The organism is Corynebacterium tuberculostearicum (assembly GCF_030229345.1).
In the GTDB taxonomy this organism is placed as follows: domain Bacteria; phylum Actinomycetota; class Actinomycetes; order Mycobacteriales; family Mycobacteriaceae; genus Corynebacterium; species Corynebacterium tuberculostearicum_G.
This window is the reverse complement of record NZ_JASPGP010000006.1, coordinates 1-113,155: the sequence shown is the minus strand read 5'-3', so window position 1 is coordinate 113,155 and position 113,155 is coordinate 1. Positions and strand designations below refer to the sequence as shown.

At 58.4% G+C, this 113,155-nt stretch carries 111 protein-coding genes and 2 tRNA genes (1 of these 113 cut by a window edge); 66 read left to right on the top strand and 47 right to left on the bottom strand.

Annotated elements, in window-relative coordinates; all coding sequences use genetic code 11:
- The 6 genes from sufC to QP884_RS05990 form a co-directional block, all read left to right on the top strand.
- Window positions 1-117, top strand: partial view of a Fe-S cluster assembly ATPase SufC gene (gene sufC / locus QP884_RS06015; protein ID WP_005324834.1) — the 3' end only. The gene continues 642 nt to the left of window position 1, outside the view; the window shows 117 of its 759 coding nt (coding positions 643-759); the start codon falls outside the window, past its left edge; its stop codon occupies window positions 115-117.
- A 45-nt stretch (window positions 118-162) separates the two neighbouring features.
- Window positions 163-1,410, top strand: a complete 1,248-nt coding sequence (locus QP884_RS06010) for a cysteine desulfurase (protein WP_284821279.1) — start codon at window positions 163-165, stop codon at window positions 1,408-1,410.
- Entirely contained in the window at window positions 1,407-1,859 is a 453-nt protein-coding gene (gene sufU / locus QP884_RS06005) for a Fe-S cluster assembly sulfur transfer protein SufU (RefSeq protein ID WP_005324831.1), read from the top strand. The genes QP884_RS06010 and sufU overlap by 4 nt, the downstream gene beginning before the upstream one ends.
- Complete coding sequence (locus QP884_RS06000) at window positions 1,860-2,267, top strand: metal-sulfur cluster assembly factor (RefSeq protein WP_005324830.1); 408 nt, start codon at window positions 1,860-1,862, stop codon at window positions 2,265-2,267. It abuts the gene before it with no gap.
- Between the two features lie 114 nt (window positions 2,268-2,381).
- Window positions 2,382-4,013, top strand: a complete 1,632-nt coding sequence (locus QP884_RS05995) for an ABC-F family ATP-binding cassette domain-containing protein (protein WP_005328391.1) — start codon at window positions 2,382-2,384, stop codon at window positions 4,011-4,013.
- 6 nt (window positions 4,014-4,019) lie between these two features.
- Window positions 4,020-5,342: a DUF2254 domain-containing protein gene (locus tag QP884_RS05990; protein ID WP_284821278.1), complete on the top strand. Its 1,323-nt coding sequence runs from the start codon at window positions 4,020-4,022 to the stop codon at window positions 5,340-5,342.
- 24 nt (window positions 5,343-5,366) lie between these two features.
- On the opposite strand, the gene QP884_RS05985 is transcribed toward QP884_RS05990, so the two are convergent.
- Together QP884_RS05985 and QP884_RS05980 are read right to left on the bottom strand one after the other, a co-directional pair.
- Window positions 5,367-6,731 (bottom strand): PFL family protein, encoded by a 1,365-nt coding sequence (locus QP884_RS05985; protein ID WP_284821277.1) that lies wholly within the window; start codon window positions 6,729-6,731, stop codon window positions 5,367-5,369.
- A gap of 1 nt (window position 6,732) precedes the next feature.
- Window positions 6,733-7,002 (bottom strand): ACT domain-containing protein, encoded by a 270-nt coding sequence (locus QP884_RS05980; protein ID WP_284821275.1) that lies wholly within the window; start codon window positions 7,000-7,002, stop codon window positions 6,733-6,735.
- A 104-nt stretch (window positions 7,003-7,106) separates the two neighbouring features.
- Between QP884_RS05980 and QP884_RS05975 the strand changes: the two genes are divergently transcribed.
- The 5 genes from QP884_RS05975 to QP884_RS05955 all read left to right on the top strand — a co-directional run bounded on the left by QP884_RS05975 (window position 7,107) and on the right by QP884_RS05955 (window position 11,486).
- Window positions 7,107-7,781, top strand: a complete 675-nt coding sequence (locus tag QP884_RS05975; protein WP_284821273.1) for an NAD(P)H-binding protein — start codon at window positions 7,107-7,109, stop codon at window positions 7,779-7,781.
- A gap of 21 nt (window positions 7,782-7,802) precedes the next feature.
- Window positions 7,803-8,774, top strand: coding sequence for a nucleoside hydrolase (locus QP884_RS05970; protein ID WP_284821272.1), 972 nt, complete (start codon window positions 7,803-7,805; stop codon window positions 8,772-8,774).
- 182 nt (window positions 8,775-8,956) lie between these two features.
- Window positions 8,957-9,667, top strand: a complete 711-nt coding sequence (locus QP884_RS05965; RefSeq protein WP_284821298.1) for an ECF transporter S component — start codon at window positions 8,957-8,959, stop codon at window positions 9,665-9,667.
- On the top strand, window positions 9,667-10,359 hold the full coding sequence (locus QP884_RS05960; protein WP_284821270.1) for an energy-coupling factor transporter transmembrane component T family protein: 693 nt from the start codon (window positions 9,667-9,669) through the stop codon (window positions 10,357-10,359). The genes QP884_RS05965 and QP884_RS05960 overlap by 1 nt, the downstream gene beginning before the upstream one ends.
- Window positions 10,350-11,486 (top strand): ATP-binding cassette domain-containing protein, encoded by a 1,137-nt coding sequence (locus QP884_RS05955; RefSeq protein ID WP_284821269.1) that lies wholly within the window; start codon window positions 10,350-10,352, stop codon window positions 11,484-11,486. The genes QP884_RS05960 and QP884_RS05955 overlap by 10 nt, the downstream gene beginning before the upstream one ends.
- A gap of 75 nt (window positions 11,487-11,561) precedes the next feature.
- Here QP884_RS05955 and QP884_RS05950 read toward each other — a convergent pair whose 3' ends face one another.
- Both QP884_RS05950 and can read right to left on the bottom strand, forming a co-directional pair.
- Window positions 11,562-12,137 (bottom strand): TetR/AcrR family transcriptional regulator, encoded by a 576-nt coding sequence (locus tag QP884_RS05950; RefSeq protein WP_204609017.1) that lies wholly within the window; start codon window positions 12,135-12,137, stop codon window positions 11,562-11,564.
- A 191-nt stretch (window positions 12,138-12,328) separates the two neighbouring features.
- On the bottom strand, window positions 12,329-15,142 hold the full coding sequence (can, locus tag QP884_RS05945; protein WP_284821267.1) for an aconitate hydratase: 2,814 nt from the start codon (window positions 15,140-15,142) through the stop codon (window positions 12,329-12,331).
- 328 nt (window positions 15,143-15,470) lie between these two features.
- On the opposite strand from can, the gene QP884_RS05940 reads away from it, so the two are divergent.
- The 3 genes from QP884_RS05940 (at window position 15,471) to QP884_RS05930 (ending at window position 20,208) form a co-directional block, all read left to right on the top strand.
- The gene (locus QP884_RS05940) at window positions 15,471-15,935 is read left to right on the top strand and encodes an Rv1476 family membrane protein (protein WP_239228800.1); all 465 of its coding nucleotides are present in this window, start codon (window positions 15,471-15,473) and stop codon (window positions 15,933-15,935) included.
- A gap of 1,713 nt (window positions 15,936-17,648) precedes the next feature.
- Window positions 17,649-19,103 (top strand): NlpC/P60 family protein, encoded by a 1,455-nt coding sequence (locus tag QP884_RS05935; RefSeq protein WP_284821265.1) that lies wholly within the window; start codon window positions 17,649-17,651, stop codon window positions 19,101-19,103.
- Between the two features lie 31 nt (window positions 19,104-19,134).
- Window positions 19,135-20,208 (top strand): ferrochelatase, encoded by a 1,074-nt coding sequence (locus QP884_RS05930; protein ID WP_284821263.1) that lies wholly within the window; start codon window positions 19,135-19,137, stop codon window positions 20,206-20,208.
- Here QP884_RS05930 and QP884_RS05925 read toward each other — a convergent pair.
- A complete protein-coding gene (locus QP884_RS05925; RefSeq protein WP_284821262.1) occupies window positions 20,205-20,978 on the bottom strand; it encodes a hypothetical protein in 774 nt (257 codons plus the stop codon). The two genes, QP884_RS05930 and QP884_RS05925, sit on opposite strands and share 4 nt — an antisense overlap.
- A gap of 33 nt (window positions 20,979-21,011) precedes the next feature.
- Between QP884_RS05925 and QP884_RS05920 the strand changes: the two genes are divergently transcribed.
- Window positions 21,012-21,851 carry a DUF3097 domain-containing protein gene (locus QP884_RS05920; RefSeq protein ID WP_200435636.1) on the top strand — a complete coding sequence of 280 codons (840 nt, stop codon included), beginning with the start codon at window positions 21,012-21,014 and terminating at the stop codon, window positions 21,849-21,851.
- On the opposite strand, the gene QP884_RS05915 is transcribed toward QP884_RS05920, so the two are convergent.
- The 3 genes from QP884_RS05915 to QP884_RS05905 all read right to left on the bottom strand — a co-directional run bounded on the left by QP884_RS05915 (window position 21,848) and on the right by QP884_RS05905 (window position 23,361).
- Window positions 21,848-22,426 (bottom strand): MarR family transcriptional regulator, encoded by a 579-nt coding sequence (locus QP884_RS05915; protein ID WP_198493063.1) that lies wholly within the window; start codon window positions 22,424-22,426, stop codon window positions 21,848-21,850. The genes QP884_RS05920 and QP884_RS05915 overlap by 4 nt on opposite strands.
- A gap of 54 nt (window positions 22,427-22,480) precedes the next feature.
- Window positions 22,481-23,197 (bottom strand): TVP38/TMEM64 family protein, encoded by a 717-nt coding sequence (locus tag QP884_RS05910; RefSeq protein WP_284821260.1) that lies wholly within the window; start codon window positions 23,195-23,197, stop codon window positions 22,481-22,483.
- A gap of 78 nt (window positions 23,198-23,275) precedes the next feature.
- Window positions 23,276-23,361: transfer RNA gene (locus tag QP884_RS05905), tRNA-Leu, on the bottom strand.
- Window positions 23,362-23,587: 226 nt separating this feature from the next.
- On the opposite strand from QP884_RS05905, the gene QP884_RS05900 reads away from it, so the two are divergent.
- Both QP884_RS05900 and QP884_RS05895 read left to right on the top strand, forming a co-directional pair.
- Entirely contained in the window at window positions 23,588-24,127 is a 540-nt protein-coding gene (locus tag QP884_RS05900) for a YbhB/YbcL family Raf kinase inhibitor-like protein (protein ID WP_005324806.1), read from the top strand.
- A complete protein-coding gene (locus QP884_RS05895; RefSeq protein WP_284821258.1) occupies window positions 24,127-24,519 on the top strand; it encodes a hypothetical protein in 393 nt (130 codons plus the stop codon). The genes QP884_RS05900 and QP884_RS05895 overlap by 1 nt, the downstream gene beginning before the upstream one ends.
- A gap of 90 nt (window positions 24,520-24,609) precedes the next feature.
- Here QP884_RS05895 and QP884_RS05890 read toward each other — a convergent pair whose 3' ends face one another.
- Both QP884_RS05890 and QP884_RS05885 read right to left on the bottom strand, forming a co-directional pair.
- Window positions 24,610-25,725, bottom strand: a complete 1,116-nt coding sequence (locus QP884_RS05890; protein ID WP_284821256.1) for a quinone-dependent dihydroorotate dehydrogenase — start codon at window positions 25,723-25,725, stop codon at window positions 24,610-24,612.
- Between the two features lie 4 nt (window positions 25,726-25,729).
- On the bottom strand, window positions 25,730-26,776 hold the full coding sequence (locus QP884_RS05885; RefSeq protein WP_284821255.1) for a hypothetical protein: 1,047 nt from the start codon (window positions 26,774-26,776) through the stop codon (window positions 25,730-25,732).
- Between the two features lie 66 nt (window positions 26,777-26,842).
- On the opposite strand from QP884_RS05885, the gene QP884_RS05880 reads away from it, so the two are divergent.
- From QP884_RS05880 to QP884_RS05840, 9 genes are all read left to right on the top strand, one after another.
- Window positions 26,843-27,697 (top strand): undecaprenyl-diphosphate phosphatase, encoded by an 855-nt coding sequence (locus QP884_RS05880; RefSeq protein ID WP_284821253.1) that lies wholly within the window; start codon window positions 26,843-26,845, stop codon window positions 27,695-27,697.
- Window positions 27,698-27,722: 25 nt separating this feature from the next.
- Window positions 27,723-28,961, top strand: coding sequence for a cysteine--1-D-myo-inosityl 2-amino-2-deoxy-alpha-D-glucopyranoside ligase (mshC, locus tag QP884_RS05875; RefSeq protein WP_284821251.1), 1,239 nt, complete (start codon window positions 27,723-27,725; stop codon window positions 28,959-28,961).
- A gap of 24 nt (window positions 28,962-28,985) precedes the next feature.
- Complete coding sequence (locus QP884_RS05870; protein WP_284821249.1) at window positions 28,986-29,369, top strand: hypothetical protein; 384 nt, start codon at window positions 28,986-28,988, stop codon at window positions 29,367-29,369.
- Between the two features lie 124 nt (window positions 29,370-29,493).
- A complete protein-coding gene (locus tag QP884_RS05865; protein WP_284821247.1) occupies window positions 29,494-30,216 on the top strand; it encodes an HAD family hydrolase in 723 nt (240 codons plus the stop codon).
- A 52-nt stretch (window positions 30,217-30,268) separates the two neighbouring features.
- On the top strand, window positions 30,269-30,532 hold the full coding sequence (locus QP884_RS05860; RefSeq protein WP_284821246.1) for a phosphoribosyl-ATP diphosphatase: 264 nt from the start codon (window positions 30,269-30,271) through the stop codon (window positions 30,530-30,532).
- Window positions 30,533-30,561: 29 nt separating this feature from the next.
- Window positions 30,562-31,407, top strand: coding sequence for an ATP phosphoribosyltransferase (gene hisG / locus QP884_RS05855; RefSeq protein WP_284821245.1), 846 nt, complete (start codon window positions 30,562-30,564; stop codon window positions 31,405-31,407).
- A 110-nt stretch (window positions 31,408-31,517) separates the two neighbouring features.
- Entirely contained in the window at window positions 31,518-33,077 is a 1,560-nt protein-coding gene (gene aspA / locus QP884_RS05850; RefSeq protein WP_284821244.1) for an aspartate ammonia-lyase, read from the top strand.
- Window positions 33,078-33,430: 353 nt separating this feature from the next.
- A complete protein-coding gene (locus tag QP884_RS05845) occupies window positions 33,431-34,738 on the top strand; it encodes an anaerobic C4-dicarboxylate transporter (protein ID WP_239235332.1) in 1,308 nt (435 codons plus the stop codon).
- A 138-nt stretch (window positions 34,739-34,876) separates the two neighbouring features.
- Entirely contained in the window at window positions 34,877-36,544 is a 1,668-nt protein-coding gene (locus QP884_RS05840; protein ID WP_284821242.1) for a formate--tetrahydrofolate ligase, read from the top strand.
- Between the two features lie 12 nt (window positions 36,545-36,556).
- Here QP884_RS05840 and QP884_RS05835 read toward each other — a convergent pair whose 3' ends face one another.
- Window positions 36,557-37,387 (bottom strand): RecB family exonuclease, encoded by an 831-nt coding sequence (locus QP884_RS05835; RefSeq protein ID WP_284821239.1) that lies wholly within the window; start codon window positions 37,385-37,387, stop codon window positions 36,557-36,559.
- Window positions 37,388-37,433: 46 nt separating this feature from the next.
- Here QP884_RS05835 and QP884_RS05830 point away from each other — a divergent pair, with 46 nt between their 5' ends.
- The 13 genes from QP884_RS05830 (at window position 37,434) to QP884_RS05770 (ending at window position 52,676) form a co-directional block, all read left to right on the top strand.
- Entirely contained in the window at window positions 37,434-38,687 is a 1,254-nt protein-coding gene (locus QP884_RS05830; RefSeq protein ID WP_284821237.1) for a M18 family aminopeptidase, read from the top strand.
- A gap of 28 nt (window positions 38,688-38,715) precedes the next feature.
- Window positions 38,716-39,552 (top strand): tRNA (adenine-N1)-methyltransferase, encoded by an 837-nt coding sequence (locus QP884_RS05825; protein ID WP_284821236.1) that lies wholly within the window; start codon window positions 38,716-38,718, stop codon window positions 39,550-39,552.
- An 85-nt stretch (window positions 39,553-39,637) separates the two neighbouring features.
- Window positions 39,638-41,203, top strand: a complete 1,566-nt coding sequence (arc, locus tag QP884_RS05820; RefSeq protein ID WP_284821235.1) for a proteasome ATPase — start codon at window positions 39,638-39,640, stop codon at window positions 41,201-41,203.
- Window positions 41,200-42,732, top strand: coding sequence for a depupylase/deamidase Dop (dop, locus tag QP884_RS05815; protein WP_284821234.1), 1,533 nt, complete (start codon window positions 41,200-41,202; stop codon window positions 42,730-42,732). The genes arc and dop overlap by 4 nt, the downstream gene beginning before the upstream one ends.
- Before the next feature lie 44 nt (window positions 42,733-42,776).
- Window positions 42,777-42,968, top strand: coding sequence for a ubiquitin-like protein Pup (locus tag QP884_RS05810; RefSeq protein WP_005329640.1), 192 nt, complete (start codon window positions 42,777-42,779; stop codon window positions 42,966-42,968).
- Between the two features lie 38 nt (window positions 42,969-43,006).
- Entirely contained in the window at window positions 43,007-44,386 is a 1,380-nt protein-coding gene (gene pafA, locus QP884_RS05805) for a Pup--protein ligase (protein WP_434736451.1), read from the top strand.
- A 36-nt stretch (window positions 44,387-44,422) separates the two neighbouring features.
- A complete protein-coding gene (locus QP884_RS05800; RefSeq protein WP_284821231.1) occupies window positions 44,423-45,409 on the top strand; it encodes a helix-turn-helix transcriptional regulator in 987 nt (328 codons plus the stop codon).
- Between the two features lie 2 nt (window positions 45,410-45,411).
- Window positions 45,412-46,368: a helix-turn-helix transcriptional regulator gene (locus QP884_RS05795; RefSeq protein ID WP_284821230.1), complete on the top strand. Its 957-nt coding sequence runs from the start codon at window positions 45,412-45,414 to the stop codon at window positions 46,366-46,368.
- A 97-nt stretch (window positions 46,369-46,465) separates the two neighbouring features.
- On the top strand, window positions 46,466-46,729 hold the full coding sequence (gene tatA, locus QP884_RS05790; RefSeq protein ID WP_284821229.1) for a Sec-independent protein translocase subunit TatA: 264 nt from the start codon (window positions 46,466-46,468) through the stop codon (window positions 46,727-46,729).
- Window positions 46,730-46,936: 207 nt separating this feature from the next.
- Entirely contained in the window at window positions 46,937-47,932 is a 996-nt protein-coding gene (gene tatC, locus QP884_RS05785; RefSeq protein WP_350309245.1) for a twin-arginine translocase subunit TatC, read from the top strand.
- A gap of 21 nt (window positions 47,933-47,953) precedes the next feature.
- A complete protein-coding gene (locus QP884_RS05780) occupies window positions 47,954-50,770 on the top strand; it encodes a DEAD/DEAH box helicase (RefSeq protein ID WP_284821226.1) in 2,817 nt (938 codons plus the stop codon).
- 32 nt (window positions 50,771-50,802) lie between these two features.
- Complete coding sequence (locus QP884_RS05775; protein ID WP_284821224.1) at window positions 50,803-51,930, top strand: M24 family metallopeptidase; 1,128 nt, start codon at window positions 50,803-50,805, stop codon at window positions 51,928-51,930.
- Window positions 51,930-52,676, top strand: a complete 747-nt coding sequence (locus tag QP884_RS05770; RefSeq protein ID WP_284821222.1) for an SDR family oxidoreductase — start codon at window positions 51,930-51,932, stop codon at window positions 52,674-52,676. Before QP884_RS05775 ends, QP884_RS05770 begins: the two co-directional genes overlap by 1 nt.
- Before the next feature lie 13 nt (window positions 52,677-52,689).
- Here the strand turns inward: QP884_RS05770 and QP884_RS05765 are convergent, their stop codons facing one another.
- The gene (locus QP884_RS05765) at window positions 52,690-53,475 is read right to left on the bottom strand and encodes a precorrin-3B synthase (protein ID WP_284821220.1); all 786 of its coding nucleotides are present in this window, start codon (window positions 53,473-53,475) and stop codon (window positions 52,690-52,692) included.
- An 85-nt stretch (window positions 53,476-53,560) separates the two neighbouring features.
- On the opposite strand from QP884_RS05765, the gene QP884_RS05760 reads away from it, so the two are divergent.
- The 3 genes from QP884_RS05760 to QP884_RS05750 are packed head-to-tail and all read left to right on the top strand — an operon-like array spanning window position 53,561 to window position 56,591.
- On the top strand, window positions 53,561-54,163 hold the full coding sequence (locus tag QP884_RS05760) for an FxsA family protein (RefSeq protein WP_284821218.1): 603 nt from the start codon (window positions 53,561-53,563) through the stop codon (window positions 54,161-54,163).
- 2 nt (window positions 54,164-54,165) lie between these two features.
- Complete coding sequence (gene lnt / locus QP884_RS05755; protein ID WP_434736450.1) at window positions 54,166-55,692, top strand: apolipoprotein N-acyltransferase; 1,527 nt, start codon at window positions 54,166-54,168, stop codon at window positions 55,690-55,692.
- A 5-nt stretch (window positions 55,693-55,697) separates the two neighbouring features.
- The gene (locus QP884_RS05750; RefSeq protein ID WP_284821216.1) at window positions 55,698-56,591 is read left to right on the top strand and encodes a polyprenol monophosphomannose synthase; all 894 of its coding nucleotides are present in this window, start codon (window positions 55,698-55,700) and stop codon (window positions 56,589-56,591) included.
- Window positions 56,592-56,670: 79 nt separating this feature from the next.
- On the opposite strand, the gene QP884_RS05745 is transcribed toward QP884_RS05750, so the two are convergent.
- Window positions 56,671-57,054 (bottom strand): RNA polymerase-binding protein RbpA, encoded by a 384-nt coding sequence (locus tag QP884_RS05745; RefSeq protein WP_023021567.1) that lies wholly within the window; start codon window positions 57,052-57,054, stop codon window positions 56,671-56,673.
- Between the two features lie 130 nt (window positions 57,055-57,184).
- Here QP884_RS05745 and QP884_RS05740 point away from each other — a divergent pair, with 130 nt between their 5' ends.
- The 4 genes from QP884_RS05740 to QP884_RS05725 all read left to right on the top strand — a co-directional run bounded on the left by QP884_RS05740 (window position 57,185) and on the right by QP884_RS05725 (window position 60,406).
- Entirely contained in the window at window positions 57,185-57,526 is a 342-nt protein-coding gene (locus QP884_RS05740; protein WP_034655353.1) for a hypothetical protein, read from the top strand.
- 3 nt (window positions 57,527-57,529) lie between these two features.
- A complete protein-coding gene (locus tag QP884_RS05735; protein WP_284821215.1) occupies window positions 57,530-58,231 on the top strand; it encodes a YceI family protein in 702 nt (233 codons plus the stop codon).
- 14 nt (window positions 58,232-58,245) lie between these two features.
- The gene (locus tag QP884_RS05730) at window positions 58,246-58,410 is read left to right on the top strand and encodes a hypothetical protein (protein WP_239229809.1); all 165 of its coding nucleotides are present in this window, start codon (window positions 58,246-58,248) and stop codon (window positions 58,408-58,410) included.
- Between the two features lie 1,087 nt (window positions 58,411-59,497).
- Window positions 59,498-60,406, top strand: a complete 909-nt coding sequence (locus QP884_RS05725; RefSeq protein ID WP_284821214.1) for a Dyp-type peroxidase — start codon at window positions 59,498-59,500, stop codon at window positions 60,404-60,406.
- A 26-nt stretch (window positions 60,407-60,432) separates the two neighbouring features.
- On the opposite strand, the gene QP884_RS05720 is transcribed toward QP884_RS05725, so the two are convergent.
- A complete protein-coding gene (locus tag QP884_RS05720; protein ID WP_284821213.1) occupies window positions 60,433-61,746 on the bottom strand; it encodes a class I SAM-dependent methyltransferase in 1,314 nt (437 codons plus the stop codon).
- Between the two features lie 233 nt (window positions 61,747-61,979).
- Here QP884_RS05720 and QP884_RS05715 point away from each other — a divergent pair, with 233 nt between their 5' ends.
- The 4 genes from QP884_RS05715 (at window position 61,980) to QP884_RS05700 (ending at window position 66,540) form a co-directional block, all read left to right on the top strand.
- Window positions 61,980-63,323 (top strand): NAD(P)/FAD-dependent oxidoreductase, encoded by a 1,344-nt coding sequence (locus QP884_RS05715; protein ID WP_284821212.1) that lies wholly within the window; start codon window positions 61,980-61,982, stop codon window positions 63,321-63,323.
- Between the two features lie 246 nt (window positions 63,324-63,569).
- Complete coding sequence (gene thiM, locus QP884_RS05710; RefSeq protein WP_284821210.1) at window positions 63,570-64,382, top strand: hydroxyethylthiazole kinase; 813 nt, start codon at window positions 63,570-63,572, stop codon at window positions 64,380-64,382.
- On the top strand, window positions 64,383-65,012 hold the full coding sequence (gene thiE, locus QP884_RS05705) for a thiamine phosphate synthase (protein WP_284821209.1): 630 nt from the start codon (window positions 64,383-64,385) through the stop codon (window positions 65,010-65,012).
- Window positions 65,005-66,540 (top strand): bifunctional hydroxymethylpyrimidine kinase/phosphomethylpyrimidine kinase, encoded by a 1,536-nt coding sequence (locus QP884_RS05700; protein ID WP_284821208.1) that lies wholly within the window; start codon window positions 65,005-65,007, stop codon window positions 66,538-66,540. The genes thiE and QP884_RS05700 overlap by 8 nt, the downstream gene beginning before the upstream one ends.
- Here QP884_RS05700 and QP884_RS05695 read toward each other — a convergent pair.
- Entirely contained in the window at window positions 66,537-67,139 is a 603-nt protein-coding gene (locus QP884_RS05695) for a class I SAM-dependent methyltransferase (RefSeq protein ID WP_200436133.1), read from the bottom strand. The two genes, QP884_RS05700 and QP884_RS05695, sit on opposite strands and share 4 nt — an antisense overlap.
- Before the next feature lie 108 nt (window positions 67,140-67,247).
- Between QP884_RS05695 and QP884_RS05690 the strand changes: the two genes are divergently transcribed.
- Both QP884_RS05690 and QP884_RS05685 read left to right on the top strand, forming a co-directional pair.
- A complete protein-coding gene (locus tag QP884_RS05690; protein WP_284821207.1) occupies window positions 67,248-68,321 on the top strand; it encodes a magnesium and cobalt transport protein CorA in 1,074 nt (357 codons plus the stop codon).
- A 23-nt stretch (window positions 68,322-68,344) separates the two neighbouring features.
- Window positions 68,345-69,511, top strand: coding sequence for a saccharopine dehydrogenase family protein (locus QP884_RS05685; protein WP_284821206.1), 1,167 nt, complete (start codon window positions 68,345-68,347; stop codon window positions 69,509-69,511).
- On the opposite strand, the gene QP884_RS05680 is transcribed toward QP884_RS05685, so the two are convergent.
- Complete coding sequence (locus QP884_RS05680) at window positions 69,508-69,954, bottom strand: PaaI family thioesterase (RefSeq protein ID WP_005324747.1); 447 nt, start codon at window positions 69,952-69,954, stop codon at window positions 69,508-69,510. The genes QP884_RS05685 and QP884_RS05680 overlap by 4 nt on opposite strands.
- 59 nt (window positions 69,955-70,013) lie before the next feature.
- Here QP884_RS05680 and gndA point away from each other — a divergent pair, with 59 nt between their 5' ends.
- The 4 genes from gndA to QP884_RS05660 all read left to right on the top strand — a co-directional run bounded on the left by gndA (window position 70,014) and on the right by QP884_RS05660 (window position 74,634).
- Entirely contained in the window at window positions 70,014-71,465 is a 1,452-nt protein-coding gene (gene gndA, locus QP884_RS05675; protein ID WP_284821205.1) for an NADP-dependent phosphogluconate dehydrogenase, read from the top strand.
- A gap of 107 nt (window positions 71,466-71,572) precedes the next feature.
- The gene (locus QP884_RS05670; protein WP_284821204.1) at window positions 71,573-72,871 is read left to right on the top strand and encodes a DEAD/DEAH box helicase; all 1,299 of its coding nucleotides are present in this window, start codon (window positions 71,573-71,575) and stop codon (window positions 72,869-72,871) included.
- A 19-nt stretch (window positions 72,872-72,890) separates the two neighbouring features.
- Window positions 72,891-73,739: a 3-methyladenine DNA glycosylase gene (locus QP884_RS05665; RefSeq protein WP_284821203.1), complete on the top strand. Its 849-nt coding sequence runs from the start codon at window positions 72,891-72,893 to the stop codon at window positions 73,737-73,739.
- Window positions 73,740-73,779: 40 nt separating this feature from the next.
- Window positions 73,780-74,634 (top strand): hypothetical protein, encoded by an 855-nt coding sequence (locus tag QP884_RS05660; protein WP_284821202.1) that lies wholly within the window; start codon window positions 73,780-73,782, stop codon window positions 74,632-74,634.
- Between the two features lie 281 nt (window positions 74,635-74,915).
- Here the strand turns inward: QP884_RS05660 and QP884_RS05655 are convergent, their stop codons facing one another.
- The 5 genes from QP884_RS05655 to secA2 all read right to left on the bottom strand — a co-directional run bounded on the left by QP884_RS05655 (window position 74,916) and on the right by secA2 (window position 79,914).
- Window positions 74,916-75,479 (bottom strand): MerR family transcriptional regulator, encoded by a 564-nt coding sequence (locus QP884_RS05655; RefSeq protein ID WP_284821200.1) that lies wholly within the window; start codon window positions 75,477-75,479, stop codon window positions 74,916-74,918.
- Window positions 75,480-75,625: 146 nt separating this feature from the next.
- Window positions 75,626-76,219, bottom strand: coding sequence for a bifunctional nuclease family protein (locus tag QP884_RS05650; protein ID WP_239235380.1), 594 nt, complete (start codon window positions 76,217-76,219; stop codon window positions 75,626-75,628).
- Between the two features lie 38 nt (window positions 76,220-76,257).
- Window positions 76,258-77,004, bottom strand: coding sequence for a transcriptional regulator FtsR (gene ftsR, locus QP884_RS05645; protein WP_284821198.1), 747 nt, complete (start codon window positions 77,002-77,004; stop codon window positions 76,258-76,260).
- 98 nt (window positions 77,005-77,102) lie between these two features.
- The gene (odhI, locus tag QP884_RS05640; RefSeq protein ID WP_005324732.1) at window positions 77,103-77,537 is read right to left on the bottom strand and encodes an oxoglutarate dehydrogenase inhibitor Odhl; all 435 of its coding nucleotides are present in this window, start codon (window positions 77,535-77,537) and stop codon (window positions 77,103-77,105) included.
- Window positions 77,538-77,622: 85 nt separating this feature from the next.
- Window positions 77,623-79,914, bottom strand: coding sequence for an accessory Sec system translocase SecA2 (secA2, locus tag QP884_RS05635; protein ID WP_284821197.1), 2,292 nt, complete (start codon window positions 79,912-79,914; stop codon window positions 77,623-77,625).
- An 87-nt stretch (window positions 79,915-80,001) separates the two neighbouring features.
- On the opposite strand from secA2, the gene QP884_RS05630 reads away from it, so the two are divergent.
- From QP884_RS05630 to QP884_RS05620, 3 genes are all read left to right on the top strand, one after another.
- Window positions 80,002-81,159: an alpha/beta hydrolase family protein gene (locus QP884_RS05630; protein WP_284821196.1), complete on the top strand. Its 1,158-nt coding sequence runs from the start codon at window positions 80,002-80,004 to the stop codon at window positions 81,157-81,159.
- Window positions 81,159-81,548, top strand: a complete 390-nt coding sequence (locus QP884_RS05625; protein WP_284821194.1) for a YchJ family protein — start codon at window positions 81,159-81,161, stop codon at window positions 81,546-81,548. Before QP884_RS05630 ends, QP884_RS05625 begins: the two co-directional genes overlap by 1 nt.
- Window positions 81,549-81,619: 71 nt before the next feature.
- A tRNA-Pro gene (locus tag QP884_RS05620) sits at window positions 81,620-81,693 on the top strand.
- Between the two features lie 50 nt (window positions 81,694-81,743).
- On the opposite strand, the gene QP884_RS05615 is transcribed toward QP884_RS05620, so the two are convergent.
- The gene (locus QP884_RS05615) at window positions 81,744-82,316 is read right to left on the bottom strand and encodes a cadmium resistance transporter (protein WP_204609135.1); all 573 of its coding nucleotides are present in this window, start codon (window positions 82,314-82,316) and stop codon (window positions 81,744-81,746) included.
- A 91-nt stretch (window positions 82,317-82,407) separates the two neighbouring features.
- Here QP884_RS05615 and QP884_RS05610 point away from each other — a divergent pair, with 91 nt between their 5' ends.
- Genes QP884_RS05610 through QP884_RS05595 form a run of 4 tightly spaced genes read left to right on the top strand, consistent with a single transcriptional unit; the run spans window position 82,408 to window position 85,908 of the window.
- Window positions 82,408-83,331 (top strand): ABC transporter ATP-binding protein, encoded by a 924-nt coding sequence (locus tag QP884_RS05610; RefSeq protein WP_284821192.1) that lies wholly within the window; start codon window positions 82,408-82,410, stop codon window positions 83,329-83,331.
- A 39-nt stretch (window positions 83,332-83,370) separates the two neighbouring features.
- Window positions 83,371-84,162: an ABC transporter permease gene (locus QP884_RS05605; protein ID WP_284821191.1), complete on the top strand. Its 792-nt coding sequence runs from the start codon at window positions 83,371-83,373 to the stop codon at window positions 84,160-84,162.
- Window positions 84,162-85,307 (top strand): histidine kinase, encoded by a 1,146-nt coding sequence (locus tag QP884_RS05600; protein ID WP_284821297.1) that lies wholly within the window; start codon window positions 84,162-84,164, stop codon window positions 85,305-85,307. Before QP884_RS05605 ends, QP884_RS05600 begins: the two co-directional genes overlap by 1 nt.
- On the top strand, window positions 85,300-85,908 hold the full coding sequence (locus tag QP884_RS05595; protein WP_284821190.1) for a response regulator transcription factor: 609 nt from the start codon (window positions 85,300-85,302) through the stop codon (window positions 85,906-85,908). The genes QP884_RS05600 and QP884_RS05595 overlap by 8 nt, the downstream gene beginning before the upstream one ends.
- A gap of 43 nt (window positions 85,909-85,951) precedes the next feature.
- On the opposite strand, the gene QP884_RS05590 is transcribed toward QP884_RS05595, so the two are convergent.
- On the bottom strand, window positions 85,952-87,334 hold the full coding sequence (locus QP884_RS05590; protein ID WP_284821188.1) for a TetR/AcrR family transcriptional regulator: 1,383 nt from the start codon (window positions 87,332-87,334) through the stop codon (window positions 85,952-85,954).
- A gap of 203 nt (window positions 87,335-87,537) precedes the next feature.
- Window positions 87,538-87,711: an antitoxin gene (locus tag QP884_RS05585; RefSeq protein ID WP_284821186.1), complete on the bottom strand. Its 174-nt coding sequence runs from the start codon at window positions 87,709-87,711 to the stop codon at window positions 87,538-87,540.
- A gap of 335 nt (window positions 87,712-88,046) precedes the next feature.
- Between QP884_RS05585 and QP884_RS05580 the strand changes: the two genes are divergently transcribed.
- The gene (locus tag QP884_RS05580; RefSeq protein ID WP_284821173.1) at window positions 88,047-89,306 is read left to right on the top strand and encodes a site-specific DNA-methyltransferase; all 1,260 of its coding nucleotides are present in this window, start codon (window positions 88,047-88,049) and stop codon (window positions 89,304-89,306) included.
- Here the strand turns inward: QP884_RS05580 and QP884_RS05575 are convergent.
- Genes QP884_RS05575 through QP884_RS05565 form a run of 3 tightly spaced genes read right to left on the bottom strand, consistent with a single transcriptional unit; the run spans window position 89,303 to window position 93,341 of the window.
- Window positions 89,303-90,220, bottom strand: coding sequence for an alpha/beta hydrolase family esterase (locus tag QP884_RS05575; protein WP_284821171.1), 918 nt, complete (start codon window positions 90,218-90,220; stop codon window positions 89,303-89,305). The genes QP884_RS05580 and QP884_RS05575 overlap by 4 nt on opposite strands.
- 38 nt (window positions 90,221-90,258) lie before the next feature.
- Complete coding sequence (locus QP884_RS05570; protein ID WP_284821296.1) at window positions 90,259-92,001, bottom strand: ABC transporter ATP-binding protein; 1,743 nt, start codon at window positions 91,999-92,001, stop codon at window positions 90,259-90,261.
- Window positions 92,001-93,341, bottom strand: coding sequence for an ABC transporter ATP-binding protein (locus QP884_RS05565; RefSeq protein ID WP_350309243.1), 1,341 nt, complete (start codon window positions 93,339-93,341; stop codon window positions 92,001-92,003). Before QP884_RS05565 ends, QP884_RS05570 begins: the two co-directional genes overlap by 1 nt.
- A gap of 127 nt (window positions 93,342-93,468) precedes the next feature.
- Here QP884_RS05565 and QP884_RS05560 point away from each other — a divergent pair, with 127 nt between their 5' ends.
- The gene (locus tag QP884_RS05560) at window positions 93,469-94,275 is read left to right on the top strand and encodes a class I SAM-dependent methyltransferase (RefSeq protein ID WP_284788692.1); all 807 of its coding nucleotides are present in this window, start codon (window positions 93,469-93,471) and stop codon (window positions 94,273-94,275) included.
- Here the strand turns inward: QP884_RS05560 and QP884_RS05555 are convergent.
- From QP884_RS05555 to scpB, 5 genes are all read right to left on the bottom strand, one after another.
- Window positions 94,272-95,657 (bottom strand): anaerobic C4-dicarboxylate transporter, encoded by a 1,386-nt coding sequence (locus tag QP884_RS05555; RefSeq protein ID WP_284788694.1) that lies wholly within the window; start codon window positions 95,655-95,657, stop codon window positions 94,272-94,274. The two genes, QP884_RS05560 and QP884_RS05555, sit on opposite strands and share 4 nt — an antisense overlap.
- A gap of 157 nt (window positions 95,658-95,814) precedes the next feature.
- Complete coding sequence (gene der / locus QP884_RS05550) at window positions 95,815-97,395, bottom strand: ribosome biogenesis GTPase Der (protein WP_284788696.1); 1,581 nt, start codon at window positions 97,393-97,395, stop codon at window positions 95,815-95,817.
- The gene (gene cmk, locus QP884_RS05545) at window positions 97,388-98,083 is read right to left on the bottom strand and encodes a (d)CMP kinase (RefSeq protein ID WP_284821167.1); all 696 of its coding nucleotides are present in this window, start codon (window positions 98,081-98,083) and stop codon (window positions 97,388-97,390) included. Before cmk ends, der begins: the two co-directional genes overlap by 8 nt.
- Window positions 98,083-98,994 (bottom strand): pseudouridine synthase, encoded by a 912-nt coding sequence (locus QP884_RS05540; RefSeq protein WP_284821166.1) that lies wholly within the window; start codon window positions 98,992-98,994, stop codon window positions 98,083-98,085. Before QP884_RS05540 ends, cmk begins: the two co-directional genes overlap by 1 nt.
- Window positions 98,995-99,049: 55 nt before the next feature.
- Window positions 99,050-99,604 (bottom strand): SMC-Scp complex subunit ScpB, encoded by a 555-nt coding sequence (gene scpB / locus QP884_RS05535; protein WP_200436151.1) that lies wholly within the window; start codon window positions 99,602-99,604, stop codon window positions 99,050-99,052.
- A gap of 88 nt (window positions 99,605-99,692) precedes the next feature.
- Here scpB and QP884_RS05530 point away from each other — a divergent pair, with 88 nt between their 5' ends.
- Window positions 99,693-100,259, top strand: coding sequence for a GNAT family N-acetyltransferase (locus tag QP884_RS05530; RefSeq protein WP_284821165.1), 567 nt, complete (start codon window positions 99,693-99,695; stop codon window positions 100,257-100,259).
- Here QP884_RS05530 and QP884_RS05525 read toward each other — a convergent pair.
- From QP884_RS05525 to QP884_RS05455, 15 genes are all read right to left on the bottom strand, one after another.
- A complete protein-coding gene (locus QP884_RS05525) occupies window positions 100,256-101,053 on the bottom strand; it encodes a segregation and condensation protein A (protein WP_284821164.1) in 798 nt (265 codons plus the stop codon). The two genes, QP884_RS05530 and QP884_RS05525, sit on opposite strands and share 4 nt — an antisense overlap.
- Window positions 101,054-101,059: 6 nt before the next feature.
- Window positions 101,060-101,932: a ParA family protein gene (locus QP884_RS05520; protein WP_040425292.1), complete on the bottom strand. Its 873-nt coding sequence runs from the start codon at window positions 101,930-101,932 to the stop codon at window positions 101,060-101,062.
- Between the two features lie 127 nt (window positions 101,933-102,059).
- Window positions 102,060-103,067, bottom strand: coding sequence for a hypothetical protein (locus QP884_RS05515; RefSeq protein WP_284821163.1), 1,008 nt, complete (start codon window positions 103,065-103,067; stop codon window positions 102,060-102,062).
- A gap of 12 nt (window positions 103,068-103,079) precedes the next feature.
- Window positions 103,080-103,970 carry a site-specific tyrosine recombinase XerD gene (gene xerD / locus QP884_RS05510; protein ID WP_284821161.1) on the bottom strand — a complete coding sequence of 297 codons (891 nt, stop codon included), beginning with the start codon at window positions 103,968-103,970 and terminating at the stop codon, window positions 103,080-103,082.
- A complete protein-coding gene (locus QP884_RS05505) occupies window positions 103,967-104,605 on the bottom strand; it encodes an NUDIX domain-containing protein (RefSeq protein ID WP_005324666.1) in 639 nt (212 codons plus the stop codon). The genes xerD and QP884_RS05505 overlap by 4 nt, the downstream gene beginning before the upstream one ends.
- A 3-nt stretch (window positions 104,606-104,608) precedes the next feature.
- On the bottom strand, window positions 104,609-105,511 hold the full coding sequence (locus QP884_RS05500) for a copper transporter (RefSeq protein WP_284821159.1): 903 nt from the start codon (window positions 105,509-105,511) through the stop codon (window positions 104,609-104,611).
- A gap of 3 nt (window positions 105,512-105,514) precedes the next feature.
- Window positions 105,515-106,666: a putative cytokinetic ring protein SteA gene (steA, locus tag QP884_RS05495; RefSeq protein WP_284821157.1), complete on the bottom strand. Its 1,152-nt coding sequence runs from the start codon at window positions 106,664-106,666 to the stop codon at window positions 105,515-105,517.
- 19 nt (window positions 106,667-106,685) lie between these two features.
- Entirely contained in the window at window positions 106,686-108,356 is a 1,671-nt protein-coding gene (gene recN, locus QP884_RS05490) for a DNA repair protein RecN (RefSeq protein ID WP_284821155.1), read from the bottom strand.
- Entirely contained in the window at window positions 108,356-109,240 is an 885-nt protein-coding gene (locus QP884_RS05485; RefSeq protein ID WP_284821153.1) for an NAD kinase, read from the bottom strand. The genes recN and QP884_RS05485 overlap by 1 nt, the downstream gene beginning before the upstream one ends.
- The gene (locus tag QP884_RS05480; protein ID WP_284597968.1) at window positions 109,237-110,043 is read right to left on the bottom strand and encodes a TlyA family RNA methyltransferase; all 807 of its coding nucleotides are present in this window, start codon (window positions 110,041-110,043) and stop codon (window positions 109,237-109,239) included. The genes QP884_RS05485 and QP884_RS05480 overlap by 4 nt, the downstream gene beginning before the upstream one ends.
- Window positions 110,043-110,204 (bottom strand): hypothetical protein, encoded by a 162-nt coding sequence (locus tag QP884_RS05475; protein ID WP_005324658.1) that lies wholly within the window; start codon window positions 110,202-110,204, stop codon window positions 110,043-110,045. The genes QP884_RS05480 and QP884_RS05475 overlap by 1 nt, the downstream gene beginning before the upstream one ends.
- The gene (locus tag QP884_RS05470) at window positions 110,195-111,178 is read right to left on the bottom strand and encodes an HAD-IIA family hydrolase (RefSeq protein ID WP_284821151.1); all 984 of its coding nucleotides are present in this window, start codon (window positions 111,176-111,178) and stop codon (window positions 110,195-110,197) included. The genes QP884_RS05475 and QP884_RS05470 overlap by 10 nt, the downstream gene beginning before the upstream one ends.
- Window positions 111,178-111,987 carry a tetratricopeptide repeat protein gene (locus tag QP884_RS05465; protein ID WP_284821149.1) on the bottom strand — a complete coding sequence of 270 codons (810 nt, stop codon included), beginning with the start codon at window positions 111,985-111,987 and terminating at the stop codon, window positions 111,178-111,180. The genes QP884_RS05470 and QP884_RS05465 overlap by 1 nt, the downstream gene beginning before the upstream one ends.
- Before the next feature lie 78 nt (window positions 111,988-112,065).
- The gene (locus tag QP884_RS05460; protein ID WP_284821148.1) at window positions 112,066-112,425 is read right to left on the bottom strand and encodes a hypothetical protein; all 360 of its coding nucleotides are present in this window, start codon (window positions 112,423-112,425) and stop codon (window positions 112,066-112,068) included.
- Between the two features lie 2 nt (window positions 112,426-112,427).
- On the bottom strand, window positions 112,428-112,877 hold the full coding sequence (locus QP884_RS05455) for a hypothetical protein (protein WP_284821146.1): 450 nt from the start codon (window positions 112,875-112,877) through the stop codon (window positions 112,428-112,430).
- Window positions 112,878-113,155: the final 278 nt, after the last annotated feature.

Below are 113,155 nucleotides of genomic sequence, written 5' to 3'. Positions count from 1 at the left end.
AACTACGTGAAGCCGGACTTCGTCCACGTCTTCGCTGACGGCCACGTCATCAAGACCGGTGGCGCTGAATTGGCGGACCAGCTCGAGTCCGACGGCTACGACCAGTTCCTCAAGTAAGGACCGACCCTCGGCCGGTCAACCGCGACTATCCAAAGAAGATTCATGTCTGGATTTGATGTAAACGCAATTAGGGAACAGTTCCCGATTCTCCAGCGCACGGTGCGTGGCGATAAGCCACTGGTGTACCTGGATTCGGGTGCTACCTCCCAGCGCCCGCTGCCGGTATGGAAGGCGGAAGAGGAGTTTGTGCTGCACACGAACGCCCCTGTTCACCGCGGTTCCTATCAATTGGCAGAAGAGGCCGATGATGCCTACGAGTCCGCGCGCCAAGCTATCGCCGCATTCGTGGGCGCGTACCGCGACGAGATCGCCTTTACCAAAAACGCCACTGAGGCCCTGAACGAAGTTGCCTATGTGCTTGGCGACGAGCGCACGGGGGACCTCTACGTGGGCGAGGGCGATACCGTTGTCATCACCGAATTGGAGCACCACGCCAACTTGGTGCCGTGGCAGGAGCTGTGTGCTCGCACTGGCGCTACGTTGAAGTGGTATTCCATGACCGAAGACGGACGCATCGATCTCGATTCGCTCGAGCTCGATGATTCCGTCAAGGTAGTTGCGTTTACTCACCAATCCAATGTCACGGGTGCCGTGGCGGACGTGGATGAACTGGTGCGCCGTGCTCGCGCGGTGGACGCCATGGTTGTCCTCGACGCCTGCCAGTCGGTGCCACACATGGCGGTTGATTTCCATGCTTTGGACGTGGATTTCGCGGCCTTTTCCGGCCACAAGATGTGTGGCCCCAGCGGCGTGGGTGTGCTGTACGGCAAGGATGAGCTGCTCAAGAAGCTGCCACCTTTCCTGACCGGTGGCTCCATGATTGAGATCGTCAAGATGGAAGAGACCACCTTTGCCGAGCCGCCGACGCGCTTTGAGGCGGGCACGCAGATGACCAGCCAGGTGGTTGGCCTTGGAGCCGCGGTGAAGTTCTTGGAAGAAGTGGGCATGGACAATATCCACGCGCACGAAAAGAAGCTCACCGAGCGCGCATTGCGCCAGCTCAAGGAAATCCCGGGTCTGCGCATCATCGGTCCAGAGACCACCGAAAATCGCGGTGGCGCCATTTCCTTCACTGTGGAAGGCGTTCACCCGCACGACTTGGGCCAGGTCCTCGATGACCACGGTGTGTCCATTCGCGTTGGCCACCACTGTGCGTGGCCACTGCACCGTGCCTGCGGCGCACAGTCCACCGCCCGCGCTAGCTTCTACCTATATAACACCGAGGAAGAAGTAGATAAGCTGGTGGACGCAATCAAGGCTGCCCGCGAATTCTTTGGAGTTGCCTCATGAACCTAGATTCCATGTACCAGGACGTCATCCTGGATCACTATAAGAACCCCCAACACGCCGGCCTGAGGGAGCCATATCAGGCCGAGGTTCACCACGTGAACCCGTCCTGCGGCGATGAGCTCACCCTGCGCGTGCGCCTTTCGGACGACGGCAAGACCGTAGAGGACGTCTCCTATGACGCGGAAGGCTGCTCCATTTCGCAGGCTTCTACCTCGGTTATGGCTGAAGAGATCGTTGGACTGCCGCTCGCGGAAGCCAATGAGAAGCTGGCCGAGTTTGAAAAGATGATTACCTCTCGCGGCCAAGAAGAGGGCGATGAAGACCTCATCGGTGACGGCGTTGCCTTCGCCGGCGTGTCCCAGTACCCAGCGCGCGTCAAGTGTGCGCTCCTCGGATGGAAGGCCTTCCAGGCTGCTTCCGCCGATGCACTAACTGAAGTGGAGAACTAGATGACCGAACCCGTAGATCCTTATCAGAACGAGAACTCTTCATTCTCCGGCAGCGGCGAGCGCCCGGAGCAGACCGAAGAGCAGATCTCTAAGGCCTTTGACGTCACCGAATTCATGCGCGATGTCATCGACCCCGAGCTCGGCATTAACGTCGTCGACCTGGGCCTGGTCTATGACCTCTGGTTTGAAGAGGACAATGGCAAGGAAATCGTCATGATCAATATGACGCTGACCTCGCCGGCCTGCCCGCTGACCGATGTCATTGCGGAGCAGGTCGAAGACATCGTCAAGGCCAATAAGCTGGCCGATGCCGTCCGCATCAACTGGGTATGGATGCCGCCATGGGGACCGCAAATGATTACTGAGGAGGGCCGCGAGCAGCTTCAGGCCCTCGGCTTCGCGGTTTAAAATCGCGTATTAATCACACGCCCCTAACAGCGCATTTCTCGGATTAGGGAAGTGACTGTTGGGGGCGTTAGTGCGTCTTAGCGTTGGCCGCGTCAATTGCTAGACTATTTCTTCGTGATTGTAACCAATGATTTCGAAGTCAGGGTAGGAGCGCGCACGCTTCTCGACGCCCCCGGGCAGCACCTCCGCGTGCAGCCCGGCGACCGCATTGGCCTCATCGGCCGCAACGGCGCGGGCAAGACGACGACCATGCGCATTTTGGCAGGGGAGACGGAGCCTTATGGTGGTTCTGTGACTCGCTCGGGCCCCATTGGTTATCTGCCCCAGGATTCCCGCGAGGGAAATATCGAGCAAACGGCGCGCGAGCGCGTTCTCTCCGCACGCGGCCTGGATGATCTTAAGCGCCGCATGGCGAAGCAACAAGAGCTCATGGAATCGGCCACGGACGATAAGTTCCGGGATAAGGCTATCCGTAAGTATTCCCGCTTGGAGGAGCAGTTCGAGTCGCTCGGCGGCTATGAAGCCGATTCCGAGTGTGCGCAGATTTGCGATAATTTGGGCCTGCCACAGCGTGTCCTAGACCAGAAGCTCAAGACCCTCTCAGGCGGCCAGCGTCGCCGCGTGGAGCTGGCACAGATCCTCTTTGCAGCTACTGAAGGCTCCGGCAAATCCCAGACCACGCTGCTCTTGGATGAGCCGACTAACCACTTGGATGCCGACTCTATTACGTGGCTGCGCCAATTCCTGTCCAAGCATGAGGGCGGGCTCATTATGATTTCCCACGACGTCGAACTGCTGGAGGCCGTGTGCAACAAGGTGTGGTTCCTTGACGCGGTCCGCGGCGAGGCCGACGTCTACAACATGGGTTATAAGAAGTACCTCGATGCCCGTGCTACCGATGAAGCGCGGCGTCGCCGAGAGCGTGCCAATGCGGAAAAGAAGGCGTCTGCACTGCAAAAGCAGGCTGCCAAGCTCGGTGCCAAGGCAACCAAGGCCGCCGCGGCAAAGCAGATGCTCCACCGTGCTGAACGCATGATGAGCGAGCTCGACGAGGTCCGCGTGGCCGATAAGGTGGCCAATATTAAGTTCCCCGAGCCGGCGCCGTGCGGCAAGACGCCCATGAATGCCAAGGGTCTGACCAAGATGTACGGCTCGCTGGAGGTTTTCGTGGGCGTAGACCTCGCTATCGACAAAGGCTCTAGGGTGGTTGTTCTCGGCTACAACGGTGCAGGTAAGACCACCCTGTTGAAATTGCTTGCCGGCGTGGAACGCACCGATGGTGAAGGTGGCATCGTCAGCGGCCACGGCCTGCGCATCGGCTACTTCGCGCAGGAGCATGACACCATCGACCCGGATAAGTCCGTGTGGCAAAACACTATCGATGCCTGCCCAGACGCGGATCAGCAGGAGTTGCGCAGCCTGCTTGGCGCCTTCATGTTCTCCGGTGAGAAGCTGGAGCAGCCTGCGGGTACCCTCTCCGGCGGTGAGAAGACGCGCCTTGCGCTAGCCGCCTTGGTCTCCAGCCGCGCGAACGTCCTGTTGCTAGACGAGCCGACCAATAACCTGGATCCGATTTCGCGCGAGCAGGTGCTTGATGCACTGAAAACGTATACGGGCGCTGTGGTGCTGGTGACGCACGATCCGGGTGCGGTTAAGGCACTGGATCCGGAACGCGTGATCATCATGCCCGATGGTGATGAGGACCTGTGGTCCGATGACTATATGGAGATCGTGGAGCTAGCTTAGGGATTTATGAAGACACTGCTGGAGAGGATGCCCGCTTGGCGGGAGAAGTTTTGGCTCATCCCCGCCGTGGCGGTGGCCATCGCCGCGATCGGCGCGGAATTGCTCATTGCGGTTGGTAGCAATTTTGACGTGTCGGACACGCCCTTTTATGACGGCAGCGCCGATAGCGCGCAAGGGATTTTAAGCGCGGTAGCAACCTCGTCACTCTCCTTGGCCGGCACCGTCTTTTTCATCACGCTGACCGCGCTATCCGGTGTCGTCACGGTGATGGGCCCGCGCCTCCTGCACGAGTTTTTAAAGGATCGCTCCATTCAATCCACGTTGGCGATCTACCTGGCAACCTTTATTTTTGCGCTCCTATCCCTGCGCGCGGTTCGTACCGGCGGCGGTGGGGTAGAAGAATACGTTCCTTCCCTCAATGTAGCCGTCACGGTTCTGCTGGCCATCGCCTGCGTTGTCTTCCTCATCTACTTCATCGTGCACATTGCGCAATCCATCAGCATGTCCCACGTGGTGCACGTGGTTGCCCAAGACGTAGAAAGCCACATGCGCCGGCTCATCCGCCGCGGTGAGGAGGAGGAGAAAGTAAAAGCGCCGGGGCCAGAGTTCTACACGAACGCGCAAAAGCGCCGCAGTAGTGAGACTGGCTATCTCAAATTCGTGGACTATGACGCCATCGCGCAGGCTGCGGCGCAAGAGGATTGCGCGGTGCACCTCGGCGTGGCACCGGGAGACCTAGTGCTGGAAGGCGAGGTCATTGCCCACGGCGTGCCACGTTTGCCGGAAAACATTGAGCGCCATATCGTGCTTACACAGCACCGCGAAAACGCCTCTGCCCACGATCCTCGGTTTACCGCGCGGCACCTTGCAGAAATTGCTGCCCGCGCTTTGAGCACCGGCGTTAACGACCCATTTACGGTAATTGACATCATTGACCGCTTTACCCAGATCCTCACCGTGATTGGGGATAAGCGTCTTCCGCAGGGCATTGTGCATGTGGGCGGCGAGTTTCGGCTGGATTATCAGACCTTTAGCTATGACGAGATCGTCGAGGCGATGTTTACACAGATTCGGCGCGATGCGGCCGATAATGCGGAGATCTACCTCAGCATGCTGGATAACCTCGCTAAGGTGGTTGCCCTTCTTCGCACAGCGGAACGCCGGCGCGTGCTTGACGACACCGCCCGGGCCATCTACTCCGATGCCCGCCGCCAGGTAGGCGGCGAGGTGGAGCTGAAACAGTTGGAGGCCTCCTACCAGCACTTCCAGGCCAACCTAGCTGCGTGGGCGGAATCCGATAAGCCAGGCGAGGAGCACGCCGCGGATTAGACCGCGGCGCGGTTGTCGCTGGCGCTAGTTGCGGAATCCATGAACCGGGGCGGGGATGAAGCCGCCGCGGTTGATGAACTGCGCATTGCCCACTTGATTGACCGGGATGACAGGGGCGTAGCCAAGAAGTCCACCGAAGCTGACCTCGTCGCCTACCTGGGCGCCAGGTACCGGAATGACGCGTACTGCGGTGGTTTTATGGTTCATCACGCCAATGGCGGCCTCATCAGCAATCATGCCCGAGATCGTCGCGGCAGAGGTGTCGCCCGGCAGGGCAATCATGTCGAAGCCAACCGAGCAAATAGCGGTCATGGCCTCCAGCTTGTCCATGGAAATGGAGCCGGACTTGACCGCGTCGATCATGCCTTTGTCCTCGGAAACGGGGATGAAGGAACCTGACAACCCGCCCACGCGGGAACAAGCCATCATGCCGCCCTTCTTAACGGCGTCGTTAAGCAGAGCCAAGGCCGCAGTGGTGCCGTGGGTGCCCACTTGGTCCAGGCCCATGTGCTCCAAGATGTGCGCAACCGAATCGCCCAATTCGGCGGTGGGGGCAAGCGAAAGGTCGATGATGCCGAAGGGCACTCCCAGGCGCTCCGAGGCCATGTTGCCCACCAGCTGCCCGGCGCGAGTGATCTTGAAAGCAGCCTTCTTCACCTCTTCTGCAACCTGGTCTAAGCTGGCCCCCTCGAGCGAGCCCAAGGCACGGTCGACCACACCCGGGCCGGAAACGCCCACGGAGACCACACAATCGGGTTCCTCAATGCCGTGGAAGGCGCCGGCCATGAAGGGGTTATCTCCCACGGAGTTAGCAAAGACCACGAGCTTGGCGCACGCAATGGCGGAATCGTCCTTGGTCAGCTCGGCCGCTTCCTTGATGACCTCGCCCATCTTCTTGGCTGCATCCATGTTGATGCCGGCGCGGGAGCTGGCGATGTTTACGGAGGAACACACGACGTCCGTAGTAGCCAGAGCCTCCGGAATGGAGCTGATGAGTTTTTGTTCGGCAGTGGTAGCGCCCTTTTCTACCAAGGCGGAATATCCGCCTACGAAGTTGACGCCAACCTCTTTTGCCGCCTTGTCCAGCGCCTTTGCTGCGTCAACGGGGTTGCCGTCTACGCCGGCCACCACCAAAGAGATGGGGGTTACGGAGATGCGCTTATTGACGATGGGGATACCGAGCTCGCCCTCGATGCCTTCGCATACCTCGACGAGGCGCCCTGCCTGCTGGGTGACGCGGTCATAGATGGCCTGGCAGGTAGCCTCCATGGTGGAGCGGGTGCATCCGAGGAGGGAGATGCCCATGGTCACGGTGCGGATATCGAGACGATAGTTCTCAATCATCTCGATGGTGTCCAAGATATTGGTGGTATTAAAACGCGTACTCATTCTAAATCTCGTTCATGGCGGTGAAGAGGTCTTCGGACTGGATGCGGATGGACTGGTGCTTTTCTTCCGCAACGGGGCGCATGCGCTCCTTGATGGTCTGGATGGAGACCTTGTCCGCATCGAATTCGACGCGCAGGATCATGGTGAAGTATCCGCCCATGAGCGTCTGGGAGACGTCGATGACGTTGATATCGAGTTCTGCAAGGGTAGTGGTCACCGAGGCGATGATGCCGGTGCTATCGGCGCCGGTGACGGTCATAATGGCATACATGCGTGCAATTCTATCTGCTCGCCGGGCGCGCCGCGGTGGTTTGTACGTGCCGGAGTAGGGAGGCCGTCTGCACGCCGACCGCGCCGTTGTTACGGTGGAGAGGTATGACTGATACGAAGAAGATTCTGTACATCGGTGGACACGGCAAGGCCGGACTGCTCACCGCACCTAAGCTGGTTGATGCCGGCCACGAGGTCCACTCCCTCATCCGCAACCCAGAGCAGAAGGCCGAGATTGAAAAGCTCGGCGCGACCCCGGTTATGGCGGATATTACTGAACAAACCGTGGATCAGTGGGCAGAGCTTCTCGCTGCTTATGACGCTGTAGTCTGGGGCGCTGGCAATGGCGGCCGCGGTGGGGCAGACCTCACCTGGGCCGTCGACCGCGATGGCGCCCTCGCTACCCTCGACGCCATGGACAAGTTGCAGCAGGAGGGCAAGAATGTGCCTGCCTATGTGATGATCTCTTATGTCGGCTCCCAGGTAGCAACCACGGATCCTGCCGATGAGAAGTGGTATGCCTACGTGGAGTCCAAGAAGGAAGTAGACAACCGCCTTGTCCAGGCCAGCTACCCGCACCTCATCCTCAAGCCAGCGATGCTGACCGAGGAACCAGCCAAGGGCATTGAGCAGATTGAGGATAAGAAGCTGAAGGAGTCTCTGACTTCTTCCCGCGAGCTGGTTGCGGACGTCATCGTCGAGTCCCTTGGCCGTGAAAACCTGCCGGATTCCCCGCTTGCCTTCGTTGATGGCGACAATCCGGTGAGCTCCATCAAGTAAGGCGCTAGACTGGCTGGCATTATGACTGCTACGCCACCAGCTGTACTTATTGATTGCGATCCCGGCATCGATGATTGCCTCGCCCTTATGTACCTGGCGGGGCTGCATCATGCCGGGGAGATCGAGCTGGTGGGGGTTACCACCACGGCCGGCAACGTCGAGGTCCACCAGACCGCGGCTAATGCCCGCTGGATTTTGGATCTTTGCTCGCTTGCCGACGTCCCCGTCGCCCCCGGCCTACCCCAACCCCTCAAGGTGGATCTCACCACCACCCCTGAGACCCATGGCCCGACAGGGCTGGGCTATGCACATGCCCGCGCTGCCGCCGCCAAGCTACAACAGCGCGATTGGCAGCAGGTATGGGAAGAAGCATTAGCCACCCACGACGATCTGCAGCTGATCGTTTCCGGACCAGTCACCAACCTTGCCGCTTTCGAAGCAACCCATAGCGAGGCTGCCGCGCGCTTCGGTGCCATCACCATCATGGGCGGCGCGGTCAATTACCGCGGAAACACCACGCCAACTGCCGAGTGGAACTTTTGGGTGGATCCACACGCCGCCGACCAACATTTTCATTCAACCGCCCCACGCGTTCTCACCACGCTATGTTCCCTCGAAGTAACGGAACAGTTTCTCATCACCCCGCAGCGCCTAGACGAGGTCTTGGAATTGTTGGGGGAGCACCCCAGGGCACAAATCCTGCCGGACGTGCTGCGTTTCTATTTCGAATTTCACCAGGCACAAGGGGAGGGATATCAAGCCCAGATCCACGACCTCTTGACCTGCATGATTGCCCTGGGGCGCATCCCTTATGAAGCGACAGAAACCACCGTGGACGTCGAGGCGGAATCGTCACTGTTGCGGGGCACGTGCGTTGCGGATTTGCGCAACCATTGGGGCCGTGCCCACAACGCGCGGCTGGTAACAAGCGCAGACATAGAGGCCGCACACCACGAATGCGCGCGGGGATTGACGCTATTGGCTTCGCATTAGTGGCTTTTAGCACGCAGAGCCTCTACTATTATCCGCGGCGCACGTGCCGTGCGAGCTCGCTTTCCGAGGTGACATAGGAAAGCAGCACCATCCGCGGTCGTCGTTTACTTTGCCCATTTTTCGGTATATGGATTTGGACTTTTACTGTGTCACAGCTTTCTCTCACCCCCGCCCGCAAGGCTATGGTCATCGCGGGTGCACTCATCGTCGCCGCAACCTGGATTTATCTGGTTCTTCTGCGTCCTACTGATTGGGAATCCGTCGCCGGCTCGACCGAGGCGCTCATTACCCTCGCCGGCTACCTCGTTGGCGCCGCGCTCCTTCTAGTCGGCACCGTTCCGGCGCTACCGGCGCGAACCATCGCCATTATCCCGGTAGCGCTAGTGCTCAATATTGTTGTCGGCGAAATCATCGGTTCTATCGGCGTTCCGCTGTATCTCGACTCCGTGGGAACGATCCTGGTAGCCGCGCTCGCGGGACCCATCGCCGGATTGGCTACTGGTACCTTGTCCTCCGTCGTATGGGGACTGTTGAACCCCGCCGCTTTGCCCTTCGCCGCTGTGTCCGCCGCCACGGGGTTCCTCTCTGGACTGGTAATCAAGAAGGGCGCTTTCACTAAGGTCTGGTGGGTCATTCTCAGCGGCGCCATCATCGGCATCATTTCCGGCATGCTCGCCGCACCAGTAGCTGCCTTTGTTTATGGCGGTACCGCAGGTCTTGGTACGGGCGCAGTTGTTTCGCTCTTTCGAGAACTGGGCAATTCCCTCATCGCCTCGGTTACGCTGCAGTCCTTTATTTCGGATCCCCTGGATAAGGCACTGGTCTTCCTCATTGTCTGGGCAGCGGTCAAAGCACTGCCGCAGCGCACCCGAGAATCCCTCCAGCCACGTTAATGCACGTCCTTCATCCCGCCACCGTCGTCACCATCGCGGCCTGCGGCTGGGTCCTTACTTTGGCGCTGAATACCCCGGTGGCGTCGGCAAGCGTAGTGCTTATCGCCCTAGCCTGCGGTACTGCCGCTACCCGCAACGCCTCCGTGATTTTGACAACTATGGCGTTAAGCGCCCCAGCGGCCCTTTCCATGCTGGTCATTCACGCCCCCTACGGTGATGACCCAGTGCTGCCGCTGGTCACTAGCGACGGCTTGGTTCTCGCCGCCACCCTCACCCTCCGATTCTGCGCCCTCATGGCCTGCTTCATCGCGGCCATGGCAGCCCTGCGCATTGCTGATATCGCCAAGTGGCTGCAAGTTTCGCGCGCTGGCCACAAGGTCGCGTATATCGTTGGAGCCTCCCTACAAACCCTGCCTCAAGGCGCGCATGCTTGGCGTTGCGTGCGTGAAGCCAACCAGCTCGCCGGCATCACCGTGACCTGGCGCAATACCATCTCGCGCGTCATTATTCCCGTCATCGCTCACCTCCTTACCCAAGGAACCCAACGCGGTCAGGCCCTGGCCGCCGTCGGATTCGACCAAGAAGGGCAACGCACCCTATTGCGCCCCGTTGCCGACTCCATGGTCTCCCGCGTCTTACGCTTCGTCATTCCGCTAGTTAGCCTTGTGGTGGTGATTGCTGCATGGATTTAGCCCGCATTAAGCCCAGTCCTGGGGCTATATATCAAGTACTCGTCGAACCTGACACAGCCGTCGAAGACGTTGCCGTGGAACTAGCCGAGCACCTATCTACCGAAGCCATCATCGGTACGGATGCCTCAGCACAGATTAGCTTCCTGCGGGTAACCTGTATCGAAGAAGTAGTTTTAGGCCTCGAAAATGCCGGCGTTCCTGCCCCTGAAATGCAGCGGCGCGGGCAGCGAATGCTTCGCGCCGTGGGCCTGTCTGACTACTGTGAACATGACCCTACACAGCTATCCGGTGGCCAAACACGCAGGTTGGCGGCAGCCTGTGTCGCCATTCGCGAGCCGGAAATCATGATTGTGTGCGAGCCCGCAGCCGGGCTTGATGCTGATTCGCGCACGCAAGTGATTCGACTCTTGCAGGAATTGCCGGAAACCTGCGTCATTTCTATATCCAGTGCTTCCTGGCAAGAATTGGGTGGGCACATCATTGGAACAGACCCACTCGTAGCGGCCGTAGACCTACCGCGGGTTTCTGCAAGCCCCCGGACAGGGAGTATCGGTCCGCTAACAGCACGCAGGGGTGCAGCAAAGAAGAAATGGTGGCACTTTTCTCAGCCCCGTGGCACTTCCTTCAGCGTCGGACCGGTAGAAATCCCTATCGCGAAATCTGCGGTTACGTGGCTGCGAGGCGATAATGGCAGTGGCAAGACCACGCTCCTGCGCGCTGCTGCTGGGCTCGATGGCTCCGGAGCTGTCCCGAATCCACCCGCTCTTGCCTTGCAATCGCCGTTTGATCAGGCGGTATTTCCCACGGTGGAGGAATTCGTCCCCAACGACACCTTGCGCAACCTGCTGGGACTAAATCCGGCAGATCATCCTCTCGATCTATCATCGTCTCGCCTGCGGCTTGCGCAGATTGCCCACGTGATCGGGCAGCAGCGACCGGTGGTTCTGCTCGACGAACCAGACACCTTGCTTTCAGCTGCTGACCGCTGGCTCATGCACCAACTTATCCACCACGCACTGCAGTCCGGCAGCGCCCTCGTAGTTACCTGCCACGATCCTAAGTTTGTGGCTGAAATAGAAACCTATGCTGAAGTAGCGGAAAAGACACTGCCGGCGCAGCATCTATAAGCACATACAAAATTGCTCCCGGCTGTTTCCAACATCAGTTAAGACGCTGCCGGGAGCAAAAGTAGTTGTATGGGGTTACTGTGGGCTCGCCTGAGCACCGCGGATGGATTGCTCTACTAAGTCAAGAACATTTTCCAGCTCCGCTGTATCGCCCAAGGCAAGTCGATTAATGAATCCGTCCATAAATACCTCAAGATAGATAGCTAAGGTATCGATTCCTACATCATCTCGTAGGCGACCCTTATCCGCATTAGATGCCAATCGTGCGCGAACGGCTTCATCACGAACCGATTGATTTTCTTTCCACCGAGCGGCGAACGAGGGGTCCGTGCGTAGCAGGGAAGTGATTTCCAAGCGAGTGGCCAGCCAATCGTGGCGCTCTGGATGCTGGAGCATTTCCCGCATGACTTCTACCAAGCCATTTTGAGCCACGACTTCGGCCTGACGAGCGGCATCTTCTTGTGCCAAGGCAAGAAATAGTGACTCTTTGTCACCGAAGTGGTGAAAAATTGCGCCACGTGACTTACCCGTCGCTTGCTCGAGTAGCCGAACAGTTGCTCCCTCGTACCCGTGCTCTGCAAAGCAGCGGCGGGCACCTACGAGAATGTCGTGCCGGCGGCGGCTAAGTTCAGATTCGCTCACGATGGGCATAGTAGGGAACTCTCCTTAATGGGGGATATCTAAAGATTGTTTAATCAGTAATTTTAAATAAGAAATAAAGTCGACGTGACGAAACGCGGGGCCGCATTGCCCTTCCTGAGAGAGGGCGGTGCAACCCCGCGTTGTCGACTGAACTTAGTCCTTTAACCCATCGGTTGGGCTAAAGGACTGCGCGAAGACGCTTAGTTCTTGACCATCTGACGCAGAACGTACTGCAAGATGCCGCCGTGGCGGAAGTAGTCAGCCTCACCCGGGGTGTCGATGCGGACGTCAGCATCGAACTCCACGGCCTCGCCGGATTCCTTGGTAGCGGTGACGTGGACGGTCTTCGGGATGGAGCCATCGTTGAAGGCGGAGATGCCCTCGATGTCGAAGGTCTCCGTACCGTCCAAGCCCAAGGACTCGTGGGACTCGCCCTGCGGGAACTGCAGTGGGATAACGCCCATGCCAATCAGGTTGGAACGGTGGATACGCTCGAAGGACTCAGTGATAACAGCCTTCACACCAAGCAGGTTGGTGCCCTTAGCTGCCCAGTCGCGGGAAGAGCCAGTACCGTACTCCTTACCAGCAATGACAACGAGCGGAATGCCGGCTTCCTTATAGTTCTGGCAAGCATCGAAGATGAAGGCCTGTGGGCCGCCTTCCTGGGTGAAGTCACGGGTGTAGCCACCGGTGACGTCGACCAGCTGGTTGGCCAGGCGAATATTTGCGAAGGTACCGCGCATCATAACCTCGTGGTTACCGCGACGGGAGCCCAGGGAATTGTAGTCCTGGCGGGCAACGCCGTTTTCATCGAGGTACTGCGCAGCTGGAGTGCCCGGCTTAATAGCGGAAGCAGGGGAGATGTGGTCAGTGGTGACGGAATCGCCCAGCTTTGCCAGCACGCGTGCGCCCTTGATGTCTTCAACCGGGTTCGGCTCGGTAGGCATGCCGTCGAAGTAAGGAGCCTTGCGGATGTAGGTGGAATCCTCATCCCACTTGAAGGTCTCGCCCTCCGGCACGTCCAGGTTGCGCCAAGCATCGTCGCCCTTGAATACGTCGGCGTAGTCAGCCTCGTACATCTCGCGAGAGATAGCGGACTGGATGGTGTCCTCAATCTCCTGCGGGGATGGCCAAATGTCCTTCAGGAAGACATCGTTGCCTTCCTTATCCTGACCCAGCGGCTGTGCATCAAAGTCAAAGTCCATGGTGCCGGCGATGGCGTAGGCGATGACCATGATTGGAGAAGCCAAGTAGTTCATCTTGACATCCGGGGAGATACGACCCTCAAAGTTGCGGTTACCGGAAAGGACCGCGGTCGCAGCGAGGTCATTCTCGTTGATGGCTGCAGAAACCTCGTCCGGCAGTGGGCCGGAGTTACCAATACAGGTGGTGCAGCCGAAGCCGGAGAGGTAGAAGCCCATGGCTTCGAGGTCCTTCCACAGGTCTGCACGCTGGAAGTAGCCATCAACAACCTGGGAGCCAGGAGCACAGATGGTCTTAACCCATGGCTTGGACTGCAGACCCTTTTCTGCTGCCTTACGGGCGATAAGGCCTGCGCCCACCATGACGGATGGGTTAGAGGTGTTGGTACAGGAAGTGATGGAGGCAATGGCAACCATGCCGTGGTCCAAGGTGAACTCGCCACCGTTTTGGGACTCAACGGTAATTGGGTTGGAGTGACGGCCCTTCGCGCCAATAGCCGAGGACTCGCCGTGACCCTCACGAGCCTTGTTCAAGCCGCCGGTGACGTCCTCCATAGCTGGGGCGCCGCCTTCTGCGGACATGCGCTTTGCCTCGACAGAGGATTCGTCAACGCAAACCTCGTCGGTGGTGTAGTTAGCCAGATCCTTGCGGAACTGCTCCTTGGCCTCGGTCAGCAGGATGCGGTCCTGCGGGCGCTTCGGGCCGGCAATGGAAGGAACAACGGTGGACAGGTCCAGCTCGAGGTACTCGGAGTACTTTGCCTCTGGAGCGTCCTCCTCCAGCCACATTCCCTGTGCCTTGGCGTAGGCTTCGACGCGGTCGATCTGCTCCTGCGGGCGGCCGGTGAGCTCGAGGTACTTGGTGGTCTCCTCGTCAATCGGGAAGATCGCAGCGGTGGAACCGAACTCAGGGGACATGTTGCCGATGGTGGCGCGGTTTGCCAGCGGGACAGACTTAACACCGTTGCCATAGAACTCAACGAACTTCTGAACAACGCCGTGCTCGCGCAGCATCTCGGTGATGGTAAGAACGACGTCGGTTGCAGTAACGCCGGTGGGAATCTCACCGGTCAGCTTGAAGCCTACGACCTTCGGGATGAGCATGGATACCGGCTGGCCGAGCATGGCAGCCTCTGCTTCGATGCCGCCGACGCCCCAGCCAAGAATGCCCAGGCCGTTTTCCATGGTGGTGTGGGAGTCAGTGCCGATACAGGTATCCGGGTAAGCGAGGCCCTCGTTGTCGAATACAACGCGGGACAGGTACTCGATATTTACCTGGTGGACGATGCCGGTTCCCGGAGGAACTACGCGGAAGTTGGAGAAGTTCTCAGCACCCCAGCGAAGGAACTGGTAGCGCTCTTCGTTGCGCTGGTACTCAATTTCAACGTTCTTTTCCAGCGCATCGGTAGAGCCGAAAGCCTCAACGATGACGGAGTGGTCAATGACCATTTCGGCCGGGTTGAGAGGGTTAACCTGATCTGGGGTACCACCCAGTGCGGAGACGGCCTCACGCATGGTGGCGAGGTCAACAACGCAAGGAACACCGGTAAAGTCCTGCATGAGGACGCGCGCTGGGGTGAACTGGATTTCGGTGTCCGGCTCTGCCTCCGGATCCCAGTTTGCCAAGGCGTTAATGTGATCCTTGGTTACGTTCTTGCCGTCCTCGTTACGCAGCAGGTTTTCTGCCAGCACCTTGAGGGAGTAAGGCAACTTCTCCAAGCCGGAGACGGTGTTGATGTCAAAGTAGTCATAAGACTTGCCGTTGACGTCAAGGGTCTTCTTGGCCTCGAAGGAGTTCAAGCTTTCAGTCACAGGGAGCTCCATTCCTTGTTAATAAACAGTGTGTTCTGTTTGGTACTCGCCGCCTTTCGTCACAGCGGGGCAGTGCTCAGCGTCAACGGTCACGAGTGTGACTCGACGCGACCATGGGGCCTGCTGTGTTGAAGGCGACAAAGAACGCGATGGTTCACCTAGATATTGTAGAGGCTAAAACCTTCGGTCGCTGCCATTGTAACAGTACAAGCGTTCTGTTTTCACCTTTTTGAGAAATTCGGCGAGTTGAGGGGATGGACGTCTGTGGCCCGCCCGTATCTTGGGGGAGAAGAAGTTTAGGAGCCCTATATATAAGGAAGAGATACACATGGTTCCCGCGGGCGTAGATGTAGCTGATTTGGCAGGCCAGCTGGAAGAGGACGGCGTGGCCTACACGTCCCCAACGCTCAGCCAAGATGCACAGCTCAACGCGGAGGTAGCTCAAGGCTTGCGAGACGGTGACGGAGTGGCTGTGGTTGATGTGGTGGCTGATCGTGCACCTGATGTCCGTGACATTGCCCAAGAGCTCCAGGATGCGACAGGTTTGAACACCGTCATCGTACAAACCCCGCGCCATGTTTCTTCCGTTAGTGACACTTATAGCCGCGCTGACATTGAGTCGGTACAGGCGCAGATCCCGCCTGGGGTCGAACAAGTAGACCTTCTGTCTGAGTACTACAGGGGGCTAGACCAAATCAGCTTCCCGGTCGGCGCAGTGGTGGGGGCAGTTGCCGTAATCGCCGTGATTGTATTGGTTGGCTCTTTCCTGGCGGCCGGCCGTCGCAAGCCCTAATAGTTGAAGAGGATCTACGGAAGCTGAGGGTGCGAGCCGGCCAGTAATGAAAGCCGGGCGAGAACCGTGGAACATGGCCTTCCAGAATTCGACAAATAGTACCTGAAAATTAAGTTTGTTCGAGAAAGTATCGCGTTAGAGGGTGAAACTTTTGCGAGCCTTTGATGCGTGGAAAATTCGGGCAACTGTCCCGAAGGCGTGTACTGAAGAACTCCGGGCGAATGTGGATGACGCAGTTTCGTTCACTCACGGGGTGCCGGGAGAGTCGGTTGCGGATTGGGGAGACAGAAGTTCGGCCTGGACTTAGCGTGAGCCGGATGCCTAATTGGGGATCGTGGATGGGGCGGGGGAGTGGTCAAAGTAAACCCTTAGGGGTTGACATCCGGTGGGGGAGTGGTTCAGTTGTCCTGGTCGTGGTCAGACTCGGGGTTGGTAGAGCGTATGGGACTCCGGTTTGATAGTGATTAAAGTCACAATAACGGGACGGTAACAAAATCATTGCAGGTTAGGTGCACATGTTGAGTCATGTGAATTAACTTGACTCACGTGAATTGCGGGAAAATTGTGCGAAACGGGCGTGTCGTGACGTAAGGTTCGGTTGTCGACTCAGGAGACATTTCTTGCTTCCTGGGCTCATGGGCTTAGCCTTGACTGTCACGAGAGAACTCGCACGGGTATGTGGGGAAGCACGCCTCGAGCGAAAGTTAGAACGTCGAGTGGCCGTTCTTGGAAGTCAATGAACCGGGACCTTTCGATAGCGATTGGGAACGCAGGCAAAGAACTTGAGCGATTACAATGTTCGAAAAATTACACATCAACCCACCTTCCGTTTATGAGGTGAGACGGGTTCATTAGAACTCCACCGTGTGGAAATTTTGGTGCGAACCTTTATATGGCTAAGGCTGAAAGCCTGTTGTTGCAGAAGGTGCGTACGGAGAGGTCCATAGGGATAGGGTCTGGGAACGCCAAATCACTCCACAAGGGTCAGCTTCGTGCGGCCTGTTCATGGTTTGTGGCTGCTTGCCCTCGACGGCTCGGTAGTACTAAAAGGCTAGACCTTTTGGGTTCCGGTCGGCGCCGCGGCGAGGTCTGCCAGAACCCGTAGAGCAGTTCTCACGGTGCTCAGTGCAACGAAGACGTGATCGGGGCATACGGAATCGCGGGTTGTTAGACGCATCCTGGAGCGTATGTCGCGCACAGCGAAGAATAGATGTGGATTTCGCAGTCGTGGGAATTTGTTTGAACAGAGAATAGTTGTAGACCATTCGTGGCCGACTTGTCGGACTCACGCAAGTAGACCTTTAGGCTCTCTTGCCAGAGTGCAAGTTGTCTGGATATCGCTGTTGTGGGGAAACAGTAGCGGTTAGAGTCGTCCAGTATCGGCGCAGCAATCGTCCTCAACTCTCTCTAGTTCCAACATGAAAGCCCTAAGTCTGCTGAGCGTCCACAGAATGTGCACACCCGGAGTGAAGTCTCAGCCAATGTAGGCAGTCCAATACCAGTTACCGCTCTAGTGTCTGCGGGCGCCAGGGGATAGTTTCGCGTAGCTATAGATATCTAGTCGAAGCGATTTCCTAGGCCACCCAATAAGGCATGCGATAACGCCTGTGTTTGTGCGAAATATGCAGGCGGGGATCCCGGGCATACCTATGTCCGGAGTCTTCATGGACTCTCACTAAACGAGCAGCGTGGGCCCAATCTAGGAGTATTTCAGTGGCCACCATTCGCCTTCCGCGCATTCGACATGTTCGCGCTTTCATTGCTGCAGTAGCAGGTACCGCAGCTATTTCAACGCTTTCCACCGTAGCCCCAGCGGGCGCCGATGAAGTATCGACGCCAAACCCGGGTACGGTCCAGGACCAAAACTCAGACCACGTAGCAATTGACCGTGCGGTTGCCAATGCAGATTCACTGCAGGCCGCTGTAGAGGAGTCCCGGGCAGAGCTAGGTCGCGCGGAAGCGGATGTTTCCGGAGCGGAAGACCGCATTGCTCAGATCCGAACCCAATTGGAACAAGTGAACGGCGAGCCGGGCACTAATGAAGAGTATGTTGCCAGCTTGGAAGATGAGCTGCGCCAGGCGGGTGAGGAAAAGCGAGAAGCCGAGAATCGGGTTGCGCAGCAGCGCCGAGAGCTGGCCCAGAATGAAGCGCGCCTAAACGCTACCCAAAGGTTTGCGGAGGCCACTTTTGCCCGCCAGCAGCAGGCTGTGCTCCAAGAGGAGGCAGCAAACGGGGTGCAGCTCTCGCAGCAGGATTCTCTTCCAACCTTGCCAAATCAAGTTGATAATCTTGATTCTGTAGCTTCGACTAACGCCTTTGCAGTCAACTCTGAAGACTTGATTTCCGAGGACAAGTCTCAGAGCTTTACGGATGAGGTAGTAGATCGGGGATCGCTTGAGGCTCCTGGCAGTGCGGACGTTGCCGATAATCCGGAGGCTCCATCCGTTGCTAAGCAGGATAAGACTACTCCAGAAGCGGACTTTGGAAACGCCCTCAATAAGGGTGCAACGCCGACGTTCCAGAACGTCGATTTCGGCACTGGGTCCTCTGTGAACGATGCGCTCGGACTTGCGAATGATATCGCTGCAGCCGTTGATGAGGACGATGTGCGCACCCTCATGCAGGGCTCGTCTGACTTGCTCGGTTTGGGCAGCCCGAATACTGCACCTGCCGCCAGCGTTGACGCCCCCGAAGTGGATGAAGTGTCTGAAGTAGAGGAAAGCACCACCGGTGCAGACGCGGGCCGAGACGCTCAGATTGAGGCCGTGATTTCTCGCGCTGAGTCTCAGGTCGGCGTCCCTTATGTGTGGGGTGGCGGCGATAATAATGGTCCTACTGGTGGGCTTCGCGATGGTGGCGTGGCTGATTCCTTCGGTGACTTCGGTCAGTCTGGCTTCGATTGCTCGGGGCTAGTCAAGTACGCCTACGCGGCAGCCGGCCTGGACCTTCCTCACTACACTGGTGCGCAGTACCAGCAGGGCAAGAAGGTTCCTCGCGCGAATGCACAGCGCGGTGACCTTATCTTCTACGGAGCTGGTGGAAGCCAGCACGTAGCTATTTACCTAGGCGACGGCCAAATGATTGAAGCGCCACAGTCTGGTCAGACTGTTTCAGTAGTCCCAGTACGCTGGGGTGGCGCTACTCCGGATGTCGTGCGCCTTCTCTAATCTCCAACTTTTGGTTGGTATTGTTTAGGGCATGACTGACGCACAACAGAATGCCCAAAACTTCGACGCCCTCCTCGTTCTTTCTTTCGGTGGCCCGGAAGGAAACGAGGAGGTCGTTCCTTTTTTGGAGAACGTTACCCGAGGTCGAGGTATCCCTCGCGAGCGGCTAGAAGTGGTGGGCGAGCACTATTACCACTTCGGAGGGGTAAGTCCGCTCAATGCACTTAACCGCGAAATCATCGATCATCTCGAAGGGGAGCTGAAAAAACGCGGACATAATCTACCGGTCTACTTTGGCAATCGAAATTGGCATCCCTTTGCCAGTGAGACTGCGGAGAAGATGTCTCAGGACGGGGTGCGCAAGGTAGCTGTCTTCGCTACCTCTGCATGGGGTGGGTACTCCGCATGCCGGCAATATGATGAGGACATCCAGCAGATGCGTGAGCATCTGGCGGAGCAGGGGTTGCCGGACATTGAATTTACTAAGATTCGCCAATTCTTCGATCATCCGAAGTTCGTGGCCGAAATGGCAGCCGCCGTCACAGAGGTCTGGGGACAGGTTCCGGAAGAAAAGAAGGAATCCACTCGCATGCTATTTACTGCCCACTCGGTCCCCGTCGCGCACGACAACGTGGGCGGCGCGGAAGGCGATAAAAACCTTTACTCCCGCCAGGTGGCAGAGGCATCGCGGTTGGTGGCCGCACAAGCTGGTATTTCTGATTATGACCTTGTATGGCAGTCACGTTCGGGCAATCCACGCACGCCGTGGCTCGAGCCTGACATTGTTGATCACACCACTGATATCCACCACAACGAAGGTATCGACACGGTCGTGGTATGCCCGATCGGCTTCATCTCTGATCATATGGAGGTTATCTGGGATCTCGATTCCGAGCTGCAGAAGGCGGCAGACGAGATGGGTGTCAAGGTCCTGCGCACCCGGACAGCGGGTCCGACTCCACGGTTTGCGGAGATGGTCGTTGATCTCATCGATGAACTAGAGCAGGGCCGCGAGTGGGAGACCACCGGGAGTGTCACGGTGCAAGGGTGTACGGTCAATGGTGCGCCGTGCGCAGAGGGGTGCTGCGATATCTGGTCCCGCTAACGGGCAAATTCTCCAAGCGCATAAGACACGCCCGTCATGCGGGCCTGGCGTATGTGGCGCCACAAGCGAAGCAATTGTGGGTCAAGGCTGTGGTCATTGATGCGGTCAGTGACGGTTTCGATGATTGCGGCTACCCGATCGGCTCGGGCAAAGAGCTTGGCTGCTCGAGCTGGCGTTGAGTGGGGAAGGCCAGGTGTGTCATAGAAGTCGCTCAGGGTTCCCACGGTGAGGCGGGGGTTGGGCAAGGCCTCGGTGCTATACCCGGTTGCGGAGATGAGATCGGCGGACTCATTGGTTGCTTGAGAGAGGAGGGCGTCGGCTTCACCGGGGCTTAGCCAGGCGGGCGCGGGGAGCTGCTGCTTTTCGACGACCACTTGCCACGCTGTATGGCTGTGGCGAATGTGGGGAATGAGGACTAAGTTACGCAGGGGATCATTGGTGCGAACTATGATTGCTCCGGCAGAACTTTGTGCGGCCGCGCGATAAGACTCCGACCCTGCCGGCAATGCAGGCGGCTCGCCTGGTCCGGACAGTGCGAGGCGCACAATAGGCTCTGCACGTACACCGCGATGAGCGGTGAGTTCGGAAGTCTCCGCGCGTAGCATGGCTAGCAGATCGACGAAGGGGGATTCGTCCCAGCATTCTGGGCGTCCGCCAAGCTCAGTAAGCGCGTCCAGCAAGTCATCGGTGGTTTCACGTCCCCACAGCCATGAGCCAAGCCAGACGGCGGTGTTTTGTAAAGGTGACCATACTTCGGCGCGCATATCCATGGCGAGCCAGTCTAGTAGATAGACTAACGGGCCATGAGTTTTGATCCTTATGGCGGAGATATTTTTGCTGGCCACTCGCGGTCGAAGCCGCGCCAGTACCCGGAAGTACCAGCCGAGCCCGGAATGGTAGTGGAAGTGCGCGGCGATGACTTTGTGGGGGCTGTTATGGGCGTGGATAAAACCGTTTTCGGTGAGGTGGTTCGCCTTGAGGATCGCCATGGCGTAGAACGGGTCTTTAACCTGGTTAAAGGCGGGTTCCTAGTGGAAGGAAAGCCGGTAACGCTTACCCGGTACGTCGAAAAGCAGGCACCCCGCAAGTCCAACTCCGGCTCCCGCCGCGTAGAAAACGTGGAGGCAAAGGTTGCCGCGCCATCGCGCATTTGGGTGGAAGGCGTGCATGATGCGGCCATTGTGGAAAAAGTGTGGGGTCACGACCTGCGAGTGGAAGGCGTGGTAGTCGAATACCTCGAGGGCTTGGACAACTTGGAGGCGCGCCTCGCAGAGTTTCAGCCGGGGCCTGGCCGCAGGGTCGGCGTATTGGCCGATCACTTGGTTCAAGGCTCTAAGGAAACCCGCTTAACGGAAACCGTGGGAGAGCATGTCCTGGTAACTGGACACCCCTTCATCGATATCTGGGCGGCGGTAAAGCCGCAGCGCGTAGGCCTGCGCGAATGGCCAGATGTGCCCTACGGCGAGGATTGGAAAACCGGTATTTGCCGCCGCGTAGGGTGGAGCGACCCGAAGGATGGGTGGCGTCACGTCTATAACGCCGTACATTCCTTCCGCGATCTAGACTCCAGCCTCATCGGCGCCGTGGAGCGCCTGGTGGACTTCGTTACTACACCTGAGTTGAGCAAGTCTGACTTGCTCTAGGGATGGGCAAGGTTGGCGCGTTCAATGAGGTTGACGGCCAACTGCCACCCCGCCATCTCGGCGCTCCAGCCGGCCGCTTGGAGGCGTTGCGACATGGCCTGCTTGGAAATTCCCAGCTCTTCGGCGGCCTCATTCTGGTTAAGTCCTGCGCGGACGAGCGAGGTTGCTTCGCGCCCTTCGATGGTGCGCTTGTGTAGAACGTACCCAAGCAGGGCAAAGGTGGCCGCAATATCGCTCGCCTCCGAGGCGCGGCCGCGCTTGTTGAGTTTGGCGTAGACCTGCCCCATGCGGGCGGACTTCCGCAATGCAGCGGTTGCTACCTGGCGCGCGCCTTCCTCATCTTCTTGGTTGCCGGGGCTAATGCCGATGCCGATGGCCCAGTCGCCGTCGGCAAGCAGGGCCATGACCACGTCGCACACGGCAGTTGCTGAATCAACTACGGCGCAAATATCTTCCACGCCGAGCACGTGGAACTCGCCCACGCCATTGAGGGTGGACAGCGCTGTTGCAGAGCGTTGGACCAACTCTGCGCGACGCACGGAGCGGCCCCGGTAGCGGGCGTGGACAGCAAGCACAGAAAATCCTCCTTAAGGAACCAATTGCGACATAGTCTACCGCTCGTACTTGACTTATGGGCGAGTGGGTAGACGCGAATCCATATACAGCCCGCCCATACCGATGGCTGCAAAAGCCACCATGGCGACAATGATGCCAGGCGAAGTGTGGCCAGCGAGGGCATCACCGAAGAAGACACCCAAGGCAGTAGTTGGGATGGAACCGAGGAGGGTGGCCACGGTGAAGTGGCTAAGCTTCACCGGAGTTAGGGCGGCAACGTAGTTTAGAAGGCTAAAGGGAACGCCGGCCACCATCCGCAGCGAAGCGATGGCCAGCCAGCCGCGCCGCTCCAGGTGGGCGTTAATTTTAAACACTGCGGGGTGGGTGAGGTGCGGCCGGATCCAGTCTCCAAGGAGCGTGCGGACGATGAGGAGCGACAGGGCCGCTGACACCGTCAGGGCGCACAAGGAGAGGGCGAGGCCCTTCCATGGGCCAAAAAGTATTCCTGCGGCTACCGTCCAGAAGGTCCGAGGAAAGGGAAGCTGCGTAAATATGACATAACCTAGGGTGAAAAGGAGGGGGAACCAGGCGCCATAGCGGGTGGAGGCCTCGCGAAGTTGAGCCACGTCCGGCAGATCAAAGAAATAAAGGAGGGCCACGCCGGTGACGATGGCGGCGAGGACGGTTATCCAACGCCGCATCGACCACTGGAGAATTGACCGCCAAGCGGACCGGGCGAGCGACATGAGGAAATGGCCGAAGCTGCGCGCCCAACTCAAAAGTGTGGTCATGGGGGAGATCGTAGTCCTTGTGGGAGTACTGAATAGAAAAATCCGGCGGCTACCTTAGTGGTAACCGCCGGTCCGTTGTGCCCGAGGGGGGACTTGAACCCCCACGTCCGTTAATAGGACACTAGCACCTCAAGCTAGCGCGTCTGCCATTCCGCCACCCGGGCAGGGTGTTTATCAACCTCTCGGCTGGGCACTCCGATACTGTATCCTGCTCGAGGCTTGCTTTACAAATCGCCAGCGTATGGTGTGAAAAAGCTGCGGTTAACCGCGTGTGGAAATACACGGTTGTAAGTCTGGGAAGGGGCTTTCCATGTGTGCGGAAAAATTATGCCGGGTGCGGCGGTTACACCACATCGACATCGGCTTGTGAGGTGGGGTACAAATGGGTCTATGACTTCTTATGCAGATGATTCCCGCTTTCCTGGACCAGACCCTTATGCGCCGCTGCGCGATGTTCCTTCCTTCGTTCTCTCGTCCACTGATGTGGTGGAAGGAGACGAGCTGCAGGAAAAGCTCCGCGCCCCAGAGAGCGTATCGCCGCAGCTTGCGTGGTCCGGGCTGCCGGAAGGCACTAAGTCCCTGGCCGTAACTTGTTTCGACCCAGATGCGCCAACGGCGTCTGGTTTCTGGCACTGGGCGGCGTTCAATATCCCCGTCGAGGTAAGCGAACTGCCTACCAATGCCGGTGCTGCAGAGGACTTGGGTATCGACGGCGTCATCAGCTTGCGCAACGATTCGGGCGAGCGCACCTACTTCGGCGCTAACCCGCCTGCCGGACACGCTCCGCACCGCTACCTCTATGCCGTCCACGCAGTTGACGTAGAAAAGCTGGACATCGATCCGGATGCTTCGCCGACCGTGCTTGGGTTCAACCTGCATTTCCACGCTCTTGGCCGTGCCATTTTGTGGGGCTGGTACGAGGCGAAGTAATGGCGAGTAGCTCTACTTCATCGCAGCCTAGCCCGCCGACGGCGCTGCGGGTCGGCGGCGCCTTCATGGTGGTCGCATTCGTGCTGGTGCTCTTTGCGTTGATCTCCGTTCTCACGGATGGCTGGGGCGCCGATTTCGAATGGACGTATTCCAAAGTGGCGATTATTGTCGCCGCGGTCATCGTCGGGGCCTTTAGCACCATGAGCAAAAGTCAGGCGGGAAGTCGCGCGCAGGTTGCCGCATTGGTCATCGCCATTGTGATCATTGCAGCCAGCCGTTTTGTGCCCGGCGATGTCTTATTTGCTCAACCACAGTATTGGGTCGTGTTCTACGCCGGCTTCGCGGTGTTGTGCGCACTGGTTCTCAGGCGCAGCGTTATGGCGCAGACCTAGTCAGCACAGCAAAGACAAAGGGTCCGCCTACTTCCTCTGCGTGCAGCAGGAGAAGTAGGCGGACCTTGTGTTGAAAAGCCTTGGGCTGGACTAATCCAAGGGCTTCCAGGGGAGGCCGGAGCCTACGGCCTGGGAAATATTGCTCATACCGTGGGCACGGATTTGAGCGGCAATGCCGCGGTGAATATCGCGGATCCAGTCCGGACCGCCGTAGATGAGACCGGTGTAGCCTTGCAGCAGGGAAGCGCCGGAAGTGATGCGTTCCCATGCTTGCTCCGGCGTGGAGATGCCGCCCACGGAGATGAGGGTGAGCTGGCCGCCGACTCGCTCATTGAGGCGGCGCAGTACCTCTAGGGAGCGCTCGGCTACCGGAGGGCCGGAGACGCCACCGTCACCCATCTCCTTTACCTCGGCGGCTGGGGTCTTGAGTCCTTCGCGGGAAATGGTGGTATTTGTCGCTACGATTCCGTCGAGGCCGAGTTCGAGGGCTAGGTCTGCCACGGCGTCAACGTCGGCATCGGAAAGATCTGGGGCAATTTTCACCAGCACCGGAACCGCGGTGCATTCTTGTACGGCGGAGAGAATGGGACGCAGCGATTCCACTGCTTGCAGGTCGCGCAGGCCCGGGGTGTTCGGCGAGGAAACGTTGACCACCAAGAAATCTGCCAAATCGCCCAACACCGACGCGGAGCGGCGGTAGTCTTCTACAGCATGCTCGGCAGGGGTGACTTTGGTTTTGCCAATATTGATGCCAATGACATCGCTGTAGCGACGTTTGCGCAGGTTTTCCGCAGCGGCAGCTGCACCTTTATTGTTAAAGCCCATCCGGTTCAAGATGGCCTTATCGGCCTTCAGGCGGAAGAGTCGCGGAGCAGGATTGCCGGGCTGTGCTTGGGCGGTGACGGTGCCCAACTCTGCAAAGCCAAAGCCAATGGGAGCCCACGTATCAGCAGCCGCGGCGTTTTTATCAAACCCGGCGGCAAGTCCCAACGGGCGGGGAAATTCTACTCCGAAGACCTCTTGGCGCAGCACTGGATCGTTGACCGGCAGGATCTTTGCCAGGGCTCGGTTGGCTGGCCCGGCGGCTTGGAGTCCGCTGAGCGCAGTGTTGATAATCTCGTGGATACGCTCCGGGCTCAGTGTGAACATGCCCCGCAAGGCAAGCTGGTAAGCCTGCGCGCGCAATTGGTCAATAGTGCTGGTCATGGTGTTAAGACTCCTTCTTCAGGTGCGGGGTGTCCACGAACTGCAGCCCGTGGCCGGTGGCGGAGGCGGCGACAAAGGTGCCGTCGCCAAGCACAGCAATATTCTGCGCATCCGGCACGGTGGAGAGATCTCCGCGCAGCTCTGGTACGCCTTTGGCAATCTCAAAGGCATAAGCCTTATTGGTATCGGTGGCGCTCACCCACGCCAGATTGCGCTTATTATCCCAGGCTACACCCCACGGGGTGCCCTCAACGTTGCCGTATTGATGCAGGCGGACGACGTCATCGGACGTGTAGATGGCCAAGCGGCCGCCCTCGGTATCGGAGGCGAGGACCACACCGTTATCGCCCACCGCGATGCTGCCGACGCCCTGGCCCACGCGTAGTCGGCCGCCCGCGCGATCATTCGTCCAGTCCACGTTTTGGATAGTGGAATCCTCTCGGTGGATGCGCACCACTCCGTCATCGCCCGAGGAATTGGGCACCGCCAATAGCTGGTCCGAGCCGGCTTCCACCTCGATGTCTCCGTCGCGCTTGCCGTCCTTATAGATGCCTACCGTGGTGGAATCGGCCGAGGTGGCAAAGATCTCGCCGCTGGATAGCTGGGTGGCGGCGGTAACTGGGGAGTCCTCTTCCATATCGACCTCTTGGGGAGAATCCGGGGAAGCAGGATCGATGAGGAGAACCTTATCTGGGCAGGCGAGCACGAAGCCCGACTCCGAAGAACTGAGGTCACCACACTCCGCAGAAATGTCTAGCGAGGTAGCCTTCTTCTCTTCAAAATCCTTCTGGCTACCGATGAGAAGCTCGTCCTTGGTGCGCACTGCCAGCGAGTCGTTAACGGCGGCAAGGTCAGTGATGTCTCCCTCAAGGTCAACCACAGTGCCTTCCGGATCCGCCTTAGCCGGGGAGGCCGCTGGGGTGGCATTGCCCTTGACCGCGGTCTCTGGATCGGCGCCCACGCCCACTTCGGGCTGGCAGGCGGCCAACGCGGTGGCGCTCAGCGCCAGCAAACTGGAAAGGATAAGTGCGGAGCCAGATTGAGATTTCACGGCTACTAATCCTAACAGCGCGCGTTGTAAAAACTCGAAGCCCAGCGCGGCTGTAGTGTGAAGCGGGTGATTTCTAATACCGCAACTGACGCTGTTTCTTGGGCGCAGGTCATTGTTTTGTCTATCGTGCAGGGGCTTACCGAGTTTCTTCCGGTAAGTTCCTCCGGTCACCTGCGCATTGTTTCCGAGCTTTTTTGGGGCAACGACGCCGGCGCGTCCTTCACCGCAGTTATCCAGCTGGGCACGGAGCTGGCTGTGCTGGTCTATTTCGCCCCAATGATTTGGCAGATTCTCTCCGGCTGGTTCCGCGGCTGGGCCGATAAGTCCTCTCGCGGCCAGGACTGGCGCATGGGGTGGATGGTCATCGTGGGTTCCATTCCCATCGGCATCATCGGCTTCGCATTCGAGGACGCTATCCGCGGCGCCCTGCGCAACCTGTGGATTACCGCCGCCATGCTCATCCTCTTTTCCTTCGTCTTCATCGCTGCAGAAAAAATGGGCAAGAAGGAGCGCAGTTTTGACCAGTTGACCATGAAAGACGCCATCATTATGGGCCTGTGCCAATGCTTGGCGCTCATTCCGGGTGTTTCCCGCTCCGGCGGCACGATCTCTGGTGGTCTATTCCTGGGGTTGGACCGCGAAGTGGCCACACGCTTTAGCTTCTTGCTCGCCATTCCGGCTGTGCTGGCTTCGGGCCTTTTCTCGCTTCCCGACGCCTTTTCTCCCGAATCCGGCCAGTCCGCCTCCGGCTTGCAGCTTCTCGTCGGCACCGGCATCGCCTTTGTACTGGGTTACGCCTCCATTGCGTGGCTGCTGAAGTTCGTGGGCAACCATTCCTTCTCTTGGTTTGCCGCTTACCGCATCCCGGTCGGCGTGCTCGTCATGATCCTCCTGGCATTGGGAGTCCTGCAGCCGCTCTAAGGCACGCCGCGTTAGTATGGTGGCTATGCATTCTTGGCCAACACCTTCCTTCCGCCCTGTGCCGGGTGATGCGGCACAGCTGCGCTTGTACGATTCTGCGAACCAAACCATCGCTCCCGTAGAGGTCGCAGGGGATACCGCCACCATGTACGTGTGTGGCATCACGCCCTATGACTCCACCCACTTGGGCCATGCCGCCACGTACCTGACCTTTGACCTCATCTACCGTGCGTTCCTGGATGCCGGGAAGAAGGTTCACTACGTCCAAAACATCACCGACGTCGATGATCCGCTTTTCGAACGTGCCGAACGCGACGGCGTGGATTGGCGTGAGCTCGGCACTTCTCAAATTGACCTTTTCCGTTCCGATATGGAGCTGCTCTCCGTTTTCCCGCCGCAGGACTATATTGGCGCTATGGAGGCCATCGATGAGGTCGTGGAGATGGTGCAAAAGCTGCTTGATGTCGGAGCGGCCTATGTCGTAGACGACCCCGAGCACCCAGATATCTACGCCTCCATCGAGGCCACCGAGCGCTTTGGTTATGAGTCCAATTACTCTGCCGAAGAGATGCGCACCTTCTTTGCCGAGCGCGGCGGCGATCCCGACCGCCCAGGGAAGAAGAATCCGCTCGACGCACTCATCTGGCGTGCCCACCGCGAGGGCGAGCCGGCATGGGATTCGCCCTTTGGGTCTGGTCGCCCGGGTTGGCATATTGAATGTTCCGCCATCGCTACCAACCGCTTGGGATCAACCTTTGATATCCAGGGTGGCGGCAGCGACCTGAAGTTCCCACACCATGAGTTTTCCGCTGCCCACGCCGAGGCCGCCCTCAACGTTGAGCGCATGGCACAGTTCTACGTGCATACCGGCATGATCGGCCTCGACGGGGTCAAGATGTCTAAGTCCTTGGGCAACCTCGTCTTCGTCCACAAGCTCGTAGGAGCGGGTGAAGATCCCTCCGCTATCCGCCTGGGCGTCTTTGCTGGCCATTACCGCGACGAGCGCGACTGGTCCGACGAGGTGCTCGACGCCGCTAAGCGCCGCCTCGCCGCATGGCGGGAGGCCCTTGAGCAGCCGGGAAGCATGGCAGGGGCCGAAGAGGTCGTCGGTAAGCTGCGTGCCGCAATCGCCAACGACCTTGATACCCCGGCCGCGCTCGCTGCCGTGGATGAGTGGGCAGAGGCCGACCGTGGCACGGACGAGGACGGCGCGGCCGATTTGGTTCGCACCGCACTAAATTCGCTCCTCGGCGTGCAGGCTTAGGCAAGATAGGGCAGTATCTACAGCATGAGCATTCGCGCCGATTTCCAGCCCACCGTAGATGAGTTCATTAGTGACCTGAAGTCCTTCGCCACCGGCGATTACCTCAAGGAAGAGGAAAAGGAGTTTTGGGAGGCACCGTTTGACGCCAACGTCCTCCCAGAGCTGCGCGGCCACCTTCAGCAGATGCTCGATGGGCTGGATGCTCTTCCGGACGATCCAGACGGACCACAGTTGGTCACCGTCTTGTCCAAGACCGTTCGTAAGTTGGCAGATTTTAATCGCGCTCAACACGATGCCGTTCTCGAGCCAGAGGAAAAGGAAGAGCTCTCTGAGCTTATCTATAACGCCAGCGCGGCCACCGGAGCAGACGACGAAGCCCTGTCGCATATTCCGGAACTGGACTTCTAGGTCCTTTCCTTCCGCATTAGTGAGTGCTAGTTTGCGCCAACCGCGCAGCCTAGCGCTCACCGCCGTGTGCCTCCAACGTGGACGGTGCCACTTTTTCCTGATAGAGAAAGCTAGCTTTATTCCCGTGTCGAACTCCACCGCCGCTTCCAGCCGGACTAAGCCCGCCGCCATCTTCTGGGATATGGATGGCACCCTCACCAATTCGGAGCCCCTGTGGGCGGAGGCAACGTTTTATCTTTCAGAACTGCTGGGCAAACGGCTCACTCCCACCCAACGCCTGGCTACTGTGGGCGCGACCTTTGATACCACCTTGGGAATCTGTGCGGATAATGCGGGGGTTTCGCTGCAACCCGGTGACAGCGAGCGTTACCGCGCCCGGATGTTTGACTATGTCAAGGGTCTTTTTGCTCGCAAGTTGGAGATCTTTCCCGGAATTCCTGCCTTGCTCCAGGAGCTGAAAGCGGATGGGGTGCCCATGATGGTCACTACCAATACCGAGCGCAATGTCGCTGACGCTGCAATCAATTCTTTGGGGCGGCACTATTTCGTCGATACTATCTGCGGCGATGAGGTTCCTGCCGGGAAACCAGCGCCGGATATGTACCGCGAGGCCGCCCGCCGCATTGGTGCAGAGCCCGCGGAGTGCTTAGTTTTCGAAGATTCCGCAACCGGCATGCGTGCCGCAGTTGATGCCGGCTGTGCGGTTATCGGTTTGCCCGAAGGTGATCAGGTTGAGGTACCGACCGAGGCCACCGAAATTTCTCGCCTCCGCGATTCGCGGCATCTCGCTGGGGCTAAGGCCACCGACGTATATGAGTGGTTCGCTAAGATTTCGGCGGGGCAGTAGAAATTCAGAGTTCCTCTACATTCTCTATCTACCTGTGGAACAATAGGTAGGCGTGAAGAACTTTGAGACTCTTTTTGCCGAACTGGCCGAGAAGGCCGACCAGCGTCCAGCTGGTTCTGGCACCGTTGCCGCGCTGGATAAGGGTGAGCATTTCATCGGTAAAAAGATCATCGAAGAAGCCGGGGAAGTATGGATCGCCGCCGAATATCAGTCCGACGATGAGCTGGCGGAAGAAATGTCCCAGCTGCTTTATTGGACTCAGGTCATGATGCTTAAGCGCGGACTTACCCCTGAAGACCTTTATAGGTACCTCTAGGCAACACCCCACAGGATGGAAGGATCCGCATGATCAAGATTGCTGTACCGAATAAGGGCTCGTTGTCAGAAGCCGCCGTGGAGATCCTTACAGAGGCCGGTTACAAGGGTCGCGGACATTCCAAGGCGCTCAACGTAGTGGATTCCGATAACGGGGTCGAGTTCTTTTTCCTGCGTCCGAAAGATATCGCTATCTATGTTGCCCGCGGCGTCTTAGACCTAGGCATTACTGGCCGAGACTTGGCACTTGACTCTAAAGCGAGCTTTGATGAAGTGCTGCCTTTAGGCTTTGGTGGGTCCACGTTCCGGTACGCAGCCCCGCAAGGGGAGGAGTGGGATATCTCTCAACTTGCCGGGCGGCGGATCGCGACGTCGTACCCCAATCTCGTCCGCGCCAACCTTGCCGCACATGGGATTGAGGCCGATGTTATTCGATTGGACGGCGCCGTAGAGATCTCCATCCGGCTAGGGGTTGCCGATGTTATTGCTGATGTCGTGTCAACTGGTACTACTTTGCGTCAGCAAGGCTTAGCGCCGTTCGGGGAGCCGATCATTGAGTCCGAAGCTGTAGTCATTAAGCGCACAGGGGTAGAAGTTACCGAGGAAGAGCAGGTAGTGCTCGACCGCATTCAGGGAATTCTGCACGCTCGCACCTATCTGATGATCGACTACAACATTGCTCAATCCAACCTCGACGCAGCCACTGGTATTACTCCAGGATTAACCGGTCCTACGGTGTCGCCGTTGGCGCGTGAGAACTGGGTGGCAGTGCGAGCGATGGTTCCAAAGAAGCAAGCCAACCAAGTCATGGACCGACTTTCCCAACTTGGAGCGGAGGCAATTTTGGCTTCCGATTTGCGCATCGCCCGCTTTTAGGGGGATCAATTTCTCTGGGTCGGCCCAAATAGATTCAGTCGTGGCTAACATTAGCGCTTGAGGTTACTCATTCGAATATAAGTCTCGACAGGCAAAGGAGCCGAGCCATCATGGCAAAGTCCTCTAAGAAAGAAGAAAAGGACACCAAGTCTGCAGCAAAGGACGTGAAGAAGAAGGAAGCTGATTCTTCCACTCACGCCGCACAGCAGAAGGTGGCCGAGCAAAAGGCACCTAAGAACTCCAGCAAGAAGACTCGCACCGAGACCGACCTTCTTGGCTCTTTGGAAGTTCCCGCTGACGCTTACTACGGTGTGCACACCGTACGCGCCATGGAGAATTTCCAGATTTCTTACGTGACCATCAACACCATCCCGCACTTCATTCGCGGAATGGTCCAGGTCAAGAAGGCGGCCGCCATGGCAAACCGCCGCCTGCACGTACTGCCAAAGAAGAAGGCTGAAGCCATCATCTGGGCCTGTGACCAGATCCTGGAAGAGGGTCGCTGCATGGATCAGTTCCCGCTGGACGTTTTCCAGGGTGGCGCTGGTACCTCGCTGAATATGAACACCAACGAGGTTGTTGCCAACCTCGCGCTGGAGTACCTCGGTGAGGAGAAGGGCTCCTATGACATCATCAACCCGAATGATGATGTGAACATGTCCCAGTCCACCAACGATGCTTACCCGACCGGCTTCCGCTTGGGTCTGCACGCAGCAGTCGATCACCTCATTGAGCGCATGGATGGTCTGCGTGCCGCATTCCAGGTCAAGGGCAATGAGTTCCAGGACATCCTGAAGATGGGTCGTACTCAGCTTCAGGATGCGGTTCCGATGACCTTGGGTGATGAGTTCAAGGGCTTTGCCAATAACCTGAACGAGGAGCAGGCATTGCTGCGCGATGCCCAGCGCCGCCTACTCGAGATCAACTTGGGCGCAACCGCAATCGGCACCGGCGTGAACACCCCGGCCGGCTACCGCCACCAGGTCACCGCAGCTCTGTCTGAGGTCACCGGCCTGGAGATGAAGACCGCCCGCGATCTCATTGAGGCAACCTCTGACTGTGGTGCATACGTGCTGCTGCACGCCACCATCAAGCGCGCCGCGATGAAGCTCGCCAAGATCTGTAATGACCTGCGCCTGCTGTCTTCCGGCCCACGCGCTGGCCTGGCTGAAATCAACCTGCCTGCCCGTCAGGCCGGCTCCTCCATCATGCCGGGTAAGGTTAACCCGGTTATCCCGGAGGTTGTGAACCAGACCTGCTTCAAGATCTTCGGCAATGACCACGTCGTCACCATGGCCGCTGAGGCTGGTCAGCTGCAGCTCAACGTCATGGAGCCGGTCATCGGCGAGGCACTGTTCCAGTCCATTCGCATCATGGGTAACGCCGTCGATGCCCTGCGCGAAAAGTGCGTCACCGGAATCACCGCCAACCCGGATGTCTGCCGTGCCTACGTGGAAAACTCCATCGGTATCGTCACCTACCTCAACCCGTTCATCGGCCACCACAACGGTGACCTGATTGCCAAGGAGTCCCTGGAGACCGGCAAGGGCGTCAAGGAACTCGTCCTGGAGAAGGGCCTGCTGGATGAAGCAACCTTGAACAAGGTTCTGTCCGTTGAAAACCTCATGCACCCAGAGTTCCGCGGTCAGCTCTTCATCGACGAGGACTAAAGACGTGGCTTTTGAGTAGCAGTAGGGCGTAGCGCCCCGCATCTTAGGCCCCCACGGTCTTTGCCACTTTCACTTCATGAGAAGGAAATCTGGCGAAGGCCGCGGGGGTCTTTTGCGTGTTTGGAATCGGCGGTTGCTAGTTTCCTTTTATGTCCCTGTGCAGGGAGAATGCGGAGAAGGATACCGACCGTCTTATAACGAGACGCTAAATACATGTGGGAATCAACACAAACGGACAATTCGAGTGAATAAATCGACGTGACAGGTGCAAAATAGAAGATGTTGAGGACGGCATGCACTCTGTATGGGGATGCGTGCCCTTAGTTTGCATACAGAGCGTATGGAGTATGTCCATGGTTATTGTTCATATAGTCATCGTTCTCGCCGCCATTTTCTTGGGCGCGAGGATTGGTTCAATTGGTATCGGTATGGCCGGCGGCCTCGGTGTGTTGGCCCTTGGTCTCACCGGTGTCCCGGTTACTAGGGAAGACATCCCGTTCGACGTCATCGGTATCATCATGACCGTTATTGCCGCCATCGCCGCAATGCAGCGGGCTGGTGGCATGGACTACCTGGTGCACATCGCAGAAAAGTTTCTGCGCAAGAACCCGAAGCGGATTACTTTCTACGCGCCCATCGTTACGTGGTTGATGACGGTACTGGCTGGTACCGGCCACACTGCATTCTCCACGCTACCGGTCATTGTTGAGGTAGCTAAAGAAGGCAAGGTTCGCCCTTCACGCCCGCTTTCCATTGCGGTAGTTGCCTCTCAGATGGCAATTTGTGCCTCGCCTATTTCTGCCGCAGTGGTACTCCTAGCCAGCCTGTTGGAACCAGCTGGAGTGGGCTATTTGCAGGTGCTGGCGGTCGTCATTCCGGCAACGTTCCTGTCTATCTTCCCGGCTGCGTGGATTGCTAATAAGTTTGGCAAGGAACTAGATGATGACCCGGTGTACCAGGAGCGCAAGGCGCAAGGCCTGGTTAAGCAACCACTGGGTGCTGAGAACTTCCAGCCGCAGAAGGGCGCCAAGGCTTCTGTTCTGGTGTTCCTGGTAGCCATCGTCATCGTGATGGCCTGGGCAACGCTGACCTCGGAGCAGGTCGGCCTAATTGCAGAGCCAACCCTGCCACGTAATGAGGCCATTATGACGGTTATGCTCACCGCGGCCACCATCATCGTCATGATGACGAAGGTCCCGGCGGGGGATGTTCTCAATACGCCGGTATTTAAGTCCGGTATGTCCGCATGTATTTGTGTGCTGGGCGTTGCTTGGTTGGGTACCAGCCTTATCAACCACTACATGGACGATATTCAGTCTATGGCTGGCAGCGTTATTGAGTCTTCGCCGTGGCTGCTCGCGGTGGTCTTGTTCTTCGCCGCAGCGCTGCTGTACTCGCAGGCCGCTACGACCAAGGCCCTCATGCCAGCAGCCCTGGCTCTGGGCGTAAGCCCCCTTACCGCAGTCGCTGCTTTCCCGGCCGTCTCGGCTCTGTTCATCCTGCCGACCTACCCAACGCTGCTGGCAGCGGTGGAGATGGACGATACAGGTTCGACTCGAATCGGCAAGGCCGTATTCAACCACCCATTCCTTATCCCAGGCACGGTCAGCATCGTGGTTTCTGTCCTGTTGGGCTACGCATTCGGCCTCGTCATCCTTTAAAAGATAGACGACAAGTCCACCCACAAGGCGCCCTGGAGGGCGCCTTTTTGGATCGCAGCGTGAATAGGAAGATTGATTCACTTCACTTTCTTGGAAAAATGCGGGTTATTTAACTCGCAGGCTCGGTAGGCTAAAAACATGATTACTCAGCCATCCGATGTTGAAATTGCCCAAGCCCACCAACTGCAGCCAATCGCGGAGATCGCGTCCAAGGCGGGCATTCCTGCCGACGCCGTGATCCCCTACGGCACCACCAAAGCCAAGGTCGATATCACCAAGGTGGACTATTCCAAGGAAAACCAGGGCAAGCTGGTGCTTGTCACCGGCGTATCGCCCACACCTGCCGGTGAAGGCAAGTCCACCGTGCTCATTGGCCTTACCGACGCCCTGGACAAGTTGGGCAAGAAGGCCATCGTTGCACTGCGCGAGCCCTCCCAAGGTCCAGTGATGGGTATTAAGGGCGGCGCGGCTGGCGGCGGCTATGCACAGATTGTCCCCATGGAAGACATCAATCTTCATTTCACCGGCGATTTTCATGCCATTACCTCTGCAACCAACACCCTGGCCGCCATCATTGACAACCACATCCACCAAGGCAACGCCCTGGGCATCGACCCGCGGCGCGTGACATGGCAGCGGTGCATGGACGTCAACGACCGTGCCCTGCGCAACGTGGTGACCGGTCTGGGCGGGCCAGCTCACGGTGTGCCTGCAGAAACCGGTTTCACCATTACCGCGGCCTCCGAAATCATGGCCATCTTGTGCTTGGCCACGAACCTCGAGGACCTAAAGAAGCGCCTCGGCGATATCACCATCGGCTTCACCTATGATCAGCGCCCTGTCACTGCGCGTGACTTGAATGCGGAAGGCGCGCTCACGGCGCTCATGCGTGATGCCCTCAACCCCAACCTGGTACAGACCCTTGGCGGCGTGCCGGCCTTGGTGCACGGTGGGCCATTCGCCAATATTGCGCACGGTTGCAACTCCCTGCTGGCAACCCAAACCGCGCTCCAATTCGGCGATATCGTCTTAAGCGAGGCCGGCTTCGGCTCCGACTTAGGCGGAGAAAAGTTCGTCGACATCAAGGCGCGCTTTGGCAACCTAGATGTTGCTGGCGCCGTGGTCGTTGCCACCATCCGCTCGCAGAAATACAACGGCGGTGTGGCCAAGGATAAGCTCACCGAGGAAAACCTGGATGCCCTCAAGGCGGGCATAGTCAACCTAGAGCGACACGTAGAAAACCTGCGCAAGTTCGGGATCAAGCCAGTTGTAGCGCTCAACCTCTTCTGGTCCGATACCAAAGCAGAACGCGAGTTCATGCGGCAGTGGGCCGAAGACTTCGGAGTGGCCTTGGAGGAAGCCAATGTGTGGTCCGAGGGCGGCGCGGGCGCTACCAAGCTGGCAGAGACTTTGCTGGAGAACCTGCAGGGAGGCGCCAAACAGCTCTACGATCCGCGGGAGGGAATCGAGGCCTCCATCGAGACCATCGCGCGCGAGATCTATCGCGCGGACCGTGTGGAATACGGGGCTAAGGCGCTCAAGGATCTGAAGTACATCCAGGACAATGGCTGGGACAAGCTGCCGGTGGTCATCTCTAAGACGCAGTACTCCTTCAGCGACGATGCCTCCACCCTGGGGGCGCCGGAAGGCCATACGCTGCACGTGCGCGAATTGCTGCCGCGTACCGGTTCGGGATTTATCGTCGTGCTCACGGGCAATGTTATGACGATGCCGGGGCTGCCGAAGAAGCCGGCGGCCAATAACATCGACGTCGATAAGCAGGGCACTATTTCGGGCCTCTTCTAGGCTGGTGCGGCGCTAGTCCTTTGTATCCGCCGCGGAACCCGGCCAGCCCGGGTACTGCGGCGGAGTGCCACCAAACTCCGGGCAGAGATCTTGGTGGGCGCACCAGCCGCAGAGCTTGGATGGCTTCGGACGGAAGTCCCCGGCGCGCCCGTCGGCCTCAATCTTGGCCCACAGCTCGCCGAGATCGCGCTCGAAGTATTCGAGCTCCTCTCGGTTAGGCGTAAGAAACATCGAGTCCAATACCTTGAGGTACATCAGGCGCAACTGGTGGGGAATGGTTCCTAGAATGCGCCAGTAGACCAGCGCATAAAAGCGCATCTGGAACTGTGCATCCTGGGAATAGCGGGGAAGTGGCTTCTTGCCGGTTTTATAATCCACGACTCGGACCTCGCCGGTTGGGGCGCGGTCCACGCGGTCGATGAAGCCGCGGACGGGGACGCCATTGGGCAGGACCGTGTTGACGTACATCTCTGTTTCTTGGCAATCAAAGCCCTGTGGATTTTCCATCTGGAAATAGCCCTTGAGCAGTTCCCTGGCAGCGACGAAGAAGTCGTAGGTGTCTTCTTCTGGCACGAGCTCTAAAAGCTCCTCGTCTTTGGCGGTCATCTCTGCCCAGGAGGGCTTAATCATCTTCACCGCGGCAGGATAGGTCCGCTCGGAGCGCGGTAGCTTGTGCATCTCTTCCAGGACGGCGTGCACGAGTGTTCCTTTGACCTGCGCGATGGTCTTGGGCTCGGGCAACTTGTCAATGGCGCGGAAGCGATAGAGCAGCGGGCACTGCTTATAGTCGGAGGCGCGCGAGGGCGACAGGGCGAGTGGGCGGGGAGTAGATGAAGTAGCCATGGTGTATCTAGCCTATCGCCGCGCGATTCGTGGCAAGCTAGGAGGTATGAGTTATACCGCAGATTTCCTAGATTTCATTGCTGCTTCTCCTTCTTCGTACCACGCTGCCGATGAGGTATCCCGCCAGCTGCGCGAGGCGGGATTTGAGGTACAGGATGAGGGAACGCAGTGGTCCGCTGCGCCTGGCGGCCACGTCATGGTGCGCGGCGGCGCGGTAGCGGCGTGGTACGTGCCAGAGGGCGCGGATAAGAATTCTGGTTTCCGCATCGTGGGGTCGCATACGGACTCGCCGGGCTTGGTTCTTAAGCCCACGCCGGACTTTTCCGCAGCCGGCTGGCAGCAGGTGGCAGTGGAGATCTATGGCGGTGCGCTGCTGCATACCTGGTTTGACCGGGAGCTGACCGTTGCCGGGCAGATTGTCACCAGGGATGGCACGCGGCACCTGGTCAATACTGGCCCGGTACTGCGCCTTCCGTCCCTGGCAATTCACCTCTACCGCAAGGACGAGTTTAAGCCGGATCGCCAGCACAACATGCAGCCGGTTTTGAGTGTGGGTGACCCGGAGGCGTCCATCTTGCAGGTAGTGGGGGAGAAGGCGGGCGTCGCCAAGCAGGATATTGCTTCCTTCAACCTGATTACGGCCGATGCCGCTCGCGGCGAAGTCTTTGGCGCCGGCGAGCAGTTCATCGCGGCCGGACGCATGGATAACCTGTCTTCCGTGCATGCCTCGTTGGAGGCGATGAAGAAGGCCGCCGAGAGTTATCGCGGAAACGATATCTTGGTCATGATGGCCTTTGACCATGAAGAGGTGGGATCCAGCTCGCGCTACGGTGCGGGCGGACCAATCCTGGCGGATGTGCTGACCCGCACGGCGCGGGCGCTGGGGGCCAACGAGGAAGAGCGTTTCCAGATGTTCTCCCGCTCGAGCTGTGTCTCGGCCGATGCCGCGCATTCGGTGCACCCAAACTACGTGGGCAAGCACGATCCCACGCACCACCCGATCATCGGCAAGGGCCCGGTGACCAAGATCAATGGCAACCAGCGCTATGCCTCCGATGCCACCACGGTGGCGTTGTGGGAAGCGGCATGCGAGAAGGCAGGCGTGCCGGTGCAGCGGTTTGTGGGCAATAACGATGTGCCCTGTGGCTCGACCATTGGTCCCATTACGGCGACGCGTTTGGGCATCGATACTGTGGATGTGGGCGTGCCCATGCTGTCCATGCACTCGGCGCGAGAAATGGTAGGCGAGCGGGACCAAGTATGGCTCGCGCAGGCACTTGAGGCATACTTGGTGGGATAGTAACCGCAACCTCGAGGAGTCTTGAGACATGGCTTATTCCGGCCCCTTTGCCTATGGCGACCGCGTGCAGCTTACCGACGCCAAGCGGCGCCACTACACGGTCATTCTGGAAGAAGGAGGCCAGTTCCACTCCCACAAGGGCATCATTAACCATGATGACATCGTGGGTATGGACGAGGGCTCGGTTATTGAGTCCACGCTTGGCTCCTCCTTCCTCCTCTTCCGCCACTTGATGGTGGATCACGTGCTGTCCATGCCGCGCGGTGCTGCGGTGATCTATCCCAAGGATGCGGCGCAGATTTTGGTAGAGGGCGATATCTTCATGGGCGCGCGCGTGCTCGAGGCCGGTGCCGGTTCGGGTGCGCTGTCCATGTCCCTGCTGCGCGCCGTGGGGCCAGAAGGCCATGTGTATTCCTATGAGGTGCGCGATGACCACCTCGAGTATGCGGTAGATAACGTCAAGGAATACTTTGGCAAGCAGCCCGAGTGGTGGTCGCCGCGCCTCGGCGATTTGGGCGATGTCACCGCCGAGGATGTGGGTGGGCCGGTAGACCGCGTGATCCTCGATATGCTCGAGCCCTGGGAGCACCTGGAGACCGTGCGCGATCTCCTGATCCCTGGCGGAGTGTTCATGACCTACGTGGCAACGGTGCCGCAGTTGATGAAGGTGATGGAAGGAATTCGCGAGCTCAAGTGCTTTACCGAGCCCAAGGCCTGGGAATCTCTGGTGCGCGAATGGAAGGTCGAAGGCCTGGCTACGCGCCCGGAGCACCGCATGAATGCGCATACCGCCTTCCTTATCTGGACCCGCCGCTTGGCCGATGGAGTCACTCCGCCGCGCCCGCAGCGCCGCGCCCGCAAGTAAAGCTGGAAATAGGCTCACCTCAGCGCCCAGAATTTAAAGCGCAACTGCCCTCTTTCGCCGACTGGGCCGCGTTAGAGTAGTGGGCATGGATGAAGCCACGGACTATAAGCGGCAGATCAGCCAGCTTGCTGCCCGCAATCAGAAGTTGGCGGGCTTATTAAAGGAATCGCGTGGGAAGCTCGAACAGCTTTTTGCGGAGCTTAACGCGCTGGCTGAGCCGGCATCGACCTACGGCGTTTTCTTAGGCTATTCGCCTACCCACAGCGAGGTGGGAACCACCGCGGAGGTCTACACCAACGGCCGCGTGATGCAGCTTAAGGTTTCGCCCAATGTGGAACCAGGCAGCCTAGTGGCCGGCCAGCAGGTTCGCTTGGGCGACGGCTTCGTGGTGGTCGAAGGCTGCGCACCCGAGCGTACGGGCGAGCTCGCCACCGTGGTAGAGCGCTTAGGAGATAAACGCCTCATCGTGGCAAATTCCTCCGGCGAGGAAAAAGTGGTGCTGCTATCGCAGGCACTGCACGAAGAAACCCGCGTGGCAGCAGGCGAGATAGTACTGGTTGATCCCAAGGCTGCTATCGCGCTGGAAAAGGTGGAAAAGACGGAGGTCTCCCAGCTTTCCCTTGAGGAGGTCCCCGATGTGCGCTATGAGGACATCGGTGGCCTGGACGAGCAGATTTCCCAGATCCGCGATTCCGTGGAATTGCCGTTTATCCATCCGGACCTCTATCACCACTACGAGCTACAGCCGCCTAAGGGCGTCCTCCTCTATGGCCCGCCTGGGTGTGGTAAGACGCTCATCGCCAAGGCCGTGGCCCATTCCTTGGCGCAGCAATTGGGCGGCGACGCCCCGAGCTACTTCCTCAATATCAAGGGCCCAGAGTTGCTCAATAAGTATGTAGGCGAGACGGAACGCCGCATCCGCCTCATTTTTGAGCGCGCCCGCGAACTAGCCCAGCTGAGTTCTGACCGGCCGGTGGTCATATTCTTTGATGAGATGGAATCCATCTTCCGCACCCGTGGCTCAGGCGTGTCCTCGGATATGGAAACCACGGTGGTGCCGCAGCTGCTCACAGAACTCGACGGAGTAGAAAGCCTTTCCAATGTGATCGTCATTGGCGCGACCAACCGCGAGGAGCTCATCGATCCCGCCATCATGCGCCCCGGCCGACTGGATATTAAGATCCGGGTCAACCGGCCGAATAAAGAGGGCGCCCGCGAGATCTTTGCACGCCACTTTGCGGAATCCGTGCCGCACCAGGGCACGCTAGAGGAGCTCATCGGCGCCGCGGTGGACGAGCTCTATGCCGATCGCCCCTTTGTGCAGCTGCACTTTTCCAGCGGCGAGCGCGAGGTATTGCACTACCGGGACTTTGTCTCCGGCGCGATGATTGCCAATATCCTCTCCCGCGCCAAGAAGCTGGCTATCAAGGACGAACTGCAGCAGCGTGCGGGCAGTGAGCAGGGGATAGGCGGGGGCCACGGGGGCATCGCCAAGCAGCATTTGCTCCAGGCCATCGCGGCCGAGCGCGCCGAATCCGAGTACGTGCCCACCTCTACCAACCCCGAGGAGTGGACCAAGATCATCTCTCAAGACCATGCAGGTGCCCGCGTTGAGCGGGTGGAGCTACTGACCGCTAGGAGGAGCGCATGAGCCGCGTTGTAGGAACAGAGACCGAGTACGGAATCGCCACCCCGGAGCTGCCGGAGTATTCGCCCATCATTTCTTCCACGCACGCGGTGGTAGCGTATGCCGCGCTGCACACTGGGGCGCGCTCGCGCTGGGACTTTGCCGAGGAACACCCGCTGCGCGATTCCCGCGGCTTCGATCTCAAGCGCTACCAGACAGTTCCCGTGGTGGAGCCCAACGCCATCGGGGTGGCCAATGTGGTCACGGCCAATGGCGCGCGCTTCTATGTCGACCACGCCCACCCAGAATATTCCGCGCCAGAGTGCACCAATGCCTGGGACGCCACGCTTTACGACGCCGCAGGGGACGCCACGCTCCTGCAATCAGCAGCGGCCGTAGCGGGCCTTACTGAGCAAGGAAAGTCCGTCCTTGCCAACCATGACCCGTGCCCTGCCTTGCGTTTCTACAAGAACAACGTGGACGGCAAGGGCGCGTCTTATGGCTCGCACGAGAACTATCAGTACTCCCGTGCCACAGACTTTGACACCATGGCGCAGGCCCTTATCCCGTTTTTCGTGGCCCGCCAGGTAGTCATCGGCGCTGGGCGCATGGGGATCGGCGAGTTTGGCGAGGAACCGGGCTTCCAGATCTCTCAGCGCGCTGACTATATTGAGCAGGAAATTTCGCTGGAGACCACCCTCAATCGCGGCATCATCAATACCCGCGACGAGCCGCATGCGGTGCACGCGGACTATGGGCGCCTCCACGTCATCATTGGGGATGCGAATATGTCGCAGACCTCCACGCTGCTCAAACTGGGCATGACCTCCCTGGTGCTCGATGCGATTGAGCAGGGTGTGGACTTTAGCGATCTCCGCTTGCAGGATGCCGTGGCGGAGGTCCCACGCGTCAGCCGCGATCTCAGCCTTCAGCATCGCCTTGAGCTTGCCGACGCCCGCCAGCTCACCGCCCTAGAAATCCTCGCCGAATACCGAGACCGCGTCACCCCACGCACCGACGCAGACCACAAGGTGCTCGCGGCCTGGGACGAGGCAGTCGCCCTTCTTGCGGAAGATCCGATGCAGGCGGCGCACCTGTTGGATTGGGTGGCGAAATATCGCCTGATCAAGGGCTACCTCGACCGCGGTATCGATCCGGCAGACCCAAAGCTGCGGCTCATTGACCTGCAATACGCGGAGATCGATCCTGCCAAATCGCTCCATCACGCGCTGGTGCGTAAAGGCCAGATGCGGCAGCTCTTTAGCGCTGCAGAAGTTGAACGCGCCGCCACCATTCCGCCAGAGGACACTCGAGCGTATTTCCGCGGCCGAGTAACCCAGAAATTCGGCGAGGACATCATTGCCGCGAGCTGGCAAAGCCTTACGGTGCGGGTAGGCGAGACAACCGCGGCACCCTGGGCCACGGTTCCGATGGATGAGACCACCGGCCTGACCCGCGCCCAGTGCGAGGAGATCATCGACACCGCACGTACGGTGGAGGATCTCCTCCAGGGGCTCACTGACAGCGGTATCCAGCCCGAGTACCGTAATTAATAACCAAGCAATTAGGCAGAAGCCAAAGAAAGGACTTCCTCCCTATGTCTACTCACCAGTCCCAGGTCACTGGCGGCAATGGCGGCGATGACTCCACCGGAGATGAGGAATTTACCTCTACGCAGCTGAGCATCAACACCACCGGCACCGATGAATTACTCGATGAGATCGATGGGCTGCTAGAAAACAACGCCGAGGAATTCGTGCGCTCTTATGTCCAAAAGGGCGGGCAGTAAGGGTGAGTGACCAGCGCCCCGTCTTCGCCCGTCGCATCATGGGCATCGAGACGGAATATGGCTTAACCACCAGCGCGGGCCCAGGAGAACGCGCCCTGAGCCCCGATGAAGTGGCGCGCGTGCTTTTCCGGCCCATCGTCCAGGAACATTCTTCCTCTAATATCTTTTCCACCAACGCGAGCCGCCTGTACCTCGACGTCGGATCCCACCCCGAGGTAGCCACCGCCGAGTGCGATAGCTTGAGCCAGCTTCTGGCCTATGAATGCGCCGGCGATGCGATAGTCAACCGGCTGGGCGAACAAGCAGAGCAGGCCTTTGCCGCCGAGGGGCACCCGCGCACGGTGTACCTGTTTAAAAACAACGTGGATTCAGCCGGCAATTCCTTTGGATGCCACGAAAACTACCTTATTAGCCGCCACATGGTGCTCAAGGATTTGGGGCTGGCGCTTCTTCCGTTCCTTATTACCCGCCAGCTCATCTGCGGCGCCGGTATGGTGCAGCCCGCTAAGGGCGATAAGCCCGCCCAATTCCTGCTCTCGCAACGCGCGGACCAGGTGTGGGAGGGCGTATCTTCTGCCACCACCCGCTCGCGCCCCATCATCAATACCCGGGATGAACCTCACGGCGATTCCAAACGCTTCCGCCGCATGCACGTCATCGTGGGTGACTCCACTATGGCCGAGCCCACCATGGCGCTAAAGGTTGGCTCCACGCTGCTCATCTTGGAAATGCTGGAGGCCGGATTTGAGTTGCCGGAGTTCGACATCGACAAGCCCATTCACCATATCCGCGCCATAGCGCGAGACCTGACGGGCTCGACCGAACTGCCGCTTGCCGGAGGGGGATCCGTCACCGCGCTCGAGGTCCAGCAGCAACTCTGCCAGCGAGCGACTCAGTGGTTGGAAGAACGAGAAGACGCCGGCACTCCCACGGCAGAAATGCGGCGCGTGGTGGATCTCTGGCAGCGCACGCTGCACGCCATTGAGACTCAAGACTTTTCCGGAGTGGACCGAGAAATCGACTGGGTCATTAAATTGGGACTGCTCGAGCGCTACCGCGCACGGCTAGGCGGCCACTGGGACCACCCCAAGCTCGCACAGATCGATATGACCTATCACGATATCCGGCCGAGTCGCGGGCTCTACCATCTATTGCTGCGCAAGGGCCTTATCGAACGTTGGATCACAGACTCCGAGATCGAACGAGCTATGGACACAGCGCCTGCCACCACCCGTGCTGCGCTGCGCGGCCAGTTCCTTGCCGTTGCCCGTAGCCTCGGGGCCAACGTCACCGTTGACTGGACGCGCCTTAAGGTCAACCGCCCAGAGCCGCGCACCGAGGAGCTCCTAGACCCCTTCGTGGCCGACGTTGATCGGGTCGAGGCGTTGCTAGACTATATGCGTCTACACCACAGCTAGAAGCACACGAGCCGCACCAGGGAGACAACACAACACGTGGCAACGCACAACCCCGCGCCGAAACGGCATGATGAGGCGGTAGAAAGACTCACCAACCTCTCTTTCGCGCTACAGGGCGCCGCCAACTCCGGCGGTAGCCCGGACCGCACTGCCTCCTGGATTCGCCGTCATGTAGCAGGATACGGCGATAAGTCAGATGAAGCCTTCGCCAAATCTCTGGCACGAGATATCGCAACCCTCCAGCGCGCCGGGGTGCCCATTGTGCACTCAGGCGGCGAAGACGGGGCGCGCTATCGCCTCGACGCGAGTAACTATCAGCTACCGCCGGTAGAATTTTCCCCAGAAGAGGCCATGGTTTTGGGCATCGCTGGGGGAGTAGGCACAACTGGAGGCCTGAGCGATTTCTCCTTGTCCGGTTGGACCAAGATTGCCGCCAGCGGCGCCTCGCGCAACCTTGCCGGTGCGCCGGTGTACACGGCCGTCAATGACATCACCCGCCTCGCCCCGGAAATCATTACCTCTGTACTCGCCGCAGTGCGCAATCAGCTGCGAATCACGTTTTCCTACCGTGCACACCCGGCCGCCAAACCGGTACGCCGCGTGATGGACCCATGGGGAGTGGTCAATCGCGATAGCCACATCTACATCGTAGGATTCGATGTAGAACGTAACGCCCCGCGTGTCTTTCGTGCTCTTCGCGTCTCTGACATCAAACGCTCGCACGATCCCGCGGAGCACCCCAATCCAACTGAGGACCTACAGGTATTAGTAGAGCGTGCACTGCAGCGAGGGGAAAAAGTCGATGCGCGCCTTGTCATCCCTGACGGGCAGGCACGAGAGCTTTTAGATGCCGGCGAGCAACAACCCGATGGCACTGTGTTGCTGCACAAGGTGGATAAGGATTGGCTCGTGCGGACCGCGGCCGGCTACGCCCCAGAAGTACAGGTGCTCGAACCAGTCGGGTTACGCCAAGAGGTCATTTCCCTTTTACGCAGGGTGTCGCAATCGCAGGAGGAAGGCTAGACATGGCTGACGGATCGCTAAAGCTCCAAGCGCTGGTGCGCTCTTTGAACCTGATTCCTTACTTTAAAAACCATCCCGACAAGACGCCTATGGAAGCGGCCAAAGATTTGGGTATGGATCCTGGCGAACTGAAGGATGCTCTTGACCGGCTCTTTTGTTCAGGCACGGGGCGCAATACCGAGGATCTCATTGATCTCACCTTCAGTTATCGCGATGGGGTAACCATTCACAACGATCAGGGCTTGAGTCAAGCGCTGCGCCTTACCCCGACGGAAGCCGGTGCTTTGCTCCTTACCCTGGAGTCCTTGCAGGCGATGCCAGGGCTAATCGACGCGCACGCTGTCGAATCCGCAGCCGCTAAGCTGCGCGGCATCATGGACGAAAAGACAGTCGCCATCTATGAGTCGCTGTCTACTCCAGCCCCAGAAGAGACGGATATCCAGGCACTTTTGACCCAAGCGGTCAACGAAAGAAAGCGGGTACGGCTGCGTTACTGGAGCGCTTCCTCAAATGCTGAATCCGAGAGGGTGGTGGACCCAGCCCGCATTTTCATCGTCGATTCCGAGCCCTACGTGGCCGCTTGGGAGGAAGCAAAGCAAGCGCATCGCACTTTCCGCATCGACCGCATTAGTAAGGCTCGCATCGTGGAGGAAGAATCCCAACCGCACCTGAAAGACCTCGACTTTGATGCCTCTTCACCCTTTAATTTGGGCGATGGGGACACCGTGCAACTAGCAATTAACCAAGAATTCACGTGGCTGGCTGAGTATTACGACATGCGCCTAGGTGAAGACTTAGGAAATGGGGAAGTAGCTGCAACGATGCCAATGGGATCAGTGGATTGGCTTATTCGCTTTGCCCTTGGTCAAGCTGATAGGTTGCGGGTAGTGGCTCCTCAATCCGTGGTAAACCTCATTGCGGAGCGAGGAAACACCGCCTTGAGCGGCTATACTCAGTAGCCAGTTACTTGCCCGTTTACTGCGCCCGCCCGCCGGCAGATAAGTTGGCGGTGATGCTTCCCGGCATGCTGGTGCACTAGTTGAAAGAGGTTTCTCCATGAGCCTAGGACCTATGGAAATCGGCCTGATCGTTCTTGCCATCGTCTTGCTTTTCGGTGCAAAGAAGTTGCCGGAATTGGCACGCTCTATTGGCCGTTCCGCGCGCATCTTCAAGTCTGAGGTCAATGAGATGCATTCCGAGGATGCCCAGCGTTCTCAGTCTCAGGCGCAGCTGAACCAGAAGCAGCAGTCCGATGAGGAATTCTGGAACCGACCAGACATGCAGCCGGGCCAGCAGAGCAACACCAATACTCAGCAGTAAACGCCCCTAACCTGTCGTCGCGCGAACACCCCTGCAGCGCGCGGATATGCATCCGCAATCCGTGCAGTAGGGAAGTGTTCGCTTCTTTGCGTTGAAAGAGCCACACTGATGTCGTCACAGTCACAGCCTGTACCTGCCCAGAAGGCAAGCAAGAGCGTGAAGGGTAAGCTGCGCTTTTCGCGCAAGCAGAAGAACCCTACCGGGGAGATGACCTTGGTGGAGCACCTGCAGGAGCTGCGCCGCCGCATCATTATTTCCGTGCTAGCGGTTGTCGTCGGGGCCATCATTGGGTTCATTTGGTACCAACGAGCACCATTCGGACTGTCTCCGTTGGGTGAAATTCTACGAGAGCCGTATTGTGCGCTGCCCCCCGATAAGCGCGCCTCCTTTAGCGCGGACGGCGAGTGCCGTCTATTGGCCACCAGCCCGTTTGAAATGCTCCTGTTGCGCCTGAAAGTAGGCGCTTTGGCCGGCACTGTATTGTCCTCGCCGGTGTGGCTGTATCAGGTCTGGGCCTTCGTTGTGCCTGGTCTCCATAAGAACGAGCGCCGCTACACGTTGAGCTTTGTCAGCGCCGCGGTGGGCCTATTCGTTGCCGGTGCCGTGCTGGCTTATTTCATCTTGTCCGTGGGTTTGGAATTCCTCATGGGTATCGGCGCCGAGTATCAAACAGCGGCCCTGACCGGTGAGCGATATTTCTACTTTCTCCTGGCCCTGCTGCTCATCTTTGGCATCAGCTTTGAAATCCCACTGCTTATCGTGTCCCTGAACCTGATTGGCGTGCTCGAATATGAACACGTCAAAGACAAGCGTCGCATCATCATTGTCGTCGTGATGATTTTCGCCGCCTTCGTCACCCCAGGCCAGGATCCTTTCTCGATGGTGGTACTGGCTGGTTCACTGATCTTGCTCATCGAGATCGCATTCCAGTTCTGCCGCCTCCACGATAAGCGCATCCAGCGCGAACGCCCCGAGTGGATGGATCTCGATGATGAGACTGCTTCGCCGCTTGGCGCTGGACCAGGAGCCATCGGCGGGCCAACCCCTGTCGAGGCGCCGAGAAGAGTAAACCCTTCACCGGGGCCCTCGCAGCCGGTTTCACAGCCAGTACAACAGGCACAGCAGCAGCCGCAGCAGACATGGAGCACCGGCGCCAGTGGGACTTCGTCGACCAGCGGCGGCTTTTTCGACGATGTCCTCTAGGCACGGGTAGCCTGGGGAGTCATGACTGAAACTCATCTGGATTCTTTTACCGCAGCCCTGCCATACCCGTTGGATGAGTTCCAGGTAAAGGGCTGCCAGGCCGTAGAGGACGGTCACGGCGTACTGGTCTGCGCGCCGACTGGCGCCGGCAAAACCATCGTGGGCGAATTTGCTGTCTCTTTGGCGCTGAGCCGAGGAACCAAGTGTTTTTATACAACGCCGATTAAAGCCTTGAGCAACCAGAAGTACCACGACTTGGTGGAAGAGCATGGTGAAGAAGCCGTAGGCCTGCTCACCGGTGACGTATCGATCAACTCTGATGCAGAGATCGTCGTCATGACCACAGAGGTGCTGCGCAATATGATTTACGCAGAATCCGCGGCCCTCGATCGCTTGACCCACGTGGTCATGGATGAGATCCACTTTTTGGCCGATGCATCGCGCGGCGCGGTATGGGAAGAGGTCATCCTCAACCTCGCGGATCATGTCTCCATCATCGGCCTATCTGCCACAGTGTCCAATTCGGAAGAATTCGGCGATTGGCTTTCTACGGTGCGCGGCGATACCACCGTCATTGTCTCCGAACACCGCCCAGTTCCTCTCGACCAGTGGATGATGTTGGGGCGCAAGATTTATCCGCTCTTCGAGCCAGAATCTGGCGGCCAGGTCAACGCTGAGCTAGAGCGTAGGATCCAGCGCCTGGAAGCTGGCGATACCGATGATGGTCGCGCGGACTATAAGTCTGGCAAGGGCTTTCGTGCGCGTGCGCGTCACAAGGGCGGCGGACGCAGCGAATTCCACGGTAAGGGAAGGGGACGCTCCGGCGCCGCCCGGCAGCAGGATCGCTATCGCCCCTTGGGCCGCCCAGAGGTATTGAAGGTATTGCAATCGCAGGACATGCTTCCGGCGATCACCTTCATCTTCTCCCGTGCAGGCTGCGATGGCGCTCTCTATCAGTGCCTGCGCAGCCGCATGGTGCTTACCTCCCAAGAGGAAGCACAGGACATCAAGGACATTGTCGATGCGGGTGTGGAAGGTATCCCTGAAGAAGATCTGCAGGTCCTAGACTTTAAGCGCTGGCGCGAAGCCCTGTCCCGCGGCTTTGCCGCGCACCACGCAGGTATGCTGCCCGCCTTCCGGCATATCGTGGAAGACCTATTCGTACGCGGCCTCGTCCGTGCCGTGTTTGCCACTGAAACGCTCGCACTCGGCATAAATATGCCGGCGCGCACTGTGGTGCTAGAAAAGCTCATTAAGTTCAATGGTGAGGCGCACGTCGATCTCACCCCAGGCCAGTACACGCAGCTGACTGGCCGGGCAGGACGCCGTGGCATCGATACATTGGGCAATGCAGTTGTGCAATGGGCACCCGCCATGGATCCGCGTCAAGTAGCTGGCCTTGCTTCTACCCGTACGTATCCTCTCATTTCCACTTTTGCACCCGGCTACAATATGGCGATCAATTTGCTGGGCATGCTTGGTTTCGAGGAATCTCTCCGCCTTTTGGAAAAGTCCTTCGCACAGTTCCAAGCCGATGGCTCCGTCGTGGAGGAAACGCGCGAGATTGAACGCGCCGAGCATCGCGTGCGAGAACTGCGCAACCAGCTCGATGATGCCGTGGCGTCGCTTGCACCACCTGCTAAAGACGGGGAAGATCCCGCCGAGGTTCTCATGGACTATGTCCGCCTGCGCCGCGAGCTCACAGCGGAGGAAAAGCAATCAAAAATCGATAGTGCCAATCAACGAAACCAAGAGGTTATCGCGGTACTGGGGCGCCTGCAGCTGGGCGATGTTATTGCCATGCCCGGCAAGAAGCGTCCAATTCTCGCCGCGGTTGTTACTCCCGCTAACCAAACCGCGGATCCCCGCCCGTGGATTACCACTGAGTCCGGGTGGTCGGGACGTATCGATGCAGCCGGAATCAATAACCCACCGATCCAAGTCGGTAGCATCAAGATCCCCAAGCCGGTGCGCAAGAATCCGCGCCGCAATACCCGATATGTGCAAGATGTCTTGCACCGCGAACACTTCGACCGGCCCAAGCGCATGAAGTCGCACACCCGCGCTCGGCCAAATAAGCGGGTAGGTCAGTTGCGCGACGCACTGCGTGCTCATCCAGCTCACGATTGGCCGGCTACTGACCGCGAACAGCTGGCGGGCCTGGCACAAAAGCTTGCACGGCGCGAGCGTGATCGGGACAAGCTGCAATCCAAGGTCAACAAAGCTACGGATACTTTGGGTCGCACCTTCGAGCGCGTTGTGGACCTGCTCGCAGAGATGGACTACGTAGAGTTCACCGGGGTCGGTGCCGATCGCACGCCAGTGATCACGGAGGAAGGCGAGCGCCTTGCCAAAATTCACAGCGAATCCGATCTGCTCGTCGCCCAATGCCTCAAGCGCGGAATTTGGGATGAACTCGATCCCGCTGAGCTTGCAGGCGTTGCCTCCCTGTGCTGTTTCGAAAACCGCAAGGCCACCAGTGGGCAACCGGAAGCAGCCACCGAGCGCATGGCTGACGCTATGAATGCCACGTGGCGCGTGTACACCGAACTTACCGCTGATGAGCAGCGCCACCGGCTGCCGCCCACCCGTGAACCAGAGGCCGGATTCGCTTTGGCGGTACACCAATGGGCGGCCGGGGCGCCGTTGGGCTACTGCATGGCTGCGGCCAATGAAGCCGGCGCCGAGCTCACCCCGGGTGATTTTGTCCGTTGGTGCCGCCAAGTCATCGACCTGCTGCAACAAGTGGCTAAAACGGGGTACGACGGCGAAATTCAGCGCAACGCCCGCCGGGCCATTGACGCGATTCAGCGCGGTGTCGTAGCCATTGGCGCCTAATATCCGCGGCGCGGACGAGTAGACTCTGGGGCATGACTGATACTCAGACTTTTTCCGCTGATGTCTACGCCCAGCGTCTGCACGCCGCCCAAAAGGCAGCTGCAGACAAGGGCATCGATCTGCTCCTCATTGGCACGGGACCAGACTTTGCCTACCTCACCGGCTCCTGGGTTTCTTCCCACGAACGCCTGACGGTCTTGGTTGTGCCGCAGCGGGGCAATGCATGGATTGCCGCGCCTAATACCGATATCACCGATATCAAGGCTGCTCCAGTAGGTGAGCTGGATGTAGAGTTGCGTGGCTGGAATGACGGAGAAAATCCTTATGAGCTTGCACTGCGTGGCGCAGGCGACGGACTAGGCAAGGTAGCGCTGGGACAGTCGCTAACGGCAGACCACGTGCTGCGTTTCCAAGATCTGCTTCCACACGCCAGCTATGAACTGGCCACTTACGCACTGGCCGAACTCTTTACCCGCAAGGATGAGGCTGAGATTGCTGAGCTGCGCAAGGCTGGCCATGCCATCGACGCAGTCCACGCGCAGGTACCGCAGCTTTTGCAGGCCGGCCGCACCGAGGCCGAGGTGGCCCACGAACTCGAAAAGCTCATCCTGCAGGAGCACTCTGTTATCGATTTCGTCATCGTCGGCTCAGGTCCCAACGGTGCCAACCCGCACCATAGCTTTTCGGATCGCGAGTTGGCTGAGGGCGAGCCAGTCGTTGTCGATATCGGAGGCACTCTGCCTTCCGGCTACCACTCCGATTGCACCCGCACCTACGTAGTGGGCGGGGATATTTCCAAGGCTCCGCGGGATTTCCAGGATGCCTATGCCGTGCTTGCCGACGCCCAAGCTGCCGCCCGCGCCGCAGCCCACCCCGGCAGCACCGCCGCAGACATCGATGCCATCACCCGCAAGGCGATCTCGGCAGCAGGCTGGGGCGACTACTTTGTCCACCGCACTGGACATGGCATCGGCCTGTCCACGCACGAAGAGCCTTTCATCATGGAAGGCAACGATCTCGCCTTGGAAGAGGGCATGGCCTTTTCCATTGAGCCGGGTATCTACTTGGAAGGCAAGTGGGGTATGCGTTTGGAAGACATCGTGGTGCTGACCAACGATGGCTACGAGTCCCTGAACCAAGCTCCGCGTGACGTCCGTTAATGGCTGGCGTACTGATTCTGGGTGGCCGTAGCGACATTGGCGGAGAAATCGCTAGGCGAGTAGCCCCAGGCCAAGATATTGTGCTCGCCGCTCGAGGCACCCACGGAATGGAAGGCGTGGAAGGCCGGCTCCGGGCGGCGGGTGCGCGCAGCGTCCATCTGCTTGATTTCGACGCCGCAGATTTTCCGTCTCACCCCGGGGTTGTCGATCGCGCCATAGAGCTGGCAGGTCCCCTTGAGCTTGCAGTCGTCGCCTTTGGCATCTTGGGCGATCAGCAGCGGGCAGAACGCGATGCTTCCCACGCGGTCGACATCGCCACAATCGATTATGCCGCGCAGATTTCACTGCTTACGCTGGTTTCCCAGCGCATGCACCGCGGCCATATCGTCGCCTTTTCCTCGATAGCAGGCTGGCGGGCCCGCCGGGCAAACTACGTGTACGGATCTACCAAGGCCGGTCTTGATGCCTTTTGTCAGGGGCTGGCGGACAAGCTGCACGGCAGCCAGGTAGCCCTTATTACCGCGCGTCCTGGCTTTGTCATCGGCAGCATGACGGAAGGAATGAAGCCAGCGCCGCTTTCTGTACGACCAGCAGATGTGGCCGAGGCAGTTGTCGGCTGCATTGACCGCGATGCACGGCGCGGTAAGCCGCGTTCGCGCACCGTGTGGATTCCTCGGGCCCTCCAGGGCCTCGCGTGGGTCATGCGGCTTGTACCGCGCCCAATATGGCGGCACATGCCGCGCTAGATCCTGAGTTCTTTTAATCTGCGCGCAGCAGGGGAGAGTTGATATCGAAGATAAAACCGCGTGGGGCGAGTACTCGCAGTACCACTTCGGCGTCGCCCTCGGCAATATTGTGAAAGACTAATCCGCCCCACGGGGTGACGGTGATGTCTACCTCTAACTGGCCGATAAGGTGCGCAAACTCGGCAGGGATGGCGCCGCGGTGCACGCCCGCGCCGAGGTCAACTACGCCCGCAGGCAAATGATCATCTAACCAGCCAATGGGTCCGGGTTCTGCCAAGGCGGAAGACTTGTGCTCAGCGGAATCCGCGTGCTGGAGCACCTTCTCATAGTGCTGGGCAGCAGCCTGTGGAGTCAGTGGGGCAGAGGGGGCGTCGTCAAGCGGGGAACGCTCAAGGCGCAGGGCTCCGTCCTCGTCGATGCTAAGGCTGACTGCGGCCGCGCCGGTTGGTACGTCGTCGTGGGCGATAACGGCAATCCCGGGACCGCCTTCCGCCGCTCCCAGCTCAGCCGCGATATCCTGGGCCGTGTGCTTGGCCTCCGCCGACAAAGGCGAAGCCAGCACCGGCATCGGCGTGGCGCGCAATTGCAATTCCTGGAGCTGCTTATTGAGTGCTTCCACGTCTTTGATCCCGCGAAGCTCGATTGCGGAGAACCGGTCGATGTAGACATACCCATCCGCACAAGCACTCGCGCACTGCGCCAAAGTGACCCAATCCTGGGCGTGGGTGCTGCCGCCGGCAACGTGGATGCGGATGCACGTGCCGTACTGGGGGTCTTCAAAAAGCGCAGGAGTAAACATGCGCACTAGTCTAACCTGCCACGGCTGCAGCTTCGCGCATGAGTGTTGCCAGCACTTTATCAGTCTGCCTCGTTAGACTGAGGCCATGCCGTTTATGTATTTTGCTCTCTACATGGTCGCAGAGACCCTGACCTTCTGGGCCGTCTCTCAATGGATCGGTGTTGGCTGGGCGCTTATCGCACTTTTTGTCACCATGTTCTTCGGAATGTCCATCGCTGGCATTGAAGTGCGCCGCTTGATGGGAAAGCAGGTCGAACGCACAGGGGACGGTACATACGTCGTGCGCGGCGGCAATGTGGGCAAGACTGCCAGCAATGTGGGCCTTACCTTGGTAGGCGGCATGTTGCTTTCTTTGCCGGGCTTCTTGACGACGATCCTCGGAGCCCTCTTTATCTTCTCGCCGACCCGCGCCATTTTCCGCACGATGATGGCGGCCTCCTTGTACCGCAAGATCGAAAACATGGGCGTTAAGATCTACGAGGCCACCCCAATGGCACAGCAGCACGACTCTTATGGCGACTTTGGTTCCTTTGGTCGTGGCCAAGCAACACAAAGTGGGCACCCCAGCACGCAGGATGCTGGCCCGCATGAAGTGTTGGATGAGGAAGAGATCCGCCGTTGGAGCGAGAACCTGGATCCAGATGACTTCGGACCCTCCGGTGGCGAGTCCAAGGGCGGAAAGAGCTAGTGATGCTGATTCTTGCCCGCCTTGTTGTGGCGGGCCTTTCCGGTCTGCTCACGTATGCCGCCATCGAGCCCCGTGGCTGGTGGTGGGCTGCCGTTGTGGGCGTGGGCTTGCTGTACGCGAGCATGCTGCCGTGGGGAACTAGGCACGTTTCCGCCCGTGTGGGCGCGCTTCTTGCAGTAACACATTCGCTCGTGCTGTATCTGCTCACACTGCCTTGGATCGGCGAGCTGGTGGGCAGCGGTCCATACATCGCTTTGGCTATATGGCTTTCGGTATACGCCATTGTGCTGGGCCTTGGCGGCGCGGCAGTAGCGCGGTGGAAATACGGTTTTATTGCCTTCCCGTTCTTCTACCTCGCGGTGGAGGTGTTGCGTTCTTCGGTACCTTTCGGCGGTTTTTCTTGGGTGAAATTGGCTTGGGGACAAATCGACGGACCGCTGGCCAACCTGGCTCCGTGGGGTGGAACCTCGCTCATTACCGCAGCCACGGTTCTGTGCGGCTGCGGCCTCGCTGCGCTGCTGATTCAACGCGGGTGGAAGACTAAGGGTATCGCTCTCTTGGCGGCTATCCTTCCCCTCGGAAGTGCAGCGGTGGCAGGCTTTGGCATCAACCGAGACGATTCCACTGTCGGGGAAGCAAAGGTTGCCGCTATCCAGGGAAATGTACCTCGCATGGGCCTAGATTTTGCCGGGCAACGCCAAGCGGTCCTCAACAACCACGTAGCCGAAACAAAAAAGCTGGCCGCACGCGAAAAAGACATTGACCTAGTCATCTGGCCCGAAAACTCCTCTGATATTAACCCATTCCGTGACGGCAAGGCAGCCTCGGCGATCAGCGGCGCCGTCGATGCGATAGACGCACCTGTATTGGTTGGCACCGCTACACGGGATGAGGTGGGAGCACGCAACACCATGCAGGTCTTCGCTCCCGGACATACGGTGGGAGACCATCACTACAAGAAGTACCTGCAGCCCTTCGGTGAAACCATGCCCATGCGGGATTTCTTTGCCAAGTTTTCTGACTATGTGAATTTGGCCGGTGACTTCAAACCCGGCGACGGCCCAGGCGTTGTCTCCATGGCGGGAGTGCCGGTAGGCGTGGCAACGTGCTACGAGGTCTCCTTCGATAACGCCTTTAGCGAGTCGGTGAAAAATGGCGCACAACTGCTGACCACTCCCACCAATAACGCCACCTTTGGCTATTCCGATATGACCTACCAGCAATTGGCCATGAGCCGATTGCGCGCCATGGAGACGGACCGAGCCGTGGTGGTGGCGGCGACTTCCGGCGTATCCGCCATTGTTCACCCGGATGGACACGTTAGCCAGTCCACGGAGATTTTCACGCCGGAGGCATTGGTAGAACAGTTGCCCTTGCGTAGCGGAGAGACCTTTTCCGTCAGGTTTGGTTCGCCCCTGCAATGGCTCATGGTTATTATTGGAACAGTCTGCGCACTGGTAGCTTTGCGCACAAACCGCCTGCGACGCACCCCGCGCCGCTCCGGCACAGATACATACGTAGGAGCATAAACACTGTGAGCACGCTTGAATCCTCGACCTTGGTCATCATCCCGACCTATAACGAGATCGAAAATCTTCCTCTCATTACTGGACGCGTCCGTGAGGCCGTCCCAGAGGTCCATATCCTCATCGTGGACGATAACTCTCCCGATGGAACTGGTGACAAGGCCGATGAGTTTGCAGCACAGGATGACCACATCCACGTTCTCCACCGCGAGGGCAAAGGCGGCCTGCTAGGCGCTTATATCGCCGGCTTTGAGTGGGGCTTGGAGCGCGACTACCAGGTGCTGTGTGAGATGGATGCAGACGGCTCCCATGCGCCGGAACAGCTTCACCTGTTGTTGGAAGAGGTGGACAAGGGCGCGGACCTAGTTATCGGCTCCCGTTATATCCCGGGTGGCGAGACCGTCAACTGGCCGGCTTCTCGTGAGTACCTGTCCCGCTTGGGCAATATCTACATCTCCGTAGCGCTGGGCGCTGGCCTGTCCGATATGACCGCTGGTTACCGTGCGTTCCGCCGCGAGCTGCTCGAGTCCATCGACTTTGATGAGCTATCCAAGGCCGGTTACATCTTCCAGGTTGATCTGGCCTTCCGTGCCGTAAAGGCTGGCTTCGACGTTCGGGAGGTTCCCATTACCTTCACCGAGCGCGAATATGGCGAGTCCAAGCTGGATGGTTCCTTCGTGAAGGATTCCTTGCTCGAGGTAACCAAGTGGGGCGTTGCTCATCGCGCTGAGCAGCTGCAGGATTTTGGCGGCGCCGTATCCAAGTTGGTCAACCGTGAAGTCAAGGACGGCTCCATTCATGACCTAAACGTTAAGGCCCGCAAGGGTGCCGGCTGGGTTTCTGACTTCGCCAGCGAGATTGGCCATCTGGCAAAGCACCAGATTGCGCAGCTCAAGAAGTAGGCGCCACCGCAACGCATAAGGCCCGTACCGTCCCTTAGTCAGACTAGGGAGGTACGGGCCTTTTTGCTGCCGCAGAACTTTAAGAGTTCTTTTGCTGCTGCTCCTGCTGTTCCTTCAAGAGGCGAGCTGCGGAACGGCGGCGGGAGCGCAGGTGGTTAATGCGCTCTTCAAGCAGCTCATCGAGCTCCTCGATGGAGCGGCGCTCACGCAGCATATCCCAGTGGGTGCGTGGTGGCTTAGCGGGCTTAGACTCAACGCCTTCACCTTCTACCAGGTGGCCCAGCTTGCCGTTCTTGCACATCCATTCTTCAGGGATTTCAGCATCATCCGCGAAAGGCACCTCATAAATCTCGCCGTCTTCGGTGCGGTACTTCACCATCTGGCGCGGTGCGAGGTCGTGGTCGCGGTCGGTTTCGTAGCTGACTGCGCCCATACGGCTGCCACGGAGTACGCGATCTGCCATGCAACATCATCCTTTTCAAAGAGATCCCTGATTGAGTGCGAAGCAAAACTTCGCCTAAGAGCTACCAATTATAACGAACACCCACGCGTCTTTGTTCCCAGCCCGCCCAAAATGAACTAAAGTGTATCGGGTGATCCGTACAGCTAGTCGTGAACGCAACGTCGGTTCCTGCCAATGGTGTGGGAAGGACATTGACCAAGGCGGTAGGGGACGGCCACGGAAGTTTTGCAGCGCCTCCTGTAAGCAGCGTGCTTATGAGCAAAGAAATAACGTCAGTGGCACGGGGATTCCCGCCAATGCCGTGATCCTCACTCCAGAAAAGGCAGAGAGTTTGCGCGACGGACTTTTTGAACTACGTTGTTCCGCAGAAGATATCAATACCGCCGCGGAGGAAGGCGCTAGTGCGCAGGAGCTTGCAGGTTTGTGCGAAGAGCTTGTTGCCCTGGCGCGACGCCTAGAAGGACTTCGATAGAAGATGAAAAAGCTTTTTTATAACCGCAAGCTCGTCATCACCATCTTTGTGGTGCTGATTGTGTTGCTCACCGCCGTGGCCATTGGCCCGATGGTGTATTCGCTCCTCAAGGGCGCCGGAGTAAAGACCGAACCAGTTTCCGCCGACGGCGCAAAGGCCGCATCAACGGAGCTCGATGGCACCTGGGAGGTAGCCAAGGGCCGTGCCAATAACCATACCTCGGTTGGTTTTACCTTTAATGAGGTTCTACCTGCGGAAAAGACCACCACATCGGGTTCAACCACGGAGGTAACCGGCCAGGCGGATATTTCTGATTCCACCCTGAAAACCGCCACGGTCACCGTCGATATGGACGAGCTGACCACGGATAAGAAAGTCCGCGATCAGAACATGAAGTCCAAGCTCTTTGAGACCCAGCTTTTCCCAGAGGCATCCTTTGAGCTCACCAAGCCAGCCTCGCTTGCCGACGTCCCGGATGACGGCACCATTGGCACAGTCAAGCTCACCGGAGACCTGACTATCAAGGATGAAACGCACGAGATTTCCCAAGACTTCGACGTTCTTCGCGATGGAGATCAGATCGTCATCGGCGGCACCGTGCCAGTTGATCGACTTGATTATGGCGTGGAGACCCCGGAGATGCTGGCCGCGAAGGTCGAGGAAAACGGCGAGGTAAATCTCCGCATTTCCTTCGAGAAGAACTAGCGAGGGCTTAGCCTGTGAATTCCCGCCAGATCATCCCGTTTATGTGGCTGCGCCTCGTCGTCGTCATCGGCTTTACCATTTTCGTAGCCGTTCAACAGATGTGGGTCATTGTGGCCATCTCGGTTCTTTTGGCGCTGTTGACTATCTGGCAGCTGTGGAGCGCTTACCGGAATCGCTAATTAGACCTTCACGGTTTTGGGGAAACCTCCTCCAATAACGTCAGTGTGACGTTATATAGTGGTGTAGTTGGTCCCGCCAGTAGGGCGTATTTTCGCCCAACATTAGGTTTTTCGGTCGCCGAGCGAAACACCGCCGCCAAAGGTTGATCCCGGAATGAAGAACTCCCGAAATATAGATGGGCCCGGCCGCCGCAAATCCGAGCTCCAATAAGCTACAGCCGGAATCGATACCTGCGCCAGAGTCTGGCGGACGACGGATGGTGCGGCAAGGACCGCGGGGCGTCGCCAAGCAAAGCGTCGTAGCGTTGCGTGGAGGGTTAAGGGAGCTGAACCGGAAACCAATAGATGGGCCGGGAAGATGTGTTAGCACTCGAGCGCTTATGGAGACGACGCACGATAGCCTCCGGATATCTGTAATTGTCCGATAATGTACATTATGTCATTTTAACCAGGGGTGGCATTCCCCCTTTTAGCTCCTGACTCCATACATCGATACCTGCACCTCGCTTCTGTCGTTCGCTCCTGACAACACGCGCCCGAATGAAGCTTCCCAGATGTGCCATTCCTTCACGACAATTGGGCTCTCGTCATTTCTCATACGGCGGATGACTTCTTTCTCGGCTAGGCCTCTCGTAGCACATGCGGCCTTAAGCTCTGGATCGAATTCAGCGTTCGACGGATCCGATCCCTGCGCGTGTCCACCGCTAAATACGATATAAACCACTTCCGGATGGTGTTCTACATCCAGTGGACCTTTCCACCCACGCAGGTGTGCCTCTTCAGTCCAACAGGTTACCCCTGAGCGGTCTACACATTGTCCCATCGCTTTTTCTTGAGCGCGCGTCAGCGCAACTCCTGCAAAAGACTCATCATATGAATCGTCATTCCGCGCAAACAATACGAAGAGCCGCGCGGTTCCTTTTCTTCTACTTCTTCGTATCCATGTCCACATCTTCTCACCCGGCTATCGGTTAGTTTTCAACCAAAATGCACACTAGCGCATATAACGGCCAAGCAGGTCTCTATCAGGAGCGATTCCAAGCCGGCGAACGTACCTCATCTCCACAGGGTGCGTAGAATCGACAACATGACGATTCAGCACGTAGTAGATAAGCCTTCCCGCGCAGCTCTCTTCCTCGTCCTTGAAATCAAGGACGGTGGCGAGCAGGCCACTCGCGATATGCTCACGGGGTTTGCCGGACTGTTTAAGTCCGTTAACTTCCGCTACAACGAAGGCGAGCTTTATACCGTAGTCGGCATTGGTGCTTCCATGTGGCCGCGTTTGACCAGCGCGCCTATGCCGGAACGCCTGAAGGAATTTGAGGCAATCGATGCCGCGCATAAGGCCCCGGCCACGCCGGGCGATATTCTTCTCCACTTCCGTGCGAATACCTATGACCTGTGCCATGAGATGGCCCGCCAGGTACTGGATCAGCTGGGCGATGCCGCCAGGGTTATCGATGAGACCCACGGCTTTAAGTACTTGGACCAGCGCGATTTACTAGGCTTTGTGGATGGCACCGCCAATCCCCTCGCCGAAGAGGCCTTAGATACCGTGCTGCTTGGCGACAACGCCGACTACCCTCGTGGCTCCTACGTCACCGTCCAAAAATATATCCACGACCTGGCCAAGTGGAACGAGCTGAGCACCGAGGAGCAAGAAAAGGTCATCGGCCGCACCAAGGCCGACGATATCGAGTTGGATGACGATACCAAGCCCACTAACTCGCACGTCGCCCTCAATGACCTAGAGGAAGATATTTACCGTGAGAACATGGTCTTCGGCCCTTTCGCCGCGGGTGAGATGGGCACTTACTTCATCGGCTATGCCAAGGACCCCGAAAACGTCATGGAACGCCTGCGCAATATGTTCATTGGCAAGCCGGAGGGAAACTACGACCGTATCTTGGACTTCTCCACCGCGCTTACTGGCACCAACTTCTTTGTGCCCAGTGCGGATCTGATGAAGAACTTCAACGAGCTGCCGCCGGCCTAAGGGCCGCCCGCCTTACGGCCGGCCGCCTAACGCCGGCCCCCGCGGTTGCGGTGAGCCAACCCAAATTGCACCGAGTCAATCATCCCGAGCGTCATAAGGGCCTCACGGAGGGCAAATTGGAAGGTCCATAAGCGACGGAAGACTGGGTCGAACCCAGCGGCCGCTGCTTCTCGCAGGTGCCCGTCAAAAAAGGATCGCTGCTGACGCAGGGATTCCAAGTAATGGGTGCCTACGTGTGTTTCGGACACGATGCGCAGGTTAGAGTTCTTATCCACTAGCTGGTGCATCTCCGTGGTGCGCGGATAGTCCAACCCCGGCCACACATAGGCTCGCAATGCCTGAAGCGAGGCCTTACCGGCCTCCGTCATCGACTCGGTCGCCACGATGGACTGGATTCCCGCCCGCCCATTAGGCGTCAAAAACCGATCGACTGCGCGGATATATTCTTTGCGCTCGCTGGCGCTGAGTTGTTCTACCTTTTCTACAGTGACGATTGCGTCATAGTGCCCGTGCCATTGCTTAGGGTTCGGGACGACACCGGGAATGCGCTCGACATGGATGGAATCGTCTGCCCCCTCTAGTACGAGGGCCTCGCGCATGTGGCTCATTTGGTCCACATCACTGGTCAAAACGTCCACCGTAGCGCGTCGCTTAGTCGCCCGCATCGCTGGCTGCATTCCGGCAGCCGGGTACACCAACAGGTGGGTTCCGGCGCCGGTGCGGGTGCCGTCAAGCAGCCAATCCGCTGCGCGGCGCTGCGCATCTCCCAGGTCATCCCTGTCCACACTCGTGGGCTCACTCAGCGTCGTGACATCGACGAAGTGGCTCTTCGGCTCCTTGCGGCCGGCCTTGGGGCTATAGCTTTCCACCGTTTCCCTAATGGTGGTCGGTACGCCACTGGAAAAAATCCCACCTACATGGCTTAATCCATCGCCGGCATAGAGCCGAACCAATTCCAGTGGCAGCTCCCCTGGCTCCGACTTACCAGCACCAAGCATTTTGGACTTGGGGAGGTAGCCTGCTCCCAATAGGCGGCCGAGCACCTTTACCAGCTGCGAGGAGGAAGTGACGGTCCACTCTCCTGCCATGTAGCTTTCCGCAAATCCCAACCAACCGCTAGCGGCAATGCGCTCAAACAAGGCATCATGCCCCACCTTGAGATCTGGTCCATCTTCGGCTTCGAGGTCCAGTTCTAGACCGGCATCATCGCAGGCCTTGGCAAATTCAGCCTCTGCCCGGCGGGCTTTCATTCCAGGCCAACGAGATGCGGGAACCGTAGCCACATTGGGCCAGGATTCTGCATCGATAGAGCTCAAATACTCAGGGCGGGTAAAAGACATAATGCCAGGTGCGCTCCTTGGTGGGCGGAGGAAGTCACTATCCGGAACAACCTTAGTCAGCTTTGTGCGCACCCCGGTTTAGGCGCTCCGCACAGCCGCGCCGGTTCTTCCCACGGAATCCGCAACGCAGGGGCGGAAGTTTATCAGTCATTAAGTATGCGCGTTCTGTTTGAAGTGTTTAGACTGTACAGGTACAAAACATTAGCTTTCTTAAGGAAGGTCGCATTAAATCCATGACTGATACCCCTTATCGCCCCAACGGTGGCCGCCACCACGTCGTCGTGGTTGGCGCCGGCTTCGGTGGTCTCAACACCGTTCAGAAGCTGAAGAACGCCGATGTGGAAATCACCCTCATCGATAAGAAGAACCACCACCTGTTCCAGCCGATGCTGTACCAGGTAGCAACCGGCATGATTTCCGCCGGTGAGGTTGCCCCTTCCACCCGCCAGCTGCTGCGCGATCAGGACAACGTCCACTTCGTCAACGCTGAGGTAACTGATATCAATCTGGCGGACCAGACGGTGACCGCCGAGCAGGACGAGTTCTCCCGCACCTATGCTTATGACTCCCTGGTTGTCGCCGCGGGTTCCGGTCAGTCCTACTTTGGCAACGACCACTTCGCCGAGTTCGCCCCCGGCATGAAGACCTTGGACGATGCCCTGGAGCTGCGTTCTCGCATCATCTCGGCCTTTGAAAAGGCTGAGCTTACTGACGACCCCGCAGAACGCGAGCGCCTGCTCACTTTCATCATCGTTGGTGCCGGCCCAACCGGCGTTGAGCTCACCGGCCAGATTGCCGAATTGGCAAACCGTACCCTCAACGATGTCTACTCCAACTACGGCACTACCTCCGCCAAGATCTACCTGCTCGATGGCGCCCCACAGGTACTGCCACCATTTGGCAAGCGCCTGGGCCGCAAGGCGCAGCGCACCTTGGAAAAGGAAGGCGTACAGGTTCACCTCAACGCCATGGTGACTGATGTAACCGCAGATACCGTCACCTACAAGGACATGAAGACCGAGGAAGAGGCCACCCTGACTGGTGCTACCAAGATCTGGTCCGCTGGTGTGGCCGCTTCCCCACTGGGCAAGATGGTTGCAGAGCAGGCTGGTGTCGAGGCAGACCGCGCAGATCGTGTCTCCGTGAACGAGGACCTGACCGTAGGCGAGCACAATAACGTCTACATGATCGGTGACATGATCTCCCTCAACCGCCTGCCTGGCCTGGCACAGGTTGCTATCCAGGGCGGCGCGCACGTCGCAAAGCTCATCCAGGCCAAGGTGGACGAGGAATCTACCGCAAACGAGAAGGAGGCTTTCGACTACTTCGACAAGGGCTCCATGGCCATCGTCAAGCGCTTCAACGCCGTCGTTAAGCTGGGCAAGACCGAGTTCGGCGGCTTTGCCGGTTGGGTAGCATGGCTCGGCCTGCACCTGACCTACGTCATTGGTCTGCGCAGCCGCTTGGCCGTGCTGGTCAACTGGGCAACCAATATCCTTTCCCGCGATCGCGGCAACCTGGAGATCACCACCCAGCAGCGCATCGCACGCAATATCATTAACAAGAACGAGAAGTAATACCTCCTCGCTCGCATCGCCGCCCCACCTGCTGGAAAGCAGGCTCTGGGCGGCGATTTTTATTTTCCCTGGCTACCTGTTGCTAGCGCCGGCGATACCACTACTGTGGCGACCGAACGCCGATTTTCGCACATAGTTTCCGTGACCTTTGTTAGGCTGAGACACGCAACATGGGGTGCCGCACGCGGTGCGGCTGAGAAATACCCATCGAACCTGCACTCAGTTAGAACTAGCGAAGGGATAGTTGTGGATTATGCTTTTCTGCGCGCACACGACGCTGTGCGCGAGTCCACGCCGCTTATTCAATGTTTGACCAATAAGGTCGTCAGCAACGTCACCGCCAATGCCCTGCTGGCCATCGGGGCTAGCCCGGCGATGGTCGATACGCCGGAGGAATCGCGCGAATTCGCCCAGGTAGCCAGCGGCGTACTCATCAATTGCGGCACGCCCAGCTCAGAGCAATACGGCGGCATGCGCGAGGCTATCGCTGGGGCGAACTCCGCCCACACCCCCTGGGTACTCGATCCGGTAGGCGCCGGTGGACTGAACCACCGCACCGAATTCATGCACGAGGTGCTGCCACTCGGCCCGGGCGCAATTCGTGGCAACGCCTCAGAAATCATCGCCCTCGCAGGTACTGGGCAGGGCGGCCGTGGCGTCGAATCTACCGATGGCGTGGAAGCCGCCCTAGATTCGGCAGTAGCACTTTCCCGGGATACCGGCGCCGTCGTGGCCATTTCCGGCCCGCGGGACCTTATCGTCCATGTCGGCGATATAACTCGTGCCGTCTACCTCGAATCGGGGCACCCGATGCTCCAAAACGTCATCGGTACAGGCTGTTCGCTTGGTGCTATCTGTGCCGCATATCTGGCAGCGTGGGAGGATCCTTTCGAAGCGACCATCGCCGCCCACGCACACGTTGGCGCGGCAGGTAGCGTGGCCGCCGAAAAACACCACGCCCCCGGCTCCTTTGCCGTCGCTTGGCTGGATGCGCTCTACGATGTCCCAACGGCGGACATCGAGGGCCTGGTCAAGCTCACTGACGTCGAGGAGGTTTAAGTGTCTATTGACTGGACTCTCTACCTGGTCACCGATCCAGATCTAGCTGGCGGGCGAGACAACGTGGTCTCCATCGTGCAGGAGGCTGTACGCGGCGGCGTTAGCGTCGTCCAACTCCGGGACAAGGAAGCTAGCGATGAACAGATTGAGCGCACGGCCCGTGAGCTGCTGGGCGTACTGGGCAATGTCCCGCTATTTATCAATGACCGCGTGGAGGTGGCCGCAAAACTCGGCTGCCACCTGCACATTGGGCAGGATGATATGGCTTTTCGCGAGGCCCGGGAGAAGCTGGGTGAGGGCCAGCTTATTGGCTTATCCATCGGCAGTAGCGACGAGCTTGCTGCTATTGCGGACGATGCACTGCCGGATGTCATCGGCATCGGGCCCGTGCATTCGACCGCAACGAAGAAAAACGCCCCGGCCGGCATGGGTACGGCTGCGGCCGCAGCACTCGCCCACGCCGCACGTGAGCGTGGCATCGAGTCCGTCGCCATCGGCGGAATCAAGACCCATAATGCGCACGAGCTGGCGGGCAGCGAGTTTGCCGGAATTTGCGTAGTCAGCGACATTATGGCGGCCGAGGACCCCGCAGCAGCTGCCGCCCACCTTAAGGAGGCTTTCCATGGCTAAAGGCATCTATCCCCGAGTACTGTCCATTGCCGGAACCGATCCCACCGGCGGAGCAGGAATTCAGGCCGATCTGAAATCCATCTCTGCCGCAGGCGGCTACGGAATGAGCGTGGTGACTGCGTTGGTGGCTCAAAACACCCAGGGGGTCCGCAGCGTCCACGTACCACCGGTGGACTTTCTGCAGGAGCAGCTAGACTCCGTCATCGACGATGTGGAGGTTGATGCGGTAAAGATTGGCATGCTTGCCGACGCCGCCATTACCGCCAAGGTCGCAGACTTCCTGCGCCGCCTGCCGGACGATGTTCCCGTGGTACTTGATCCGGTCATGGTGGCTACCAGTGGAGATCGTCTGCTGGAAAACGACGCAGAACAGGCCGTGCGCGATCTCTGCTCCCAGGTGGACCTCATCACTCCCAACTTGAAGGAATTGGCAGTCCTTACCCAGACGGACGAGGCAAGCGATCTTGAGCAGGCCATTGCCACGGCGAAGGAATGGGCGAAGGGTGCTGGTACCGCGGTCGTCGTCAAGGGCGGGCACCTCGATGCCGACATCGCCGACAATGCGGTGGTTAATGCGGATGGGGCTGTGCACCGCGTTGCTTCCAGCCGTGTGGACACGAAGAATACGCATGGTACTGGCTGTTCCCTTTCCTCTGCCCTAGCCACGCGCCTGGGAGCCGGCGATAACCCCGCCGCAGCTCTGGTTTGGTCCACCCAGTGGCTGCATGAGGCAATTGCTAATGCGGATGCGCTTCACGTGGGCAAGGGACACGGACCCGTGGACCACCTGCACCGCTCGCAGCGTCTCATGCAGGCGGCCTCTACCCTGCCCCAGCCTTACCTATCCGGCGGTTTGGAAGAACCGGAAAACGTCGATCAGCCCCGCGTTCCCGCGGCTGGTCCGCACACGCAACGTCTGTGGAACCTAGCCGGGGATCACTGGGAGGCGATCAAAGCGCTGCCCTTTATTCGGGCCTTGGGCACGGGAGCGCTGGAGAAAGATGCCTTTGGCTTCTACCTCGACCAAGATGCTCAGTATTTGAATGCCTACTCCAAGGCGTTGGCTCGCCTCGCCAGCCAAGCCCCAGAAGCGGCACAGCAGCTGCACTGGGCTGAGGGAGCGCATGATTGCCTGGCGGTGGAGGCGGAGCTGCACCGCGGCTGGCTCAAGAGCGATATCACGACCGCAGCCTCCCGGGTAACTAGCGCCTATACGGATTTCCTGATCCGTTCGACGCACACGGATGACTACGTGGTGGGCGCTGCGGCGGTACTGCCCTGCTACTGGCTATATGCAGAAGTAGGCCTCCACCTCGCAGAATTTGATTCCCCCGAACACCCCTATCACTCATGGCTCTCCATGTATGGCGGTGAGGACTTCCTCAACGGGGTTCGCGCGAGCCTCGAGATCGTCGAACAAGCTCTCGCCGGGGCGGATGAACGCACCCGCCTGCGTGCCGAGCGCGCCTATATCACCGCCAGCCACCATGAGGTCGATTTCTTCGACCAAGCCGATAGGCGCTTTTAGGCCAGCAGGTCTGAGCCGGGTCGCGAAAGGACGGCGACCAAGAAGGTGGAATGCTCCGAGAAGAGCTTCATGTCCCACGAGGAGAAAGTGAAGTCGACTCGGTAGCCCACCTTCTGCGCCATGTCGAGGAAATCAGCAAATTCCCACCCACGGCCCTCGCCAAAGCCGGTGACGAGGCGACCACCGGGCTTGAGGGAATTATAGATATTGCGCAGTGCGGGCTCGCGGCCGTCCTTGGCTAGAAAGCCCATGACATTGCCTGCGGATACGGCGATATCAAAGGGGCCTTCTGGCACCTCTTCCTCGCACAGATCTCCCACGAACCATTGCCCCTCTGGGAAATCGTGCTCAGCGTGCTCGATGAGAATGGGGTCAACGTCGACGCCCACAACGCTGTGGCCACGGCGAAGCAGCTCGCCGCCCACGCGGCCGGTGCCACAGCCGGCATCGAGGATGGTGGAGTTGCGCTCCACCATGGCGTCGATAAGCCGGGCCTCGCCGTTGATGTCCTTACCCTGTGCGGCAAGCACCTTCCATTTGCGAGCAAAGTTATGGGAGTGCTCGGGATTAGCTTCGGTTACTTCTTTCCACGTAGGCATAGATTCGATTATATTACCCGGCTTCGGTGTAAGATTTACCCGCTGCGTAAAATCGCCGCCTGCCCATTGGGAAAATACCCGCACTACCGCGCAAAGGAGGCTGAAAAGATGCCATCCGTACCTTCACCCTTTAGGGGCCGCAAGAAACCCGAGCCTCCTAGTAAGCCCACTTCCCTGCCGGTACCACCGGAGCGAGCCATCGAACATTGCCGCGTCTTTGTGGATGGCGAGGCGCTTCCCGGGGAGTATTCCACCAGCTCCGCGCTGGAAGCCATTGAGGAATACGGCCGCGGATTTATTTGGGTGGGCCTGCATGAGCCCTATGAGTCCCAGATGACCAAGGTGGCCTCTCAGTTTGGCATCCACGAACTTATCGTGGAAGACGCCGTTATGGCCCATCAACGCCCGAAACTCGAGCGCTACGATGATCAGCTCTTCGTTGTCGCACGATCCGTGAACTACCGCGATCATGATGAGGTCACGGATAAGCGCCAGATCATTTCCACCGGTGAGATCCAGATGATCATGGGCTCCAACTTCATCATCACCGTGCGCCACGGCGCAAAGCTGCCCAACCTGGCTTATACGGTAGAAGATGAGCAGGACTTGGTAGAGCTTGGCCCGGTGGCCATGGCTTGGAAAATCCTGGATATGATGGTGGACCGCTACTCGGAGATTTCCCGTCTTATCAGCATCGAGGTCGATGAGCTGGAAGAAGAAATCTTCACCCCGAACCTCAAATTTGATGTAGACCGCATCTACATGTTCAAGCGTGAGGTGCTGGAGATGAAGCATGCCATTGACCCGCTCTCGGTGGCACTGAAATCCATGGTCTCTGACCACAAGGATTTAATTTCCAAGCAATTGCGCTCCTACCTGCGCGATGTCAACGACCATGAGCTCGTGGTCAAGGACCAAGTATCCAGCTTCGATGAGCGCCTTACCTCGCTTATCGACGCCTCGGTGGCCAAGGTAACGATGCAACAGAACTCGGATATGCGCACTATTTCCGCGGTCGTTGGCATGTGGGCCGCGCCTACCCTGGTGGCGGGTATCTACGGTATGAACTTCGACATCATGCCGGAGCTGCACTGGGCGCTGGGATACCCCATGGCGATTATCATTATGATCTTGGTCGTCGTGGGCCTGTGGGCTTGGTTCCGCAAGAACCACTGGCTCTAATCCCTCCGGTACGCTCGTGCACTATGAGCGATATCACTGTTTACGGCGCTACCGGGCTGGTTGGCCAATTGGTGGCGCGCTACCTTGCCTCGATTAACGCGCCCTCGGTGACTCTGGCCGGCCGGAACCGACCGATGCTCGCCGCGCTGCGCGATGAACTCAATCCGCACTGGGACATCGCCATCGCCGCCGCCGATGATGCTGACGCTGTGGAGCGCATGGTGGAAGGTACCAAGGTGCTAATCACCGTGGTCGGCCCCTACAGCGTGTATGGTGGCCACGTCGTTGCCGCTTGCGCGCGCCATGGCGTAGATTACGTTGACCTCTGCGGTGAGGTTCCCTTTATTCGCCGCAGCATCGACTCCCACCACGCCACTGCCCAATCCACGGGTGCGCGCATCGTTCACTCCTGCGGCTTTGATTCCGTGCCCTCGGATATGGGCATGCTTAATCTCTATCAGGCGGCAGGAAAGCCGTTTGCACGGGTGCAGATGGTCGTCGACAAGCTCAAAGGCGGAATCTCACCGGGCACCATCGAGTCTTCCCTGCAGGTCTCGCATGCTGCGCACGCGGATAAAGAGGTAGCCCGCAACCTGCACAATCCTTACTCGCTGGACCCGGATCCCAAGGCCGGGCCACGCTTAGACGGCCTACAAAAAGACTTTGAAATTAAAGAAGTCGACGGCGTGGGCTGGGTAGGACCATTTTTCATGTCCATGTTCAATACCCGCGTGGTGCGCCGCTCAAACGCTCTGCTGGGGCGCGCGTGGGGAGCACGCCTGTTTTACAAGGAAGCATGGTGGGCTGGCACCGGTCTTCCCGGGCGCGCCCGCGCCTATGGGCTGGCGCTCGCCACCAAGATACTTTTCGATGGCACCCAATCGCGCCTGCGCCCGCTGGTGGAAAAGATCCTGCCCAAACCCGGCCCTAAGGGCGCACATTTCCAGGTCAGCCACCACGGCATTACCGAAGATGGCGAACGCTGGCGGGCAACTGTGTCGGCACAAGGCGACCCAGGCTATGAAGTCACCGCAATGATGCTGAGCCAGGCTGCGCTTTGCTTGCTCGATTCGCGCTCTCATGCCGGCCGTACAGGTGGCGTACTCACCCCGGCCACCGGGCTTGGCAAGCCCTATCTTGAGCGGCTGTCCTCCCACGGCATGTCTTTTACCGCCGCTCGGGTGGACTAGCGCAGAATCATAGTGCGCAAGGTGGTGCGGGCGATCAGCTCGCGGCCTTGCCGCATCTCGACGCTCCACACATGGGTGCGGCCGCCTAGCTGGACTGGCGTAGCAACGGCTTCTAACTCGCCCTCACCTGTGGAGCGAATGAAGTCGCTGGAGTTATTGACGCCGACCGCGGGGGCGTCGGCAGCCGCAACGCTGGCAATGGAGGCCACGGTTTCTGCGATGGAGCAATACAACCCACCGTTGGCTACTCCCCAGGGTTGGTGATGCTCCGGCAGCACCTGCAATTTCGCACGGGCCTCGCGCGGGCCCACGTGGGTGAACTGCAGCCCTAGCAATTCCGCTAGGCCGCCGTTTAAGGCATTGAGAGACTCCAGTTCTTCTGCATTAAGCACCCGCGTGTGCGCGAGGTGGAGCAAGTCATTGAGTTTTTGCGTATCCGACATAGTCCACCAGCCTAACCGTTGATGCCAGCACTGCGCCCTAGTGACGTAGGATAGGCAGCATGACTGATAAGAATGAACTTGCTCAGATTGGCGTCGTGGGATTGGCGGTCATGGGCTCTAATTTGGCCCGTAACTTTGCCCGCAACGGCAATACCGTAGCGGTATATAACCGCAGCCCTGAAAAGACCCATGCGCTCATTGAGGCTCACGGCGAGGAAGGCAACTTCGTGCCCTCGGAAACTATCGAGGACTTTGTGGCTTCTTTGGAGCGCCCGCGCAAGGCAATCATCATGGTCAAGGCTGGTAAGGCCACCGATGCCGTCATCGATCAGCTGGCCGAGGCCATGGACGAGGGCGATATCATCATCGACGGCGGCAATGCCTTGTTCACTGACACCATTCGCCGCGAGAAGGACGTAGCCGCCCGCGGCAAGCACTTCGTTGGTGCCGGGATCTCCGGCGGCGAGGAGGGCGCGCTCAACGGTCCGGCCATCATGCCTGGCGGCCCCAAGGAATCGTGGGAGACCCTCGGTCCGATTCTTGAGTCCATCGCTGCGAATGTGGACGGCACCCCGTGTGTAACGCACATTGGTGCGGACGGCGCTGGCCACTTTGTCAAGATGGTCCATAATGGTATCGAGTACGCCGATATGCAGGTCATCGGCGAGGCTTATCAGCTGCTGCGCTATGGCGCGGGCATGGAGCCGGCCGAAATCGCAGAGGTTTTCCGCGAATGGAACTCCGGCGACCTCGATTCTTACCTCATTGAAATCACCGCCGAGGTTCTGGCCCAAAAGGATCCGGAGACTGGCGCCCCGCTTGTCGACGTCATCGTGGACGCCGCCGGCCAGAAGGGCACCGGCCGCTGGACCGCCATCAACGGCCTAGAGCTCGGCGTTCCGATTACCGGTATTGCCGAATCCGTCTTCGCCCGCGCTCTGTCCTCCTCCACCGCGCAGCGCAGCGCTGCTCAAGAAGGCCAGCTTCCCGCCGGCACCATCAAGGCGCTGGACGTGGACAAGGCAGAATTCATCGAGGATGTGCGCCGCGCGCTCTATGCCGCCAAGCTCATTGCCTACTCCCAGGGCTTTGACGAGATTAAGGCCGGGTCCGACGAATTCGGTTGGGACGTTGACCCGCGCGATCTAGCAACCATCTGGCGCGGCGGCTGCATCATCCGCGCCAAGTTCTTGGATCGCATCCGCGCAGCCTACGATAATAATGCGGACTTGCCCGCCCTCATTCTCGACCCCTACTTCAAGGGCGAGCTGGAAGACCTCATCGACCCGTGGCGCCGCGTGGTCGTCGCTGCTACCCAGCTGGGACTTCCGGCACCGGTCTTTGCGTCCTCCCTCTCCTACTACGACAGCCTGCGTGCCGAGCGCCTGCCGGCCGCTCTCATTCAGGGCCAGCGCGATTTCTTCGGCGCCCACACCTTCAAGCGCACCGACAAGCCAGGCACCTTCCACATTGAGTGGTCCGGTGACCGCAGCCTGACCCAGACCGACTAGGTTCGCATTGACTTGATTGGGGCCCTTCGGGGCCCCTTTCACTTTTCTGGCAGGCGTGTTGATTCGAATGCGGCGATTCGACTCGCTGCCGATAGGATGGGAAGGCGATGACTACCTTTGCCGATCTCGGCCTCCCCCAGCGCCTAGTGCACGTTTTGCGCAACCAAGGCATTACCGAACCGTTTCCTATTCAAAGAGCCGCGATTCCCGACGCCCTTGCAGGCAAAGACGTACTCGGCCGCGGCCCTACCGGGTCGGGCAAGACCTATACCTTTGGCTTGCCCATACTCGCCCGCCTTGCCAGAACCGGTGCTTCCAAGCCAGCTCATCCCCGTGCGCTTATTCTTGTCCCGACCCGCGAGTTGGCTACTCAAATTTATCAGCGCCTTGATGAACCTGCGGCAACGCTGGGCTTAAGAGTGCTCGCTGTCGTGGGCGGGGTAAATATCAATCACCATATCCGCTCCCTCGCCCGCCCCGTTGATGTTCTTGTCGCGACCCCTGGCCGTGCCCAGGATCTAGTTGACCAGGGCAAGCTGCATTTGGATGCGGTCCAGATCACTGCGCTGGATGAAGCCGACCAGATGGCCGATATGGGCTTTTTGCCCCAGGTACGCAAGCTGCTGCGCCTAACTCCGGCTAAAGGCCAGCGCTTGCTGTTTTCGGCGACGCTTGACGGCGACGTCAACAAGCTGGTGGAGCAATTCCTCCATGATCCGGTAGCCCACTCCACTGCGCCAGTGCAAGCTGCGGTGGATTCCATGTCCCATCACCTCTTTTTCGTCGGCGAGCGCCCCGCCCGCAACGAGGTGGTGCTGCGCATTGCTGCCCGCCAAGGCAAAACCATCATGTTCATGCGCACCAAGCACGGCGTGGACAGGCAGGTCAAGAAGTTGCGGCGCGCTGGCATCAACGCGTACCCGCTGCATGGCGATAAAGGCCAAGGCGCGCGTACCCGCGCAATCGAAGGCTTCGCCGATGGCAGCATCCCAGTCTTGGTCGCCACCGATATTGCCGCCCGCGGCATCGATATTGCGGACGTTTCACTCGTTGTTCACGTCGACCCGCCCGCGGAGCACAAAGCCTATCTCCATCGCGCCGGCCGCACGGCACGCGGCGGTGCTGCGGGTACCGTGATCACTTTGGTCATGGATGAACAACGCAAAGAAGTAGACGCTCTAATTAAGAAAGCCGGGGTCACAGCTACGGAGCACGATATTTCTCACCGTGACAATCCTGCAGGTGCGCCGGTACTTAAGGAGATTACGGGTGCTCGCAAGCCCAATGGCCCTGCCCTTCCCCCGCCCGGGCAGGCCGTACCCCAGAAACCAGCGAAATCTGTCAAGAAATCCAATTTCCAACGCCGTCGCTCAGGCGGCAAAGTCGCCCGCCGCCGACGCCGCTAAGTCAAGGAGGTTAACTCTCATGCGTATCTTGAGCCCTGAGGAATGGAGTGCTCAACAGCATGAACACGAAAGGCAAGCCACCGACCGTTTGGAGCGCTTCCGGCATCCTGGCAGCTACCACCCTGTTTTCGATTTTCTCTTTGAGTACTACCCGGTACGCCCTTCTCACCTAAAGCGCTGGCACCCGGGTGTAGGAACTGCGCTGGCAGGCACTCCTCCGCACGCTGAATGGCGGGATTACCACGCCACCCCAGACGGCGTTACCGTCGACTTAGCCAGTTTTCTAGACCGTCGTGGTGACTCGGTTCGGTATATCTCTAATCTGCTTCGGCGTTCCGCTACCAATCCCGCTCACTTTGACTGCTTCGGTCTGCATGAATGGGCAATGGTCTACCACACGGATTCCCCGCGACATTCGCTGCCCTTGCGGCTTGGTGCGGACGGGACCAATCGGGTTGTCGATGAGCACTCAATTAAGTGTTCTCACTATGATGCCTTTCGGTTCTTTACCCCTCCCGCTCGGCCTCTTAACCTCACTGTCCTGCATCGTGAGGAGCAGCCCGACAATGACCAGGCAGGCTGCGTACACGTCACAATGGATTTATATAAGTGGGCCTGGAAGCTGGGACCACTGGTTCCAGGCGAACTTTTCCTTGAGTGCCTGGATCTGGCGATTGAAGCGCGCATCCTTGACATGGAGGCGTCCCCTTATGACTGCCGTGATTGGGGACTTGGCGTCGTGCCCATCGAAACACCTGAGGGCAAGGCCGAATACGTCTCGAGGCAAAGAACGCTGGCGCACAAAGCTGAACCACTGCGAGACCGGCTTGTCGCTGTGATGGATCAGGCACTTGCCCCGCTAGAATGAGCCATTAACAACGGCAGTTTGCTTGGGAGGAAGACACCACATGGCACGGCATTCAAACGGGAAAAATAGCTTCGCAGTAGCGGGATGGGTTATTGCGGTGGCTATTATCACGCTGCTGGCCATAATCGCCCTGGTGGCCTTCCTTTTACGCGGCGCGGGCAACGACGACGGCGAAGACTCCGCCGCACCCGCCGCAGTGGAAGGCAGCACCGAGGCTGCACCGGAAACCAGCACGGCAGCTGCTTCCAGTGCTTCCAGTGCTTCCAAATCCGCTGCGCCTACGAGCTCTTCTTCCCGGAAGAGCTCCGCTCCAACGACGAGTTCCGCAGCAGCTCCCAAGCCCGATGTGACGATGGCGGCAAATACGCTCCTGCTCTTGGATACCTCTACGGCCATGGCGCCGATGTACGGCCCTGTATCCAAAGCCTTGGGCACCACTGCTTCTGACCTAGCCGCTGACGGCGGAGCAGTTTCTTTGTGGAACTACTCCTCTCCTATCTCCGAGACCGCCACGGTTGGGTTCCGACAAAACCTGGGCTTTGGCGATGGCAACGCTGTATCCGGCACGCTCAGTGGCTTTGGAACTGGCGGTGTTCCGCAAACGCGCAGCGCCGTTGTAGCAGCTGTCGCGAATGCCGCCGATCAAGCCGCTGGAACTGGCGACAAGGCACGCGTAGTCGTAGTAACTACTGGCACCGAGCAGGACATGGATGATGCTCAATTCACGTCCGCTCTTGACGACGCCACCTCCAAGGACGTTTCCCTCAGCGTCGTCCATGTCGGTGAAGGCAATGTCGATGCCGCACTGAAGTCCGCAGCCGATAGCTTCACTACCGTTGATTCCACCGATGAGACCCAGCTTTCGGGAGCAATCAACAAGGCCGCCGGCATTTAACGAGGAACCGAGTTTTCCCAGCACCGTACGAAGTCTCGTGCGGTGCTTTAATTTTTTGCCCTCAAAAAGACTAGAGCTCTCATACAACCCACCCACGGGCACTTCACCCGATTTAAGCTCAAGGCCGGCACGGGCTCTAAGTCAGAGCTCGACCTCGATCCCGTGAGCCACGCAGCGCGGAAAAGAACTGTCTTGCATTGTGTTCTCGTGGCGATAGAGATCAAAAATCCACCCTTCTTCCCCGTGAGCTGGGAAGGAGGGTGGATTCTGTGTGGACGAGCTTAGGAACTCTTGCGCTTGCGGCGAGCAGCCAACTCGTCGAGGCCGACCACGTTGTCCTCGGCGAAGTCTTCGATGCGCTCCGAAGGGAAGGAAGAAATGGTGCCGGACAGTTCCTTCAAGATACCCGGAACTGCAATACCGAAGACGCCTTGGCCGCCGGCGAGCAAGTCAATGACCTCATCGTTGGAACGGCATTCATAAACGGTAGTGCCGTCGGAGACGAGGGTCAGCTCTGCTAGGTCATTCACACCCCGATCCCGTAGGGACTCAACTGCCAAACGGATATTTTGCAGAGAGATGCCGGTATCCAACAGGCGCTTCACAATCTTGAGCACCAGTACATCCTTAAAGGAGTACAGGCGCTGGGAGCCGGAGCCGCGTGCCGTGCGGATGGAAGGGTTAACCAGGTTGGTGCGTGCCCAATAGTCAAGCTGGCGGTAGGTGATGCCGGCAACTTGGCAAGCGATGGGAACGCGGTAGCCTACCTCTTCGTCGGGTCCGACGTCAAAAAGCGATTCCTGCACGTAGGTGGATGCGGACTGGGTGTCCTCGTTAATGCTCACGTAATTACTCCAATGGGGTTTGTTGGAAGTTCTAAAGATCAATTAAAAGCCAAGCGCATACGCCCGTCAAGCGCTGCTTGCTCAACTGTCAAGTACAACTTTAGACTTCTCAAACCCCATTGTCACCATTAGTCACACGCGTGTCATTAACTTTTTTCGTCATCATCCCCTGAAAGAAAATCCTTTTCCTCCATGCCCAAAGACCTCATCATGGCTTCAAAATCTGCATCTGCCTGGGCATTTCCCGACGCCGAGGTCGAGGAATCATTGTTTTCTCTGGTCTGCACATCATCGCCGGTGCCGGGGGTGGAAATTTCCAGGTCGAAGTACTCTTTCACATCCGCATCGCTGGCATATACGGATACCTGGGCAAGGAGATCTGCTTCGGCTGAAATAGGGACGTTGAAATATGCGGATACAGCAAGTGCGTCACTTAACCGAGAGTCATAAACCTCGCCGTTCGGAGCCTTAATATCTACCATGAAGGTTCCTTGGTGGTAGTTGGCAATTTCAATGGCCTCTACCCCGCCAGTGCCCTCTAGTACCTCGCAGATAAGATCGTGCGAGGTGGGACGGTTTGGCTGGTGGCCGTCTAAGACTGCGGCCAGTTGCATGCCTTCAATCGGGGAGATCCACACGGGGATCAACCGGTTCTCTTCCGGCCAGCGCAGCACAGCGCACACATCGTCTTCGGGGCCTACCTGGTGGATACCGTGAAACTCTAGGGATACATCGCTCATAACAACCACTCTCCCACAAAGACGGGAGCACGTGTGTATTAGGAGTGGTATTCGTCGCGCAGATCCGACTTCACCAGAGTTGCGTGCAAGGAGACCACTAGAGCAGTCATTTGCTGGGAGATTTCCTCCGCCTTCTGATGCGCAGTATCAGAATTTGAGTGCGCCACGGGAGCTGTCGCCTGGGAGATCAAATCAGCCTGACGGCGGGCGTTATTGCGTAGGGACTTGAGTTCACGGGCGCCAAAACCAAATGCCTTAAGCGCCACTGCGGCAGAGGCAATGGCTACGTCGTCGGTATTGAAAAAGCCTGCGGCATCCGGGCGGATGAGGCCATATTTAACCAGGGATGCTACATCATCTTCGGTGGCACTAGCTTGGGTAGCTACCTCTACATCGGTCAGGCGGGTGACCACAGGAGCCTTAAACTGCTGCGGCGAGAGCAGGGTTTCCGCATTTCCTGCGGAAACAATGGCGGTCACCTGGCCGGAATCCATGGCTTCTAGCTGCTCACGGATAACCTTCAGCGGCGTATAGTTATCGCGCTGAGTGGTGAGAATATACCGCAGTCGATCTACGTCTTCTTGGGTGAAGCGGCGGTAGCCCGAGGCCGTGCGCTGTGGACTTATGAGCCCTTCAGATTCGAGGAAGCGGATCTTGGACACTGTGACGTCTGGGAATTGCTGATTCAGCGTTTCCAAAACCACGCCAATGGACATGGTCTTTGGCTTCTTAGCTTTAGGGCTGGTGCGGCGTACTGCTGCTGCCGAAGAATCTGCTGCGCTCACTGTGTCTATCTCTTAGGGGTACTGAAAGTTCTTATCGTGCCATAAGTAGACTACACCGCCCCTCCTGGTAAGGAAGCGCGGCTAGTCTACGTAAAAAATTAGCTCTGGTTAGCGATGAAAACCAAGCGGAACTTGCCAATCTGGATTTCGTCTCCCACCTCGAGCACCTGGGAGTTACGGGGCTCGCGGTTCACGTAGGTTCCGTTCAGGGATCCCACATCAACTACCTCAAACTTGCCGTCATCATTCTTGCGAAACTCCGCGTGGCGGCGGGACACCGTAACGTCATCGAGGAAGATATCTGCCTCGGGGTGGCGGCCGGCGGTAGTAGTCGCCTGATCCAGCAAGAAGCGGGCACCCGCGTTCGGGCCACGCTTGACCACGAGGAGAGCCTGACCTTCCGCCAGGTTGTCGGTGCCGGCAGCGGTAGCATCATTGCCATTCGCGCCGTTTTCCATCTCCTTGAGCAGGTCTGCGCGGAATACAGATGTGGTCTCTACCTGTGGTTCCGGGGTTCCGGTGTTCTCGCTCATTGTTACCTCCGGGGATTAGTTACGAGTTACTTATAACAATACTAGCGACTCATGTGAGTCCATGACCCCTTCGCGGGGAATTATTTCACCGGAAAATATTTCCGATGCCGCTCAGCACGGAATTTCCCTTGCCCGCAAGGGGGTTATCGGACACCATGTAGGTCCATGTAGCACTCGGACGCGCGAGGCCGGCGTCATCGAGGTGCGCCCCAGTGGCGTCGATAAGCACTGTGCGGAAAGTCTCCACAGACTTGTCGACGGCCCTCTGAGCCAAGTCCTTAAACTCCCTCACCGCAATGCGGTGGTACTCGTCGATTGGCGTCTCCCGTGCGATGGCGCGCAGGTGGATCGACTCGCGCACATCGTCCATTAGCTCCAAGTGGTCGGCCCAGGCCAAGTCCAAGTGATAGAGCATGATCTCGCGCGCGGCCTTGATGCGGGCTTCCTCAGGAACCTCTGTGAGCTCTGCTGCGCGCTCCGGGGCACGCTCGGATAGTTCCTGCCAGGCTTGATCAGTATCCAACAGCTTGGCTCGGCGCTCATCAATAATGATGCGCTGATCGGCTAGGAGCTGGTTGTACTTCCAGGTCTGGGCATGAATTTCGAGTAGTTGCCCCTCGGTCACACGCTGGCAGTGTGCCACGAAATCACTTACTCGCTTGGATTCAATGCGCCCGTCTTCTGCTGGTTGGGCACGCACTGTCTCGCCGTCGCCGCCTTGCTGGACCACATCGTCTTCAAGGGAGACGAAGAATAAGGACAGGCCCGGATCACCTTGCCGGCCTGCACGGCCGCGCAACTGGTTGTCCAAGCGGGCTGTGCGGTGGCGGGAGGTACCGATAACCGCCAAGCCACCCAGTTCCGCTACTGCATCGTGGTCAACTTCGTGAGCACCGCCCAGCTTAATATCGGTGCCGCGCCCGGCCATCTGGGTAGAGACGGTGACGCGTCCAATATCGCCGGCCTCGGCGACGATCTCTGCCTCCTGCTCATCATTTTTGGCGTTGAGCACATTGACTTTAATGCCCCGCTCGCGGAGAGCATCCGCCAGATCTTCCGACTCAGCGACATCCTGAGTGCCCACGAGGATCGGTTGCCCCGTAGCGTGAATGGTGGCAATTTCCTCCACGATGGCGGCGGATTTATCATCGACGGTCGCAAAAATGCGGTCTTGCTCATCAAAGCGCTGCAGCGGCTTATTGCGGTCGATCACGGATACATGAAGATCATAGAACTGCCGCAGCTGATCGGTCGCCTCCACCGCGGTACCAGTCATGCCGCACACGAGTGGGTAACGCCGCATAAGTTCTTGCAGCGTGATGGTGTCGAGGATGCGCCCGCCTTCGGAAACCTCTAGGCCTTCCTTAGCTTCTACTGCCGCTTGGAGCCCGTCGGGCCAGCGTTGTAGGTCGGCAACGCGGCCCCGGGAGGCGTCGATAAGCTGCAGCTTGCCATCGACCACGATGTAGTGGATGTCCCGGATAAGCAGGGCCTTGGCATGCAGGGCGAGGTTGACCTTCACCAAGATGGTGCCGATATTCTCCTCCGAATAGAGCGAATCAATGCCCAATTCCTGCTCCACGCGGCGGGCACCGTTCTCGGTCAGCTGAACGGTGCGGCCGTCCTCAGAGATGGAGTAATCCAGCTTCTCGCGCAGACGGGAAACCACATTGGTGATGTGCCCGGTGGGTGCTTCACCTGGCCGATTACCGGCCAGCACTAGGGGCACAAGGGCCTCATCCACTAGGACGGAATCGGCTTCATCCACGAGGGCAACGTCGCCGGCGGCCTGCACCGTGTGGGAGCGATCGGTGATTTGATTATCGCGGAGCAGATCAAAGCCCAGCTCGTTGACCGGTGCGTAGATAATATCCTGCGCATAGGCAGCGCGGCGCTCGTCCGGTGTCATGCCCTCCGTCACCGAGGCAACGCTTAAGCCAAAGAACTCCACGACAGGGCGCATCCATTCGGCGTCGCGGGCGGCGAGATAGTTATTGACGGTGACAACGTGGACGCGTTTGCCAGTCAACGCGAAACCTGTAGCCGCCATGGCGCCCACCAAAGTCTTGCCTTCGCCGGTTGCCATCTGGATGACGTCTCCGGTGAGCAGGCGCAGGACTGCCTGGGATTGCACGTTGAAGGGATTCATGCCCAGGGTGCGCTCGCACGCTACTGCTAAGGCCGCGAGGAACTGCGCCTTATCGGCGATCTCGCCGCCTTTCACGGCATCGCGTGCGGCTTGGGCTACAGCTGTGTCGTCCTGCTGGCCCAATGCCTGAGCCGCTTCATCGGCTGAACCCACGATGGCCTTGGATTTCTTATCGTTACGCTCGCTTTGCGAGCCCATTGCCTTCCAGAACCAATCGAACGCGCCCATACCTCATCCTCCTTATTTGGATTGCTCCTATCGACTGTAGTCAACCTGGTATGGCATGCGGGTAAGAGGCCCGTTATTCTAGTTCTCATGCAATCCGTCAACGTTAAGCTGCCTTCGAGCCGGGGTACCGAGATGGCCGGAACCATCGACTTCCCGGATTCTCCCCCGATCGCCTATGCCATCTTTGCCCATTGCTTCGCCGGCTCCCGCCACACTCCCGGCGCCGCCCGCACTGCGAAGCAGCTCACTGAGTTCGGCATCGCCACTTTGCGTTTCGATTTCCCCGGCCTTGGCCAGTCCGCCGGTGAATTTGGCGATACTACTTTTAGCCAGAATGTTGACGATATCCATGCCGCTGCCGCCTGGCTAACGGAGAACTACTCTGCCCCACAATTGCTCATGGGCCACTCGTTAGGTGGCGCCGCTGCGTTGAAGGCGGCCACCACCATGAAGTCGCTCAAGGCGGTAGCCACCATTGGCGCTCCCTTTGATCCTGCCCACTCCGTGCTGCACTACGCGGACAAGATCGGCGAGGTCGATGCCAACGGCGAGGTGGAAGTCATCCTCGGCGGCCGCGGTCTTATCATTTCCCGCAAGTTCCTCGAGGACTTGGCGGATACTAATCCCGAGGAATACCTGCCCAAGCTCCGCAAGCCACTGATGGTATTGCACTCACCCATTGACCAGACGGTGGGCATTGACAATGCGCAAAATATCTTCCTGCTCACGCGCTACCCCAAGTCCTTGGTTTCTTTGGACAAGACCGATCATCTGCTCACCAAGCAGGGCACGGCCGCCCGCGCTGCGGATCTCATCGGTGCATGGGCCGAACAGTTTATCGTTCCTGACTACCGGCCAGAAGAAGTGGGCACCGACGCCGCCATTGCGCAACCGGCCACCGGCACCAAATTCGGCGTGGTCGTCCGCCACAATGACCACAGCCTCAGCGCCGACCGCACGAAGAAGAATGGCGGCAAGGGTAAGGGCTTTACCGCCGAGGGTCTTATTATGTCCGCGCTGGCTACGGCCGCGACCCAAGCAATCAAGGATGCCGGCAAGAAGCTTGCGCTTGACGACGTCCACGTGAGCATCACCCAAACCGGCCCCGCCAGCTTCGAGCGCCGCATCGAGCTTAAAGGGAACCTGTCTGCATCAGAAGAATCCACGCTGCGCTCTGCAGCGAAGGACACCGACGTTGAACGCATGCTCGGCAACGTCACCATCGTGGACGTGGACGCGCACTAATGGCTGCCTTCGAGTCCTCACGCCGCTGCCCGTGCGGCACCGGCCTGACCTACGGAGAGTGCTGCGGCAAGTACCATGCCGGCACCAATGCCCCCACCGCGGAGGCGCTCATGCGCTCGCGCTTTAGCGCGTTCGTTACTGGCGACGAAGACTATCTGCTCCGTACGTGGGATCCCGATACTCGCCCTGCAACCCTTGACTTGACTGATTCCCCCGTCCGGTTTTATCGCCTCGATATCCTGGACACCCAAGCAGGCGGATTGCTCGATAGTTCCGGCGTAGTGGAGTTTGAGGCCTTTTATAAAGGCGCGGCCGTTGGCTCACAACGCGAGCGGTCGTCCTTTCGCCGCGTGGGCGGTGCCTGGGTGTACTCCAGCGGCGAGTTTTAGCGCAGGTTACACCCCAAATTTCACAGTAGAATCCTACTGATGTAATCTAGACAGGTCGCACAGTTCGACGGCGGGCTATGGCGCAGTTTGGTAGCGCACTACACTGGGGGTGTAGGGGTCGCAGGTTCAAATCCTGTTAGCCCGACAAAGAGTTCAGCCGGCACCTTCACGGTGCCGGCTTTTTCTATTCTGCGTTTACACCGCAAGCAAGATCGCGATTCCCAGCAGAATGAGCACCGCTGGAAACAGCACGCTTTCCCACTTTTCCAGTGCTTCTGCAATGCCCGGCCGCGTGGCTACAAACCGCGCTGCCCACACTAAGGGCGCCACGAGGATTACGAAGACCACGCAATAAGTCGCAACCTCAGCCGGCGTAGAGGTGGTAAACACTGGTACATAGACGCCGATATTGTCGCCACCGTTAGCAAAGGTCACCCCGGCTACCGCAAGTGCGCTCAGCCTCTTACCCGAAACATCCTCATCGTCATCCTCACCCCGGAATGCTTGCCACGCTGCCCATAGGCCTAGAAGCAATGGAATGAGGCCAAAGTAGCGAATCAATTCCTCAGGTAATACGGCATTGAAGCCCAATCCGACAATGGCCGAGGCCGCTAGTATGCCGAGAAAACCCACATACTGACCTAGCAGAATCGCGGGCGTCGTGCCCTTGCGTCCAGCACCACGGGCGAAGAAGAGGGACAACACCACAATGTCATCGATGTTGGTGGCCACGAATAGTCCAGCGGCTGCTGCGAGAGTAGTAAGCACTCTCCTACCTTATCGCGCCATGACACTTGTCATGAAAATGTAATGACAGGGCCTATACATCATTCTTGCTGGCTACGGATACTTTCCAGGTATGAGCACTTTAAGCCCATCTACTGCACAGCCGCCAGCCATCGACGTATCCGGAGTAAGCAAATCCTTTGCTAGTAAATCCTCCAGACCTATCCGTGCGCTCAGCGATATTTCCTTCAACATCGCCCAAGGCGAGATCGTAGGCCTACTAGGCACCAATGGAGCAGGTAAAACCACCCTATTTGATCTCATCCTCGGGCTCACCACACCCACCTCCGGCAACATATCCGTGCTCGGACACACACCGCACGCTGCGATCCGTGCAGCGCAGATTGGAGCCGTGCTGCAAACCGGCGGCCTGCTACCCGAGCTCACAGTCCAGGACACCCTAAAGATGATTTCCTCTACCTTTCCCCATCCCCTTCCCATCGGAGAAGTTGCCAAACAAGCAGACCTAGACCGGATCCTGCACCGCCCAGTAGGAAAATGCTCTGGTGGCGAGCAACAACGTGTGCGATTCGCCCTCGCTATTTTGGGCAATCCCCAAATCCTATTGCTCGATGAGCCAACAGCTGGCATGGATGCTCAAGCGCGCCACGAGTTCTGGTCCACCATGCACAGACAAGCAGACCAGGGACGCACCATTGTCTTCGCTACGCACTACCTCGAAGAGGCAGACAATTTTGCAGAAAGGATAATTCTCCTACACGAAGGAAAGCTGCGAGCCGATGCAAAGGCCACAGAACTGCGCGAACAGTCGGGCAAGCGCATAGTCGAGGCGAAGTTCGACGGCACACTTTTAAATGCGAAAGAGCTACCCACCGTCGCCGAGATTTCCTTGTCTGGCGGCTACGCCCGGATGACCACTAGTGACTCCGATGTACTTGCGAAATTCCTTCTCAACCACACCTCAGCCCATGACCTGACTATTCGGAAACACTCCTTAGAGGACGCATTTCTTGCTTTGACAGCATCCCAGTCCTAACCCGTCACTCCGTTGGCCACTTCGTGAAAGGAACATGCCATGACCACACAAGCTGCAACGACCAGTGCGCGCACTCTCCGGTTTGCCACTCACAACCTGCTGCGCCTTCGTCGCAACCTTACTCCGCTGTTTTTCAGCACCATCTTGCCGGTATTTTTCTACCTTCTCTTTGGCACCATGATGGATTTTGGCGATACCTCCTTTAAGGGAGGAAACTTCGCCGCCTTAGAGATGATCAGCATGGCTCTTTACGGCGGCGTGGCAGGTTCCGTGTCTGCCGCTGGCTCCGCCGTGACCGCTGCGAAGACTGGGTGGGCGCGCCAATTAGCACTTACTCCCCTACACGCACGGCAGATTCTGTGGGCAAACCTCATATCAATCGGCTTTCAGGCACTGCTCCCCATAACCGCGGTGTTTATCACCGGTGCCATGACACAAGCTGCAATGCAACCACACCAATGGGTTTTAGCCTTTATCGCCTGCGTCCTAGTTTCCATTCCCTTTGGCTTTTATGGCTTGGTGTGGGCCATGGCTTTGCCCACCGACAATTCTGTCGCAATCGCCTCGACCTCCGTTGTCCTCTTCCTCTTTGCCGCCAATGTATTCACTCCACTTACCGAGCCGCTGATGGAATTGGGCCGCTTCACTCCCCTCTTTGGCCCGGTCGTACTCGCCCAGTGGCCGCTTGCAGAAGGCATGCAGTTTCTCAATGGGGAGGAAGGCACCGTGTCGCACCCCATGTGGGCCGCATGGTTAAACTTCGCGGTATGGACGACCATCTTTCTCACCGCTTGCCAGGTCCTGCGCTCTCGCGACAAGGCGCGCCGCTAATGGGCCCCTTTCGCGAACCGTGGCGCGGTTTTAGCCTCAATAGCGCGCTTTTCGCCAGCGTATGGTTGGTCTTCCTCATACCCGGGTTGATGATGACCTTTGCCGCGCCGGGCACGACGCTCACTGAACGAATTGGGGCTTCTGCGTGCGTTTTAGCGTTTAGTGCTGTCTACTTCTTTTCTTTTGGCGCAGTGGGCTACTACCCACGCGGATGGCGGTTAGGACAGCGGATCGGGCTTTACTGGGTGTCACTCGCGGCCATCGCAGCGACATCAATTGGTTTCTTCGGGATAATAGCCGTCACGTATGTGCCTTACCTTGCGGCGCTGCTCGGCTTTAACCTTCCGCTACGCCGAGCATTAGCGCTTACCCTGCTAATGGGGACCGTGCTCGCCACCACCACGTGGTTCTTCGCTCCTAAAAGCACCGGCTGGGCCCTGATAATCCTCTTCGCCTGGCCGATACTACTAGTGCTGTTAGGTACATTTTCCCAGCGCGAAGATAGCCGCGCTGAATTGGAACATGAATTGGACTTGGCACGCCAACGCGAGGACATCGCTACCGATGTTCACGATCTCTTGGGCCACTCTTTAACTGTTATCAACCTCAAATCAGAGCTTGCCCGCCGTCTAGTAGATTCGGATCCGCAACGGGCGCAGCAGGAGCTCCAGGAGGTGAGCGCGCTTTCTCGGAAAGGCTTGGCGGAAGTCCGCTCCACAGTAACCCGGATGCGCATGCCCACTTTTGAAGGGGAAATCCACGCGGCTCACAGGGCTCTCGACACTGCCGGCATTGTGTCGTACTTGCCCTCTGCGGCCAATAGCGCTGGGCTTTACGACGCCGAATTTTCCTGGGCTCTGCGCGAGCTGATCACAAACGTGGTCCGCCACTCGGGTGCAGCGCACTGTTGGGTCCAGGTGACAGGCCACCAACTCCAAGTGGTGGACGATGGCTGCGGGTTTGACGCTGACGAAAGTCTTTCTCGTGCCCACGGTGGGATTGCCGGTTTGCGCAAACGTACAACAGATGCTGGCGGACAGCTGCTCTTTGCGCGCCGCAATGGCTGCACTTTAGCCTTGGTTACTATGAATGGCGACACGGATTTTCTTCCTCTTACTACCGCCGGAGGCTCGGGCAATGACTAACTCCATCCGAGTTCTCATTGCTGAGGACCAATCATTGGTGCGTGGGGCGCTAGTTGCCCTCTTGGACGCAGAGCCAGATATCAGCGTTGTGGCTGAGTGCGCAACGGGCGAGGAGGTTGCGGGGCTCGTCGCCAATCATGGCGTCGACGTTGCGCTACTTGATATCGAAATGCCCGGTAAAAGCGGTCTTGATGCGGCCGCTGAGCTTGAGGGCACGGGTTGCCGCAGCCTGATTGTCACGACCTTTGGGCGCAGTGGCTACGTCAAACGTGCTTTGGAAACGGGCGTAGCTGGCTTCGTAGTCAAGGACACCCCACCCGAACAACTTGCCGAAGCCATTAGGCGAGTGCACGCCGGTCTAAAGCTCATTGACCCTGCACTGGCCCAAGAGACAATTTTCACGCCCGACAATCCACTAACCGCACGCGAAAAGGAGGTCACACGTCATGTTTTGGAGGGCAGCGACACCCGCCAGATTGCCGGGCAACTTCACCTGAGCACTGGCACAGTGCGCAATATTGTCTCGTCCCTTATCGCCAAGACAGGAACTGGGAACCGCTTTGAGGCAGCAACCACAGCGCAGGCACAAGGGTGGATATAGAAAAAGGGGTGCCCGTTGCGGGCCCCCTTTAATGCTTGGCTTCCTATTCTGGCTTTTTTAGCTCGAGGACATTGACCATGCCCTGAAGAACCACGTCCATCACCTTGGAAGCTAGGTTGAAGTAGAAATTAGCCGAGTGGTAACGCAGGGCTCCTACGGTACTCAGCTGCGAGAGACCGTGGATGGAAGCCCACAGCGCCGCAATTTGGGTAAAGAGAATCCATGGCGATCGTGGCCCATTCGACTCAGAAATAGCATCGCGCACCAGATTCATGATGAAGGTAAAGGCCTTACCCATATCAAATGGTTGCTCAGTATCGCCGGGCTCATCGAAAGAGACGGGGACAATCGAGCGGCTTGATACCTCAATGAGGGCGACAAAGCCGACGGGGTCTTCCAGCGCAAACTCCAAATATCCGAAGCCGGTTGCCTTAATATAAGCCAACCCGTGGGATCCTTCCGGCACGGCCTGGTTCTGGCGCATGATCGCTAGCGTATTAGCTTCATCCAAAGACTCTTCCAAAGAACGCAGCAGGTGAGAATTACCATCGAAAAGATGCTCCGCATCTGCCAAATCTACGCCTGCTCGTGCAGCAGCAGAGCCGAGATGCAAGCTAGGAAGACCGTTATAGGCAATCTCTTCGGCCGCACCACGGAAGATAGCTGCACGCTTTTCCTCAGCCGTAGTCTTTGGCATGTCCTTGGCTGCTGTAGTAAACGGTTCCGCTGGCTCTCCAACGAGTGCTAGCGGTTCAAAGGGCGCAATCTTCCCGTCACGCAGGCTATCTTCCAGCCCAGAGAATAAAGTCTCAATGCAAGCATTGAAGGTCTGCTTCTTCGCCGTGGGCGAGAGGTGACGCATAATGCCGAACGTGGCCAAGTGGGTAATACCCTGCAGCTCAGACAGGAAAGTAAGGGCTTGGATCACTACCAAGCGGTGATCAAAATCGCCGCGTGCTGCAATGGCGGCTTCCCGCATGTGCTCAAGCATCCAGCGGAAGGTGGGCGGGAAGGCATCAAAGCTTTTCCCCTCCTCGATTCCATCCTCAAAGTTGGGAAAGCTCGTTGCCGTCTCGCAGTTGTTATAGGCGGAGAAGTAAGTGGGGTTTTCAACAGCCCAGTTGAAGTAGACCTTGGCAGACTCGCGAAGTTTCTGAATCGCGGTCGCGTCACCCGGCAATTTATCGAGTGCCTCGAAAGACGCTACTCGGAGACGCTCATCCAAGAACCGGCTGGTCTGAATGTAAAGATCGTGGTCATCTTCAAAGAAAGACTTAGCTTCATCGACTGGAACCGCGATCTTCTCCGCCACAGCACAAACCTTTAAGGCGTCGCGCCCACCCTTAGCTAGGATCCGGGCACCCTGCTCCAGCAACCGCTGCTTAGTGGAGCCCGCATGGGAAACGGTGCCTTCAAGATTGTTCACAAATATAATCCTAGCGATTTCATGCAAAATTGCTTGGGATACGTTCACTTTTAAGTCGAGCCACCCACAAAAAGGTGGGAGCACCAACGTAGACCTTTGCCAGCTTTGTGCGGCTGGTCTTCATATAGCTTTGGCCCCCTGCCCTTGCGGGCCGGGGGCCAAAATAGAAAGTAGGCATTCGCCCTTTAAACGGGCGAGGCTATTTACTCGTTACCGAGCTTATCGTCAGCTGCGTCACGAGCCTTGTCGATCTGATCTGCCTTGTCCTCGCCTAGCTTGCCCTTAGCTGCGTCAGCAGCCTTGTCCAAGCCCTTGTCGGTGAGCTCTTCGCCCTTGTCAGAGTTCAGTGCGTCCTTTGCCTTATCGAAGATACCCATGAGGTTATCCTTTCTTCTCGTTCTAGGTTTATCTAAAAGCTGCCGTGTCCGGCAACACACCCCAACGTACCGACACTTGAGTCAACATGCCACCGAAAAGTCTGTTAGGCCACTAGACCAAATAAGTTTTACTGCCGGGTAGCAAGGTTGCACTAAGGGGTATCCAGACTCCCCCGCAGCCTATCGAATGTCCGATAGGGCCTGCTACTTTAGCTCCGCCCTAGCGAGGTATAAGAAAATCAGGGTCCGACATTTAGCTTAAGGCGAATTTTCCTCAGTCTTGCAAATGATAGCGTTAGACGGTATCGACGATTTACCAACAAAGGCTTCGCACCATGGCTTCAACTACCCCAGCGCCACCGTCCACTTCGGAAACGGCCACGGAATTCTTTGGCTTAGTATGGCCGGGCAAAGAGGCTGCCCGAGCAGCCGCCAGCGCGCCGCTGACGCAGTGTTTCACGCGTGATTCTGCGCTCAGCACAGCCTGCGACACGGACAACGCGATTATTGCGGCAGATAATCTTCCGGTTCTGCAAGGGCTTGCCAACCGCGGGGAACTCTTTGACGTCATCTATATCGACCCGCCTTATAATACCGGCAAAGACTTTGTCTACCGCGATAACTATCGTTTACGCCGCCAAATGCGTTCCGGAAGCTATGCAGAATGGCACTCGCAATGGCTGTCGATGATGCTTCCCCGACTCATCTTGGCCCGAGACGTACTTTCCGCACAAGGTTTCATTTTTGTCTCCATTGGAGAAGACGAAGTGGCCAATACGCGCAAGGTACTCGATGAAGTTTTTGGAGAGGAGTGCTTTGCCGGCCAATTGATTTGGAAGAAGGCAGGAACCGGCAAGAATGATTCTAAGTACGCAGTGGTAGAGCACGAATATATTCTGTGCTACGCCCGTACTCCTGATAATCCTGGATTCAATGTCGATCTCCAAGGCCATACCTCCACCAAATACAACCATGAGGATGACAAGGGGAAGTACTCCTTGGTGCGTTTGGACTCTAAGACCCTTGGGTACCTTCCCTCCCTCGACTTCCCTATCACCGGGCCCGATGGCAAAGAATATTGGCCGGACCAGCCGGTGGGAAAAGAAAAAGTCGCCCGTTGGCGCTGGGGCCGAGATAAGGTTGAACAGCGCTTCGATGAGCTCGTCTTCCGGCGAGGTTTTGTCTATACCAAGAACTATCAGAAGGTGGGAGCGCGCCCACGCTCCATCTTGGACGGCGAGCGCTTTGGGGTGACCCGCACTGGCAGGCGCGATGCTGAAAACGTCATGGGGATAGAGGGCGTTTTCGAGTTTCCCAAACCGGTGCGCTTAATTAAGCACCTCATTTCCATTGCGGGTGGAAAGGATGCGCGCGTCCTTGACTTTTTTGCGGGCTCCGGCACCACTGCACAGGCGGTAGTGGAACTCAATAACGACGATGGGGGCGCTCGGTCTTTTCACCTTGTGCAAATTCCAGAGCCAACCTCCCCGCGTAGCGCGGCTCATCGCGCGGGCTTTTCTACCATTGCAGATATTTGCATTGAAAGGGTGCGCAAGGTTCCAGGCGCATCCTTTCAGGTCTATAGACAAGACTAAGTCTGTGCGGTACCGGACGGGCGACCGGGAATGCCGAAGAAGTCTAGGACGCGATCGGTAGCGAAGAATTTACCTACTTCATTGTGCGCATCTGCTGTACCACCAGGCCATACGTGTGAGCCTCCGGCGATACGGATATGTTCAAGCGGTGCGGTACAGCCGCTCCACTTCATATCGAGTGCATTGTTGACCAGGCGGGTCGTATCGACATTGGTAGAGCAACCATTGCGTTTACGGTCTTGTTCCAGCACGGATTCCACAGAATAGTACTTGGTCTTATGGCGCGTTCCACCGTAGTAGCCCACCACGGGGTCCACGGTGCCGTGCATATCCAATCGGCCCACGGGTGAATGAGCACAGTCTTTAAGAATATCTTTGTAGTAGGCAGCGGAAACTGTAGCCACAGACTTAAAAACATCGGGCATCTGACAGGCCAGGTAGGCGGCAAACCCGCCGCCGTTTGACATGCCGGTAGCAAAGATTCGGGAGTCATCTACCCGGTACGTTGCTCGAACGGCATCAATGATGTCGCGAACAAATTTTTTATCTTCTGCCGTTGACGTCTTGGCATAAGGAGCAGGGCTCCATGCCTTCTTTTTGCCTTCCGCGAAAACGGTGATGGCATCAGCGGCATCGAGGCGGGAATAGCCGCGGAGATTTTCGGCAGATTGTCCCCAGCCTGGAAAGGCCAGGACGATGGGCCACTTTTTATCCCCCGTGTAGTCCTTAGGCACGCTGAGGATGAAGGAACGGCCCGAGGGAAGATTAACGGTGGTATAGCTCCCTGGCTCGGGTCCGCTCAGCGGTGCGGAGGTTGGAATCCCTAGGTTTTTCGTCTCAGTTGGGACTGCTGGGGGCGCGGAGTCGGGCGAATCGGCCGAACATGATGCGCCGGCAACCGCAAGGAAACTCACTGCTACCGCACCAACCAGGGTCCGTAGCGACCTCGCGTTCATCTTTGTCGTCCCTTCTGCCATGCGGTCCATAATTGCTTGTAGCGGCCACCATAATTTAACAGTTCGTGGTGACTGCCTTGCTCCACCACCCGCCCGTTGTCCATCACGGCGATGCTATCGGCTCGTGCGGCCTGGTCTAATCGGTGCGCCACTACCAGTGATGTTCGCCCACGGGTGACCTCTGCGGCGGCTTCTTCCAGAGCTTCTGCCCCCACCGATCCGGCCTCTGCGGTGGCCTCATCCATGATGACGATCTTGGGATCTAAAAGCAATATTCGCGCCAGCGCTAGCTGCTGCGCTGCTACTGGGTCAAGGTGTATTCCCCGAGCGCCAATGACCGTATCTAGGCCCTCCTCTAACTGCGCATACCACTGTGCGCCGACGCGCTGTAATGCATCTTCCATTTGCGCATCTGAGGCTTGCGGGGCGGCCAAGGACAAATCTTCGCGCAAGGTTCCTGAAAATACGTGAACCTCTTGGGAAATCATCGCTAAACGTGTCACCCGTTCGGAATCAGACAGGGCCGATACCTCTACTCCATCCACCAAGACTGTTCCGGTAGCCGGGACTCGCAGTCCGGCCAGAAGAGCAGCGACCGTGGTCTTTCCCGCACCAGAGGCTCCCACTAAAGCTACGGTGTGTCCAGCGGGAAGCTTAAGGTTTACGTCTTGCACAGCCCAACCGCCGTCATCGTAGCGAAAGCTCACTTCTTTTAATTCGGCAGCTCCACCTGGGGTCGGGGCGCCGTAGTCTGGCACCGCCCGTGGCGGGTCCATAACCACCCCAACTATCCGCGACAGGGAGGCATAGCCGGATTGAACGGTATCGATGACTCGCATCAATCCCATGAGCGGACCGCGCAAGCGAATGAGAAGGAGCATGGCCGCGGTGACGGCGCCAACGGTGAGCGCCCCAGCCTGCACCACCCAAAAGCTGGTGAGCAAACCGCAGGCCAGCATGACTAGCTCAATGAGCGTCATCCATAGCTGCAGGACCATCATTGTCTTTCGCGCGGCGTACCCTTTGTCCACCACCTGTGCGGAGGCACGTTCAATCCCAACGTGCATCTGGTCTTCCATGCCGAAGGCGCGCACAGTCTCTCGCCCGCGAATTGCTTCCAAGAGCCTGCGCGCCCGTTCCGCCATGGCAGCGCGTTCGTCGGTATAGCGCTGCGGAGCGCGCTGCAGGTACTGACGCGCAGCAATGAAATATAACGGCGTAACTGCACCTACTACCAGTAGGTATTGCCAATTGAGGCTGACTAGTGCCACCCCAGTGGTTGCGATGGCGAAGGCAGATTTCGCCAGCACGGGGACGGTCTCGGTTACGGCAGCCGATAGTTCTGCTACATCATCGGTAGAGCGAGAGACCAAATCCCCAGTGCCGGCTTCCTCCACCCGGTGGGTAGGCAGGCGAAGAGCGGTAGAGACCATATCTTCCCGCAAAGCGGAGATCACTCTTTCGCTCAGGCGTGAAAGGACATAGAACCCCGCCGCGGAAAACAGTGCCGAAACCGCGGCCACCAGCACCAGCGAGATACCGATGGGCACAATGGCGCCCTGAGTAATGACAGCATCAACGATCTTTCCCAATAAGATGGGGATCGCTACATTGCTACCGGCGCCTGCGGTAAGCAAGGCTAAGGCCGCTGCGGCTTGGGGGCGGGCACGGGGGACGTCGGAAAGCTGGCGGCCCACTTCCTTACGCACTTGGGGCCAGGAGGCCGTAGGAAACCGCATCATAGATCCGCCCCCACTGCTGCCCACGCCGGCGAGGTGGTGAAGACAAGCGTGGGCTTAGGCCCGCGGTGATACGCCACCCGCTGGGCAATTTCCTGCTCGGTCACCGAATCCACCGCGGTAGTTGGATCGGCCAAAATTAAGATCTCTGCGTCGGCAGCAAGGGCTCGTGCCAGCGCCACGCGCTGTTGCTGTCCACCAGAAAGGTTTCGGCCGCCCTCTCCCACCTCGCGATCCAACCCGCCCGGGATATCTTCCCCTGCAGCCACGTAGAGGGCTCGTTGTGCACTCGCGCTATCCGGATGAATATTGTCCCGCACGGTCCCCTCGAAAAGCATGGTTTCGTGTGGAACAACCAGGAATCGCTCGCGCGGCAAGAAGACGAGATCCTCTGGTACAGGCTCGGGCACCACGTTGACCCCAGGAGCGAGGGCCGGAACCTGCGGTTCACTCTTCTCCACCCCGGGAGCGGCGAGGACGGCAATAATGCGCTCAGCGCTTGCCTGTGCGGCCGCCCACCGCGAGGCGATATTTCGGCCCAGCATCGTCATCGGGGTGATAATGAACTGCGTAAGGCCGATGACCGTAATGAGTTCACCTACGCTCATCATGGAACGCACGGCCATCATTCCTGCACCAATACCCACTGCAATGACATATACCGAGCCCAAAATCTCCGTAGTCGCATTAAGTCGGGCTTGGGCACCATTGGCTTCTACCGTTCGCGCATAGGCGGCACCTGACACCGCGGAATAACGCCTACTCACTGTGGCTACAGCGCCTAGACCCTTAAGGATCCGCAGGCCCTGGACCACATCGGTGGCCATGGAGCTGGCTTTGGCCAACGCCGCTTGGCGGACTCCGGAACGCGTACGCAGAGGCTTTGCCGCGCGCACTGAGCCCCACACCATTAACGGCCCGCCGCACAAAATGGCGATGCCTAAAGGCAGGTTAATACGGCTAGCCATGATCGCCACATACACAATGGCGGTGATCTCAGCGACGGGAAAGACCGTCATCATGACGGCATTCTGCACGCGCCGTGCGTCTGTGGAGGCGATGGCGAGCAGCTCGCCGGCGCTGCGGGACTCGCCTGCGATGCCCCGCGGATCCTGAATCCTATCCGTGATGGCCATGCGAACATCGTGCCCAATTACTAGCATGGCTCGCGCATTGAGGCCGCGTCCAAACCATGCGGCCAAAGCATTAAGGCAAAATGCGACCACTAAAACGGCCAGCCACATGCCTAGTCGGTCGACGGATCCTTTTGACACAGCTTCATCAATGGCATGTCCCACAATCACTGGAGTCGATCCGTTAAGCAGAAAAGAGACAGCCATGCAGAGTGCGGCCGGTACAGTGAGTGCCGGACGGGAAAAGACAGTCTTTAGCAGCCACCTGGGATCTGATGGTGCAGGAAGTGTCCTCATAGGCTGCCATTCTAATTCGCGGTAGGTTAGATGAGCTATGTCGACTCGCCACCCCGATCCCAGCCACTTCCCTAGCTACCGCAGGGCCTCCACCAGACAAGGCCCCGGCTTCCGCAATGCCGCGCAACGCACCGCTTCCGCCCAGGCCTTCCGCCGCGGCGCGAGCACCTATCACGATGTGCGCCCCGGCTATCCGGACGAGGTTTCTGCCCTTATTGCTGACGCCCATACCGTTGCCGATATTGGCGCCGGTACTGGAAAACTCACCGAGTCCCTACCCAATGCTCGGGTTATTGCGCTCGAACCCTCCGCCGATATGGCTAGTATTCTCGCAGCCCACCTCCGCCTGCCAGTCTTTCGCGCTACGGCCGAAAGCACCGCGCTTGCCGACGCCTCCTTAGACGCCGCCTGCCTCGCCCAAACCTGGCACTGGGTCGACGTGCCAGCCGCCTGTGCAGAGCTTGACCGCGTCCTCGCGCCGGGCGGGAAGATTCTCTTGGTGTGGAATACGCTCGATGTCAACGCGGACCCCTGGATCCTGCGACTGTCTCGCATCATGCACTCCGGCGATGTACATAAGCCGGGCTTTTACCCGGACTATACGGCGCCGTGGTCTTTGGGCCGAGAGCTGCGCTTGACCTGGGAGAACGAACTAACCCCGGAGCAGCTTCACCAGCTGATGCACACCCGATCCTATTGGCTGCGCAATGGCAAAGCCATCCATGAGCGCATGACCCACAACCTGGATTGGTACCTCTACGAGCACATGGGATTAAAGCCGGGGCAGAAACTACGCATCCCGTACCGCACGGATGCCTTCGTGCTGGTACGGGATTCGGATTAGAGCAGGACCTGCGCCAATAGCGAGCCCACCACGCAGGAAGTGAACACCGAGATGGCGCCGGGAACGAGGAAGGAGTGGTTGATGACGAACTTGCCAATGTGGGTAGTGCCCGTGCGGTCGAAGCCGATGCAGGCTAGGTCCGAAGGGTAGGTTGGCAAAATGAAGTAGCCGTATGCTGCGCCGTAGAAACCAACGATAATGGCGGGATCGATGCCGAGCTGCAGGCCAATCGGAGCGATGGCAACCAGGGCGGCGGCCTGGGAGTTAACCAGCTTGGACACGATGACCAGTACCACCGCGTAGGCCCACGGGGCGGCCTCCACTACGGACCCGAGGTTGGACTCTAAGGCATCGATATGGGCTTCGAAGAAGGTATCTGCCATCCATGCCACACCAAAGACGGAGAATACTGCGGTCATTCCGGCCTTAAAGACTGGCGTGGACGCAATCTTCTTCGGGTCAGCCTTGCAGGTGAGCAGGATGATTGCGCCGGCAACAAGCATGACCATTTGGATAACCAGGTTCATCGAAAGCGGGCTCAACTCGCCATCATCGCCTGGGACGAGCGGGCGCAGGAATTCGAACGCACCGAGTGCCACCACGCTGGCGATAGCCACGAGGAAGATAACCACCGCACGCTTTGCTTCCGGCGAAAATTCCTCATCCATGAGCGACCCGGTGGACTGGTGAATGCTTTCCGCAAACTCCGGATCCTTCATGCGCTCCTGGAATGCCGGGTCCTCGTCCAAGTCCTTACCGCGGCGCAGCGACCACAGCGAGGCAAGAATTACACCGGCAAGCGAGGCGGGCATAGCCACCATGAGGATCTGCGGAATGGAATAGGCGTGATCGATAGCACCGGCATTTTCCGCGATGATGGACGCTAGGGATACAGTGGCCACGGACACTGGCGAGGCCGTAATACCCATTTGAGCCGACGTCGATGCCACGGCCATGGGGCGCTCTGGGCGGATGCCCTTCTTCAGGGCGATATCCTCGATGATCGGAAACATCGTGTAGACCACGTGGCCCGTACCACACAGCACCGTCAGGAACCAGGTGGTCAGCGGGGCGAGGATGGTAATGCGCTCTGGGTGGGCGCGGAGAAACTTCTCGGCAAATTGCATCATCACTTCGAGGCCGCGCGCCTGCTGCAAGGTGGCGGCGCAGCCGATGACCGCAATGATGGTCAGCATCACAGATACCGGCGGCTCACCCGGGGCGAGGCCGAAGACAAAGACCATGAGCATCAATCCGATGCCGGAAATAAGACCAAGTCCGATGCCACCATAACGAGTGCCCAGAAGCAGGGCACTGAGGATGATGATGACCTGAAGCACGATGGCCAGAATTGAATCTGGCGCAATTACGCTGGCTAGCATGCTGAGCCTTCCATCACGAGAGAATTTTTGACTGGTTATATCCTATCCAGACCCACATGAACGGACATAAACGGAAAGGCGAGCAAATTCTCACACCGTGTCTCGGTGCAATAATCGCTCGCCTGAGTGCTATAATCCCAGCGTAACGGGCATACTGCTAGCGCTTCTTGCCGCGCTTTTCCCTCACTCGCACTGCGATGCGGATAGGCGTTCCGTGGAAACCAAACCGCTCGCGGAACTTGCGCTCGAGGTAGCGGCGATACGCCGCGTCCAAGAAGCCCGTCGTAAACAAGACGATGGTCGGCGGCTGGGTCGAGGCCTGCGTGGCGAACAATACGCGCGGCAGACGATTATTCTTCATCGGCGGCGGATTAGCCGCGATAGCCTCACGCAGCCAGTTATTCAGCTGGCCCGTGGACACACGCTGATCCCAGCTTTCCAGTGCCTCAATCATGGCCGGCTCCAGCTTCTGCAGCGCGCGGCCCGTTTCCGCAGAGATATTCACGCGCGTGACCCACGGCAAGTGGCTCAGCTGCTGATCAATTTCCCGGTCCAAGTAATAGCGGCGATCCTCATCCATGAGGTCCCATTTATTAAACGCAATCACTAGAGCCTTGCCCGCCTCGAGCACCATATTGAGCACGCGCTGGTCTTGCTCGGAGATCTCCTCAGAGGCGTCGATAAGCATGATGCAGACCTCGGCAGCATCAATAACGCCGCGGGTACGCAAGGACGCATAGTACTCATGCCCCTGCGCGTTCTTTACCTTCTTGCGCAGGCCCGCGGTATCAATGAACTTCCACAGCTGCTCATCCAGCTGCACTAGAGAATCCACCGGATCCACGGTTGTTCCCGCAACGTTGTCGACCACGGAGCGCTCCTCGCTGGTGAGCTTATTCAGCAGCGAGGACTTGCCCACGTTAGGCTTGCCCACCAATGCGACGCGGCGAGGTCCAGAGGTAATCGCGGTCTGTCGGGGCTCTTCAGGGAAGACCCGCAAAATCTCATCGAGCACGTCCGCACCGCCGCGGCCATGCTGGGCGGATACGGGCCACGGATCGCCCAAGCCCAAGGCATAAAATTCCGCCATATCCGCGTACTGATTATCAGAATCGAACTTATTCGATACCAAAATCACCGGCACAGGCGATTTCTGCAGGCGGCGAGCCATGACCTCATCCGTCTCCGTGATGCCCACCTTGGTATCCACCACCATAACGATGACATCGGCGGTTTCCATGGCTACTTCTGCCTGGCGGGCAATCGCCGCATGGATGCCCTTCACGTTGGGATCCCAGCCACCAGTGTCCTGCACCAAAAAGCGCTGGCCATTCCAGTCCGCAACGTAGGAAATTCGGTCACGAGTAACGCCTGGGTGGTCCTCTACCACCGCTTCGCGGCGGCCAAGGAAACGGTTAACCAAGGAGGACTTACCCACATTTGGGCGACCGACTACGGCCACCGTGCACAGGGCTTCTTCCGTGTGGTCATCGGACTCCACACCGAAGGCACGGGAGAGTTCTTCCCACTCCTCTTCGCTCAGAGGCTCTTCCGCGTTCGAATCGTCGCCATAATCAGCCTCACCAAACTCCGAGTCATCGAAGTCATAGTCGAATTCCTCGGTATTGAAATCATCGGCGGCCCAACCAGGAGAGGCTTCTACCACCTCATCATCGAACTTACCGGCCGGGTAATGGAACTGAGTCTCCGACTCTTCCTGGGGATCGTGATTAGTCATTGACAGACTCCTTTACCACGTTAATCAGAGCTTCCAGCACATCCTCTGGGCTCATATTGGAGGTATCGACTAGGGTTGCGTCTTCCGCTGGGCGCAGAGGTGAGGCCTTGCGGGAAGAATCCGCCGCGTCTCGGCGCTGGACATCTGCGAGTACCGTCTCGTAGTCCGAAGCAATGCCCGCCTTTTCATTTTGGGCTTGGCGGCGCTGAGCGCGGACCTCGGCAGAGGCGGTCATGAATGCTTTAGCGGGGGCGTCGGCAAGCACCACAGTGCCAATATCGCGCCCTTCTACAATCGCGCGGTGCGCTTGGCGGGCAAGCTTGCGCTGCAGCGCTACCAGATTCTCGCGCACCTCCGGAATGGCAGATACGGCGGAAACATTACGGGTGACTTCGTCTTCGCGAATAACGCGCGAGACGTCCTCGCCGCCGAGGAGAACCTCGGTGGAGTCCGGGTCATCGGATACTCCCAAGGGCAGATTGGCCGTAGCCGCAATAACCGCGGCGGTATCAGCAGGGTCGACGCCTTCACGCAGCACAGCAAGCGTTGCCACTCGGTACATTGCACCAGTGTCGACGTACTTTGCATCCAGCTGCTTAGCCAGCGCACGGCACGTGGTCGACTTTCCAGTTCCAGATGGGCCATCCACGGCGAGGATGAGACCCTCATTCGGCATATTAGAAATCATTACATCTCCACCGCCTTGTACAGGCTAGTCAGCTCGCTGGAATTAAGGGCACGCAGGCCGCCAGGCTTCATATCGCCCAGCTGGACTGTATGCAGCTTGGTGCGCACCAGGCGCTGCACGGGGAAGCCGGCCTCCTTCAACATGCGGCGCACGATATGCTTGCGGCCTTCATGCAGTTCAAGACGCACCAAGGAATAACCCTGGTTGGTATCAACTACCTGTGCAAAGTCGGCCTTTGCCAGTCCGTCTTCCAGCTCGATGCCTTCCTTGAGCTGTCGCACGAGCTTCCTATCGGCCTCGCCCAAAACGGTGGCGAGGTAGGTCTTGGTCACCTCGTACTTGGGGTGCATCAAGCGGTTGGCCAACTCGCCATCATTGGTGAGGATGAGCAGGCCTTCCGTATCGGCATCGAGGCGGCCAACGTGAAAGAGTCGCTGGCCAGCTGCGACCTTTTCTGACACCACGTCACCCACACACGGGCGCCCTAGGTCATCAGACATGGTGGACTGCATGCCGCGCGGCTTATTGAGCACGAAATATTCGTGCTCCTCATTGACGTTGACGCGCACGCCGTCTACTCGGATGACGTCAACGGAGGGATTTACCTTGACGCCTTGCTTGGCGATGATCTTGCCGTTGACCTCAACTCGGCCAGCATCGATGAGGATTTCTGCGTGGCGGCGGGAAGCGACGCCCGCCTTGGCGAGCACCTTTTGGAGGCGCTCTCCCTTGGACTTGTCTTCATCGACCAACCAATCGGCGCCCAATTCGCGGGCTACGGATTCTGCAGTAGCCTTCTGCTTTTTCTTTGACACATGCTGGTGACGGGCCGGCTTGGCATTGGAGACAATGATGTCACTGTCTCGCTGCTTCTTATCCGGTGTGCCGTCACGGCGAGCGGGAGGAGTCACGTACGTGTCCTTTTCTCTCGAAGATATGAAATTACCTGGGCAATCCTACCCCACGCTAGTACTCTTCGTCGATCGCCTCTACGTCAGGCAACAGCGGCGCCAAGTCAGGCAGGCGCTCCAAAGAATCGATCCCCAATAACTCGAGGAATAATTCCGTTGTCTCGTACCGGTGCGCGGCGCCCTCAAAATCGTCCTGCGGCAGCTCCCGGACCAACCCGCGCAGGTTAAGGGTCCGCATTACGCCATCGACATTGACGCCGCGAACCGCCGCCACCTGCTGGCGAGTAACGGGCTGACGGTAAGCCACTACCGCCAAAGTCTCCAGGGCAGCACGGGAGAGTTTGGTTTGGGCGCCATCCAAAAGAAATTCTTCCACTGCCCCGGCATTTTCGGTGCGCGTATAAAAGCGCCACCCCTCTTGAGTCTCGCGCAGGTCGATACCAGAACCGCGACTATCCAACTCCCGCTGAATAGAACGCAAGCAATCACTAACGACGTCCCTTTCTGCCCCCAGCGCACGCGCCAAAGACTCCACAGAGGCTGGGGAGTCCAGCACGAGCAAAATGGACTCAAGACGGGAACGCAGCTGCGAGATGAGGGGAAGATCCATAGCGCCCGAGTTTACTGGAAGGGAAAAAGTCGCAGAAAATTCCCCAAATCACTTTCGCTCCCCACTGTGACTCGGCTAACATATTGTTATGGAAACTATCACTCGCACCGACAGACTCATCCTCATCCCGCTGTCCGCCGCTAATACCGAAGAGACCCACAAGGTCTACAGCGACGGACGCATCTGGAGCCACCGTCCTAATGGGCGCTTTGCTGACATCCGCACCACGCGTGCTCTCGCACAAGCATCCTCCCAGTCGTGGGACGCCCACCACTTCGGACCGTGGGCCGCGTATATGCGCCACAACCCTTCCGAATTCGTCGGCGTCGGCGGTGCCATCTTCGTCGAAGAAGCAAACTTCTGGGACATCAAGTACCGCCTGCGCCCCGCCCATTGGGGTGCCGGTTTTGCCACCGAAATCACCTCCGAGGCGGTGAAGAGCATCCGCCAGGTGGACCCCAACTCCCCCATTACGGCCCGCGTGACCACAAATCACCCGGCGGCCATCCGGGTCATCGAAAAACAAGGGCTCCAACAAGTATGGGAAGGGCGCCGCATAGGCACCGAGGACAACCCAGATGAACCAGACGTACGCGTCTACTCCGACCGCGAGCTCTCCCCCGAGACGCTGGAATTCATCCAGCAGCGCCCTTAGTCCCAGTTCGCTGCGGCAACTACCGCTGGGTCAACATCCAGGCCTGTCCACGATAGGTCCAGCTGACCCAGCGCTTCTTCTTGTTGTGCATCAACTGCCTTGGCTTTGTACAACTCCAACAAGGCCAAGAAACGCCCCACTACCTGCATAGAAACCGTACAGTCGCGGGTTAGCGCACCGAAGCTGGTCCATTGGCCCGCACCGAGTAGCTTGAGTGTTTCCAAAATCTTGCCGGCCTGCTCCGGTACAGATACTGCTACGTCGTGCACGTGACCGGTTGCCACCTCCTCCGGTGGCTTGGGACGGAACACGCCCGCCGCTAGCTCGGCAAAGCTGGCAGGCGTATGCCCGAGGGAGACCGGAGGCAAAAGCTCGGCAAACTTCTCCTCAATCGAAACCGCACGCGGATAGCTGCGCTGCGCCTCGCGCTGCCACACGGCAAATTGGTCCGCTGCTTGCTTATAAGCCTTGTACTGCAACAGACGGGCAAAAAGAAGGTCGCGCGACTCCAGCAGCTCCAAGTCTTGAATATCGTCGACATCACCGCGCGGCAAAAGCCGCGCCGCCTTCAAATCCAAAAGCGTAGCTGCCACCAGCAAAAAATCAGTGGTCTCATCCAGATCAGCGGACTCGCCCAGCTGGCGCGTATACGCCACGAATTCGTCCGTTACTTCTGACAGCGCAACGTCAGTCACGTCCATCTTCTTGGACTGAATAAGCTGCAAAAGCAGGTCAAAAGGGCCTTCAAAATTCCGCAGTGCAATGCGAAAGCCCGTAACCTCCGGCTGGGTCACGATACCTTAAACGGTCGAGCGCTCGATGACCTCTTTGGCCAAGTTCCGGTACTGCTGCGTGGCCGGGGAGCTTGGCGCCCAGGTAGTAATCGGCTCGCCGGCTACCGAAGTCTCTGGGAACCGAACGGTCCGGGTAATGACGGTATCAAAGACCTTATCGCCAAAGTAGTCCACCACTCGGGACATCACTTCCCGGGCGTGCTTGGTCCGGCGATCAAACATGGTCACTAGGATTCCCATGACCTCAAGGTCAAAGTTAATGCGATCAGAAACCTTTTCCACGGTATCGGTCAACAGCGCCAAACCGCGCAGGGAGAAGAACTCGCACTCCATAGGGATGATCACACCCTGTGAGCAAGCAAGGGCATTGACGGTGAGCAGGCCCAAGGAGGGCTGGCAGTCAATAATGATGAAATCATAATCGCGGCGCACGGGACGCAGGGCGCGGGCAAGGGTGTGCTCGCGACCGACTTCATTGACCATCTGAATTTCCGCGGCGGAAAGGTCGATATTCGCCGGCACCAGGTCCAAGCCCGATACCCCGGTGTGTTGGATAGCGGAATGAATAGAGGTGTGACTATCGAGCATCACGTCATAGATAGTGTCCTCGATATCATCATGCGTGAGCCCAAGCCCCGCCGAAAGCGCGCCTTGGGGGTCAAGGTCAACCAAGAGGACTTTACGGCCGTATTCCGCCAAGCAGGCACCCATATTGATGGTTGAGGTGGTTTTACCTACGCCACCCTTTTGGTTACACATGGAAATGATGGTGGCCGGCCCATGCTTTTCCAAGGGTGCGGGTTCCGGTAGCTCACGGATAGGACGACCGGTCAGCCCCACCTCTACGTCAGAGGCAGAAAAGAGACCCTCTTCGCTCACAGTCACACCTGCTTCCTTGACGCCAAGTTCCGGACCATGACACTTGGCTTGGGGTTGATTACAACGTTGTCATTAAAGCGTACCCGCTACAGCTCAAAAGTACCGAGACTTAGTGTATATCAAGCGTTTAGCGTTGACTAGAACGGCGTTTGAGAACTGCCACCAGGGCTATGAGCGCGATGAGTACCGCCGCGGCTGCCCCTCCAATAATCCAGCCCAAATGTGAGCCGCCGTCTTCTTCTTTGGGGTCCTTTTGCTGGCGCTCATCGAGGTTTTCCGCGGCGGATTGATAGTTAGGGTCCTGCAAAGTGACGATGAGTGCGGCCCCAGAACCGTCATTGCGTAGCAACTGCATGATGAAGGGATTATCAGGCGCCTCGCCCTCCGGATAGGTCAAGGTGAGGGTTCGAGAAGAGGCATCCACGTCACGCTCTACGCCTTGGATAATATTGCCCTCGCCATCGAGGTAACGCAGCGTGACGTCATTTTCTTGCGTGTCCTTGAACTGCTGGTAGAGGTCATAGGCCTGCTTGAGGCCCATCTTTGCGGTAATTGTATTGCCTTCGATTTTCGATTCGAGATTGACGTATTCCGCGCCTTCAAGGTTGGCTTCCCCAGCAGGCTTGCGCTCCGGCTTTTTACCTGGAATAACCGGCAAGTTGCCTTCTTCTTTCGACGGCGCGCGCTTCTCATCTCCGCCTTCGGCATCTTTTCCGGCTGGCGCCTTGTCACCTTGAGCCGGCCTATCAGAGCCCGGATCCGGCGCTGGCGCTGGGTTCGGGCCGCCCTCCGCGCCGTCAATTTCTTCCTGAATGTCCTCCTGCTCAACCGACCCATCGGCTACCAGCGTCAGGGTTGCATTCATGCCTTGGGCGGAGACAGGAACCGAGATTTGGCCGCCATCTGCCGGGGCGGTGATGGTAGCGGAGGTACCTGAGGCAGACACGTTCCACCCATCGCCGGAGTAGTTGGCTTCGGCTGGCACGGGCAAGCTTACAGTCGTGGTCTGGCCGGCAGGAACCGAAATGGGAGCGGCAATAGCAGCCTCTACTTCCGGCGGCAGCTGGGCGTGTGCCACCGCTGGGAAAATCAATGCGGCAGAAATCGCCGCACCAGCTACACGAGTTGAAAACATATAGGTCCTTTCTTAGGCACGGGGGTGCGCAGTGCGCCAGACCTCGCGCAAGGAATCGGCAGTGACGTGAGTATATATTTGCGTTGTTGTCACCGAGGAATGTCCCAGCAATTCTTGCACGGTGCGCACATCTGCGCCGCCTTCAAGCAGGTGCGTCGCAAAAGAATGCCGCAAGGTGTGCGGAGAAATGGATTTTCCCAATTGCGCCCGCTGCGCTGCAGTCTTCAACACAGTCCACGCACTTTGACGGGATAAAGCCCCACCGCGGGTATTGAGAAACAGCGCCGGCGTCTTACCTTTGCTCAGCGCCGGTCGCGCCCGCACCAAGTAGGCCTCGAGAGCCTGGCGAGCATGCGAGCCCACTGGCACAATCCGTTCTTTGTCTCCCTTGCCCCGCAGGCGTATTACCTCCTGCGCGGAAGACACGTCATCAACGTTCAGAGAGATAATTTCCGAGATTCGCGCGCCGGTGCCATAGAGCATCTCCAGCAGGGCGCGGTCGCGCACATCTACTGGGGTCTCGGTCGGAATCGCTTCAATGAGGGCGGTGATCTCGTCTACCGATAATGTCTCCGGCAAATGCTGCCCGGTTGACGGAGGGGTTACCTCAACCGCAACATCGACGTCCACTACGCCTTCTGACACGGCAAATTTATGCAGTCCGCGAGCAACGATGAGCGCTCGGTTGGCTGAGGACACCGCCATGTGTGAGCGCAGGTCTTTGAGATAAGCCTCCACCATCGGTCGTGTCACCGACCGCAGATCATCTACCCCGTTATCCCCCAGCCAGGCAAGGTAGCGGCGGACATCGCGGCGATAGTTGCTCAAGGTATTGGCGGAAACGCCGCGCTCGACTGCTAGATGATTAAGCCACGTCTGCGCTATGTTTTCTAGCGCACTCACAGCTGCTTTAGGTCCGCGCCCGTGCGGCGGGAGCTCATCGAGGTCGGTCGAAGGTCGAACGGCTCTTCCACGCTGCGGGTCTGCTTGCCGCCGCGCAGCACAGCGTAGGCGGCCAAGATACCGCTGCAGGCAATGGAATTGACGATGTCACCGCGCAGCACCTTGTCGACGGCCTCGTCGAGGCCCACCCAGGCGACTTCCATATCGGCTTCTTCGTCACCGGTAGCCTCCATCCGGGGGACGTCGGAAAGCTCCGAGGCAAGGAATACGCGAACCGCCTCTTCGCAGAAACCCGGAGAGGTGACAAGATCCGTCAGCACGGACCACGTCTGCGCGCTCAGGCCGGCCTCCTCCTGCAGTTCACGCTGGGCGCCGGTCAGCTCATCCTCACCGCGTACGTCGAGCAATCCCGCCGGCAGTTCCCACAGGCGCTTTCCCACGCTGTGGCGGTACTGATACACCATCGCAATACGCTCGTCTGAGTCCACTGCCACGACGGCCACAGCACCTAGGTGCTCGACTACTTCCCGGGAGGCAGAAACGCCACCGGGCATGACTACCTCGTCGCGGCGGAGGGCAAGAATGGGGGCTTCGACAAGCAGCTGCGAATCAAGCACCTTGAAATCATGCGCCATGGGCTATTCCTTTCCCGGCAAGGCGGAGTCAGCAGTTTCGGTGGCGCCATAGTCGCCCTGGCCACCATCAAGTTGCTCCTGGGTGGCCAGAATGACCGCAATGCGCTCCACTGCCCGTTCGGTGCTATCGACCGTAGACAGCTCCGCGTCCTGATCACGCACCTGGGCTAGCGCCTTATCATCCTGGGTCTGCTTGGTGCGCCCGCTCAACACCACGGACCCATTGACATCATCCAACCCGGTGGCAAATTCTGCCAGCGCGCTGGACGGGTAACCACGCAGGCCATTGCCAGAGACCACGATAATGGCCTGGGCAGGAACGATGGTCCCATCTTCGTAATCAATAAAGCCTTCGTCGCGCAGCTTATGGAGCACGTCTGCACGCTCGTCTACTGTGGCCAAAGGCTTCGTGCTCTTAGGATCCATAGACAGCGCAGTACCTAAGACCTCACCGCTGAGCGCTCCCGCAGAATCCAAGTCCTTGATATCTGCCTTCTTAGGCGCAGTATCTTTCAAGATGGGAAGCAGCTTGTCCTTAGTTTCGGGGCGCAAGAAGTCCTTGGTCAGCTTAATCTCGCCGGCCTCCGTGGCATCGGAAGACTCCAAGAGCTTCCGGATCGCGTCCACGTCTCCGCCATTGGCGTCATCGGTGGTCACAATGAGCACTGGGCGCTGCGACAAGGCTCCATCAACCATTTCCGCACCAGAATCGGCCACGAGCTTGTCGCTAGCCTCATTCTGGGTCTGCAGAATCTTATTGTCTTGGACCACCTTGCGGTGCTCCTCGCGGATCGGATCGTCGTCTGCCATGCTAGTGGTCAAGTTCGGCGCAATCACTAGGGCGCCTAAGGCTACGCCAACCGCGGCGCCGAAGCCCAAGCCTGCTACAAGCTCAGTCTTTGCCATGGCCTATGCGCCCCCAAAGAGGCTGGACCAGGTTTCGCTAAGGTTGCTAGCAAAGTCTTGGCTGCCGCCGAAGCCGACGATGAGGATGACCGCCGCAATGGCAACCAAGATGCCCAGCACTGCCCACAGCCAGCCGAGGTTGGAGGAAGGCGCACTATAGAGATTGATTACCGCATCGGCGTCAACCACCTTGGTACCGGCCTTGAGGCGGGACAGTACGGCAGAGGGGTTGGTGCGGTCCGCAAAGATATCATCGAGGTCTACCCCACCGCCGGCCTGCACAATGAGATCAGCGCCGTGGTAGTCCGCAAAGAGCAGGCCCAGGTCGGTACCTGAATGCGTTGCCGCAGGGAAGGTCATCGCACCAATGCCCAGGTCCTGGATGCGGTCGAGGCCTTCTACCTCGCCCTCCGGGTCCGCAGGAACGATTACGCGGGCGCCGCAACGCAGAGCTTCATCGCTCACGCTATTGGGATCCCCAATAATGAAATCTGGCTTATACCCTTGGGCCAGCAAGGAATCTGCCGCCGATCCCACTGCGATCAGCAGCGGCTCATACTCGCGAATAAAGTTGCGTAGCTGCTTGAGCTGTTCGCGGTGCCTATCGGTAGGCGAAAAGAGGACAACTTTGCGGCCGGCGATTTCGGAGCCGGAGGCGGGGACGCCGAGGCCGTCGATAAGCAGCGGGCCTTCCGAGTTAATAAAATCGATGGAATTGCCAAAGAAGGATTCCATGTGGTCAATCAGCGCGCCCTGCGCCGCGGTGAAGTTCTTTTCTGCTCGCTCACGAGTTACCACGCGGCCGGTGCCGAGCGCCTTATCGCCGCTAAAGACGGTGCCGTCCTCCCCGATACGCGCCTTCTTGCCTTCTTTGAACTCGGAAACAAAGGACTGGCCAACGCCTTCAAAGAGGGTAATGTCGGCGTCAAGCAACATGTGCGGGCCATAATTAGGGACCGTGCCGGTAGAAAATTCCGCCACGTTAATGACTGCGGAGGGTTTAAGGTCTACGAGGGTCTGAGCCTCGTGGCGAGAGATATTAGCCGCATCAATTACGGCGACATCGCCTTCACTAAACTTTTTCATCCCCTTAGCGCCTGGAGTGCAATCGCGCAGTGCACCAGGCTGCTCGGGGTTACGGGAAAACAGAGCCATGGACCCTATTGTGGCGTGATTATGGTTTCGAGTGGGTGAGGCGCGCGGAAGCTTCTTCCTGTGCGCGGTCAAAAAGCTCCTGCGCGTGCGCGCGGCCGGTCTCGGTATCGTCCAACCCCGCCAGCATGCGGGCCAATTCCTCTACGCGCTCCTCCTGTGAAAGCTCGGCCACGCCAGAGGTAAATTTCTCCTTCGATACGTGTAGGTGCGCATCCGCGTACGCGGCCACCTGCGGCAAGTGCGTTACCACAATCACTTGGTTATGCACCGCCAAGCGCGCCAGGCGGCGGCCGATTTCTACCGCTGCGCGCCCGCCCACGCCGGCATCGACCTCGTCGAAGACCAAGGTGGCGCCGTCCTCGTCTGCCAGCACGACCTCCAAGGCCAGCATGACACGGGAGAGTTCGCCGCCCGAGGCAGCAGAGGCAATCGGCTTGCCATTCAATTGCAACTCGGCCGCGTCTGCGCCGGACTTAGAATATTTTGCCTGCGTGAGTTCGACCGTCAGAGTCGAATTCGGCATGGCCAAGCCATGGAGCTCCTGCGTTACCTGCTCGCCCAGAGCCTTCGCCGCTTTCCGACGCCCCTTTGTCAGCTCCCCTGCCCGCTCAATCATCACCGATTCAGCTTCTTTGACTTGCTTTTTTAGCTCCTCCAGGGCTTCTGTGGAGGTATCCATGGACTCCAGTTTTGCCGCTGCCTCATTGCGCCAAGCGAGCACGCCATCAATATCCCCGGCGTACTTCCTAGTCAACGTGCGCAATTCCTGCTGCCGCTGGAGGGACTTTTCCAACAGGTGTGGGTCCGCCGGCAGCCCGGCTAGATACCCACCGAGCTCGCCGGAGATATCGCCCAACTGCGAAGTAATCTCACTGAGTCGCTCGCCCACTGCCGCCAGTTCCTTATCGGTGGATCCCGCCAAGGCAGAAACCGCCCGGCCTAGCAGTGCCGAGGCGGCCTCCTCCAATTCCTCGGTGCCGTCGATGGAAGCCAAGGCAATTTCCGCGGACTCTCGCAGCCCATCGACGTCTTGCAGCTTGCGAACCAGCTGCACCAGTTCCTCATCCTCGCCGGGTTCTGGGGCGATGCCATCGATCTCATCGACGGCGAATTGCAGACGGTCAACTTCCTGCGCCAACTCGCGGCGCTGCTCCGTGCGCCGCCTATAGTCCTTCGCGAGGCTGCGCCACTGTTTGAAGGCCTCGGTATAGCGCTCTCGCACACGCGCCAATTTCGGATCCGCACGATCAACCGCACCCAGTTGTTCCTCGGGCGCGAGCAAACGCAGCTGATCATTTTGCCCGTGGACCGTTATAAGCTCGCGCGCGAACTCGCCCAGGGTTGCAGCCGGCACCGCACGGCCGCCTAAATAGGCCCGCGATCTTCCCGCGGCGGAGACCGTGCGTGAAACGATATACTCGCCATTTTCGTCGGGCTCACCGCCAACCGACTCCACCAGTTCGCGGATAGAATCCTTCGCGGAGGAAAAATGCCCTTCCACAGCGGCCTTTTTCGCGCCATCGCGCACCCGGGAGGCATCCGCGCGACCACCGGCTAAGAGCCTTAAACCAGTAACCACCATGGTCTTACCCGCACCGGTCTCACCGGTAAGCACGGTAAGGCCCGCGGATAGTTCCGCAGAGCTCTGGCTAATGACGCCCAGATCATTGATGGAAATATCGACGAGCACTACTTCTCCTTCGGCCCGCGCCACCCTTCTACGGGCAGGCGCAGCTTCGAGACTAAACGGTCAGTAAAAGGTTGGTCATCCAAGCGTACCCACCGCACCGGACGCTCGCCTCGCACTACTTCTACACGCGCCCCTGGTGGCATCCCAAATTCGCGGAAGCCATCCAAAATCACGGTGGCGGGAGTCGTGCGCATCGTCGATTCGACGGCCACTAAAGAATTGGGCGATACAACCAATGGCTTGGTAAACAGCGCATGCGCATTATTCGGCACTACCAAAATCGCATCCAGAGAGGGCCACAACACCGGACCACCTGCGGAAAACGCATAGGCAGTCGATCCGGTGGGCGTGGAAATCAGCACGCCATCGCAGCCAAAGGACGACACCGGCCGGCGGTCAACTTCCAAGATTGCATCTAGCACGCCGGAGCGGTTTTGGTTTTCTACCGAAGCCTCGTTCAAAGCCCAGCTGCGGTTAAGAAGGGTTGCCTCCTCATCAAAGATGGACACATCAATGGTGAGGCGGTCCTCAATGCGGTACCTCTTTTCAATGACCCGCACCAAGGCCTGATCGAGAGATTCGACTTCCCACTCGGCCAGAAATCCCACGTGGCCTAGGTTGATACCCAGCACCGGAATATCTACGGCACGCGCCATGTCGGCGGCACGGAGGAAGGTTCCATCGCCGCCCAAAACCAACACCAATTCGCACCCTGCGGCCGCATCTTCGGTGTGAGGTACATGCTTCAATCCCGGCAGTACCTTTTCGTCCGCGCACACTCGTACGGTAATTCCCGCATCTTGCAAAAGCTCTGCCGCACGCGAGGTCGCTTCCAGGTTTTGCTGGCGGTTGGCATGAGGCACCAACAGGATTTCACGGGTCATTGCGGGCCTTCCTCGACTGCACGGTCAATCATTTCTTCCACTCTAGCCAGATCCGTGGGCTGACCGTCCTTTTTCAGCCACAGGAAATACTCCACATTGCCGCTTGGCCCAGGCAGCGGGGATGCCACAGCCCCATGCATGCTAAGCCCCAGGGACAACGCAAATTCAGCGACCTCCTTGGTTACTTCTTTACGCAACTCCGGCGAACGAACCACGCCACCGCTTCCGAGGCGCTCTTTGCCCACTTCAAATTGCGGCTTCACCATAGGCAACAACCAAGCGCCGTCCTTCAGACAATCCACAATGGCCGGCAATACCAAGCGGAGGGAAATGAAGGACAAATCGCCTACCATGCCGTCGCAGGGGCCGTCGGTAAGCTCAAGCGTTAAATTCCGGATATTCGTGCGGTCTAAAACGGTTACGCGATCATCGTTTTGCAGGCGCCAGAGCAGCTGCCCATAGCCCACGTCGACAGACAGCACTTCCTGCGCACCGTGTTCCAGACACACGTCCGTAAAGCCACCGGTAGAAGCGCCGGCATCGAGGATGCGACCGTTCATGTCAACGTCGAACGCCGCCAAGGCGCCCAATAGCTTATGAGCGCCACGGGAAGCCCACTTGTCTTCTTCGGCTTCCTCTACCTTGATGGAAACCTCGGGCTCTACAATCGACGCCGGCTTCTGCGCCTTGAAGCCACCAACCGTGACACGGCCAGATTTAATCATCTCCCGAGCCTGCTCACGTGACCGCGCAATCTTTCGGCGCACCAGCTCCGCATCTAACCTACGACGTTGTGGGGGCATTAATTCTCCTGCAATGCATCGCGCAACACATTGTGAGCGCGATCAAGCTGATCTACTTCAGCGGCCAAATCCGCTGCGTCTTCTCCAAGGATCTCCGCTACTTCTGCATCGATCTCTGCCGGTTCCTTGACGGCTCGAAAATCGTGCGGCTTTACCGCCATTGCGCAACAACCTTTTCCGCACGCTCGCTACGCGGCTGAATATAGCGCGGCGGCGACGGCATGGCCCATGCAACTTCCAACACCGTGCGCAACGCCTGAACGGAGGTAGACTTTTCGTCGCCGCCCTCGAGCAAAAGGTCATGGCCATCGCACCGCGCCGTAAATCCACCCTGTGCCCCGGGACGAGCGACAGAGACAGGAAGGGCCAACTCGTGCATGCCAGCGCCAATAAAGTTAGGGCGTGCCTCCACAGGAGCCTCAATCAGCTCCAACTCACCAGAAACGCCGGTGAGCACATGGAAGGTATCCATTGCAGCAGAGTTACCACCTGCAATATCAGTATCCAGGCGGTCGCCCACAGCAAGTGGCTTTTTCGCGCCGATTTGCTTTGCCGCAAAAGTAAACATGGCCGGCTCAGGCTTGCCAGAAGATACCGGCTCTACCCCGGTGGCTGACTGGATGGCGGCAACCAGGGAACCATTTCCCACAGCAAGGCCTCTCTCAATTGGCAGAGAGGTATCGAGATTCGAAGCAAAGAACTTGGCTCCCTGGCGAATGGCCAAGGCACCTTCAGTCAAGTGTTCCCAGCCAACCGAGCGATCAAAGCCTTGCACTACAGCAGCAGGCTTGTCATCGGCGCTGGAGACTACCTTGAAGCCCATCTCTCGGGCCAAGTCACGGAGGGAATCGGCACCGATGATAAGGAGCTTCGCCCCAGCTGGGACCTCTTCTGCTGCTAGTTGGAGAACCGCTTGCGCAGAGGTAACGATCTGTTCCGTACCCGCCGTGAGACCGATGTCCGCCAGCATCTTCGCCACTGCCTGTGGGCTACGCGAAGCATTGTTGGTTACGTACACCGCCGGCACTCCGCAGGTGTTGATGACGTCCACCACGTTAGAAAGCGGGCGACCGCCTTCCCACACGGTGCCGTCGAGATCGAGAAGCAGAGCGTCGTGCTTGCTGAGAACCGTCACTACTTGCACTCCTCAAGGCGCTCGGCAGCATCGGTCCAATCGCCTTCATCAATAGAGACTGCGTGCTCAAACCAGTCCCGAGCCTCGTCCTTCCGCCCTGCTTCAAGCAGAGCATTACCGTAGGCATAAGCGAGACGGCACGCGCTTACCCCGCGGGCATCGCGATCCGGATGCGCGCGCTGAATGGTGACAACCGCGGACTCAGCTTGCCCCATGTCTAGGCGAGCGCCGGCCACAACAATTGCCAGCTCAATTTTGGACTCTTCATCAAGTTCCGAAGCCTCCTCCGCACGACCTAGCTCCAGAGCCTTTTCTGGGCGACCCAAACCGCGCTCGCAATCAGCCATCACTGCAAGCATTCCGGGGCCACCGGAAATGCGGCGTGCGGCACGCAGCTCAGAAAGCGCTTCTTTCCACTCGCCCGCGCGATATGCAGCAATACCGTTGACCTCACGGGCAATTGCAACGCGGCCAGCGCGGTCCTTTGCGGCGCGCGCGTGACGCAATGCGAGCTTTGGATCATCTTCCATCCAGGTAGCAGCCATGATCATATGCTTGGCGACGGCCTCGGAGTTCTCCTTCGATAGCGACTTCAGGTCCTGCAGCACCATCGGGTCCAGGTCGTTGACGTCTACCTCTGCCGGGATGTCTGGGTCACTCATGCGACGATTGATGCGTTCCTCACGGTAACCGGAGCGCTGCGGCGAAAAAGACTTCTTCTTCCGAGAATCGCCCTTAAAATCACGGCCCTTATTATTGCGTGGCTTGCGGTCTCGTCCGCCGCGCCCATTGTGATTGCGCTCCGACATTCAGCCCTACCCTTTCTTGGTTGGAACTAGCACACAAATACCGGCCCTATTCTACAACCCGCAAACAAAAGCCGGAATTTAGATCCGGACGCGCTGCCGCAGCGTTACCCAAACATTACTCATCAAGCCAACCCAGAGGCACACCGTAACGAAACGGATGCTACCACCAGGAACAAGTAGCGCGCCTAGCGCTCCGTAGACAACAAATAGCAGGCCCCACAGCGCTTGACGACGCACCCCTGTCCTCAATGCAGCCAGACCGAGAAGAATCACTGCACATAGAAGCAAAACCACGCCGGTCGCAGCATCCCACCAGCCCACACTGTCGCCTTCACACGAAATAGACAAGAGCAAGGAGCCCGGCAACGCGGTGCCGATACCGAATAAGACCCTAGTTCCAGAAACATCTAGCGGTCTTTCAGAAGACAAGTCAGACACCGCTAGATCTCCTTAAGGCGCTGCGAAAAATGTTCACGGTTAGATTCTTGATTCTCAGCGAATTCCCTGAGCACGCCTGGCCAAGTCGGATACGCATCAATAAGGTTTTCTGCGACATTCAATAGTGGTGAGAATGCAATCTCACCCCATCTAACGCCTATGCCTACCCGTTCGGAGTATGCTGTGCTGCTCAATGGGCCTAGAGCCCACTGGCTACCAGAAGAAGCATTCATCCATGTACCGCTGATAGCCAGTATTCGGGAAACCTTGTCTTCGTAGCTGTGCTTGGAGTTTAAGACGTCTAACACCGCGTCGAACGGAAATTCTTTAGAGCCCTGGGTGACTTGTTCTTCCTGCTCCGGCGATAGCTCCACGAGCATCGCGGGAATAGCAACCGCGCGAAACTCTTCCAGGCGTTTTCCAAATTGCCGATGATAGCCATCGAACCACATGAGTTTCCTCCCAACCTATCGAGTGAGCAAGCATAGCAAAGATGCAACGAAAAAATTTGCCCTTCAGGACATCATTCGGAATAACCCTCAAGATGGCATCAAATACAATCGCGGTAAAACGACGAATGAAGCCGTAGAAAGTTACCGCACTTTAAAGTGTGCGTAGCTTCTACGGCTTCATCATTACGGTATTTTGTTGTGTTTGTTGTTTGGTGTCGGCGGTGACTTACTCTCCCACAACCTCCCGGTTGCAGTACCATCAGCGTGTGCAGGCTTAG

What these genes read in the sequence shown, in the direction of transcription:
- QP884_RS06010 (WP_284821279.1), top strand. Translation starts at nt 163, where the DNA reads ATGTCTGGATTTGATGTAAACGCAATTAGGGAACAGTTCCCGATTCTC.
- sufU (WP_005324831.1), top strand. Translation starts at nt 1,407, where the DNA reads ATGAACCTAGATTCCATGTACCAGGACGTCATCCTGGATCACTATAAG.
- QP884_RS06000 (WP_005324830.1), top strand. Translation starts at nt 1,860, where the DNA reads ATGACCGAACCCGTAGATCCTTATCAGAACGAGAACTCTTCATTCTCC.
- QP884_RS05990 (WP_284821278.1), top strand. Translation starts at nt 4,020, where the DNA reads ATGAAGACACTGCTGGAGAGGATGCCCGCTTGGCGGGAGAAGTTTTGG.
- QP884_RS05985 (WP_284821277.1), bottom strand. Translation starts at nt 6,731, where the DNA reads ATGAGTACGCGTTTTAATACCACCAATATCTTGGACACCATCGAGATG.
- QP884_RS05980 (WP_284821275.1), bottom strand. Translation starts at nt 7,002, where the DNA reads ATGTATGCCATTATGACCGTCACCGGCGCCGATAGCACCGGCATCATC.
- QP884_RS05975 (WP_284821273.1), top strand. Translation starts at nt 7,107, where the DNA reads ATGACTGATACGAAGAAGATTCTGTACATCGGTGGACACGGCAAGGCC.
- QP884_RS05970 (WP_284821272.1), top strand. Translation starts at nt 7,803, where the DNA reads ATGACTGCTACGCCACCAGCTGTACTTATTGATTGCGATCCCGGCATC.
- QP884_RS05965 (WP_284821298.1), top strand. Translation starts at nt 8,957, where the DNA reads ATGGTCATCGCGGGTGCACTCATCGTCGCCGCAACCTGGATTTATCTG.
- QP884_RS05960 (WP_284821270.1), top strand. Translation starts at nt 9,667, where the DNA reads ATGCACGTCCTTCATCCCGCCACCGTCGTCACCATCGCGGCCTGCGGC.
- QP884_RS05955 (WP_284821269.1), top strand. Translation starts at nt 10,350, where the DNA reads ATGGATTTAGCCCGCATTAAGCCCAGTCCTGGGGCTATATATCAAGTA.
- QP884_RS05950 (WP_204609017.1), bottom strand. Translation starts at nt 12,137, where the DNA reads ATGCCCATCGTGAGCGAATCTGAACTTAGCCGCCGCCGGCACGACATT.
- QP884_RS05940 (WP_239228800.1), top strand. Translation starts at nt 15,471, where the DNA reads ATGGTTCCCGCGGGCGTAGATGTAGCTGATTTGGCAGGCCAGCTGGAA.
- QP884_RS05930 (WP_284821263.1), top strand. Translation starts at nt 19,135, where the DNA reads ATGACTGACGCACAACAGAATGCCCAAAACTTCGACGCCCTCCTCGTT.
- QP884_RS05925 (WP_284821262.1), bottom strand. Translation starts at nt 20,978, where the DNA reads ATGGATATGCGCGCCGAAGTATGGTCACCTTTACAAAACACCGCCGTC.
- QP884_RS05920 (WP_200435636.1), top strand. Translation starts at nt 21,012, where the DNA reads ATGAGTTTTGATCCTTATGGCGGAGATATTTTTGCTGGCCACTCGCGG.
- QP884_RS05910 (WP_284821260.1), bottom strand. Translation starts at nt 23,197, where the DNA reads ATGACCACACTTTTGAGTTGGGCGCGCAGCTTCGGCCATTTCCTCATG.
- QP884_RS05900 (WP_005324806.1), top strand. Translation starts at nt 23,588, where the DNA reads ATGACTTCTTATGCAGATGATTCCCGCTTTCCTGGACCAGACCCTTAT.
- QP884_RS05895 (WP_284821258.1), top strand. Translation starts at nt 24,127, where the DNA reads ATGGCGAGTAGCTCTACTTCATCGCAGCCTAGCCCGCCGACGGCGCTG.
- QP884_RS05890 (WP_284821256.1), bottom strand. Translation starts at nt 25,725, where the DNA reads ATGACCAGCACTATTGACCAATTGCGCGCGCAGGCTTACCAGCTTGCC.
- mshC (WP_284821251.1), top strand. Translation starts at nt 27,723, where the DNA reads ATGCATTCTTGGCCAACACCTTCCTTCCGCCCTGTGCCGGGTGATGCG.
- QP884_RS05870 (WP_284821249.1), top strand. Translation starts at nt 28,986, where the DNA reads ATGAGCATTCGCGCCGATTTCCAGCCCACCGTAGATGAGTTCATTAGT.
- hisG (WP_284821245.1), top strand. Translation starts at nt 30,562, where the DNA reads ATGATCAAGATTGCTGTACCGAATAAGGGCTCGTTGTCAGAAGCCGCC.
- aspA (WP_284821244.1), top strand. Translation starts at nt 31,518, where the DNA reads ATGGCAAAGTCCTCTAAGAAAGAAGAAAAGGACACCAAGTCTGCAGCA.
- QP884_RS05845 (WP_239235332.1), top strand. Translation starts at nt 33,431, where the DNA reads ATGGTTATTGTTCATATAGTCATCGTTCTCGCCGCCATTTTCTTGGGC.
- QP884_RS05840 (WP_284821242.1), top strand. Translation starts at nt 34,877, where the DNA reads ATGATTACTCAGCCATCCGATGTTGAAATTGCCCAAGCCCACCAACTG.
- QP884_RS05835 (WP_284821239.1), bottom strand. Translation starts at nt 37,387, where the DNA reads ATGGCTACTTCATCTACTCCCCGCCCACTCGCCCTGTCGCCCTCGCGC.
- QP884_RS05830 (WP_284821237.1), top strand. Translation starts at nt 37,434, where the DNA reads ATGAGTTATACCGCAGATTTCCTAGATTTCATTGCTGCTTCTCCTTCT.
- QP884_RS05825 (WP_284821236.1), top strand. Translation starts at nt 38,716, where the DNA reads ATGGCTTATTCCGGCCCCTTTGCCTATGGCGACCGCGTGCAGCTTACC.
- arc (WP_284821235.1), top strand. Translation starts at nt 39,638, where the DNA reads ATGGATGAAGCCACGGACTATAAGCGGCAGATCAGCCAGCTTGCTGCC.
- dop (WP_284821234.1), top strand. Translation starts at nt 41,200, where the DNA reads ATGAGCCGCGTTGTAGGAACAGAGACCGAGTACGGAATCGCCACCCCG.
- QP884_RS05810 (WP_005329640.1), top strand. Translation starts at nt 42,777, where the DNA reads ATGTCTACTCACCAGTCCCAGGTCACTGGCGGCAATGGCGGCGATGAC.
- pafA (WP_434736451.1), top strand. Translation starts at nt 43,007, where the DNA reads ATGGGCATCGAGACGGAATATGGCTTAACCACCAGCGCGGGCCCAGGA.
- QP884_RS05795 (WP_284821230.1), top strand. Translation starts at nt 45,412, where the DNA reads ATGGCTGACGGATCGCTAAAGCTCCAAGCGCTGGTGCGCTCTTTGAAC.
- tatA (WP_284821229.1), top strand. Translation starts at nt 46,466, where the DNA reads ATGAGCCTAGGACCTATGGAAATCGGCCTGATCGTTCTTGCCATCGTC.
- tatC (WP_350309245.1), top strand. Translation starts at nt 46,937, where the DNA reads ATGACCTTGGTGGAGCACCTGCAGGAGCTGCGCCGCCGCATCATTATT.
- QP884_RS05780 (WP_284821226.1), top strand. Translation starts at nt 47,954, where the DNA reads ATGACTGAAACTCATCTGGATTCTTTTACCGCAGCCCTGCCATACCCG.
- QP884_RS05775 (WP_284821224.1), top strand. Translation starts at nt 50,803, where the DNA reads ATGACTGATACTCAGACTTTTTCCGCTGATGTCTACGCCCAGCGTCTG.
- QP884_RS05770 (WP_284821222.1), top strand. Translation starts at nt 51,930, where the DNA reads ATGGCTGGCGTACTGATTCTGGGTGGCCGTAGCGACATTGGCGGAGAA.
- QP884_RS05765 (WP_284821220.1), bottom strand. Translation starts at nt 53,475, where the DNA reads ATGTTTACTCCTGCGCTTTTTGAAGACCCCCAGTACGGCACGTGCATC.
- QP884_RS05760 (WP_284821218.1), top strand. Translation starts at nt 53,561, where the DNA reads ATGCCGTTTATGTATTTTGCTCTCTACATGGTCGCAGAGACCCTGACC.
- lnt (WP_434736450.1), top strand. Translation starts at nt 54,166, where the DNA reads ATGCTGATTCTTGCCCGCCTTGTTGTGGCGGGCCTTTCCGGTCTGCTC.
- QP884_RS05745 (WP_023021567.1), bottom strand. Translation starts at nt 57,054, where the DNA reads ATGGCAGATCGCGTACTCCGTGGCAGCCGTATGGGCGCAGTCAGCTAC.
- QP884_RS05735 (WP_284821215.1), top strand. Translation starts at nt 57,530, where the DNA reads ATGAAAAAGCTTTTTTATAACCGCAAGCTCGTCATCACCATCTTTGTG.
- QP884_RS05725 (WP_284821214.1), top strand. Translation starts at nt 59,498, where the DNA reads ATGACGATTCAGCACGTAGTAGATAAGCCTTCCCGCGCAGCTCTCTTC.
- QP884_RS05720 (WP_284821213.1), bottom strand. Translation starts at nt 61,746, where the DNA reads ATGTCTTTTACCCGCCCTGAGTATTTGAGCTCTATCGATGCAGAATCC.
- QP884_RS05715 (WP_284821212.1), top strand. Translation starts at nt 61,980, where the DNA reads ATGACTGATACCCCTTATCGCCCCAACGGTGGCCGCCACCACGTCGTC.
- QP884_RS05700 (WP_284821208.1), top strand. Translation starts at nt 65,005, where the DNA reads ATGGCTAAAGGCATCTATCCCCGAGTACTGTCCATTGCCGGAACCGAT.
- QP884_RS05695 (WP_200436133.1), bottom strand. Translation starts at nt 67,139, where the DNA reads ATGCCTACGTGGAAAGAAGTAACCGAAGCTAATCCCGAGCACTCCCAT.
- QP884_RS05690 (WP_284821207.1), top strand. Translation starts at nt 67,248, where the DNA reads ATGCCATCCGTACCTTCACCCTTTAGGGGCCGCAAGAAACCCGAGCCT.
- QP884_RS05685 (WP_284821206.1), top strand. Translation starts at nt 68,345, where the DNA reads ATGAGCGATATCACTGTTTACGGCGCTACCGGGCTGGTTGGCCAATTG.
- QP884_RS05680 (WP_005324747.1), bottom strand. Translation starts at nt 69,954, where the DNA reads ATGTCGGATACGCAAAAACTCAATGACTTGCTCCACCTCGCGCACACG.
- gndA (WP_284821205.1), top strand. Translation starts at nt 70,014, where the DNA reads ATGACTGATAAGAATGAACTTGCTCAGATTGGCGTCGTGGGATTGGCG.
- QP884_RS05670 (WP_284821204.1), top strand. Translation starts at nt 71,573, where the DNA reads ATGACTACCTTTGCCGATCTCGGCCTCCCCCAGCGCCTAGTGCACGTT.
- QP884_RS05665 (WP_284821203.1), top strand. Translation starts at nt 72,891, where the DNA reads ATGCGTATCTTGAGCCCTGAGGAATGGAGTGCTCAACAGCATGAACAC.
- QP884_RS05660 (WP_284821202.1), top strand. Translation starts at nt 73,780, where the DNA reads ATGGCACGGCATTCAAACGGGAAAAATAGCTTCGCAGTAGCGGGATGG.
- QP884_RS05650 (WP_239235380.1), bottom strand. Translation starts at nt 76,219, where the DNA reads ATGAGCGATGTATCCCTAGAGTTTCACGGTATCCACCAGGTAGGCCCC.
- odhI (WP_005324732.1), bottom strand. Translation starts at nt 77,537, where the DNA reads ATGAGCGAGAACACCGGAACCCCGGAACCACAGGTAGAGACCACATCT.
- secA2 (WP_284821197.1), bottom strand. Translation starts at nt 79,914, where the DNA reads ATGGGCGCGTTCGATTGGTTCTGGAAGGCAATGGGCTCGCAAAGCGAG.
- QP884_RS05630 (WP_284821196.1), top strand. Translation starts at nt 80,002, where the DNA reads ATGCAATCCGTCAACGTTAAGCTGCCTTCGAGCCGGGGTACCGAGATG.
- QP884_RS05625 (WP_284821194.1), top strand. Translation starts at nt 81,159, where the DNA reads ATGGCTGCCTTCGAGTCCTCACGCCGCTGCCCGTGCGGCACCGGCCTG.
- QP884_RS05610 (WP_284821192.1), top strand. Translation starts at nt 82,408, where the DNA reads ATGAGCACTTTAAGCCCATCTACTGCACAGCCGCCAGCCATCGACGTA.
- QP884_RS05605 (WP_284821191.1), top strand. Translation starts at nt 83,371, where the DNA reads ATGACCACACAAGCTGCAACGACCAGTGCGCGCACTCTCCGGTTTGCC.
- QP884_RS05600 (WP_284821297.1), top strand. Translation starts at nt 84,162, where the DNA reads ATGGGCCCCTTTCGCGAACCGTGGCGCGGTTTTAGCCTCAATAGCGCG.
- QP884_RS05595 (WP_284821190.1), top strand. Translation starts at nt 85,300, where the DNA reads ATGACTAACTCCATCCGAGTTCTCATTGCTGAGGACCAATCATTGGTG.
- QP884_RS05585 (WP_284821186.1), bottom strand. Translation starts at nt 87,711, where the DNA reads ATGGGTATCTTCGATAAGGCAAAGGACGCACTGAACTCTGACAAGGGC.
- QP884_RS05580 (WP_284821173.1), top strand. Translation starts at nt 88,047, where the DNA reads ATGGCTTCAACTACCCCAGCGCCACCGTCCACTTCGGAAACGGCCACG.
- QP884_RS05570 (WP_284821296.1), bottom strand. Translation starts at nt 92,001, where the DNA reads ATGCGGTTTCCTACGGCCTCCTGGCCCCAAGTGCGTAAGGAAGTGGGC.
- QP884_RS05565 (WP_350309243.1), bottom strand. Translation starts at nt 93,341, where the DNA reads ATGGCTGTCTCTTTTCTGCTTAACGGATCGACTCCAGTGATTGTGGGA.
- QP884_RS05560 (WP_284788692.1), top strand. Translation starts at nt 93,469, where the DNA reads ATGTCGACTCGCCACCCCGATCCCAGCCACTTCCCTAGCTACCGCAGG.
- QP884_RS05555 (WP_284788694.1), bottom strand. Translation starts at nt 95,657, where the DNA reads ATGCTAGCCAGCGTAATTGCGCCAGATTCAATTCTGGCCATCGTGCTT.
- der (WP_284788696.1), bottom strand. Translation starts at nt 97,395, where the DNA reads ATGACTAATCACGATCCCCAGGAAGAGTCGGAGACTCAGTTCCATTAC.
- cmk (WP_284821167.1), bottom strand. Translation starts at nt 98,083, where the DNA reads ATGATTTCTAATATGCCGAATGAGGGTCTCATCCTCGCCGTGGATGGC.
- scpB (WP_200436151.1), bottom strand. Translation starts at nt 99,604, where the DNA reads ATGGATCTTCCCCTCATCTCGCAGCTGCGTTCCCGTCTTGAGTCCATT.
- QP884_RS05530 (WP_284821165.1), top strand. Translation starts at nt 99,693, where the DNA reads ATGGAAACTATCACTCGCACCGACAGACTCATCCTCATCCCGCTGTCC.
- QP884_RS05515 (WP_284821163.1), bottom strand. Translation starts at nt 103,067, where the DNA reads ATGTTTTCAACTCGTGTAGCTGGTGCGGCGATTTCTGCCGCATTGATT.
- QP884_RS05505 (WP_005324666.1), bottom strand. Translation starts at nt 104,605, where the DNA reads ATGGCGCATGATTTCAAGGTGCTTGATTCGCAGCTGCTTGTCGAAGCC.
- QP884_RS05500 (WP_284821159.1), bottom strand. Translation starts at nt 105,511, where the DNA reads ATGGCAAAGACTGAGCTTGTAGCAGGCTTGGGCTTCGGCGCCGCGGTT.
- steA (WP_284821157.1), bottom strand. Translation starts at nt 106,666, where the DNA reads ATGGCTCTGTTTTCCCGTAACCCCGAGCAGCCTGGTGCACTGCGCGAT.
- QP884_RS05485 (WP_284821153.1), bottom strand. Translation starts at nt 109,240, where the DNA reads ATGACCCGTGAAATCCTGTTGGTGCCTCATGCCAACCGCCAGCAAAAC.
- QP884_RS05480 (WP_284597968.1), bottom strand. Translation starts at nt 110,043, where the DNA reads ATGCCCCCACAACGTCGTAGGTTAGATGCGGAGCTGGTGCGCCGAAAG.
- QP884_RS05475 (WP_005324658.1), bottom strand. Translation starts at nt 110,204, where the DNA reads ATGGCGGTAAAGCCGCACGATTTTCGAGCCGTCAAGGAACCGGCAGAG.
- QP884_RS05465 (WP_284821149.1), bottom strand. Translation starts at nt 111,987, where the DNA reads ATGTCGGAGCGCAATCACAATGGGCGCGGCGGACGAGACCGCAAGCCA.
- QP884_RS05455 (WP_284821146.1), bottom strand. Translation starts at nt 112,877, where the DNA reads ATGTGGTTCGATGGCTATCATCGGCAATTTGGAAAACGCCTGGAAGAG.